Below are 115,343 nucleotides of genomic sequence, written 5' to 3'. Positions count from 1 at the left end.
TAATGAAAACTCCATAATTTGTTTGTCTGATTCGCCGGATTGACCAGAACGGATAACAAATCCGCCATGTGGCATACCTTGGTGATTTTCTTTAAATTCAGCTTCCGTAATAAAGTTCACAGTCGTATCATAATCCGCAAAATAATTTGGCATTTCTTTAATTTCTTTTTCGATCGTTGCTGCATCTGCACCTTCTGCCAATACAACAAAGCATTCACGGGCATGTTTTTCACGTGTTGTCAGCTCCGGATTTTCACCGTTGCGCACACGGTTAACCGCTTCTTTAATCGGCAATGTATATTGCACTGCATTTTTTACGCCTTCAATACGACGCACTGCATCTGAGTGACCTTGGCTTAAGCCGTCTCCCCAGAATGTATATGTATTTCCTTCAGGTAGTACTGTTTCACCCAATAGACGATTCAATGAAAACAGACCCGGGTCCCAGCCAACCGAAATGATTGAAACTGTGTCACTTTTTTGTGCCACTGCTTCGACTGCATCAAAAAACTCCGGAATTTTTGCATGCGTATCATAGCTGTCGATCGTGTTGAACCATTGTGCAAAATGAGGAACTTGCTCCGGTAAATCCTTTGCAGAACCACCACATAAAATCATAACATCAATTTGTTCTTTGTAATTCGGTGCGTCTTCCACTAAATAAACCGGTACGTTCGGTGATTGGATTGAAACTGTAGCAGGATCACGTCGCGTAAATACAGCTACCAATTCCATGTCAGCATTTTGTCCGATTGCTGCTTCTACACCTCGACCTAAGTTCCCGTAACCTACAATACCAATGCGAATTTTACTCATTATTCATTCCCCCAAGTTAATTATTCGACGATTGCTCATTTACATCATGATGTAAATTCAGAATTTTCGTCTAAATTATATTTCATCATACAGTTTCATTTTTATGAATACAATATTTTTCGTTGTTTTCACAAGAAATGTTATCTTTCGCGCGATGCTTGTATTATTTACATAAAAGTGTTTTCATTTTCTATTTAGGTGAATTTTTGATATACTGATAAAGTAAAAAATAGACTAATTGGGGGAAAAACATGAAAAAGTTATCAGCGATTTTATTAGCATTCACACTTGTATTTTCAAGTGTAGGGACTACGATTTTATTTGCTAATGATGCACAGTCAGTTGAAGCAAAAGGTTACAAATCTGGGAAAAAAGGCTTCAACAGCAACAATAACAATTCTAATATTCAGAAAAACAACAACGATGCAACAAACCCGACAACAACAAAACAAAATAACAATACAACGAAAAAGAATGATTCAAATACAGCTTCATCAAACAAAGGCGGTTTAATGAAAGGCTTAATGCTTGGTGGTTTAGCCGGTTTATTATTCGGTAGCATGTTTGCCGGCATGGGTATGTTAGGTAACATTTTAGGTCTGTTAATCAACGTAGCAGCAATTGCGGCAATTGTCTTCTTCCTAGTGAAGATTTACCAGTTGATCAAACGCAAAAAAGATAAAGAGGTTACTGATACGTGGAAAAACTAACATTACTTGAACAAGATTTAATTAATACCGTTTGTCTATTCCATGCAAAATTCAAAAACACAGCACCAGAAGATGTAGAAGTGGAGTTAATGTATGATGATGTTGCCGGATATTCAGCGGAAGCTTTCTACAATGGACAGCTAGACGTTTACAACTCTGTAAATTTCATTATGGCACTTCGTCTGTATATTGATGAGCAGCTTGGCCGAGATTCAATGTCAGCACGTATTTCACTTGCTATTGATGATGAAGAAGGCATGATTGCTCACGTAGAGTTTTAATAAAAAAGTAAGACCCGTCTCCTCTCTGATTTGAGAGAAGACGGGTCTTATTTTATGCAGTCGGCTGTACTTCCGGCGTATACTTCGTCGTAAGTGATTTGTAGCTTACGATAAACGCGATCAGTGCCAATACAGAAGCAGCGACTAAATAAATGACAAGAACTAAAGCATTCGATGATAACATTGATAGATCACCCAATGAAATAACCGATTTGAACCCTGAGATTGAATACGTAAACGGTAAATACGCACTTACAGCCTGCAAATTTTCAGGCAGCATTGGAATCGGCAAATTCGAACCTGTAATCGATAATTGTGCAACAGCAAGTACAAGTGCGATAAATCGTCCGATATTGTCTGCAACCGATACAAGGAAGAAAATAATTGACATGAACACAATGCTGACAAAAATCCCGAATAAAATAAACTGTACTACATGATCTACCGATAGCTGTAATACGACTAATGTAAATCCTGTAACCAATACCGCCTGAATTGTAGCAAACAGTGCTAATTGCAGCCATTTACTGACAAACCAGCTTACAGCAGACTTTGGCAATACAGCCGGCTTTTTAAAGTCCACAAACATGGACAACACAAGCATACCTACGAATAATGCCAACGATAAAATATACGGTGCTGTTGAATCGCGGTAATATTCATAAGCATTAACCTTCTCCCCTGCCAACGTGACTGGTGAAGAGAACATCGCAATATTTTCATCGGTAATTCGTAATGCCGCCACTTGCTCACGACCACCTTCCAAACCAGTCGCCAATTCCGATGAACCTGCCTGAAGACGATTGACACCATCATTTAATGAAGTAACACCTTCTGTCATTGTTTGCCAGCCGACTGCAACGGTTTCATTACCCGTGCTGATTTGTGTCAACCCGCTTTTCAGGCTGGAAACACCTGCGCCTAATTTGTTCCATGAACTTGTTAGCGATGCGTTACCATTTGCTACTTGGGAAGCACCACCCGCTAAAGTTGATGCACCTGAAACGACCGCTGTCTGTCCTGCAACGAGCGCATCGATTCCTTTTACTGCCTGCCCTTGTCCAGCTGTTAATGAACTAATACCGGATACAATCGTTTTCTGACCGGCAATTGCGTTTTCAATTCCGGCTGTCAATGCAGGCATTGATTGTGCCATCTGGTTGGCACCATTGCTTAATGCATTGGCACTTTGAACGGCAACCGGATAAACGGTACCAAGCTCTCCTAAGCCTGCACTTAAAGCAAGTAAATTTTCACGGTATGCTTCCATGCCAGGTGCTTGCGCCAATGTTTGCAGTAATGCAGCACCTTGAGCCATTTGTTCAATATCCGCCTGTTTTGACTGCAACACAGTCGCCAGCTGGTTTAAGCCTTTTGCCAACCCTGGATTCCCCTGCGTGCCGTCCCCTAAAGCGATGCCAGCATAAAGCCGATTTGCTCCTGCTGAAAGCTGCTGTAATCCAGTCAGAAGATTTTCTGAACCAGGCTGCAATTTCTGTAAGCCTGTATAAATTTCCGTTGAACCGCCTTTTAATGAATTAAGACCCGCTAACACTTGCTGTGAGCCGCCCTTTAACTGTGTCGCACCAGATGCCACTTGACGTGATCCGGACGCTAGCTTATTAATATCGCCTGTTCCACCATTGATCGCGGAAAGAAGCTGACCTGCCCCCGCATCAGCCGTTTTCGCACCGGCAGCAAGTTTGTTAATGTCTGCCGATTTTTCCGTCAACGATGTTAACAATGTGTTCGTCCCGTCCGCCAGCTGCTCTGTACCATCTGCAATTTGCTTCGAACCATCCGCTCCACTAGCAAATCCTGTTTCGATATCCGTAAATCTGGAGAATACCGTTCTGGCATAGGTCGCTGTAATTTTGTCCCCTAATTGTTCACGAAGTTTTTCTACAGCACTGTTCGTGACTTGCGCACCCATGAAGTTTAATCCTTCATTTTGAATGTAACGCAATTCCGGCACTTGCGGATTTGCATCAAGAACCGTTGTCACCTTTTGCGAAAAGTCTTCCGGCACTTCTACCACTAGGTAAAATTCCTGCTTATCCAGCCCTTCCATCGCTTCTTCTTCCGTCACAAAATGCCAGCCCAATGAGTTACTTTCTTTCAATGTTTCCATTAAATCATTGCCTACATTGATCGCTTGACCACCTGAAACCCCTCCGGCATCCTTATTGACGAATGCAACCGGTAAGTTATCCAGATTGTCGTACGGCCCCCATGTAGCAGACAGAAGAACTGCTACATAAACAATCGGAATGAGCATGACACCGATCAATGCAATGAGTAAACCTTTGCGATTTTTCAGTGACTGCAATTCCTTCCCAAACAACTGAAACGACCCCATAAAAACCCCCCTTTTTATGAAAATAATCCTATACGAATGAATAAAGACTCATTGCGTATATACAATAATATATTCTAAGTTTTTACATATTTCTACTAGAAAATGTAAATATTTTCTTGTTAGTACGTGAATTTTGTTCATATTAATATACAAAAAATAGGACAAAATAATCGCTAAATAATTTTCTATTTTAGGACTCTCTTTATTTATCCGAATATTCTAACTTAAATTATTATCGGTAATTAAGATAATAGTTCAGTTTCCATAATGTTTTTTGCAAAAAAAAATAAAAAAAATACCACTAATTGGTTGCCCAAATTAGTGGTTTAGTTATGGAATTATTTTTCTTGTGGTGCAGCTGTATCAACAATGCGGCCTTCAGTTGTGTATTTAATTTCTTTTAATGAAGTTAAATGCTCTTTTAAATTTTCCCAATCAGAAAGACCTAGATCTATTACACGGCCTTCATTATACGCTTTTTCAAATGTTGTATAGCCTTCTTGGCCTTTAGCTGTAAATGCATTTGTGGCAATTACATATGTTTCATCATCTTTTAAATCAACATATGTGGATGTCGCTTCATCAAAATACTGAACAGAAATAACTCTTGACCCTACTTCTTTAGATGAATCGTAAGTTAATTTCCCTCCAGAAATATGAAGGAAACGGCCATGTTCTTCCGGGGCATCCTTAACTGAATTTTCAAAAGCTGCTTTAATATCTGCACCCGTTAATTCAACAAGAGATAAAGTATTACCGAAAGTTAATACAGACATAACTTGCCCAATTGTTACATTACCTGCTGGAATTTCCGCACGAATGCCGCCACCATTTTGTAATGCCATTACTACTTTTTTATCAGTATACTGTTTCGCCTTTGCTAGCATACCATCCGTAATAATATTTCCTAATGCTGTTTCACTATTGCGCACACTGATAGGACTAGTTTCTGATTTACGAGGGTTCACTAGTTTTTCTGTCAATGTAACTCCAATCTCTACCGATCCCAATGCATCCACTTTTTCTTTATATGGTGCCAGCATTTTTAAGCCTTCCGCATCATCTGCTAATTTGCCAACCTCAATTAATTGCCCGTCATGCTTAACGATGACACCTTTATCATCAAACTCAACATTGAGAGTACCAAGAAAATCCGTATATTGATATGCCTGTACAATTAACGTTGCATCTTTTTTCTCACCAACTGTATTAGTATCAACAATAAACGGTTCTTCTAGCTTTGTATGTGAATGGGCGCCTACGATAATATCAATTCCTGGGACTGTTTTTGCTAGAGTTAAATCATTGTCTATTGCAGGATTATCATCATAACCGATATGTGTCAAAGCGATAATTTTATCGACACCTTTATCTTCAAACGCTTTTACCGCTTTTTTTGCTTCGTCGATGTAATTTTCAAATGCCACACTGCCTGGGGAAGCAATTTCTTTTGTTTCAGCTGTTGTTAAACCGAAGATTCCGACTTTTTCGCCGTCTACTTCTTTAATCATACCAGCGTAAATTTTGCCGTTTTCAGGCTCGCTCGATACTAAATCCGAGAACAAACCTGTGAACAGACTGTCTTTTGTGAAATCCACATTCGCAGTTAAAATTGGGAACTGCGCTGCTTTAATAAATTCCGCTAATGCTTTATGTCCTTCTGTTGAATCACCTAAATCAAATTCATGGTTCCCTAATGTCATCGCATCAAACTTCAATGCATTTAAAAAAGGAAGATCTGCTTGTCCTTCAAATTCGTTGAAGTATAAAGTTCCGCTGAAAACGTCACCCGCATGCAATAATAGCGCATCCGGTGTTTTCGCACGTTGTTCATTGACAGCCGTCATTAATTTTGGAAGCGCCTCTACACGAGAATGTGTATCGTTTACATGCATAATCGATAATTTATAATTATTTGTTTCCGGTTCCGGTTGTGGTGCTGGTGCAGCTGCAGCCATCATAGTCGCCAATACACTTGATAGTTCGCCACGTGTAAGTTGTTTAGTAGGATTAAATACTACTTTAGCCTCTGTTAATAAAGCCGTTGCATCAATCGGGTATACCGCTGATACATTCGTTAAAATTTTAGCCAATTGACCATGTGTAATTTTATCCGCTGTGCGGAATGTACCGTCTTCATAACCGTTTACAAATCCAGTCGCTACTAATGCTGCTATTTGACTATAATACTGGTTAGACGTTTTAATATCTTTAAGGTTAGGATTTTTTACATTTGTTGTATCTAGTTTAAGAGCGCCAGCAATCATTTTTGCTGCTTGTCCGCGTGTAACCGTTGTATCCGGTTTAAATGTACCGTCTCCAAATCCTTTTACGATACCTGCAGATGTTAAAGAATTGATCCCTTCTGCATATGGATGGCTAGCACTAACATCCGTAAAAATTGTCTCTTCTGCCATAACACCTGTTGCGCCTACAGCTACTGCCGTAAATGCTGCTAAAGCTGTTGCTGAATACATTCTCTTTTTCTTCATCAAAAGACCCCCTACAAAATTTTAACCTACCTTTTGATAGTAACGAAATATTATAAAAATTTCCACATATTCCGGAAAATTTTACTTCTAATTAACAAAAAATTTCATACTAAAGGCACAAAAAAAGACAAAGCCAATAAAAATTGACTTTGTCTTTAAAGTTATCGAATGGAATTATTGTTGTGCAGCTTTAGCACGTAATACCATTTGTAGGATACCGCCGTGACGGTAGTAATCTACTTCTACTTCAGAGTCGAAACGAGCTAACGCTTTGAACTCAGTTACTTTTCCTTCTGGAGAAGTTGCAGTAACAGTTAGGATATCACGTGGTTTAACATTGTCAGTTAAGTTAACGTCGATTGTTTCGTCACCTTTTAATCCTAAAGTTTCAGCTGATTCGCCAGCCATGAATTGTAATGGTAATACGCCCATCATTACTAAGTTAGAACGGTGAATACGCTCGTAAGATTGTGCGATTACAGTTTTAACGCCTAGTAAGAATGTACCTTTAGCAGCCCAGTCACGAGATGAACCCATACCGTAGTCGTTACCAGCTAATACTACTAAGCCAGTACCTGCTTCTTTGTACTTCATACAAGCATCATAAATGTACTCAACTTCGCCTGTTGGCCAGTAAGTAGTGAAACCACCTTCTGTACCTGGAGCGATTTGGTTACGGATACGAATGTTTGCGAATGTACCGCGCATCATTACTTCGTGGTTACCACGACGAGAACCGTAAGAGTTGAAGTCACGGATTGCAACACCGTTTTCGATTAAGTACTTACCAGCTGGTGTATCTTTACCGATTGCACCTGCAGGAGAGATGTGGTCAGTAGTGATAGAGTCACCGAACTTAGCCATTACACGCATTCCAGCTAATGTTTGGATAGCACCTGGCTCTTTAGAAAGACCAGTGAAGAATGGTGGGTTTTGGATGTAAGTTGATTTTTCATCGAAAGTATATAAGTTTTCAGTTGAAGTTTCGATTGCATTCCAAGCTTCGTTAGCAGTGAATACTGTTTCGTATTCTTTTTGGAATAATTCACGAGTTACAACTTTATTTAATACTTCGTTAACTTCTTCAGTTGATGGCCAGATATCAGCGAAGAATACTTCTTTGCCTTCTGGAGTTACAGCGATTGCGTCTTTTTGTAGATCGATATCTACAGTACCCGCTAAAGCGTAAGCAACAACTAATGGTGGTGAAGCTAAGAAGTTAGCTTTTACTAATGGGTGTACACGACCTTCGAAGTTACGGTTACCTGATAATACAGAAGTTACGAATAAATCGTTTGATTTGATTGCATCTTCGATTTCTGGTAATAACGGACCAGAGTTACCGATACATGTTGTACAACCGTAACCAACTGTGTTGAAACCGATTTGGTCGAAGTAGTCTTGTAAACCTGATTCTTCTAAGTAACCAGTTACTACTTTAGAACCTGGAGCTAATGAAGTTTTAACCCATTTAGCAGGTTTAATGCCTAACTCAACCGCCTTTTTAGCAACTAAACCAGCAGCTAATAATACGTATGGGTTAGATGTGTTTGTACAAGAAGTGATGGCAGCGATTGCTACAGCACCTGCAGGAATTTCTACGTCACCTTCTGCAAATTTAGCAGTTGATGTTTTAGAGAATTCTTCTTCTGTTAAACCGAAACCTTGAGTACCTTGTGGAGCTACTACTGATTCACGGTAAACACGTTTCATTTCAGTTAAAGGAATTAAATCTTGTGGACGCTTAGGACCAGAAAGGTTTGCTTCGATGTCCGCTAAGTTAATTTCTAAAACGTCAGTGTAAACAGGCTCTAAGTCCGGGTTGAAGAACATGTCGTTAGCTTTTAAGTAAGCTTCAACAACAGCAATGTGCTCTTCGTCACGGCCAGTTAAGCGCATGTAGTTTAATGATTCTTCGTCAACTGCGAAGAAACCACAAGTAGCACCGTATTCTGGAGCCATGTTTGAGATTGTAGCACGGTCAGCAAGTGGTAAACCAGGTACGCCAGGTCCGAAGAACTCAACGAATTTGTTTACTACACCACGAGCACGTAATACTTGAGTTACTTTTAATGCTAAGTCAGTAGCTGTTGTACCGTTTGGTAATTCGCCTACTAGTTTAACACCGATAACATCAGGAATTGGGAAGTAAGATGGTTGACCTAACATACCAGCTTCAGCTTCGATACCACCAACACCCCAACCTAGAACACCGATACCGTTGATCATAGTTGTGTGAGAGTCAGTACCTACTACTGAGTCAGGGAATGCTACTAAACCTTCTTCTGTTTCGTTCACGTGAACGATTGGAGCTAAATACTCTAAGTTAACTTGGTGTACGATACCAGTTGCTGGTGGTACAGCGCGGAAGTTATCATAAGCAGTTTGAGCCCATTTTAAGAAGTTATAACGTTCAGCGTTACGCTCGAACTCTAAATCCATGTTCGCTTGTAATGCTGCTGCGTTACCGTATTTGTCTACTTGTACTGAGTGGTCAATTACAAGGTCAACTGGAATTGCAGGGTTGATTTTAGCTGGGTCTCCACCCATTTCTTTCATTGCAGAACGTAATGAAGCTAAGTCAACTACTACTGGAACACCAGTGAAGTCTTGTAATACTACACGAGAAGGCTTGAATGGTACTTCAGCATCTGCATTGTGATTACCGAAGTTAGCTAATTCATTAACATGCTCGTCTTTAATTACGTAGTTATCATATTGACGTAATACTGATTCTAATAATACTTTAATTGAATAAGGTAGGCGTGATACTTTTGCGATACCAGCTTCTTCAATTGCAGCTAAACGGAAATAGTTATAAGTTTTACCGTTAACTTCAAAAGTCGAACGACTGTTGTGTAAGTTTGCCATGTTGTGTTCCCCCTAGTTTTTCTTAATTGAAAAGGTTGTAAAGCTCTTTTCTCCACAGTCAATAATAACGCACATTCATACATAAGTAAATTGCATTATTATTATCTTTTGCGATAAGTTAAAATTATGACCTATCGGAAATACCATTTTCTTCTGCAATACATTTAGAAATCCTACTTTGTCAGAAAGTTCTTCTCACACTGTATTCCTCAACAAATTTCTAATACATTGTAAATTGCATTTTTATTAGTACCTATTTGAAAAAAGTTTGAATAAAAATTATTTTATTATTGTACTAAAATAAAATAATTAGTTTAATTTGAGCCAGCGCTGAATGAATGTTGATACGATACTGCGCAGTTTTTCATTCCGATTGGCAAATTTCAGATAAAAATAAATCGTTTTTGCCAAGTTCAGCTGGTTTGTTCTTGCTTTAAACCACAATGCATCATAGCCCCGCTCATAGGCGACCATTTCCAGCTGGTCAAACAACTGTTCAAACCATTCAATGAAAAGTTCTTCGTCAATATTTTTGGCTAACAATGCCTGAATGATATTGCAGAAACGTTCTTCCTCATCATCGATAAAAACATAGCCCTTCCAAATATTCGCGCGTATTGCCTGCAATATTTGAGCCGTAAAGCGAATCGGATAAAGCGGATGTGCAATAATTGCGCTAATTAACTCCGTTGTATTCGTAATGCTATGTGCCCAGCCAGACTTTGTATCGACAAAGCTTCGCAAATCCTGCTCCTTCGCTAACAGTGCCACTGCATTTTGCGCAAGCAACTCCAACTGCTCACTCGTCAAAATGTTAAGCTGTCGATCGGCATTCACGATTGCGGCTAAATAAAGAGCCACATAGGAACGCTGAAAAACAGAACTTGTCCCATTCTCACCGATATTAAAAAGTAAACCGTCAGTTGAAGAAAGTTTGCTCACAAATTCGGTAATAACTGTTTCGCCGAGTGCATTCTCCGATAACAGCATGATGAACAGTCGATAGTTGAGCTGGTCACGGATTGCTGCTTCTTCATGACCGATTGTTCCCAGTAAATCATTCAATATCGACGGGTGCTCCTGAATCGATTGTTTTCGCTCTTCCGTCGTCATTTCAAAAAACTTTTCATAATCTTCCACTACCAAAAAGACGCCTCCTTACCAAATGCATAACATCATTGTAAGAGACGTGCCAACATTTGACTAGGTAAAAGCTCTTCTAATAGACGCACACCTTCTGAATATACCCGTTTTTTATAAAACAAATGCATCTTCTGCTTCAAATAATTCATTTACTTCAATAACACGATCTGAAAACCGATCCACAACATTCAGATCGACCGTATTAATTAAATTTGTTAATACAATCGAAGTACATTCAAACTGTTTCTGCTTTTTTGTTTGTGCAAATTCCTCAATAAAACGTGACGGTAAAAAGCTGGATCCATCCGTTACGAACAACAAATCCGCTTTTTTAAATTCACTTTTCTTTAAAAGTTTTAATGCTTCACGCAATGGCAGCTCATAATTCGTCCCGCCACCGATGAAACTGTCACTAAACTGAATGAGCTCCTGCGTCTTTGCCTGACCTTTTCTGAAAAATTTGATTTCCCCAACATTTGTTGCAAAAGGAATAATCGCAAAATCTCTTCTCTGCTTTTTGGCGATGTTCAGCAACGCAATACAAAACGCCTTACTTTGTGCTTTAATTGATGTCATAGAACTGCTTTCATCCATGCATACAATAATCGGTCCCTTTCCTTGACGCTCTTTTCCTTTCTTATTAAAAACGAGTGTTTGATGCTCGCTTAATCGCTTCAAAAAATCCAGTTTGCTGTGTCCAAGCATATAGTTCGCCAATTCTGCCGGAAGTAGTCGGGACAGTTCATGCCCAAAAGAAACCGAGTGATGCTGAATTGTCTGTGCTTGTTTTGCTTTTTGCTTTTTCATCGCAATTTTTTTAAAACGGCCGACTAATTCGGCAATTTTATGCAATTCTTTTCGCTCGCTAATCATTTTTGCCAGTTTAAACTGATCGCTTAAAGGAACTTGCTCCAATTTTTTCCCATCCATCGTTCCTACTTTCATGACCGCAGTTTTTGTTTGATGGATATTCTTTTTATTTTCCTGAAGCATCATGCCGATGGATGTTTTGGATAACTGTTTTAAATACTCTCTTTTTTGCGGTAAATCATTTGCCGCACTAGGCATTTGTTGCTGCTTTTGAAAGGCTTCCAGTTGCTCGATCTGAAATGGGTTTTTTTGCTCCTCATAATATTGGAAACTTTTAAGAAGCTGTTCGGCAATGCTGACGGAAGTAAGGACACTCAACAGCTCGTCGCCCTTTGTCAGCGCATGCCATTGGTTGTATTCTTCATTTTTCAGCAGCTCTTTCATAAAATCATATTGCACTTTGTCCAGTTGCTTTGCATTTTCATTTATTACAGGCGCTTTATAATAGAAAGCATGCCAGCAATCTCCGATGATATTCGTAAAGCCGGATACAATTTTTTCACCTTCGATGCAGCTGTCTTTCAATAAAGTGGCCATTTTCAACAATTCGTTAAAACGGGTCTTTTGCTCAGTGCTGCTCTCAAAAACTGTTCGGCTGTAGATTACATGTATGTTCTCACTCATGAAGCTTCCCACCTTCTGTATTCTTTAAAATCCGATGACATCTGAAGTAATTCGAAGCAATTGTTTATGCATTTCCGTTTTTAAACTGTGCAATTCCGGACGGCTCGGGATTTGACGGCTCATATTTTGTACTTCTACAAATAATGTTTTTCCCTGCAGGAGCAGTTGACTCAGCTCCGATTTAGCAAACGGGGATTTTTGAAGCATCGCATTTCTTGCTGTTAAAATAATCATTTCAAACTCGTTCGCTGTCCTGTGAATAAACGCTTCTACTGTATCAAAGGCAACTTCATTAATGATTTGTTCTGTTAACGGTTTTTGTTCGATTGTCTCCCACAAAATATTCGTCAAAATCGTCAAGTCTTCTCGAATCACCTCTGTACGCCCGTCTAAATAAGCCTTCGCTTTCAAAATTGACAATGACTGTTTAAAACGGCGATCGGACGGTCGAATCCCTTCATCATGAAGTGCCTGCCTAATTTTAGCGACCACTTTAAAAATCGTATCAGAAATGGCAACCTTATCTGTCCTTTGCTGATGTTCGGTCAGCTCGTCCAATGTTATTTTCGAAATTTCCTTTTTTCTTTCATCCTTTAACATCGCAATAAAGGCTTCTTCTTCACGAATATAATTCACTTCATAGCGCAGCAAAAATCGGTCGAATAATGCTTCTAGTCCCTCCCCTTCTTCGATGTATTCATTGGAGGAACCGACCATCGTCAAAAGCGGTGAAGCAATGGGAAACCCGTTGTTATAATAAATCCGCTCATTGATAAGTGTGAGCAGTGAATTCAGAATCGCAGAGTTTGCTTTAAAGATTTCATCAATAAACGCAAAATGGGCTTCCGGGAGCATATTTGTCACATTCCGTTTATAAATCCCCTGTTCCAAATCTTTCAAAGACAGCACACCAAACAATTCTTCCGGTGTACTGAATGGTGTCAATAAATGCTGAAAACAATGACTTCCCTCGACAATCGAACCAAGCATGGACGACAGCACGCTTTTTCCTGTCCCCGCCGGTCCGATAAATAAAAGATGCTGTCGTGATAATAAGGCAATTAATAATGCTTCAATCTCTTCTTCCCGATCATAAAAACGTTCATTCAGTTGCTGACGGATGGTTTGCAGCTGTTCACACATTGATTGACCACCTTTCCCTCTATCTTTTCGTAATTCCGTATACCCGCACGTTTATGTAATACTCTACTTATAACGTTACACTTCCTGTACGATTTTTAAACCTTTGCTTGTCTTAATTCTTCCTCTAAAGAACTAGGAATATTTCAGGCGACTTTGCACTATTTTAGTAAGAGCATAGGAAAAAATTTTTTTCATGTTTCCACACAATTTTAGTTACAAATGATTAATTTTGTTATTTTACGTGAACATATTAGATATAGCATGTTTTGTAGGAGGAATCGTATGGCGTTAGTAAGAGTGTCATCTTCAATTTTTTCACGAATTAAAACTATTCAAAAAGCGGTGCAGCGAACAATGAACCATGATGAAATTATCGTTGCATCCGGGACATATAAAGAAACTTTAACTTTTGAGGAAAACAGAACGATTACCGCACCAAATGATGCAACGGTCTGTATAAAAGGAACGATCGTGATTGCTGAATGTGCGACCGTCACATTTGAGAACATGACAATTCAACCTACAACGCAAATTTACGTCGAAGGTAAAATTATATTAAAAAACTGCGTTATTCAAGGTGGACGTACAAATGTGCTGTTGGCACTGAACGGCGGGACATTACAATGCGAAAATACAACATTCATCGGTGCATCTGATGCGGCAGTCACGTTGGTATACAATAGTGAAGCCCATTTGGAAAATTGTTATTTTGAAAATAATAAAAAAGTCCATATATTAGCGGAAAATTCAACAATTCATTTAACAGATTGTACACTTTCAAAAGCAAATCAGGCACTTTGGGTAAAATCTCATGCAAAGGCTTATTTGACTCATGTAAAAGTCCAGCATCATTCCGGCACCCAGCTCATTATTCAAGACCATGCCTTATTGGAAATGAACGACAGCGAAATCATGCACGGCGAAGGTAATGGTATATATGCATCAGACCATTCAAACATTCATTTAATAAAAACAGCTATACAGCACCATCGCCTTCCCCAAATCTGGATGCAAAAAAGTTCCCTAAACGTAACAGATTGCAAAATTCAATACGGCAATGAATCCGGTATTATTTTACGGGATGGTTCGGAAGCAATGATCGAAAATTCATTGATTGCTTTCCATAAAATCGCAAATGTACAGTTATTGCTTGAATCTTTACTCAATATGACGGACTGTGAGGTGTACAGTTGCCAAGGGGTCGGCATTCATATAAAGGAAAAATCGATTGCAAACTTCAACAGTACGGTGTTTGCATATAATGTGCTGCCACAGCTTTTCATTACCGAAAACTCTATTTGTACAATAAAAGATGCGACGATTCAGGAAGGCAAACAGATTGGGATCTATACGGAAAAAGGGGCTTCGTGTTCGATTGTTTCCAGTACGATTACAGGACATAAAAACGCAGCGCTAACGGTGATGGAGGCAGAACTATTCCTTTTAAACACAACAGTGCATCATAATAAAGGGAATGGCATTTTAGCGGTCAATCATTCAAAGGCTTCTGTGGACAATTGCCATTTCAATCACAATGAATTGGCTCATATTGCAGGGAAAAATAACAGTACTGTGACGATTTACCAAAGTGAATTAGTCGGTGGCAAAAGTATATTTGTCATGGATCAATGTGAACTGGAAGTAACCGAATCGGTTGTTAAAGATGGTACGGGAATTCAAATTGAAATGGTAGGCAATACAAATGCCACGATTCAACAAACCCAAATTAGCGGCGGTGAGTCAAATGGGATTGTGGCGATGAAAGATACATCGGTCCATATTATCGATAGCCAAATATCTTGTCATAAAATGCCGCAAATCATCGTCAATGACAGCTCTCTTGTATTAAAGAACAGCGAATTGGTGGAAGGTGAACGAAATGGTTTAATTATTGAAAACCATTCAGAAGCATTAATTCAAGATTCGTTCATTTCCAATCATATGTATTCTCAATTATGGATTGACTCCGAATCTTCTGCTGAGGTGAACACCACACAAATTATCGAAGGCCATGAATCTGATATTTTTGTACAAAATAAATCGGTTCTCCATGCTTCGAAATGCATTATCCAAAATGCGAAATTTGATTTCAATATCCAAGCGGTCAACTTCTCGAAAATTTATCTGTCTGAAACAATGGTCGACAATTCGTTCGGTTCAAAGTTTTACAGTGAAAATAACAGCGAAATTTCATCGAATTTGGATGAAATCAGTTAGGTCATTACTACCTGTAACTTTTTTCAGTTTCAGGTAGTTTTTTTGCGGACAATAAAAAACAGTTTACCCTCATTCCATGTAGGATTGAAGGGTAAACTGATTTATGAAGGTTTATTTAATACTCCCACTTACAAATTCTGTCTCAGGATAGTACATATTTTTAACAATAACATTCGCCCCAAGGCATTTCACCGCAGGACAATGGCAATTGATCGATTTAGAAATATTTGAATCTAGCCATCTCTTATAAATTTGAGTCAATGATTCATTTTTAATATTGCCGAACGCCTGACCGTCATCCGAGAAATCGGTAACCGAAATATTACCGGAGAAAATATTGAGATTCATTCTTGAACGACCATCCACATCGTTTCTCATTGTCGTATTTGATGCGTTATTGATTCTGTTGATTAATGCTAGATCACGCTCATCACGGCTGCACGGATAGAATGGCAATGTTCCGAATAATACCCAAATATCTTTATTTCGGTAATCGAGAATTTCGTTGATCACTTTTCTGTATTCATCCAAACCGATCGTTTCTAAACTTTCAGCAAAATCGCTGGCGTACATCGGATGAATCTCATGACGCTTACATAGCATTTCATTTGCCACTTCATGATGAATTTTCTCCATAAATGGCACTGTGTTACGGTTTAGCATTGTTTCGGCGGATACAAACATGCCGCCTTTTGACAGTTCTCGTGCGTTGTCAAAAATATTACGATATAAATTCCCTCTATATTCAACTGACGGCGTTTTTTCCATCATAGCAAATCCTGTTTCAACAAATTCTTTTTCATCACACCAGTTGTGCGATATGTGCATGACATCTAAATAAGGAGCAACCAGCTCATAATGTGACATCGGCAAAGTGAGGTTGGAGTTGATCTGTGTCTTGATCCCCCTGCTTTTCGCATATTTCAATAATGGTAACAGATTATCTTTAATTCCCTTTTTCGTTAATAAAGGTTCCCCGCCTGTAAAGCTCATCGTGCGTAATGTTTCAACTTCATCCAATTTACGGATGATTTCGTCTGCCGGAATGGCCGGTAACTCTTTCGTTAGTAATGTATAGCCTACTGCACAGTGCGAGCATCTCATATTACATAAGTTTGTTGTTGTAAACTCTATATTCGATAAAGTTAATTTACCATGTTGATCGATATCAATATATGGTTCCCACTCATCATGCGGTTTAAAAATTGTATTCATTTAAATACTTCCTTTCTGCGAGTTCAATTTTCTCATAAAACAGTTGTATTGCAAAGGCTATTGTTTGCAAGGAAATCGCAGAGGGGGCGTTACATGCAAATAGCTGCACGGGATGAATTTCCGCGCAGCAGTTTTTTAGATTTCGATTATTCCCGGTAATTCCGGAATGTCCGATACAATATCTTCTACGGATAACCGCAACTCAAACAGGGGGTATTTTTCTTTCAAATTCAGCAGTGCCAGCAGTTCACCCGAGTCTGCTACTGCTGGTGCTTCATATGAAAAATCTATCGTCATAATATGTTCAATCGTCTGTCGGATGTACGCTTCCTCCTGCTTTTTAATCGGCAGCACTCTTTCCAATAAAAGGGGCTCTATCGCAGCTTTAAGAAAGTTTTGTGCTTCGGCCATACAGCTGAATTCCGCCAGTTTATTCGTATATGATATCATTTTGGACCGTTCGCGAATTTGTTGGGCTTCCAGTTCTTTCACCTGATTACGTATTGTTGTCAGTTGCTTTTTTGTCAGATCGTTCAGACGGGCTTGGACTGAATCCAGTTTTTCCAGGATAAATTGTTCGTATTTTTTAATAGACATCAATTTCTGTTCACATTCTGTGCGGATTCTATTCAACGTTTGAATTTGCTCGGACATTATCGACGAAAGTTCACTCTCTTCCAATGGAAATGCTAGCGACATCCCGGTTTGCTTTTTGAATAGCTTCTCCAATTGGCCATATTCCATCATGTAATCTACATGCAATTTTCGGTAATCACGTACATTTTTTTGATAAAGCGCTGCCGTTTCCTCATACATGTCCACGACGGGGTCATGTAGATAGGAATAGCTCTCCAGTGTCTGCAACAGCTGAAAAAGCGTTTGTACTTCTTTGAACACTTTACTAACAGTTTCATATTGTTTTTCAAAGGAAGTAATGAGCGCTTTATCCTGTTGTAATTGAGCGGCATCAATATGAAGATTGCCTTGATGCTGTACGATATATTCAACCGCCGATACATACGGTTCTCTTGCCGGAATTGTATTCATTTCTACTCGCAATCGTTCCAGCCATTGTAAAAACCGCTCCGTCGTATGGCGTGTCTTCTTCTGCTTGTTATCAATTAACTGGAACATGAGTTGTGACAGCTGTGTTATTCGGGAATCAATGAGCAGCTGTGTACTGTTCGTCTTACGCGCTTCTTGTGCCTGTAAAGCAGAAACTGGTACATCCTCCCCAATATAGTAGCCGTAACGTTCTTTCTCCACTTCAAGAAAGGCTTCCACTTCCCCATCTACCCGATCAATCCCGTTTACGACTAAATGGGCCGTTATCCCCGTCTTGTTCAGTTGTTCGATAAAATTCACTTCTGCTTCTGTTGCAGGCGAACCCGCTTGTAACACCCAGAATACTTCATCACAACGCTGTAATAGCGCCGGTGAAAAGTAGGCCGTATTGTTTGCGCCTGTTTCCAGCGCTACCGAGTCGACAATGGTCACTTTCTTTAATAACTCACACGTTATATACACTTCCAAATAATCCAAATGCTTACGAATTATTTGCGCACTTTCTGAATTTGAAATAGTAAATAGCGAGAGGTTGGCAATATCAAATATTACTTCCATACCGTTCAGAAAAACAGCTTTTATATATTCCTCATCACCGTATTTCAAAAATGTATTTGTCCTCGTTGGTTCTGAAGGCCGGTCTTCCAGCAGGTTTCTGCCGATTAAACTATTGATTACTGTCGTTTTCCCAACCCGCTCTTTTCCGATAAAGAGGACGATTGGCTGACTGTCCGCATCATCAATAATCCTTTTTAAACGGATAGTCGTATCTTTTACATAACTATTTTGTGACAGAATACTATGCAAAGGTTTTAGCCGTTCTATTAATTGTTCCAACGGATTATGTTCATCAAAGTTGTTTAGCTGTTCGCTGAATCGCTCAGTCATACGGGTCACTCCTTTACAAACGATTATTATTCTATTATAAACGCAGTGATTTCAACACGGACAAGTAATTACGAAAAACGAAATAATTGGTTCCTCATACTTAATCGACAAAACGATGACTAGGTATTAACACATGGAAATTTTCTTGAGTAAATTAAATTTCATCATAATGTTGCTATTGCTCGACATTGTTTGCGTGCTATTATAGTAGAAGAATATTTAAAAGGAGCTACACAATATATGTACAATATCCGAGAGCAATGGTTTGGGAATGTACGCTCAGATGTGCTGGCAGGACTTGTTGTCGCACTGGCCCTCATCCCTGAAGCAATTGCTTTTTCTATTTTAGCCGGTGTAGATCCGATGGTCGGTCTCTATGCCTCATTTGTCATCGCTGTAACAATCAGCTTTGTCGGTGGTCGACCTGCGATGATTTCCGCTGCAACAGGAGCGATGGCACTTGTGATCGTTTCACTTGTAAAAGACCATGGATTGCAGTATTTACTAGCTGCAACAATTTTAACTGGTATCATTCAAATCATATTTGGGATGCTGAAAATTGCACGCCTGATGAAGTTTATTCCGAATGCGGTCATGATCGGCTTTGTAAACTCATTGGCGATTTTGGTATTCATCGCCCAAACACCTCACTTTATCGGTGGCGATATCGTCACATGGGCGTTTCTTTTAGCGACAATTGCTCTTATTTACGCAATTCCTTTTGTCATAAAAGGTATCCCTGCCCCTCTTATTGCCGTCGTAATTTTATCGGCGGTAGCCATATATTCAGGCTTCAATTTAAATACGGTTGGAGATATGGGCACGATTACACAATCGCTGCCATCATTTTTAATACCTGATATTCCGTTTAACTTAGAAACGTTGATGATTATTTTGCCGTATTCACTTGCTTTGGCTGTTGTCGGACTAGTCGAATCATTACTGACCGCTTCTATTTTGGATGATATGACGGCTTCTGAGAGCGATAAAAACAAAGAAGCACGCGGACAAGGAATCGCCAATGTGATTAACGGTTTCTTCGGTGGTATGGCCGGCTGTGCAATGATCGGCCAGTCTGTCATTAACGTAAAATCCGGTGCACGCGGCCGACTTTCCACTTTTGTAGCCGGTGTGTTTTTAATGTTTTTAATTCTCGTTTTAGGTGATTATGTTGTACAAATACCTATGCCGGTGCTGGCCGGTGTAATGGTTGTTGTATGTATTACTCAATTCGACTGGCAATCATTCAAATACGCTGTGACAGCACCGAAAAAAGATGTATTTGTTATGCTTCTGACAATCGCGGTTGTCCTGTATACACATAACTTAGCGTTAGGTGTTGTAGCCGGTATTATTGTCAGTGCGCTGTTTTTCGTCAACGAAATTTCACGGGTAAGTATTTCACAACAAGGGAAAACATACTTTGTCAAAGGGCAACTATTCTTCGCTTCTACGGAAGGCTTTATCGACCATTTCAAATCGGTTCAAAATGATCATTCTTCCATCGAAATCGACTTTTCACAATGTAAAGTGTGGGATGATTCGGCAATCGGTGCTTTAATGAAGGTAAAGGACCAGCTGAAAGCGAAAAATATAGAAGTAACCTACTTGAATATTGATGAATCAAGTAAACAGCTGTTGAAGAAGTTAACCGGTACGACATTAATCGATTAGGAGGTGGCGTATGTATCAACATATTTTACTTGCCGCTGATGGTTCGCAAAACTCGATACGTGCAGCAAAAGAAACTTTAAAAATAGCACTAATACATGCAGAAACATTGGTGACGATCATTTTTATTATTGATATGGAAAAAGCAAAGACGGACGTACTGCATTCAAGTTCCAATGAAAGTCTATACATGGAACGCCGTCGAAAGCTTGTGCCGATTGAGGAATTGTTCAACGATCATCAAGTTCGCTATAAAGTGGAAATCATTCATGGCTCACCAGGACCTGAAATCATCAAATATGCCAACACACAAAATGTGGATTTGGTCGTAATCGGCAGCCGTGGGTTAAACAGTCTGCAAGAAATGGTATTAGGCAGCGTGTCGCATAAAGTGATGAAGCGCGTTCAATGCCCTGCAATGCTTGTAAAGTAAGGGAAAACTAAACAGAGAAAAGACAAAACATTTTTAGAGCGACTAATATGTTTTGTCTTTTTTTTATGTATATCTGATATAATTGGGGTCAACATGTCAAATTCAGGATGAGGTGGGAACTGTGTTTTTCTTAAAGCCTAAACTAATTAAAAATGGTAAGAAATCTAATGCGGATTTGTTATTTAAAGATGTTTCACCAGATCAATGGGATCAGGAACATTTAACGAAAGCTAATTTGGATTTTTCAATAGATAGTGTTCGTCTCGTTAATGAGTATGCTGAACGGTTAATCCATACAGAATTTGGACAGCAGCTTTTAAAAGAGCATTCAGATAATTTCGTCACACGTATTGGTGCCTATTTAGGCGAAGTAATTAAAAATCACAAAGACGGGCAATATCGCTGGTTTGATTTTAATTCGATTCAAGAAAATACCATTCATTTAAATAATTATGTATTGAGTGTAGACGATGAATCTGTTCTTTATTCTAAAAAATTGGATCACGTATTGTGTCCCATTTTTGAAGTGAAGCAATATTTTGATGGTAAATCCAACTATAAAAATTTTTTAGCATATGTTGAACAGGCGATAAAAAACTAGAATTACTGGGGAGGAACTATTTATGTCCAATGATGCTCTAATAATACTAGCCATAGTTTCAACTATGATATGGATTACTGTATCTAAAGAAGCTACAAAGCCTACAAAAGAGGTGAACAAACGAAAGATGATCACTTTATTATCCGCAGGAACTTTATCGGCAATTCTATTAACTGTATCCCTTTTTCAACATTTATTGTTCTCATTTTATTTAACGTGAATGCGTAGATAAATTATTAAAATACTTACAGAGGAGATAATTTTGAAAAAACTACTTTTATTACTCATTGTTCCTGTTATTATTTGGTTTGGTTGCAGCAATACTGTAGTTGCAGAGTTTGCTACTGTGAAGGAAATTAAGGTGAATTCGATTATCATTCGAAATTGGGGTGGAGAAACAAAAGAAATCGTTATTCCCAAAACTAATGATTATTCTTTTGAAGTAGAGAAAGAATATTTTTTTAATTACGAAGTCAAGAAAAGTAAAAAGGCTGTTTTAATATCTGCAGAACCGAATGTACCTTAAACTTCTGCTACAGCCTATTTTAAAAGTTATCTGGTTAAATTATGCTTATCCAAAATATAATCCTCAGTTCCGGCAAAATAATCCTCACTTCGGGCTATATAATCCTCACTTGCTTTTGCATAATCCCCAATTCTTGTTTGTTAATCCTCACTTTCAAGTATATAATCCTCAAATCGATTATTTCTAAAAACTGGGGTTAGAAACTCCGCATTCGTTTCCTGTTAGAGCCCGCCCCCTCTTTTACCTTTTATAACAGTGGCAATTTGCTGTATGGTCGTTCACCATGCCGACTGCCTGCATATAGGAATAGCAGATCGTGCTGCCGACGAATTTAAAGCCGTCTTTTTTCAGTTGCTTGCTCATCCGGTCGCTTATTTCTGTTGTAACGGGTACTTGTCCGAATGATTCCCACGAATTAATCATTGGATTGCCGTCGACAAATGACCAAATATAGTTTGAAAAGGACCCGTATTGTTTTTGAATGGCCATGAAGCTTTCGGCATTCGTCACAACACTTTTAATTTTCAACCGATTGCGGATAATGCGTTCGTCATTTCTTAATGCTTCCAGTTTTTCTTCATCATATTGTACTATCTTTTCCGCATCGAACTGATCAAAAGCAGCCAAATAGCCTTCTCTTCTTTTTAAAATAGTCAGCCAGCTTAAGCCTGCCTGTGCCCCTTCCAAACAGAGCATTTCAAACAGCTTCCGGTCATCATAAACAGGTACGCCCCACTCTTCGTCATGGTATTTCACATAGATAGGTTCATCCAGCTTCACCCAACTGCAACGCTCCATGTCCTCACCTCTTTTAATCCACTGTAATCCAACTCGTTTGCAATCGCAAATAATTTTTGCTATCCTTACCTTACGAACGTCAGGAAGGTGATCATGTGACAAAAGAGAAAATTATACAGGCCGCCCTGCTCAATTTCAGTGAACATGGCTACAGTGGCGGATCGTTGGCTCAAATCGCAGAAGAAGTAGGAATACGGAAGCAATCAATTTATACGTATTTTAAAAGTAAAGATGCCCTTTACTTAACGATTTCGAAACAAGCAATGGAGGCTGAGCTGTTGTTTGCAAAAGAATTTATCGCTAAACACCAACAACTTCCTATCGAAAAAGTATTGTTGCCATTTCTGCAGTCTTTTCAGGAGCGCTTTGAGACTATAGCGGAAACTAAATTTTTCATGCGCTCGATTTTCTTAATGCCCCAGCATCTGGAGCAACAGTTAAGTGAGCAAACGTATATTTATTTGGACGAATTGGAAAGGCTTTTCACGGATTATTTAAAAACACAAACACTTTCCGTTTCGGCGAACGATGCAGCAATCGGTTTTTTGGCATTACTTGATAGTCTTTATGTCGAAATGCTTTATGGTGGCAGTGAACGTTGCGAAAAGCGGCTGCAGGCTGGATGGACAATATTTTACAGAGGAATCAAGAGCTGAGGTGTACACATCATGACAAAATACTGGATACTCGTCCTATTGGCAGGCATCATTGAGATTGTTTGGGCAATGGGACTGAAATATGCAAACACATTGTGGCTATGGGTCGGTGTTGTCGCATTGATCGTTTTATCGTTTTATATTTTAATCGTCGCAACGGAGAAATTGCCGGTTGCTACCGTTTATGCGGTCTTTACCGGGATCGGTACTGCCGGTACGGTCATTGCGGAAACAGTCATTTTCAACGAGCCGTTCAGCTTAACGAAAATCGGCTTTATTGGATTATTATTAATCGGTGTCATTGGACTAAAATTGATTTCAAATGAACCGGAAGAAACGAGGGATGCATAATGGCTTGGGTCTATTTAATTTTTGCCGGACTTTTTGAAGTCGGTGGCGTCATCGGAATGAACAAAGTTGCCCAGAAAAAGTCACTTGGCTCCTATGCGTTTCTAATCGGTTCCTTTATTATTAGTTTTTCGCTCCTTTCAATGGCGATGAAAGAATTGCCGATGGGGGTTGCCTATGCTGTATGGACAGGAATTGGTACGGTTGGCGGTACCCTTGTTGGAATGTTCCTCTATAATGAATCAAAAGACTGGAAACGAATTCTGTTTATTTCGTTTATTATTATTGCGGTTGTCGGATTAAAAATTACGCAGTAGAATAGAGGTACTAGAGGCAATGTGTACATTTTATGAATATTTTCATAGATTGTGCACATTGTTGTTATATTTTGGAGGCCATTATGCGAAATTTATTTCAAGTAGTCCCAATTCCGATCAGTGGGCTGATGCTCGGATTGGTTTCATTGGGAAATTTATTTTTAAGTATGGGCCATACCGTTTTCGGTCATGTCTGTTTTTTTATAGGAATCTTTTTATTTCTATTAATCATTGGAAAACTAATCTTTGCGTTTACCAGTATCCTTACAGAAATGCAAAACCCGATCATTGCGTCGGTATCCCCCACTTTTACGATGGGGACTTTATCAATAAGCAGCGGGTTGCACTATTACGGTGTACATGAATTCATTATACATATGATCTGGATTTTGGCTGCGACGACTCAAGTGTTTATTATTTTTTATTTTGTTCGAACATTTATTTGGAAAAAACGGATCACGATTTCCGATATTTATCCAAGCTGGCTAATCATGTTTGTCGGGACAGCTGTTATGCCATTAACGGCGAGTGATCTTTCAGGGATCTTCACAAAAGCCATCGTCATTTTTGCGGTATGTGCCTTAATTGTTTTAGTGCCGATTCTTATTTTGCGCGGTTTTGTAAGAAAGGATTTACCGGAGCCGACGATCCCGATGCTAACGATTTTAGCCGCGCCCGCTTCGATTAGTTTAGCCGCATACTTCCAGCAGTTTGAAAGTCGATTCGGTATTGTTTTGACATTATTCATCGTCGCGCAAATCTTGTATCTTTTAGTACTGTCGAAATTACCAGGCGCATTGCAGCTTCCCTTTTATCCGAGCTATGCGGCCTTTACATTCCCATTAGTCATTTCTGCTACAGCAACAAATGGTGTCATTCATTATTTTGAACAAAATGAGTTGCCGACAAGTTGGCTGGAAACGTATTTTTATTTTCAGTTAACATTCTCGGCAATTATTGTATTTTACGTTTTAATCCGCTATATCAATTACTTATCTATACAAGTGCGACAACAGCGCAGAGTCATTCGAAAAGAAAAAGAGGCAATTTCATAATTGTTCCGCAATAGCGAAACATTCCCCCTTTATGCACCGTATACTATATAAAGGGGGGATTTTTTTGAAAAGAATTATTTTTGCACTATTATTTATTCTAATTATACTCGTGTTAATTTTCTACTGGCTCGACCATGAAATGAATGCTGTGTTAAAAAATGAGGCAGATGGTTCAAATGAATATGTTGTCATTTTAGGAGCAAAAGTGAAACCAGGCGGCATCCCTTCCCTGTCATTAAAAAACCGTTTAGATGCGGCAGTGGATTATTTGAAAAAATATCCCACTGTAAAAGCGATTGTTACAGGTGGCCAGGGTGCTGATGAGGATCGAACGGAAGCGTCGGTCATGGCAGACTATCTAGTCAAACATGGGATTGCTGAAAATAGAATCTTACTGGAAGATCAGTCTACAACGACTTATGAAAATCTGTTATTCGCAAAAAAACTATTGCCCGATACTACCGCGAGCATCACGATTATTTCAAATGATTTTCACTTGAAACGTGCAACAATCCTCGCCCGAAAGCTCGGTTTAAAGGCGGATGTCGTAGCAGCCCCTACCCCGAAAGTCATCAATACAAAATCCCGTATTCGCGAACGTCTTGCGATCATTAAAGCCTATACGAGAGGCCAATAATTTTACATTTCGGGTCCAATTCGTTATCGTAACTGTAACGAACAGTTGAGGTGAATTTCAATGAAACTTAGTATATTAGATCAAGTACCCATTTCAAAAGGCATGACATCAACCGAAGCACTAGCTAATGCAGTGAAGCTTGCGCAACTTGGTGATGAGCAAGGTTATGAACGAATCTGGTTTGCAGAACACCATAACACGACTTCCCTTGCCAGCTCTGCGCCTGAAGTAACAGCTGCTTATATAGCTGCGAAAACAGAACGCATCCGTGTCGGAACGGGCGGCATTATGATGATGCATTATTCTCCATTTAAAGTGGCAGAAGTATTTAAAACATTGGCAGCACTGGCACCAGGACGTATTGATTTCGGTGCAGGCCGTGCTCCTGGCGGGGATATGCCGGCAATGACCGCACTTGCCAGTGGACGCAGACCGGATCTGACAGAACAATATGATAAACTTGAAGTCATTTTACGTTTAATGAATGAACAGCGTACTGGTGAAGCTGTTTATGATAATGTCGTAGCGGTTCCATTTAAAGTTCAGCTGCCGCAAAGCTGGCTGCTTGGATCAAGCGGACAAAGTGCGAAAAAAGCCGGTGAAGCCGGTGTTGGCTATTCCTTTGCCCAATTCTTCAATGGACAAATGTCAAAAGGAATTTTTGATGCCTACCGTAACAGTTTCCAGCCATCATACTTTATGGAACAACCGCAAATTATTACAACCTATGCTATCAGTGTAGCTGAGACGGCGGAAGAAGCGGAATACTTATCGATGCCGATGCAAATTACCCGTCTGAACTTAATGCGCGGTAAGCTCCTAAGCGTACTTTCTCCTGAAGAAGCAAATGACTATCCGCTAACTGAGATGGATAAAATGATTTTGGAGCAAAACCGTCCGCTTATGCTGATCGGTTCTGCTGAGGATGTTGCGAATCAGATTCGAGAAGAACAGGCATATTACGGCTTTGATGAAGCGATGATCAACTGTAACTTATATACAATCGATCAACGTCTGAACAGCTATCGTCTTTTAATGGAACAGTTTAATAAATAATATAGTCTTAATGAAGTAGTGCCAAATGATTCGTCAAGGGCACTACTTTTTTTGGTTTAGGTCCGGTTAATTTCATTGCGGGCGGAGAACAACAGTAACATTGCAACTAAAAAAGCAGTCCAAACTTTACTTGTCGTAAAATTTGAACTGCCGTAATTTATATGTTTTTCAATTCAAACTGTTTACACTGTAGCTGTCGTCGTAACGGGTTGCGGGGCGATTTTTGCTACGATGACGCTGTTTACCGCATTAATATAAGCCATTGCAGAAGCTTTTAAAATATCAGTATCTGCTGCTTTTGCGATATAGTTTTCCCCGCCGTATTCGATAATGATTTTAACTTTCCCTAATGCTTCTTGGCCGCGTGATACGGAGCTGATATTGTACTCAACAAGCTTTACCTTGATTCCAGTAACATCCGCAATAGCTGAGTAAAGGGCATCGATTGGGCCGGAGCCGACCGCACTTGATTTGAAAACATCTTCTCCGCGGCGGATTTTTACGCTGGCAGACGGGAAAGCAGCGTTTGAAATAATCTGTAAGTCTTCAATATCATAAAACTGATCAGAGTAGGATTCTTTATTCGGATTGTTCTTCTCTGTTTTTTCATAGTAGTTTTCAACGATGACATATAAATCATGATTGTAAACTTCTTTTTTCGAATCAGCCAGTTTTAGGAAGCTTTCGAAGATCCCTTCAAACTCTTCTTCCGCAAAATCTTCAAAGCCTAATTTGGACAGCGCATTTTTTACTGCATGACGTCCAGAACGTGCTGTTAATACAAGTTCCATATCATCAAGGCCTACATCTTCCGGATGAACGATTTCATAAGCATCACGTGATTTCAGTAAGCCGTCCTGGTGAATACCTGATGAATGGGCGAAAGCATTGTCACCTGTAATCGCTTTGTTTACTTGTACATCCAATCCCATAAAGCTCGACACTAAGCGAGATGTATTCATTATTTCCTTTGTATTAATATCTGTGAACACATCGTAAACGTCCCCACGTGTTTTAATCGCCATAACCACTTCTTCTAATGCCGCGTTTCCGGCACGTTCGCCAATACCGTTCATTGTCACTTCTACTTTATCTGCACCGTTTTTGATCGCTGCTAATGTATTGGCAGTAGCCATCCCTAAATCGTTGTGGCAGTGAACTGAAAGCAGCACAGAATCATCCAGGTTTTTCATTCGATCGTTCAGTTTGGCAATCATTTCACCCCATTGTTCCGGCTCTGCGTACCCGACTGTATCCGGTACGTTAATCATCGTAGCTCCGGCTTTCATAACTGCTTCAATCGTTTTCCAAAGGTATTCAAAATCAGAGCGGGATGCATCCTCTGTTGAATATTGTACTTGCGGCAGTAACGTTTTCGCATATTTCACTGCGTCTACACCGATTTGCAGAATCTGGTCCTTCGATTTACTGAACTTTTTCTCCACATGAATATCGGATGTCCCTAGAACCATATGAATCATCGGATTATTTGCATATTTGACTGCATTGTAAACAGAATCAATGTCATCTTTTACAGCACGAGCAAGTGCCGTAATCATCATATTCGAATTATGGCCGACCTTTTGCGCCACAGCTTTTACCGCATCAAAATCACCTTGTGAAGACGCTGGGAATCCGGCTTCAATAATATCAACACCGAGCTTTTTTAACTGCTGGGCAATTTCCACTTTTTCATATAAATTCAGTTTAGCCCCAGGCACTTGCTCACCATCACGTAATGTTGTATCAAAAACCCAAATTTTTCTGCTCATTTTCATTTCCCCTTTTCTTCTCAAATTGATTTTTAAACAGTAAATAAAAATAAAAAAACTCGTCTCTATGAAAAATTCCATAGAGACGAGGTTAAACTCGCGGTACCACTCTAAATTGAATGTCCATTGCTGAAACATTCCACTTAACGACAAATCATTTGCCAGTCTTTTAACGGAGACTTCCGACTTCCCTACTCTAATTTCAGGTCGTAGCTCATGGACGAGTTCAACAGTTGTATCTGCCAGTTTGCACCACCCACTGGCTCTCTAAAAGTATACAAGCTATTTACTACTTCCAATCATTGCCTAGATATTACCTTGAAATGAAGTTTACCGGCAATGAAATAAAATGTCAACCTTTATTATCAGAAAATTTAAAAATTACATACTCATGTATTGGCCTCTCGATTCGGCTTTGCGCTCACACAAAGTAACCGAATCATTGGCAACCATTAGGGCTAACTTCATTTAGCGCACTGAAGAAAATTAAATTTTATCACCATTGAAAATCGAATTTTTAACAATTGCATAATCTACATTACGAATCGCCGATAGCGTTTTGCCGCCAGCATATGAGATTGATGACTGTAGATCTTGTTCCATTTCAGTTAATGTATCGAAAATCGAACCTTTTGAGTCAACGTACATTTTTTTGCCTTCTACGTTTTTGCGCTCACCTTTTTGGAATTCTGATGCAGAACCGAAGTATTCCTTCACTTGTTTGCCATCGATTTCCACTGTTTGACCTGGTGATTCTTCATGACCTGCAAATAGTGAACCGATCATTACCATTGATGCACCGAAACGCACTGATTTTGCAATGTCGCCATGTGTACGAATACCGCCGTCCGCGATAATCGGTTTTGAAGCCGCTTTTGCACACCAGCGAAGTGCCGCTAACTGCCAGCCACCTGTACCAAAGCCAGTTTTAATTTTCGTAATACATACTTTACCTGGACCAATCCCAACTTTTGTCGCATCAGCTCCAGCATTTTCAAGGTCACGAACTGCTTCTGGTGTACCGACATTTCCTGCAATCACAAAGCTGTTTGGTAAATGTTTTTTAATATGGCCGATCATTTCGATGACTTGGTTTGAATGACCATGTGCGATATCGATCGTAATATAGTCCGGTACAAGCTGAGCATCTTTCAGTTCTTCGATAAATGTATATTCCTCATCTTTTACACCAACAGAAATTGAGGCAATATATCCTTTACTTTGCATATCGCGAATAAATTGCGCACGCTTTTCAGGCTGGAAACGGTGCATAATATAGAAATAGCCTTGTGCAGCTAATTTTTCTGCTAATTGCTCATCAATAATTGTTTGCATATTTGCCGGAACTACCGGAAGTTTAAATGTATGATTTCCCAAAGTAACGGTTGCATCGCATTCTGTACGACTTTTCACTATGCACTTTGCAGGAATTAATTGAATATCTTCATAATCAAAAACTGTATCTATCATTTCACTACACTCCTAAATACGAACATTTTTCGTGTTTTTTATAATAATCATTCGACATCTGTTACTTTACAAAACAATGAAAACGTTGTCAACCATAAAACGAATATTTTATTTTAATTTAATATAAACGTTCGGTTTTTAAGAGAATTTAATAAAATATTCCGTTGTAAACCACTTAAATATTAATTTTGCCCTTATTTTTAAATAACTATTGTCCACTGACTCATCATAATGTTTTAATAGAATTATTGAAAAGGAGTCGATGAATTGATGTTAGAGAAATGGTTGAACGTTCAGAAATAATATTGAGCCAAAAATTGTGCTCAATAATCAATCATTATTGGAGCTGAAAACATTGGAACATTTATTAAAGTGCATGAAAATCATCGGAGACGATACAATCCAACGTACACAATTAACACATCGTATTGAACTGGTAAAAACCTTTCAAGTAAAAAAAGGCATGAAGGTACTGGAAATCGGGTGCGGTCAGGGTGATACTACAGTCGTACTGGCGGATGCCGTCGGAGAAACAGGACAGATTGTTGCAATCGATATCGCATCTCCTGAATACGGTGCACCAATTACATTAGGCGAAGCAGCGGAAACTATTTCACAATCGCCTTTAGGACAGCGAATCGACTTCCACTTTGAAACGGACTTTTTGCAAATGGCGTTCGACGAAAAATTTGATGTTATCGTTCTATCCCATTGTTCATGGTATTTCGAAAGTATCGAACTGTTAAAAAATTATTTGCAAAAAATCAAGCAAGTCGCTGACCGGATCTGTTTTGCTGAGTGGGACATCGATTATACATTGGAGCCCCAGCGTGCCCATTTTTGCGCAGCCAATATTGCGTTGCTTTATACAGCTTTTACAGAAAATGATGGGAATATCCAGAATCTCTTTCATAAAACGCAAATAAAGGAACTTATGCATAGTGAAGGCTTTTCGATCAATGTTGAACAAATAGTCGATGCCAGCTATTTGCAGGACGGGCTTTGGGAAATCGACTACAGCAATTATTTGCTAAATGAATTCCCGGAGGTTCCGACCAAAATTCAGTCATTGATTCATAGTTATGCCTACTTAATGAATGAGCAAGCAAAGCCTCCTCTTTCGCTGAATAGTTTTGTACTGTGTGCTGATTTGTAAAATTAATGGTTATAAAAACAAAACAGTTTTCCTTTGATGATAGGAAAACTGTTTTTTTCATTGCTATAGATCTTAAGCAAAATGTACAAATAAATATTTTATAAAATCGTCATACCACCATCAAAAGGCTCATTTTCCCCGTTAACTAGCACATTAATTGTATCATGTTCTGAATTTCCACGATGTAATTGATAAACATACTGTTTCAATTCAGTATTACCACGATTGGTTGTATTAAATTTTATATTTAATATATTCTCTGTCACTTCAAGCTCAACTGAAACTTCTTCTGGTGAGTGGAAAACAATGTAGGTGTTCTTTTCTCCACTAGTAATCATTTGTAGGGTAGAATCAGAGTTGATGACATCTTGTACTTTGCTAGGAACACTCTCCAATTCACTAATGCTCAACTGTGAAGAATTACAAGCTGCTAAAATGATGATAGCTACTAACATTAAAGTAAATAACCTTTTCAAATACATTCCCTCGTTTCTTAGTAAACTCCCATTCATTTAACCACCTGGCTGTAAGATCGCGCTAAACCTCATAAAAGCAATATGCAACAATAAGTAATTTATTTCTTACGCTTTCGTTCTAAAAGGATAGGTGCAATATTGAGAAAGATTGAAACAATCGTCAAAAACCATAATGCCCTTTCCATAGTGGGTACTACATCTTCTAACGCTGCCCAATCTTTCACTTCCACCCAATCCGCTACAAGACTGTATTCTGCACAAAGTGTTAATGCTGTAAATGATAACCCTATTGCCATCGCAAGTTTGTAATCTTTACCTGTCATATACATATACAGATTTATAAAAGTTGCTACTATTGCAATAATACCTATTGCTAACCACATTATGATGCCTCCATAATTCATAATAGTAACTCTCTCTTCAATTAAAAGTTATTATGGTTCGCTAATTCCCATGGCTAATAATAAAAGAAATGCAACAGCTAAAACGGCCAGATTTGCGATGATTCCTATCAAACCGATTAATAATTTGCTCATGCGCCCCTTCGATATCCATGACGAGAATCCAGCAGTTATAAGACCAATAAATGATAAAACGGTTAACACCGTAATGATACGATAAATATCAGCTTCCGGTCCCCGTACAGAAAAGAAATAAATAATACTAACGATTACCGGTAATTGAGAAAAAACCCCTAGAGTTACCCCAACCTTTCCTTTATTCAAATAAATTCTCCTCCAATAGCTGGCTTTGTTTGTTAAACAATTTCACGAAGACTATTATTTTAAATTTTTAAATATATAATGCAGCGTTGTTGTACGTTTAACTGAAATGCATACTCATGGCACTACGTGGCAAACTAACATCATGGAGGTGTATATAGTGAGTAATAACAATAAAAGCACTCGCAGCACTAGTGATGAGCAAGCAGTACGAAAGAATTTATCAAAGGAGCTTGACCACGAACTTGCCAACGAACCTTTGACAGCTGCAGAGAGACTGAACAATAAGAAAACGAAAAAGCGGCAATAGCAGCATGCCCCCATTTAAAGTAAGTTTAAGTTGGGGGCAAATTGATGTTTACAATAAAAAAGTTTTACTAATAAAACACACACACGTCATTCGCCAAGGCTTTCATCTATACTATCCCTCTTCTGTTTATCACCAAAATATTTCCAAAGATGGTATGTAGACCAAAATAATGTCGGAAAAATAAGAATTGAAAGTGTTGAAACATTCGGTTTTTCAAGAACATTCTTAGGGGTAAAATAAACGTATAAGACCATAGTGATTAGGAATGGCATCAATAGGATCCAGTAACGTTTGTCTTTAAAAGTATTAAAACTCCCCATATTCCCCCTCCTCCCTCAACATGTGATGATTCAAATAAACTGCCCGTTAGGTTTAACATTAGGTATCTCTGTTACTTCTCATCTTGCGTTTACCAAAATAATACCATATTTTTCGTAGAATTCCTTTAGGCAACAGATGTTTCAAAGAAAAGGATGCTATTCTCCCAATTCTTTTCCTGTCCAGATTACGGTTCGTTTCGCAAACTTTAAATCTTAAATACAACTACCTTTCCACAGTTCCGGTACTATGGTTGTTCATTGAAGAACATGCACTTCTTTAATTTATCCATATAACAGAGCGTACATCTTTATAGATTAACGCTCTGTAAGTTTAAGTAATTTTTCAACAACCTTCATTTATCTCGCAAAATTATTTTACAGCTTTCCAAATTGTCCAACGATCTTTTTCCACTATATTTTCTTCATTTGTAATGGCTTTATCTATATAAGAAATCAATGCACTTAATTCGTCATCATCTAATTCGTGCAAAATACTTCTTCCTGTTCTTTCACCCAGGTCGTTTAATAATTCCTCTTTATTTTTATGAACTTTTCTTGTTTCCCAAAGCTTAACTTCTTGAATCTCTTTAAACCCAACATCCGAAAGTGTTTTTAATACAAATTCGCTATCGTATCTGCGCTTTGTCTCTTTCTCGATCAATTGTGGAAATCGTTCAAAGAAATATCCTCTAATATGATGTTCATTCCCTTTTAATAAGCAGTCTTCAGGTGTACGATCTTGAACAATAAAGATTCCTTTGTTTTCCAATAATCGATAGGCCTCTTCAAAACAGTTCTGCAAATCATTGATATGGTGTATTAACGCTCTTTCAAGAATTAGGTTATAATCATTACTTTCTAAGCCGGTATTCAGCGCATTACCTTGCTTAAATGATATATTCGGATATTCTTTGCAATTCTCCCTCGCACCTTTAAGTATTTCTTCGGAAAAATCAACCCCTGTGACAGAAGCTACTTCCATTTCAGCTAATGCCTTTGAATAAATACCCCCACCACATCCTATATCCAACGCCTTAGAGATATTATCCAACGGTATCAAATCCGTTATTGCATTAACCCATGAATCATCTGCTTTTCTAGTTGTATAAGTATTACGGCTTTTTTCATTATGAAAATCAATCCCCATAGTAGATCCTCCCCGTACTATCCTAAATTTACTTAATTTTATAATGTACGCTTTTCCAATAACCGAATTAATAGAAGATATTCTTATTTTTTTATCAATTTCTGATATTTACTATGTCCATCCGTAACACCAATAAATTCAAATCCATTGCCTACATAAAAATTATTTAATTTAACATTAGCTGCAACACAATCTAACTTAAGCAATTCCTTATCACTCACATATTCTTGTATCCACATTAAAATACTTTTACCAATACCTTTATTCATATAAGCAGGAACTATTGCAAGTCTATGCAAATAAAGCGAGGATAAAGTAGTGTCATTCCCCCATAATTGTTTATCCCATTCACTTTGTTTCGATGATAATGAAAAAGTTGCGATTATCTCCTTATCCTTCAATACGATGTACGTTTCTTGATTAACTATAGCTTGCTTGATCTCTTCATCATCACCACCATCCAATAAATACTGCCATTGATTTATATCATGCTCCTTCATCCATTGTGCTAACTGCTTTAACATTTTTATTATTACGCTACTATCTTCAATTGCTGCAATTTTGACTTCGAAACCTTCAACATTACCCATGCCTTTTTTAACTCCTCATAAATAATTTTTTTGACAGTATTAAATTCTACAAAACACTACTATAAACCTGCCTTACCGATCTTCTCAACGCAGTACTTCGCTAGGTTTGTTCCAAAACCCGTATACAGGATTAATTACTCTTATTTTATAATTTACTTGAAAATGTTAAAATTGAATTATAAGAAAGGAGAAGGGTTCCTTGAATAAAAATAAATTTAATATGGCTATTGCAATAGTTGGAAGCATTCTTATTCTAACTATTGGCGGTGTACTGTTTAACCAAATTTATAAGAATCATCAGGCAAATGAGCTTATTATTGAGAAGTGCTTTGAAAACTTCGATAAAGTAGATGAAGTGGTGATAAAGAAGGATGGATTTTGGTCTCCAGTTATTTGCGTAAAAAAATAGCATAAAAAGAAATTATTTAAAATCTTTTTATGCAATCCATTACATATTTTCTTATTGGTCTTTAAATAGTGGAAAACGCTGTTTGCTACTGCCTTTTTCGCTCTAAAAATATCGGTGCTATATTTAGTAATATAGAAACAGTTGTTAAAAACCATAGCACCTTCTCAAAATTGGGTACTTCCCATAAAGCTGGCCAATCTTCGTTTTTTATCCAATATGAAACTAGACTGTATTCTGTACAAAGGGTCAACGCTGTAAATGATAATCCCATGGCCATCGCAAGTTTGTAATCTTTACCTTTTATAAACATATACAGGTTTAAAAAAGTTGCTACGATTGCAATAAGACCTATTAATAACCACATCATGATGCCTCCAAACCATTATACTTTCATTTCCATTATATTCATAAATTGTAAGTTTGTGGTTCCTTTTATTCCTTAATTAATATCCTGTTAATTGAAAGAGTTAGAAAACTATAGATGTGGAAATAATTATAAATAAAGTTAAACAAGCACTCCAAACACAGCCTAAAATTTTTTGATTATGTATATTTTTCCCTTGATGTAATTTTTCTAAGAGCTGAACCAAATTAATAAACCATAAGATCGAGAATAATAAAGCCCCTATCAGATAGAAAATTTCCACATTAACACCATCCTTTACGATAAATTTAGCGCTTATCCTGATAGTAATCTTCAATTTTCAGAGCCTTTCGACTATTTTCCCATTATCATTCTGCTGCCCTGAGATGATTAACTATGCCAGTTTTTGATTAACAAAGACTCCATAATTAAAAGAACTCGTATAACCCTTTTACAAAATAATCGTACTCATTATCATTAATGATTTTGTCCCCATACCCTTCAAAGAATATTTGTTTATCTATTTCATCCTCAAAGGCATTGGGTTTAGGGCGAATAGCTAATGCTACGTCAAATCTTGGGTCTCCGTATGCACCACCACCCCAGTCTATTACGCCTGTAATTACTCCGTTGCTGACTAAAACATTATCAATCGTAAAATCTCCGTGTATGAGTGTTTGATTGTATTCTTTCGGTTTAAAAGATTTAATTTTTCCCAATAATTCTCCAGTACCGTCCACAGTATATTTTTTTAAATTAAGTCCTGCCTGGCACAGCTTCTCATCTAGCCAAGGGCGTTCACTTATTAGTTCAGAAGGACAAGGTGTTGAATGAATTTGCCGCAAAATATTACCAAAGTTATATATTATTTCGTGTCGTTTTCCTTTACTTTTTTCGTTATATAAAGCGGCTCTAACAGTTTCCCCTTCTAGAAACTCAATAAGAGCCCAAGATTCCTTTTCGGATACTTGTTCAACGAAACTCTTCACCTTTGGGATAGGTAATTTTGTTTTTTGAGTCAAACAGTTAAGTACTGTCACCTCTCGATTTAGTAAAGCACAATTTAACTCTCCCTTTGTCCTCTTGAGTGCATAGATCTCTTGATTATTTTCAATTAAACCAACATTGGAACTATGTCCTTGTCGCGGGAAACTAATGGAATTAATCTTGTTAAGGTATTCCTGTATTTCTCTTGGAATCTCTTCAATTCGAATTGGCAGCAATAGTACACCTCCTCTAGTAATCTCTTAAAAGCCGATTTCCACCCACTTGACCTTAAATGAAAAATACGCATTTCTTATTAAAAAATGCGCTCAATAATTGTAGATATACTTTAGTTTAAAGAAGATTTAACTTTCCTTTTATATGTTGAATAATTTCATCGATACTATTTTTTTCAGTATCTATATACTCTCCAAAATCGTATTGATTGTAGGCAGCTAAGCATTTATCGGTTTGTTGAAAACACCAGTTGCCTTCTTCCTCTCCACGTTCTATTAACCTTTCGTATATTGTCTCTTTACTTGCATTGAGACAAAAATGATAGGTTTGTTCATCAATCCTTTTAAACCCTTTGTAAATATAGTGAAAGTATTCTATTTCCCTGATCGTCATTGGCACGATTAAATTGATTTCATATTTAGTAATCAACTTCTTTCCCATATCAACCGTTAACTCTTTCCATAAATCTAAATCTTGAAAGTTTCCTGTAGCGGATTCTGTCCTTTTTATATCAATTGGAATAACATTTCTTAACATATAGCCTATTTCTTCAGGATCATATAACATACTATTTTCAATTTCGTTCAGGAGCCGATTTGCAATTGTAGTTTTGCCTACACCAAATGCTCCATTTATCATTATAATCAAAATACCATCTCTCCTGTTGACCAATTAACCTTCGACAAGACTATCCAATGCTTCTTGTATTTCTTTTTCGAAGAGTAGATTATCTGAATTTAAATTTCCTCCATGTACATAAAATATTAAGATGCTTTGTTTTTCAAATTGACTGGTTCAAACCACTCATTTACCTTGTTATTAATATATTTATTAAATCATCTATAGTTCCAATAACTATCTCCACTTCAGGTAAATGATAAAATGTACTTGTAGTTTCAAAATTATTTACTTCTTCATTCGGTGAGTAAAGATATATTTTTTTGCCATGTCCGAGAGCTATCCCAAGTTCTATGTGGCTTCCCTTTCCAGCAGGCAGTATGACTACTATAAAATCAGCATCAATTATAGCCGCCTTCTCTTGTTTACCTATTTCTCTTAAGTCAGTTAATGAGGCAGCTCTTTCATTTATTGTCCAATCATATGTATGTAGGTATCCATTACTCTTTAATTTTTCACTAACATATCTAACCTTATCCTTATTCGTAAAACTTGATGCAATATAAAATTCCATGTCTTTCCTCCGTTTAAAATCCAGAAAAATTCATTGTGAAAAAAGAATGTACTTTTGGTTTATAAAAAGGCTGTTTTCGTAAAGTCTGCAGTTTATGCGTAGTAGAATTACCTTGGTAAGTTCTGTAAAATAAGTATATAACAAATGTTTAAAGGAGTTGAATGAATAAATGAAAAAAATAATGGTTCCATTATTAGTTTATTTAATTGTTTGTATAATTGCTGCTATGCTACCTACTTCTGATGGATACAATACGATAGGTTGGAAATTGCTAATCGGCCAAATATACGCAATTCCCGTCTTAATCATTGCCTTTTTAATCTCATTTTTTCTGCATAGAAGACTTTCACATTAATATTTTAAAAAAATGAACAGTAATTGCTGTTCATTTTTTGATGCATCGCTACATTTTTATTTCAATATTAATGATATTATGTCAGTTTTATTGTCCCATTTAATAATCGCTACTACCTATGATCCTTTAATCTAATTAGAACATCCTTTTAATAATGAAAACATACCATTTTCATCCAATGAAATAGTACCCCCCTACATTATCAAGAGAAAGTTCTAATTCCTCAGGCATTGGCTCAGTGCCTAAATATCTTATATAACTATAGTTACTAAAAACTTTCCTGTTAAAACAATTCTGCTCGGAAATATTGCCAAAGCGTCGTTTGACAATAAAATAAAAATAAGACCCTTGAGTAATTGGTATTTTTAAAGTAAAAGTTGTTATTCTTCAGAGTCACTAAAAGGATATACATACATATCAATACCAATGGATGCATTGATGGCAGATGCAAACCTACTAAACTCAGGGGAGATTACTAATCCTGGTGTATAACCATTTATCATTGTTATCACTAATTGAATTTGTATATTCAAATTCAATTCTTCTTTTAATCGGTTAATTGTAACTGTTTTGTACTGGAAAACATTTAAAATGGGAAGTAAAACATCATCTGAATCAAATGTTTCTAATGTTTCCGTTTCGAATTGCCACGATGTAAATGAACGCGTACGTACATCATTTATTCTTTCACCCATCCGATATATTGTTGTTGGCTGTACACCTAACATATCTGTTATTACTTCAACAGGAAAATCGTCAACATCATCCTTACCAGTAAAACTAATGTATGCATATAAACTTGTTTTCTCCATACAGCCCTCCAAAGGTTGGTAAAAAACCAACAAAGCGGTGTTTATTTTAAAAAATTTACGTTGTGAATATACAGTTCTGATGCTATTCCAATTAGATTCAATCCCTTGAACTTCCTATTGGTTGAAAGATTTTACCATCTGTTGTTTGTACTTTCAAAGATTCGTTTATTTCATTAAGACCTATTTGTATAAAAGGAACTTTATCATCATCCCCTCCATCTACAAATTTCAAAACAATTTCCGTAGAGCCCCATTTGCTTACACTTTCTACTTCAATCTCCTTCCCAAGATATTTTTCCCCTAACAGTAAAGTAATTGCTTTACTTCCTTCAGAGATAGTGGAAATTCGATAACCTTCTGTTTCTACAGGAGCAGCACTTGCCTGTTCAATAATCCAATATCCATCTTGTGAAAATATAGATATCCCAATTGTTGCAAAAAATATAATAGGTAAAAGCAATAAACTGATTTTATCTTTTTTATTAATAGGTTGTGATTTAATCTTAGGGATTAATAAAGGTAAAAGCAATGTCCCTACAATACTAACAATAAGAAAGCCAACTGCTAGAAATAAATAACCCATCCCCTCGAATCCTCCAACCAGAAATAGGCTGTAAACAACAATCATTCCTGAAAACAGAAAAGTGATGACCGGTGCCAAATAATATTTGCCGCTCCATTTTGAAGCAATAAAAACAAACGCAAAAAATAGGATACCTAAAAACAATCCAACCAACATGATTAAATAGGCCATGCTAGCACCTCCATTTATAAAAATAACTTCAACACTTTTTCTAAAAATAAAATAATCACCAAATCAGTCACCAGGGATATCCAGATCCATTTTTTATTAAAGAAAGTAAATGTAAATACCAGTAAAAATATGGAAGCTGGTATGTAAAATAAAAAGATTCCTGATCTGAAATACTCTAGCAATGATGTTACAGACTCCGCATCATAATATTTAAAGCTGGAGTAAACAATATAAAACAAAATTAACGCTCTTACAGTAATCAGTAATAACTTTAATCCATTATTAAACTGCACTAATTTTTTTAAGGGCTTTAACTCCACATTCTCTGAGTAATCGTGCATTGGCATAGTTTTATTAAAGTTCTCTGTACTATCATATAATATTTTGCAATCTTCACAGTTTGTGATATGTTCTAAAATAACCTGTCTCGGTTCATCATCAAGGTCGTTAATTATGGGAATCAACTCCAGAGATAAAAGATGTATTTTTTTAAAAGAATCCATAGAATTACCTCACTTTAATTATTCTTTTCCTCATTCTGAACACTATCGATTTAATTGTAGATACTGGTATATTTAAAAGATTGCTAATTTCATTGTAGTCATAACCATAATATTCTTTTGCTATAATAATTGCTTTTTCAGAAGTGGATAGCTTTCCTAAAATTGTTTCCAATTCGTTGTTTATTGTTGCACTTACTTCTGGCGTATAATTATCAATCAATAACGTTTCTATAATATTCTCATCTTGAAGCAACTCAGGCTTCTTCTTTTTATAATAATCAAGTAGTGTGTTTTTAACCCCTGTTATTAACCAACTCCTCATATACTTAACTTCTGTAACTACTGAAGGTGAAACTAAAATTTTTGTAAAAAAATCTTGAATAATATCATCAGCAATTACGTCACTTTTGGTTAGACCTATTAAAAAGTTTCTTAAGTACGCATAGTGCTCATTGTATATTTCTTCAATCAGAACTAATGGATTCAATTTAGACATTTTTTTAATCTCCCTGAATCATTTTCCCTTCAAAAGTGAGACGACTAGGCAACTTCTAAAGTTGCTTTTATTTTCTTTATTTAACAAATTGTGTTATCTGAAACGCAAATCACCCATTATATCTTAATATAATTATTTGTTAAATTAGAATAATGCGTAAATACCAATGAACCTTTTGACTTACAGAGACTAAAAAGAAGTCGGTATATTAACACGTGAAAGGCTGAGATTGGTTGGGTAAAAACCGTTTTTTTGATTGTGCCAAATGTTGATTGCATTGAGGGATTCTCTATCATTTTATAAATAGCAAAAGGCGCAAGGATATTCGAATATCCTTGCACCCATCTCCTTAACCGCAAATAGTTCAGTTAATTTACAACAAAAACATAATGTATATGTATAAAATTTCATACGGCATTTATTGTATAGCACAGTCCATTATTTCCTGATAAAGCCCATTCCATTTTGGATAATAGTCGGAAATACCATTAGGGTTTATAAAAATACGTCGGGTAGATTCATATTTACCTTCAAATGGTAACAATTTTGTGATATTCATTTTGTAGAAAACCTGATAACCGATTTTAGGATATGGACTGCCTTCTGTCCACATTGGATTTTCGCAATGGTCTACAATTATATGTCCCAATAACTCACATTCCCCTTCAATATAGCCCTCTTCTAAAGCTTCCCGTTTAAAGCATTCCTCTGGAGTTTCCTCTGGTTCGATGTGTCCTCCCGGAAAATCCCACCCTCGATCCTTTAAGTCGACTAGTAACAGTTGATCTTCTTGAAAACAAAAACCGTGTACACTTGTAATCAAATTAGATTGAGGAAGTAAAGTATTTTCTTCCCAAGTTAATTTAACTCTTGATTTGCCCCAATTAACATAAGTTGTAGTCATTTTTCTCCTCCATTTAAAAGCTTCTAATTTTCCACTATGAACTTTATAAATCCTTCTACATGCATCCAAACCGTCATTTTGAAACATATCTTAAAAGATTGGTTTGGCAAAGACAAGCGCGATCCTATCCAAGAATTGCGCCCAATTGAGTAAATTATAAACTTTTCTTATTATCTCTACTAATACCGCCCCAAATAAGTTTACTTGCCCATTTCTATCTGAAGAAAAGGTTTTAACGGTGTCCATCTTTCCTAGCTTGTATATAGCCATAATATACACAAGTACCATGGGTTGATACATCTTTCACTTCCAATCCGCAGCCCTCGTAAAATTTAAAATTGTTTGCTGAAGTGTGCGCAAACCAATCCCCATGCGGAAGTTTTTGAATACATAACTCAACAAGTTTTTTCCCTAACCCTTTGCCTTTATATTCTGTTAAAACGACTAAATCCATTATATTTGCTGCCATGATTTGATCGGATATCACTCTCACCATTGCAATCATTCTCTCATTATCCCAAACAGTAAATGCCCAAGTGGAATTTTTAAAGATGAGTGAGTATTTTTCTTTTTGCCACGATGGAATATTTTTTGCCCATCCAGCGTCTTTAAACAAGGACTCAACAAAGTCGGCTGGAATCCCATCAGTACCTTCTCTAATTACGAAACCATTAAAATATTGATACATTTGCGCTACTCCTTCCAGTGATAGGTATTACATAATGATTAGATAAGAAGGCGGTATTTTCCTCTAATTTGTTTGTAATTATTTTCAGATAGCTTCACCATGCATTTTTACCTTCATTCTAAATAAAAAACAGACGTTTTAGATTGCAATGTAACCATTTCTAAACGTCTGCTCTTTCAAATTAAGGTGCTAATAATTCTTGAATTTCTTCAAGCATTTTTCGAGCTGCTAAAATACCACCTGCTGTATTCCAAACAGCATCATTCACGCTAATAGCTTTGCCATTTTTTACTGCATTAAGATTTTGCCATAATGGATCAGCTGTCCATTCAGCTTCTGTTGCAGATGCTGAATCGTCGCCTGTTGGTAGATAAGTAAAGTAGAATAGCAAATCCCCATCCATTTGTGGAATTAATTCTTTACCGACTTCTACTGCCATTTGATTATCTTTAGTAAATAAATCCGCTTGCTCTCCTACGCGGTTAAAGCCTAATTCTTTTAAAATAACACCTGAAAATGAGTCAGTGTAATAAATTCTAGAAGTGCCTGATAAGAAACGAACGACAGATACAGATTGATTAGTTACATCACCTAAAGATTCTTTTGTTTCTTGAATTTTAGCATCATAATCCGCCAATACTTCTTCGCCTTTATCTACAGCATTAACTGCTTCTGCATATAATGTGAAATTATCTTTCCATTGTCCTGTTAATGTTTCAGCAAAAACAGTTGGCGCAATTTTACTTAAGTTTTCATAATCAGCTTCTTGACGGATTTTATTACCGATAATTAAATCTGGCTTTAACTTAGCAATCGCTTCTAAATCGATAGCTGTTTCTTGCCCTACAACTTCTACTCCATCCATTTGTTCTGCAATATGTTCATACCAAGGTTCACCTGACCATGAAGATACCGCGCCAACCGGTTTAATTCCTAAAGCAAGTAATGCTTCTGTTCCTTCATTTGTTAGTACGACAATTTTTTCAGGTGTTGATGTAATATTTGTAGAACCCATCGCATGCTCTACTGTATATGATGTAGATTTTTCCTCTGTCGGCTCAGCACTACTTGCCTCTTGGGTTTTCCCTGAATCGCTACACGCAGCCAGAACACAAACCGTTAACAATAATAAAATTCCTAAAATCTTACTCAATGACATTTTCATACTTTTCTTCCTCCGATATGTGTGTTAGTATTATTGTGCTAATACATAATTGATAATGATTATCATTTTCTAACAGTTTAAATCATATTTGACTAGGAATCTTCTGTCAACATTATTTTTTAAATATTCATTCTAATCAAAGGAATTCATATGATGAAAAGTAACTTATCGAAAGTAATTCTATTATTATTTGGTTTTATTATGATGATAATAGGGATCGTTCTAAGTATTACATATGGCTATGCTAATACGAATCTCCATACAACTTGGGAAGCATTTTTCCATTTTAATAAAAGTAATGAACATATCATTATTCTTAAGCATCGTTTACCTAGGGCGCTTATTGCGACTTTTGTTGGAGCATCCCTTGCAATAGCAGGTGCTTTACTCCAAACAATGACAAGAAATCCTTTAGCTTCTCCAGGTATATTAGGAATAAATGCTGGTGCTGGCTTATTTGTAGTACTTGCTATAAGTATTTTCCAAATGACAAGTCTCTTTAGTTTTACATTAGTTGCATTTTTAGGTGCGGCTGTATCGGCCCTTAGTATTTTAGCAATTAGTTCTATTGGTCATGGAGAAATGATGCCTATGAACTTGACTTTAGCCGGGACTGCTCTAGGTGCGTTGTTTTATTCCATAACTCAAGGCTTGTTAGCGATCAATGAAGCACAGCTTGATCAGGTATTATTTTGGCTTGCAGGATCTGTACAAGGAAGGGATCTCCAAATGCTCTGGGTAGTACTGCCTTTTTTTGCTATAGGCTGGCTTATTACTGCGATTATGGCGAAACAATTGAATTTGTTGTCATTAGGTGAGGATGTTGCAAAAGGGCTAGGATTGAATGTTCTAAGAACCAAGTTATTAATTGTACTCATTGTTGTGCTACTAGCTGGAGGTTCAGTTGCAATCGCTGGACCAATAAGCTTTATCGGTTTGATCATTCCGCATATTGCACGCAAAATAATTGGTACGGAACATCAATGGTATATTCCGTTAGCTGCACTTCTTGGAGCGATATTATTACTATTTGCAGATTTAGGTGCACGCTATATCATCATGCCACAAGAAGTACCCGTGGGCGTCATGACTGCCATAATTGGTACGCCAATCTTTGTATATATAGCTAGAAAGGGATTTAATAAAGGATGAAAAAGTTAATGAACTTACAATCAAATTATTTTTCACAACTAGTAGATTTAAGCGCTGTAAAAAAGCTATTCATATTACTGCTTATAGCTGCTTTAACGTTTATTTTGAGCTTATCGATTGGTGATTCCTTTATTTCTCCGCTTAAAGTTATTTCGATACTCTTTGGTAATGGTTCCGCATTTGACACATTAATCGTTCAAGAATTTCGAATGCCACGAATTTTTATCTCATTATTTGCTGGTATGGGGTTAGCAATTTCGGGTGCAATTTTACAAGGAATTATTCGTAATCCTTTAGCTTCACCAGATGTGATCGGTATTTCAACTGGTGCAGGCACAGCAGTTGTTGCATTTTTGGCACTATTTAGCGATGCTAACAATTCACTAACTGTAAGTATTGAATGGATGCCGTTTGCATCGTTTATTGGTGCTTTAGCTACGGCATTACTCGTCTACAGTTTAGCTTGGAAAAATGGTGTTTCAGCTACACGGCTCGTCATGATCGGCGTTGGTATTGCTTCATTGTTGCAAGCAATCACAACCGTATTGATGATCATTGGCCCGATTTATCAGGCAAGTAAAGCAAATGTATGGATTACCGGAAGTGTGAATAGTGCAACATGGCAACAAGTGAAAATTATTATTCCTATAGTCACTTGCTTATTCATCATTACCCTGCTCGTTACTCGCCATTTAAATTTACAGCAATTTGGTGATGATGTGGCAACTAGCCTAGGACAACATGTGCAAAAAACGAGACTGGCATTGTTACTTTTATGTACCGCTCTTGTAGGGAGTGCCGTATCATTTGCAGGTACAATTGGGTTTGTAGGGTTAATCGCTCCCCATATTGCTCGAAAATTAGTCGGATCATCATTTGGTTCGCTAATTCCTGCTTCAGCTTGTATCGGTGGAATTTTAGTTGTACTTGCTGATACGATCGGACGGAGCTTATTCGGTTCTATTGTTGTTCCCGCAGGGGTATTTACTGCCGCAATAGGGGCACCTTACTTTATTTATTTGTTAATTAAAATGCAAAAAAGGTAGGCTGATAAGAATGATTGAAACAAAGCAGCTACAGTTAAATTACGGTGAAAAAATTATTATCGAGCCTTTAGATTTAGTTGTGCCTAAAGGAGAAATCACCGTATTAATAGGCGCAAATGGTTGCGGGAAATCTACACTTCTAAGATCCATTGCTCGATTATTGAAACCCCAAAGTGGATCCATCCTATTAAATAATGAGGATATTACGAAATTGTCCGCAAAAGATACTGCTAAGAGACTAGCCATTTTACCACAACAACCAATGGCACCAGAAGGTTTAACCGTCCTACAATTAGTGAAACAAGGACGATTTCCGTATCAAAATTGGCGCAAACAATGGTCTAATGAGGATCAACTCATTGTTGAACAAGCGATTGCTGCCACAGGTTTAATGGAGTTTAAAAATATGGAAGTTGAAAATCTTTCAGGTGGACAAAGACAACGGGCATGGATTGCGATGACTTTGGCGCAACAAACAGATATTATTTTACTTGATGAACCAACAACCTATTTAGATGTCACACATCAAATTGAAGTATTAGATTTATTGTACAAGTTGTACAAAGAAAAAAATTGTACAATCGTAATGGTACTGCATGACATCAATTTGGCTTGCCGCTATGCTACCAATATTATTGCCCTCGTTAATAAAGGAATATATGCGCAAGGAAAGCCAAAGGATATTTTGTCAATAAAGCTCGTTCAAGATGTTTTTCAACTGAATTGTGAAATTATAGAAGATCCAATATACGGAACACCTATGTGTATTCCGTATGGAAATAAAAGATAGCCAAGGCATTGTCTTGGTTTTTTTTGTTTACTCATATACTCATTTTCTTGAACGTTGTATTTAATAAATTTGGCCCTTAAAACGCAAAAAGAGCCTTTCCTTATTCAAAGAAAACGCCCGATTTATAAATATCATCTTTTGCTAAAGTGGAGAGGCTAGCACTAACTTGGATTATAAAATAAGGGTTTGTAAACATAGACTGTAAATCAAAGAGAGCGTGCTCAATTTTGGATGATACTGAGTTATTATCAAATTTTTCAGGTTCACTACATTGCCTCCCGATTGCTGAATAAGCCACAATCCATTAACATATCTCATTTGTAATCCTTAATCAATCCCCCTATTTCCTCCCCCATTTATGCATAATAAGATTGGAGAGTGTAATTTCTATAATAGGATCTTCTGAAATATTTATAGTTACCTCTCTATCATGCGGGATTAAATACAATCCAAAGGAATCCCCATCTTTATAATTTATTCCAGATGTACCAGACTCGTATATTTTAAAAGTGTTGCCACGATAAGTTGCCCTTGCTGTTGCTAAGAAATCGAAAGTAAACCCACCCTGTACCCGTTTATGTTCGATACCTGATACTAACGTTGCACCATGAAAATTATATTTGCCACTTGTTCTAAAAAACACTTCGTAATTTGCTTCATTTAGAGTAATTACATCAGATACGTAAATCTGATGTTCACCATCATCATAAAGAACTTTTCCTTCGTTACTTTCAGGGTCACTTAAATCGATCAAGACGGAATACTCACCATTTACGGGTTCTAACTCTTGGTAATAATCCTTTACGTTATTCGCAATACCACCCATTCCATAAAACCACAAGTTCATAGCTCCTGTAATCCAAAGAAGAAATACAACTATTGGAAGGCTTATTAACATCGCTTTTAATAGTAATCGTTTTCGGTTCATGGTATCACCCCTAATATTATTCAATGAATACATCACCGCTTAAATTATTATATTAATGTAGAATAGCGCATGATTCAGGAGTCGTGATATCCGTATGACATAATTACTATTTAGGTCTGATTAGCCTTACGAACTTCAAGAAACTTGAACACCAAGTAACAAATGATTAATATTACGCCAACCATGAATGCGATAAGGAAGCCAAATGTCCCTACAAAACCGACCCATCCAATTGTAAATGTAAAGAAAAATAGTTGATAGCATAAACCAGCTATTATGATTGCAATAGGTACATTAAATGGGAATAGTCGTTTCCAACCAAAACATAATAAGGAAGTTGACAGGAAAACTGTAATTAAAATGATTTTGTGTATTATGCCCCATCGGAATCCCTCACGAGACTGTGATTCTTCCCCAAACCTAATCTGAGTATTTAAATCATACAGCGTAAATGCTGCTGTAGAAATTCCTACCAATAAAATAATAGTGAATGTAGCCCAGTTTATCGTTATAAAAATTTTTTTATTTTTCATTTTCCCTCCCAATTTTTTATTTTTCATAAAAAGAAAAAATGCGGCTCACCTGGTCTTGTTTTTCTAAATAGCCTGATAGTAGAAGAATATTTTTCAAATAATAACTGCATTTAATTCAAGATTTGACATAGTAAAAAAGCTATTTAATCTTTTAACAATACTATCACGGACTTCGACTTCCTTTTCAGCATCAATCGCTTCAGGATATGCAAAAACAATTCCCATCGTACCCTCATCTGGTGGATTTAACATAACCCCTTTGCCTGTAACAATTGCATTTGTCATTGCTGAAAAATGTAATATTGAGTTTGTAAAATCAATTTTCCTCTTTCTGTTAAAACTTGATTAGAATTTCCATTAACTACTACTTTAAAATATGACATTTGAATCCCCCTTATATAACAAAACACCCCCATTATCTTACCATTTTTACAACTATTAACCAATAAGTACCTAATATAGGCTATTATATAGATTGATAATTTATAATTTTTCAAGACCTAAATTTAACAGGTAAAGAAAAGTTAAAGTATATATTGTATAATATTACCAAATACATTTTAGTAAGGAGTCAATGTATCGTGGAGGAAACCAAAAATTATCACCGAGCCTTTGGTGTTTATGGGATTTATACAGAAAATGAAAAGCTATTAGTAATAAATAAAAATGGTGGGCCTTATAAAAACCGTTATGACCTCCCTGGTGGTAGCCTAGAATCTGGGGAAAGTTTATCAATTGCAATGAAAAGAGAATTTCTAGAAGAAACCGGCGTTGAAATTGAAATTCTGAAAAATATTGGTGTTATTGATTTTCAACTTCCTAACAATTGGAATGGGTTCACAGACTTACATCATATAGCTGTTTATTATTTAGTTAATAAAATAGGTGGAGAATTGAGTGAACCCCTACAATTTGATGGACAAGATTCACTTGGAGCTGTTTGGGTTTCAGAGCAAGATGTATCAGTAAATAACGCTTCACCTTTAGTCCTTAAAGCATTTGAATGGCTAAAAACAAACACACTAGGTATTGATACAGAATGTTATAAAGAATGGGAAGTTTATTAATTAATTCGCGCCATTTTGTTGAACAACTTGAACAAAAACTCAGTCTGTTTTTCTTTATTTAAATAAGGGCCACCTATACAGGCTCCGGTTATTTAGGATGTTCAGAAATCGGAACTCGTATGGGAACTACTAAGTTTAACCGTACAAACGTATCTTTTTTACTGACATATGGTACCAGGAATAAAACGTATATTTCATGGTACGGATACTTATTCAACAATCTGGCCCTTTAAAGGAAAAAGAGCCTTTCCTTTATTCAAGGAAAGCGCCCTAATGCTGAAGATATCTGTTCAAAATTCTTATCCAAAAATCCAATCATACCGCAACAATGGTAAATCTACCTTGTGGTGCTTTGATTTCAATGTAATATTTTTCATTTCTTTTCAAACCCTCTAATTTCACACTTTTCCCTGCAGGTACTAGAATTTCATCAATGACTATATTGTCATTATCATCTTTTACTCTTAATAAAACGTTCTTCCCATTATTCGCATGATTAACGATTTCTTTCCTCCAAAAAATACTATCAAATATCATATAGTTTTGATCGCTAAACTTTATACTCTCCCATTCTTCCATATCATCTGTTACAGTTGCCAATCCCCACTTGTCTGGGAAGAAAATGTCATTGACTGCCCCAACATCTTGTACTACCCATGCTCCTATTATTGTCACCATAAAAGTAATTGCAATTGCTATTAGCACTTGAATGCGTCGCTTTTTATTAATCCGTTTAAAAGGCTCCTTTGCTGCACTTACTTCTTCTGTCATCATTTGAATGCTAGTGGTTGGTTTCTTCATCCTCTGTATATATCGCTGACACTCTTCACAGTGTTCAATATGTTCTTCAACAGCTTCAGCAGTCTCTTTACTACTAATTTCATCAATATAAGAAGGCAACAAATCTTTAATAATATTACAATTCATGCGGATCAATCCTTTCTGATAGTTTTAATTTCGCACGATAATAGGTGACTCTCGCCCAGTTTTCACTCTTGTCAAATATTTCACCAATTTCTTTAAAACTAAGTTGAAGAGATACTCTAAGTAAAAAAATTTCACGATAAGGTTCTTGTAAGCGATGAATTTCTTTATGTATCGAAATTAGCGTACTGCGTTTTATGACTGTAACATCTGGTAAGTCCTTGTTCGAAGCGATATCTAAACCCATTTGCATCATATTTTCTACACTGGCATTCTGATTGTTCTTCTCCTTTTTTAAGTAGTTATAATACGTGTGTTTTGCAATTTGGCATAACCAGACAGATATTTTGCATTCACCGTTATAGCGATGAATTGACTTAACAGCTTGATAAAAAGTTTCTTGTGTTAATTCTTCCGCTAAATCCACATTCGACGTTAAACAGATAAGAAATCGTTTTACCTCATCTGCAGAAGATTGATATATGCTACTTAAATCCTCCACCTGCCCCCCTCCTTCTATCAAATAATAACTGGGATACTTATATATAGATTTAAAATGATTTTCGTTACAATAATTCGCAAAAAATACTTTATCTTACTTTGCCATTTATTTTCTATCATAGCGAAATTTTCATTTACCAACCAAATAAAATAAAAAAGGTTTAGTTTTATCCTTCTTAAAACCAAACATTTTTCGATATTTAGAAATACTTTTCTTCCTACATATAATGGTACTTAACGGAAAAACGCGATCTTCTTATTGAAGAATCGCGCTCGATTGTTGAATAGTATTAAAATGAATGTCCTAATATGAACTTACTGGCCCTTTATTTAATTAAATTTGAATAAATTAATAATAGTGATAAACATTTTTTTGTTACTTTAATAATAATTAAACCTCAAATTAATTCATACTTCTTTAAAGCCCACTCAATACCATCCTCACTAGAATCTTTCGTAACAAAATTAGCAGTCGATTTTAATTTTTCGTTTGCGTTTCCCATAGCGATACCTAAGTCCACAAGTTCCAACATATCAATATCATTTTCTCCATCTCCAAAAGCAATAGCTTCTTCCTTTTTAAGTCCAAAATAATCTAGTAATTTCTTTATTGCCACGGATTTTGATACATCTTCTTCAAGTACGTTCACAATATATGGGTGCCAGCGTTTAAAGTGAATTGTAGGAAATTGATTTTTGTACTTTTCAATTTCTACATCATCAGCAAATAAACAAAGCAAATAGATTTCGTTCAAATGTGCTTCTACATTAATAGGTGGAAATTCCTGCAGTCTTAATGTTTCATAGAGAGCCTGCTGTATTTTTGGACTTTGTACCTCATTCATATGTAAAGTATCCGAATAATAAGTAAGGGCATTTTGTTGTTCAAATGCAAATTTGCTAAACAGGCGAGTTGTTTCGTTAGGGATTACAATTTTATGAATGCAAGATTCTTGGTGAGTAACATATGCGCCGTTAGCCGTTATAAAAGTGTCTATTCCTATTTCGACAAGTTCATTACACATTGATAATGGTCTACCAGTTGCTGCTACCACTTTAAATCCATGGTCCAACAGCTTTTTAATCGCTGTTATCGTACTTTGTGAAATTGTGCCGTCTTTATAACTTGTGATAGTACCATCTACATCAAAAAAAATTATTTTATGTTTCACATTAATCTCCCATATAATTTATATATTTTTGTATAATTCTAACAAAAATAGGCACAAGATGTTATCTTTATATTTAATTGGCAAGTACGTGTGTAATTATTGAAAGTGTTGTTCAATAATATGGCCCTATAACGGAAAAACGCGATTTTCTTATTAAAGAATCGCGCCAGATTGTTGCATAAGGGTGGCATCAGATTAACTATTTACAATGTTAAGCAAAATCTTTATTGTCAACTCACGTAATGGTATCGCAATGCGTAAATAAGACCGTCAAAAGTTGGTCATATTGTAACTCATTTAAATTATATAACCACTGCAAGAATAGTTATTCACCTCTTTAAAAACATTAAAACACACTTATAAATTGAACACTAAAATACCACTACTTTTCGGCCAAAAAACCATTAGCCCAAAGCTGCTGGTAATAAGGATACGTTTGTTGTAACGTTTCATGTGCACCTTGTCCAGACAGTCGTCCATCTTCGAACACAAGAATTTGATCGGCATTAGTAATCGTTGATAATCGGTGCGCAATAATAATTGTTATCCGTTTTTCTGTTAATGCTTGCAGTGCGAGCTGTAGTTCACGCTCAGATTCGTTATCTAAGTTTGATGTTGCCTCATCCAGTAATAGGATTCTCGGGTTTCGTAAAATCGCACGAGCAATCGCAATCCGTTGTTTTTGACCACCTGAAAGCTTAATTCCTCCTTCTCCAACCTCTGTATCCAGACGTTTTTCGAGCTGCATGACAAAGTCGTACGCATAGGCAGCCTTTAATGCCACCATCATTTCTTCCTCTGTCGCATTTGGCGTGCCGTACGTAACGTTGTCACGAATCGTCCCATTCAGTAACGGGGCATTTTGACTAACGTAACCAAATAAGGCACGCCACTCTTTTAAATCAAATGTTTCAATGTTATCGTCACCATACAAAATTTGCCCCGACGTCACGTCATAAAAACGTTCCATGAGCGAGAACATCGTCGTTTTCCCGCCGCCACTTCGACTAACAAAAGCTGTCGTTGTATTGGGTTCGATTGTAAATGTCATGTTGTTTAACACATATTTTTCGTTATATTTTAACGACACATTATCAAAATGAATCGGACGTGCACTAGTTGGTACAGGCAGACCGTTCTGCTCTTCACGTGTTTCATCTAGTGCCTCCACAATACGCTCTGTCGCCCCAAGTGTTTTTTGTAAATCCGTAAAGAATGTCGCCATTTGCGTAAATGGCATTATAATTTGCATTAAATAAATCATAATGGCGACAAGTTCACCTGACGTAATGGCTCCAGTTGCTACTTGCGAACCTCCGTAGCCAAAGATTGCAATTAATACCACCATCATCATCAGTGTCATAAGTGGCGTAAGAATCGCGACAATTTTCGCTTCTCGCATGCCGAACTGGTAAAGCTGCTGAATTTGAGATTTCCCACCGGCTAGCTCCTGTTGCTCTGTTTGAGACGCTTTCACAAGTCGAATATTCGATAAAATACGCCCTAGTCGTCCACCAAAGCTTGCGAGTTCATCTTGATTCGCTTTTGAAATGTCATACATTTTATCCCCTAGCGGATATGTCACGAAAATTGTGAGTGGAACGGCAATGAATAGTAACAAGGTCATTTTCCAGTCAATCCATAGTAAAACTACAACGGCACCAAGAATGGCGAACAAGCCTGACACAAACGACACCAGCTGCTCGGTCACAAATTCTTTCACGACATTTGTATCCTGTGTGATGCGGCTCATAGTTTCACCCGATTCATGCGCATCGTAGTACGACAAGCGTAAATGCAGCATATGCTCCCACACTTCTGTACGTAATTTGGCAACGACTCTTTCGCCTAAACGACGCATCATATAAAACGCAACTGCACTCAGCACGGCCTGTACAATTAATACGCCAATCACAGGTAAAAGCGATGTGAAGGCAAAACCACTCGCTGAAATTCGATTAATAAGCTTCATCGTAAGTATCGGCACAGCCAGCCCAGCTGCCACCTCTACAATACTAATGAAAAATAAAAGCACTAATTGACCTCTTGCCATTTGGCTGCGATTCATCAATGTCCAGAGCTGTAAAACTTTCCCCTGCATTATAAGTCACTACTCTCTTTCGTCATGACCTTTTCAAAGCGGAAAAACTCATATTCCTCATCTGATTCAGGTTCCTCGCCTTCCACATTCGGTTTTGGATTGCCTCTATGATAATACTCGACAATTTTAAATCCGCATTTATTGACATAAAAATGAATATTACGTTTTTCAAAATACGGCGTGTACAGTTCCCATACTTTTGTTTCTGGGAACGCGGCTTCAATCGCCAACCATGCTTTTGTGCCAATTCCTTTACCGTGTGCAGAAGAGAGTGTATAGAGGAAATCCACTTCATTTCGTCCAGTTTTTTCATTAACTTGTAATACAACCCCACCAATTCTTTTCCCGTCTTGCATGATTTGGCGTACGATCGAATCTTTCGCATTTAAGGAATGCTCGTAATCTTCATCTGATGGTAGTGGTCCCATTTCTTTCGGGTTCTCCGCATCCATAAAGCTATCCTGTAAGCCTTTTATAAATGCTTCTTGTAATTCTTTTTTTATTGTATTTAGCTCGTCCTGTCGTACAGGCGCTAATGTTATTTGTTTTGTCATTGTAACTACCCTTTCTTTCATTCAAAAATTCGTCCAATTGTTAAAAATAATAGGCTCCAGAGAAAAGCACTTGTCGCTACGTATAGTGCATAAGTTTTAAGTCGCATATGTGACATACCACAAAAATATCCTGCCACATGTCGCATTCCTGGGATAAAGTAGCTCACAATAATCCCAGGTGCACCGTATTTTACAATCCAATGCTCCGCCTTCTTGCTCCATTTATTGGATAGCTTAAACCATTTGGCAAACCAATCGAGGAACGGACGCCCTACTCTTTTACCCAGCCCATAGCTTACGAGCGTTCCAATAAGAGAGCCACTAAACACGGCTAAAAGCGAAAAGCTATAATGCAATAAACCAATTTTTGTGAAGTACCCAACAAGTAATACCATTACCTCATCCGGAATCGGCAAGCTAAATAAACCGAGGGCAAGCACTATAAAAATTGCTGCATAGCCATAGTTTCCAATTAGTTGATCAATGTATGCCATGTACCTCTTCCTCATCTACTTTGATTTTTTTTAAGTGAGGAAATTTCACCTGACTAATCATGAACCACGCAAGTAGACACGTGCTAAGCGCTACTAACCATGGTGACATTAAGGCTACACTAAGCAGTAACCCAATCGCCGCTCCAGGTACAGGTAGTCCGATAAATGTCGGTAAATCACTTTGCGTCGAATTAAATCGCGCTAAACGAAGTACGGCGCCGATACTATAAAGATAGGCAACCCCTAAACCGATTTGACCTAACTCGCATAATACAAGCTGATACGCGAACATGGCAGGTGCAAGTCCAAAAGTCACAATATCGGCGAGTGAATCCAGCTCTTTCCCAAACGTCGAAACTGCATTTAATTTACGGGCTGTCCACCCATCCAATAAATCAAATAATAAACCGAAACATATGCATAGTACTGCTATACTGAACCGTTGTGCGAAAATCGCATAAATCGCAAAAACGCCACTCGCAAAATTACAAAGTGTCAGCATTGTCGGAAATAGCTGCTGTGGCATAAAATCGTCTCCTATCTTCACTAAAAAACAAGTCGATTGTTAACATCACTTGTTTTTTTCCTGTATTCTTTTCTACAAACAGTGTAAAGTATGGATTAACTCTAGAGTAAAGGAAGAAGTGTAAATTTATGATGAAATCGAACGAAAAAACATTTTCAACGGGTGAATTCGCGAAATTACTTGAAGTGAATAAAGATACACTGCTTTATTACGATAAAATTGAATTATTTAAACCAGCAGGCACCTTTGACAACGGCTATCGGTACTATATGTTTGACCAGTTTGATCAGTTTGTAGCCATCCATTCACTTCGTGCGGTAGATCTGCCCATCAAAGAGCTCAAAAAATATTTTAGTTCCCCTAACATTGAAGACTTGCAGCAGTTAGCGATACAGCAGCACGAAAAAGTTGCAAAGGAAATTCAAAAGTTACAAGATATTCAGCAATTCCTTGAGCGTACGGTTGTCTTAACAAAGGAAATTGAGCAGGTAGTATTGGGTGAGGTTTTAATCAAGTCATTACCCGCTGAACCTGTTGTCTATAGTGAGGAGAAAATTGATTGGTCAAAATCCATGGAAGAAATGTACGCACAGTCTACGCCCTTTTCTAAAAAACTTGGCGTGAAAAGTACAGCTGCGTACGGCGTTGTGTACCCGAAAGAAGAATTTTTGACGTCCGTTTATTTCAAGGAGCTAGAGTCTGATGCTTTCAGCTATATGTTTTGTCATACAAAGGACACTTCAGCGGTTATGAAGCCCGCAGGTGAATATGCGATTATTTACCATAAGGGGAGCTATGAAGAGATTATCAAAACATATGAAGTCTTATTAAATTTTTTAAAACACACACAGTTTGAATTAGACGGAGATATTCATGAAGAATATTTACTACACTCAATTGCAACAAAAGAAGAAAAAAATTATATTACAAAAATTAGCGTGAAGGTGAAATCACAAGAAAATTTTGATGAACTCCCTTAAATATATATTGAAAAAAAGTCTATCTTTTATGATAGACTTTTTTTCTTTAAAATTAATTTTATTAAAATAACTCTTTACTATAGAGCGACTCCATACTTTATACTAACGCTTATTCATTTTAATACGATTGGTATTTTATTGGAGGCACAGAAAATGAACGAAAAATTTACACCCTTACTCGAAAAAGATCGAACAATGGCTATTGATGCACTTCGAGGATTTGCGCTATTAGGGATTTTACTTGTTAATATGCCCACATTCCATAGCCCTTTCCTTTATCTAGATTCCTTTACTTATTGGCCAAGTAGTATGGATCAGTTTTTTTCAGGATTAGTGGAGTTATTTGCACAGTCCAACTTTTATCCATTATTCGCATTTTTATTTGGCTACGGAGCGATGATTATTGTGGAACGCTCACAACTGAAAGGCATCTATTTCCCTAGCTTTTTTGCACGTCGTTTATCAATTCTACTCATCATCGGCTGTATACACGCATTTTTAATTTGGAACGGCGATATTTTAATTACATATGCGTTGACAGGCTTTGTCTTTATCTTGTTTTATCAGTTGAGTGGGAAGGCGCTGCTACGTGCAGGAATTGCGATTTACTGCATCCCGGTTTTACTAAATTTTTTACCGCTGCATTCACAAGAGCATTTTGGAGAAAACCCAAATGCCATCCAATCTTCTATTGAGAACTACAGTAACGGTACGCTGATAGACATTTTAAAACAGCGTGCAACCGATTGGACCTACATGAATTTTGAAATAAGTGCAGTAATCTTAGCAATTGGCGTATTAGGTCTTATGCTTTTAGGTGCTGCTTTTGCAAAGTTACGATGGCTTGTGGATGTCGACAAACATAAGCGTCTTTTAATCGGCTTACTGATTGTAGGACTACTCTTTGGTCTTGTAGCAAGAGCAGCCACTTCCTTTAGTGCAGAAAGCTTTTTCCTAATGGTTTTACAGGAGCAATTTAGTGGAGCGTTGATTGCCTTATTTTATATGACATCTATTGTCTTAATGGCTCAAACAAAAATTGGACACAAGCTTCTACAACCATTCACATATGTCGGACGCCTTTCGATGAGTAATTATTTACTTCAATCCATTGTCATGACGTTTATTTTTTATAGCTATGGTCTTGGACTTTACGGTAGCATTTCTTATGCAACTGGCTTTGTATTAGTCTTTGCATTCTTTATGTTACAAATTTTCATTAGTAAATGGTGGGTTGCACGCTTCCAATACGGTCCGATTGAATATATTTGGCGTTGGGCAACGTACGGGAAGAAGCCAACATTTAAAAAATGAAAAATGCAGCATTAATGATATCAATGTTGCCAATTATGAACTCAATAAAAAACGAGAAACATCAATAAATGTTTCTCGTTTTTTATATCAATGATAGGAATTTAATTGTTCATATCGATTATTAAATATATACAATAATTCATTAAAATACAGTTACCCTTACGAGACATACTCTGAGTAATGATATTTTGTTTTAATGCAAAGATAGGACTATTGGGAAAATAAATAAATAAATAAATAGAAATTCATTGGATAGCAAATAAAAACTAAGATAAACACAGTACGAAATGAGAATGTAAATTAGATTTGGAATTTAGCTTCATAATAGACGGCTCCTTCTATTTCCCTTTGTATAAAACATACTATTCCACAATCATATTCCATATCCTTTTATTTTCCTGAACCATCGTTTTTCAACTTCCCTTAACAGATTGTTATTCAACAATATGGCACTATAACAGAAAAAGACACGCACTTTTACATGGGTGTCTTGAATTACTAAGAGTTTAATTTTAAAAGTATTTACTGTAATAATCCTGTCTTAGTTTTCCACTTAACTGAGCATATATCTTTGTCGTCTCACTCTTTTCATGCCCCAGTAAACTTTGGATGACATCGATTGGCGCACCGTTATTAATCATATGTGTTGCATAGCTGTGTCGTAATTGATGCGGATGTATCCTCTTTTTTATTCCAGCCCGATTCGATACGCGCTTAATTATATATCTCAGATTATCAATGCTCATCCGCCTTTTAGGCTTCCTGTCAGTAATAAATAAACAAGGATCATCATCTTCCCGTTCATTTAAATATCTTTTTAACCAAATGGAGCAGCGAGTATTAAAGTATACTTCTCTTTCTTTATCACCTTTCCCTTGTACAATGACTGAATTTGTTCGAAAATCAATATCATTCCGATTTAATTTTACTACCTCCCCAATACGACAGCCGGTTGAATACATGAACTCAAATAGCGCATTTTCCATCGTTGTTTGGCATGCTTCTCGTTAGTTTTATTAGTTAGTATCAAGTAATAGTATAGATTCTTATTAAAAGAAGAATCAAAGAAGTATTTCATACATATAAAAGCGAGGTATTTGGCGATTGAAATGACAAATACCTCGCTTTTTGGAACTATACTTTTAGCATAATGATTAATGAATATACTTAGAACTTACAAGATCTTTTTTTAGGGCATCGGTTGGGATTTCAAATTCTACTACACCCATATAGCCTGGTGCTACTTCGTATTTATCGAAAGAAATAACAAGTTTACCTTTATCAGAAATATAGAATTGTTGTTCGGCTTTAATAGTTGTAAATCCATCTATAACTTCTTCATCAGAACGATTTCCATCTTTTACCCAGTACACTTTATTTGAGTCAGATTCAGCTTGTTTATGCATTTGTTCAATAATGTTTTCGCTGATAGTTTTAATATAATTATCGTCTTTAAATAACATAGGCAGTGTAATTAAAATTTCATTTTGTTTATCAATTGTATCGTAGAGCATTGTTGTAGAAGACGATCCGACGGTATTGACAGTATAACGACCAATGGATAGGATTTGGTCATTGTCTGTTTTAATTTCATAACCACTATCTATCCCTGTGTGCCCACCTCCTAGTCCCTTTAAATAATCAACCTCAGAAATAAAGGCGTCATAAAGCTCCTTTCCTTCTGAACGGTATTTTTCATTTAAAGTATTGGCAAAATCTTTATTTTCTAGGTTTTCGATAGAAGGTACTTTAATATTAGCATCATATGTCTCTTCTTTTACTTCATATTCAGTCCATGTTAAAACTTTTACGATGCTCCCAACAACAGGAATTTCTGAAAGTGTTTGTGCCATAGCAGAACTGACATTTAAACTAGCTGTAAAAAGCATTGCCGCTGCAGCAGATCCAAGGAGCCATTGTGGTAAACGTCTATTCTTTTTCTTTCCTTTCTTTAACGCATTTTCAACGATTAAGTCTAATTCCTTTGGTATTGGCGTATTTTCATATTGTTTTTGTAAGTACTTTAATTTTTTATCATTCATGTGTCATTTCTCCTTCTGTATCTTGCAGTTGAATTTTAAGTATTTTTAACGCTTTATAAAGATGAGATTTTGTCGTGCTAAGTTTAATGCCGAGAATATCTGCCACATCAGCAATTTTTAAATCCTCGAAATAATGCAAAATAATGATTTCACTGTACATTTGTGGCAATTCAGCTAAAGCATGCTTTAAGTCGACGTTTTCGTATTTGTCCTCTTGTGCGGGTGTTAAGTAATGAAGTGTTTCATCATCCGTGACTTGTAAACGTTTATGCTTGCGCAAAAAATCGATGGCAGTACGCACGACGATTTTGTAAAACCAGCTTTTCATGTAATCGACTTTTTCGATGTTGTTGAGCGCAATCATGGCTTTTTGAATGCTGTCCTGTACGACATCGAGTGCATCTTGCTCGTTTTTCGTGTAGCTATAAGCTAGCAAATAAAAACGTTCCTTATTTTCACGTATGAATTGGACAAACACCTCTTCATGTTGAATTGTATTTCTAGTTTTCATGTCCTAAGAAGCTCCTTTTTTCCTGTTCAAATTGTATACTACTAACAGACGTGTGAAAGGGGAAAAAAGTTAATAGAAATTAAAAACTTATCCCTATATGAGATAAGTTTTATCATTCCAAAGTAGTGACATACCAATACAAAGTAAGTCCGTATTCAAACAACGGGGGCTTTAGTATAACAAGGATTTATAACGTATACATAATAGAATTAATAACGTTCCCAAATGAAAGTTTGGAGTCAATAAGAAAAATCGGTAAACGTTGTTGTATGAACTGCTCCCTGTCAAGTAGACAGTGGAAATAATAAAAATGCTTTAAGCGGCTTGAGACCTGAACTCTTTAGGACTCAAGCCGTTTAATGTTTCTTGATATCGTTCGTTGTTATAGAATTTTATATATGTATCAATCGCATGTTTTAACTCTTCGTACGTCTCAAACTTATGTAAATAATACTTCTCTACTTTTAGAGTCCCCCAAAACGCTTCTATCGGTCCATTATCAATACAGCGGCCGACTCTCGACATACTGTGTGTCAGATTTGCTTTCTCTATGATTCGCTTGAATTCTTTTGATGTATATTGATATCCTCGATCACTATGTAGGATAGGAAACTCCTTTTGATTTAACTGGCGTATAGCTGGTTTAACGGTCTTGAAAACTAAATCATTATTATTTAAATGTCCTAATTTGTAACTGACAATAGACTTGTCATATAGATCAATAATCGCACTTAAATAAGCCTTTTTACCATTTCCATACTGGAATTCAGTTACGTCTGTACACCATTTTTGATTTGGCTTTTTGGCCGTAAATTCGCGTGCTAATACGTTCTCAGCTGTGTAATCTGGTGTTACCTTACGGTACTTTTTTGGACGACATCGAATAACTGCCTGTAAATCGGAAATCTGCATCAGTCGATAAATACGTTTTTTATTTACTTTATTTAAGCCTTCTTTTTCGCGCTGACGATTGATTGTCATAGTGATTCTACGATAGCCGTAAATACCATTTACTTGTTTATATAAATGATTAATGGATGCTACTAACTGTCTGTTTTCCAATTCTTGCGATGTTGGCTGGCGGTTTAACCATTTATAATAAGCTGCTCGTGATACGTTAGCTAATTTACAAAGTAATAGAATCGGAAATTTTTCTTTTTCTGCTAATTCTTGAATAGCTAAATAATGACTCTGCGTACGAATTTTACTTAACGAAGCCTCCTTTCGATTTCCTCTAACTTTTTTAAAAGTAAATTTTCAGCACGTAATCTTTCATTTTCACGTTCTATTTGTTGGATTTTTAACCGTAATTTATCTTCTGGTGTACGTTCATCCGCTGATTTCATTCGCCCACGGCGATCTTCAAGAGATTCTTCGCCACCAACTTCAAACTTCCGTACCCACTGGTAAACTTGTTGGTAAGTCACATTATGTTGAGTTGCCGTTGTTTTATAATCCTTTTGATTCTTTATACAAGTTTTCGCAATTTCAATTCGTTCTTCTAGAGTAGTGTTTCTTCCCTTAGTCATAGTTTGGCTCACCCTTTTATTCGAGTCTTTTAAATCACTATGACTATTATATTTTTTTAACCACCTGTTGAATACATTTTGACCACTGATTCCATATTTGGCCATAATCTCGTGCTTTGAATACTTACCTGTTAAGTAATCTTCAATGGCATTTCTTTTCAACTCTTGAGGGTAAATTTTATTTTTCGCAGGACGAAGTAATGCGCTTGTGCCCCCAAATTGATATTTAGCTCGCCATTCGTATAATCTAGCTACATTCACATTAAACATGCGACAAATTTCTCTTACCGAGTAACGACCTTCCTCTAAATATTTAAGAGCCAAAATCTTAGTATCTATTGAAAATGTTTTATTAGACAAAAAAATGCCCCCATTCGACAAACAGATTTTATTTTTTATCTGTCTACCTAATGGGGAGCATATCATGTAGTAACGTTTACCGATTTTTTCTTGTAATATTGTTTATACAGGGTTTTATGCAAGTCACTGTAACGTTATTAAGGCATCTTTTAACAACTACCTAGGAAAATAAGTTATTCAACAATCTGGCCCTATAACGGAAAAACGCGATCTTCTTATTGAAGAAACGCGCCCGATCGTAATATGAGGTTAGCCAGATTTTTCTGGTTGACCTTGTTCTTTTAGGTCTTATTATAACGGTAGTCGGGGTAGAACGTAGCGACCGTGGGACTTAATCCCGTCAACAAAACTGTTCCCCCCTACTTGTATAAACATGTTTCGAGCTGGTTGGGACACGGATCCCGTTTAACAAGCGAACCTATGACATTACAAGCAGCTTTAGGGGTTACCGACTAATTTAACATTTTTTAGAGGAGGAGATTTCATTATGAATCCAGTCGTTGGTCTGGATGTTTCAAAAAGAGAAAGTCAGGTTCAAGCCTTTTTAGATAAAGGCAAACCGTATCGTAAGAGCTTTAGTATTAAACATACTCTTGATGGTTTAGATAGTTTATTAGAATTTCTAAGGGATATTGAGAATTTGGCTGATGGTAAGCAACCTTCGGTTATTTTAGAATCTACAGGTCAATATCATATGCCTGTCATTCAATTTTTGGAGGAGCAACAATATGTCTATATTATTGTAAACCCACTTATCTCTCATCGAGCGAGAAGTACAAATTTACGCAAAGTAAAGACCGATGCTATAGATGCCTATCACTTATGTGAATTGTATTATAAGGAAGAGTTAGAACCATATAAAAAAAGAGACATACAACTCTTAAATCTTCGTAATCTCACTAGACAACAAGAAACGGTATCAAGCACGGCTGCACAAACAAAATTACAGCTACAATCGATTTTAGATCAAGTATTTCCTGAATATAGAGGTGTCTTCGGGAATCTTTATTCAAAGATTTCGTTACAGATTCTATCAATCTATCCTACTTCAGAAGAAGTTCTAAGCGTAAGCGAATCTGATCTTACTGGTAAAATTGCAGAATTATGTACAACTCGTTCAGAAAAATGGGCAAAAGAAAAGTCAATTAAATTGAGAGAAGCTGCATTACGTAATCCATTTCAAAACAACTTGTATCAAAGCCATATCTTTAACCTAAGGATGTTTATTAACATTGTACTTCAATATCAAGAGCATCTATCAAAGTTAGCAGCAGAAATAGATGCCCTCGCTAAAGAGATTGAAGAATATGAGTTAATCCAGTCTATCCCTGGTGTTGGAGAAAAGATTGCGGCAACAATCATCTCTGAAATTGGAGAGATAGAGCGGTTTAATCATCCTAAAAAGCTAGTAGCATTCGCTGGAATAGATCCTAGCGTTTACTCTTCTGGTAGGTTTACTGCTTCAATAAACCGCATAACCAAAAGAAGTTCTAGCAGGTTAAGGCAAGCATTGTTTATGGCTGTACAATGCGGTATAAGAGATGCACGTAAGCAAAAAACAAGTGATGAAATACTCCCTAGAGATAAAAAAAAGAGAGTTTTACGATAAAAAACGCGAAGAAGGAAAACCCTTTAGAGTAGCCGTAATTGCTTGCGCTAATAAGCTTTTACATAAAAAGCTCTATAAACTATATTAAAAGGGAAAGCCAAGAAACGTTAGTTTCACAGCATTTCTTGTCTTTTTGTTTATTTCTAAACTTTCATTTGGGGATGTTATTTGTATGAGCTTGTATAAGAGAATAGATTCTACTTTTTATTAATGAGTTTTTCGTAGATTAGTTAAATTATTACAATATTTTGTTTTTGTGTTATATTTGAGTAATCAAATTTAAAGGAGAGAGGAATATGACAGTCATTACTTTTACGATCATAAATGAATCGGAGGGTATGTTGGTTTAATTTAATCTTGTCACTTATTCTCCGATTCGAGGGATAATATTTACTCGATAACATCGGAGGTCATCAATTTGAACATTAAAACCGTTTATTATTTATTGACGAGTTCTCGCTCGTTTTGTATTCAAATCGTTTTTACACTAAATGCTATTTACTATGTGTCTCAAGCAGGTCTAAATCCACTCCAGTTAGTATTGCTTGGAACAGTTATGGAATTGGCCATTCTATTTTTTGAAATACCTACTGGATTAGTTGCTGATATTTTCGGACGTAAAAAATCAATTATTATTGGGACTTTCATTATCGGTTCGGCTCATCTTTTAGAAGGTAGCATTCCTTCATTTTGGGCAATTGCTATTGGTGCTGCTTTGTGGGGCATTGGATGGACGTTTATTAGTGGCGCAGAAACAGCTTGGATTGCAGATGAATTAGAAAATAAAGAACTTGATACTACTTTATTAAACGGGGCTAAGTTTAGCTCGCTAGGTAGTTTCTTGGGCATTATTGTGAGTGTACTTATCGGAATTATTTTCACAGTGCAAATTGCCATATTACTTGCGGGAGGATTCCTTATTTTAATTGCGATTATTTCGTCTAAAGTTATTCCTGAAACGAAATTTATAAGTATTGCACGTGATGACACTTCTAGTATCAAACAAATGAAAGGCGCACTAAAAGAAAGTCTTTCTCTTATAAAAGGTAATACTATTTTACTTGGTCTTGCCGCAATTACATTGTTCACTGGTTTAGCTAGTGAAGGTTTTGATCGGCTTTGGGGTGCTCATTTTATTGAAGGCTTCCAAATGAATGAAGAAGATGCAGTTAATTGGTTCGGTGCATTTTATGCAATTGCCTTTTTATTGAACATCTGCTTACTAAAAATTGTTGAAACATATGTAAAAGAACGTTTTGCCATTGTTTTAGTATTACTTAACAGTTTACTTGTTGTCGCGATGATATACTTCGCGATTGCTGAACAATTTGTAATAGCTGCTATTTTATACTGGGGAATTGCATCACTTCGAGCCGTGAACTATCCATTAGTAAATGTTATGACAAATAAACAACTACATTCACAAGGGCGAGCAACTGCGCTTTCGATGTATGGGCAGCTTGATGCGTTTGGACAAGTAGCTGGTGGACCGTTAGTTGGAGTTATTGCACTTTATACATCGGTGCAAGGTGGAATTTTTACCTCTGCTCTTTTAATTATTCCTACATTGTATTTTTTATGGAAATTAAGAAAAATCGCTTAAAAAAAGTTTGCTTGTAGAAATAAGTCTTCTTCATCTATGAATGTTTAATAATACAAAAAGGAAACGTTGATTTTGTAACGTTTCCTTTTTTTAAATACTAAAAATGCACCTAAAGCGTCGTTTAGTAATCTTTTATAAAAGAATGTTATTCAATAAAATGGCCCTTTAACGGAAAAACGCGATCTTCTTATTGAAGAATCGCGCCCGATCGTATTATTAGGTCAGCCAGAAAATATTTCTGGTTGACCATTTTTTATATCGATATATGATAACGGTAGCCGAGGTAGAACGTTCGCGCCCGTGGGGCTAAGACCTCGTCCGCAAAACAGTTCACCCCCTACTTGTAGAAACATGTTTGAGGCTGGTTGGGACAGTGATCTCGTATAACAAGCGAAGCTATGACACTACAAAGAGGATTTAGGGGTTACCGGCAATTATCATTTTGAAGGAGGAATTATAATGAATCCAGTCATTGGCCTGGATGTAGCTAAAGGTGAAAGTCAGGTTCAAGCTTATTTGGAAAGAAAGAAGCCCTACAAGAAAAGCTTTAAAGTAAAACATGATCTTGATGGGTTAGCTAGTTTATTAGATTTTATTAAAGAAGTAGAAGATATTTCAGGAGAGCGCCCTCCCCTAGTTATGGAGTCTACAGGCCATTATCACACACCAGTTGTTCGGCACTTACAACCGAATAACCAAAAGAGGCTCTAGCAGACTACGGCAAGCTTTGTATATGGCTGTTAAATGTGCAATTCGTGATTGTCGAAAACAGAAAACTACAGATGAAATCCTTCCTCGTAATAAGAAATTACGGGCGTTTTATAATAAAAAACGTGAAGAAGGAAAACCATTTAGAGTAGCTGTAATAGCTTGTGCAAACAAACTCTTACATTGGATTTATGCACTATTAAAAAACAAAACTTCTTTCCAAGACATAGCATGATTTAACAATTTAACCAAGCAAACCTAAAATTTCCAAATTAAGAATTTGGACGGTTATTTGGCATGCACAAATTTAGTATAACATGATATTTTTATTATTTTTAATGAAAATTATTGACAACTATTAGCTGGTTTTGCGGAAGATTAAGATTAAATTATCAACAAACCGTCTGTGTCAAGGAAAGAATGATTCTTTTCAATTCTCATTCTAAAATGGTTCATTATTCTTATCTGTTCTACGGTTAACCTTTCTTTATTCCAGTACATATGCATTAAGCTATACTCAAAGACTTCTTTTAGTTTTATAAATAAAGGGAGTTTATCTAACATGTCCTTTGGGAGATCGTTTTCCTCTTGGTACCCCTCGATGATTGCTTTCGCAATACCTCTTCCATATTCAATAATGTTCCCACCACCGACAAATGAATACTCTATGGCACTATATATGGGAACAGCTAAATCAAAGATATAAAAATTCTTCTCACAATCTTGAAAATCAACCATTGACAGTTTTAAATTACGATCTACCAATATATTTTCTAACCATAAGTCACCGTGTAACAATCCATAATTGGAATTGTCTTTTGGAATGTTTTTAATCTTTGTTAAAATTTCTTGTGCAACATCTCTAATCGTAGACTCTTCCTCAGGAATATATTTTAGAAAAGCATATTCTTCATTTTGATACCAATCATTGATATATCTAGTCGGATTTATCTCTTCAAATGTTCTAGAGATACGATGTAATTTACCTATTTGCCTACCTAATTCTTTTAAAACCTTTGCATTCCATTGATTTTTTGATAAGTGTTTACCTAAAGCAGATTTATAAAGAACAGTTAATACTTCATTGTTATTAAATGTTATCTTTTCTACCACTTTACCATTTATTGAAACTATTGTAGGTGATACACCTAGTCCTTCTTTATAGAGGTAGTTTGTATATGTCACCTCTTCTAATTGTTCATCATAACCTTTATAGTTTGTAATTCTTGCAAAGTATTCACCTTGATTTGCGGTACACCGAAACATTTCATTTGTTACTGCTTCAACTTTTATAAAATCTAGTGGATATATTCCGTTGAGCAATTCTAGTATTTTTTGTTCCATAATAGCTATCTCCCATCTAAATTACAGATAATATATGGACTAACAGGTAAATAATAACACAAATTACCCAATTTATGTTTATGGACAATATTCAATTAAATGGCCCGATTGTTGAGGTTTGGACTAATTAATTTTTTTAAATGAAAATTGAATATTCAACAGGTTCAACAAACCCTAGCTTCCCTGCTAAGTTTATAGAAGACTCATTTGTCACATCACAATCCCATTTAGGCACGATACTATTTTTCAAACAATACTCTATAAATGAAGTTGCGATTATATTTGCTAATCCTTTTCCTCTATAATCTTTGTGAGTAAAAATATCAATCTCTGCAAATTCTTGTGAAGAAAAAATTGAAGAACATTCACTAATTATTCTTTCATTATGTAGTATGCTGAATCCAAAACCATTTTTAAGAAAGTTTGATGTGGAACCCCAATATTCTTTATAGTAAGCCTCATTAAATTCCAAGCTATTCTTTATTATTTCTGCGTTTATTTTTTTTATAGAATATTCACTAGATTGTAATATTGTTTTGTCTATTTCCTTATCAAAATTATAATTAAAAGAAAATCTGCTCCTTTGTTTAATTTCCTCTTTTAACTGACTCATTATTGCACAATTCCATTTACTCGATGAAGAGAATAAAGTGAATCTTGACTTATTATTTTTCTTATACCTATATAGCTCAAAGAGGAAATTATTGAAATCTAAGTTATCTACCTCTCCCCCCACAAAATAAATACCTGATTTAGTCCCAATCAGAACAGACTTATGAGAACTAGAGTCAACATAAACTGTTCCTTGTATATAGCCATCTAAAATTGAATATACGAAAGTTGGACAAGTTATATTATTTTTGTTCAATGTTCTTTTTAAATTTTTAAATTCCCTTTGATTAAGTGATATCATAAGAACACACCTTTCTATTTTATACCAACTAATGTAAATAACATACTAACCACAATTCAAAGCATGTCATCTATTTACTTATTCAAAGCCCATAAATTGAGGAATGCGTATTCCTTATTAAAGAATCACGCCTGATTGAATATCGAGATAGGATTACTCTTTCTCGCCATGAATTAAATTTAATTGTACGATTCAGTTAGAGGATGATTTCATATATTTTTTGATAACCAAAAGGTAAAATTGAAACAGTTAAAATTCCTGCTACAATAAAAGAAGTTGTTAAAACTCTATATTTTAAAATCGAAATATCTTTTCTTTTACAGGCTATACTTAATACTTTAATCATTGAAAAAACTGTCATAAAAATTATGAAAGCCGAAAAAACACTTGTTAGAATTACCGGCATTTTTTTAACCTCCTTTAACTATTTAACTCACCTTTTGGCGTACTATGTAATTTATATAGTAATACTGCAACTGTTATAAAGAAAAATCCGCTAATTGAAGAAAACGAGAAAAAAATACTTCTTCCTAAAGTCGAGGAATTAAAAATCGAGCTACTAAATATTAACAGTATTACACCTACTATTCCCCAGTAACCAATTCCCCATTTAGATTTTCTTTTGATTAGAAAAAAGCCAGTTACACTTAGAATATAGAGGACACTTACGATCATAATTGTGGGGAAAAAGGGTTGAAATTTAGCTGCATAAACGAAATAATCGAGTGGGCTAATATCATGCCCATTTGTAATCTCTGTATTAAACAAATTGGTAAATGGCGTTGTGTGCTTCCATTCGAATGGTTTTTCTATAATTGCGCTTCCTTCATACCATGCAATAAAAGTTGATATTATGAAAGTTAATATCCCAACAATAAATTGCATTACATACTTAAACATCTCCACTCTCCTCTTACTATTTTTTTTTGCGTCCATTAGGGGATCTGCTAGTATTTCTCGATTTTAATAGTTATTTTTAATTCTTCACTTGTTGTTTCGGTTTCTGATTCAGAAATATTCTTAATCGAATCTTCAACTATTTGTTGAATCAACGTAGCTTCAATATTTGATTTCTTTGGAAAACCTACTGCAACGGTTGATTCGCCAGCTCCACCATCTAACATTATTGCGATTGCATCACTTTCAAGTTCTGTTAATTTTGTAATCGATCCTATTATTTCTGTTTGTAATTCAGCAAATAAGGCTTTATGAGAAACTGCTACTTCATGCTCGCTTTCTAATACCTCTACTTTATTACAACCACCTAACAAGATTGAACAAAATATAATCCCTGAAATTATAGCTTTTTTCAATTTTCTACACCCTTTCATACTATTTCACGAATATATAGTTACTTAACGAACGAACTTGAAATAAGTTCCTTTTAAGGTTAAATATGTAGATAATAGTATGAATAATTAATGTTAATATTTACATAAAAATTAAAGGAAACCTATTATATAAGGTTTCCTTTATGTACTAAGTCCAATTAGTAGATTAAACAATTTATTATTTTATTGTTACCACGCCTTGTGGTAGAGAAAAGTCCTGTATCCAATTTTCAATCATTTGGTTAAAGAAATTAGGATTCTTCAATGATATTCCGTGACCAACATTAGGTATAATTATCCCAGTACTGGCTTGAAGTTTTGAAAAAGTTTTATTTTTAACTAATGGAAAAAATAGCTTTATAGATGGTTTTATCATTTTTCTAATAAATGAATTAGGCCTTGCTAATGCGCTGTTTACGATTGCAAAATTAATTAAATTTGAATTATTACTTAACATTTGAATAGTTACCTGTGCCCCTAATGAGAAGCCAATAACAATAATTTTTTTACCATCAGCTATCTTTTCTATTAACCTATTTACTTTTTCTGCACTTAATTGAATTGAAAAATTTTCGGTATTTCTACTTGCCCCTTGTTCTGGCAAATCTATTGTAATGCAATGATAATTACTGAAGTATTGAATTTGTTTATCCCACATCCAACTACTTACTCCACCACCGTGTAAAAACACCATTAATGGAGCGTTCTTATCCCCATACTCTCGATAACTTAAATCCAAACAATTCACCTCTTTCATATTAATTAATTCTGTTCCATAAATCTTTCAGAAATTCTTTAAAATGGTGTTTCGTGCTTGCAACTAAACTATTTAATGAAAATATGATTGTTACGGATGCTTAAAGGGCCTATAAAACCTATGCAAACCCTTCCTTGAAACGAGGTTCTCTCATTTTATTTATTAAAGAGGAAGAAGGGTCGACATAGTATATAAACCATAAATAGAGTTGTTTCTTTTGGGTATGTGGTAATTTGTCGATATACTTTAACAAGTTGCAAACGCTTTACTACTCTTTACAAATACCCTTTAACACAGCCAATATTTTATAATCGCGGATCGATTGTATCGCTTTCTAATGCAAGCGTTGCAAGTGCACATTCATGTACACGATTGCTGCTTTCCAAACTTACAAAGCGTGAAATCCCCTCTAAGCCTAACTTAAATTCCAATAAAGCGTTCTTCATTTTTCGGGAAGGATTCCGCTGTTTTAACTTTTTCATAATTGCTTCATCTGTATAGTCCATGCCATATATAATGCGTAAATATTCCCGGCCGCGTACTTTAATTGCCGGCTGCAGTAATTTCCCTTTATGGTATGCCATGAAATCCAATGGTTTAATGACAATTCCTTCATGACCATTTTCAGTCATGTCCTGCCACCAATCTATTACTTCCTGTTCATCCTGTTCGCTTTCGATTACACGATATTCTGTCGCTATAAATAACGAACTATTTTCAGCCAAATACGCATTCATTTGCATATGCCAGCTATGAGGCTGTTGGAAATTAGTTGATGAACTATGGGCAAGAATATGGAATGGTGCGATTTGTATACCGGATAGTTCATTTGTTGGCCAGCAATAGTTTTTGAATACCGCATCAAAGCGTGCTGCATTTTTATATTTATCTGTGTATTCCTCCAGCCAGCTTGTAACATCCACATGTTCTGTAGCCTTCAACTTTTCGATGAGTTTATAGCGATCCATTAATGCATTTTCAGCGACCGTTTCATATTGCTGATCGATTAAGCGGTGTGCTTTTAAATTCCATGGTAAAATTTCGGCATCCATTAAGACGAAGCTTGTATCAAACTGCTCGAAGTAATTTTTAGCCATTAGCTCAGCATGGATTTTTTCCACCATCTGTTGCTGCTGTAATTTTTCAAAGAAGGCACGACCTGTACGTGTTGTAATGTAGCCTAAGCTGTCACTGTTAACGAGCTTCTTTGCAACTTCTCTATTTTTTGCAATAAAGATGACCGCACGACTGCCCATATGCTTTTTCTCGGCAATCATTTTTTGAATACCGTTTTTCTTATAGTAATTAAACGCTTCTGCAGGGTGTTCCAAATAGTCCGGTAATGCAGCTGTTTGTGGTGTTGGACTCATTGTTGGCGGAATGTAGATCACCTGCTCCAAAGGCAATGTGTAATGAGAGAATGTATCCATTGCTGCCATAGCATTTTCTTTAGGAATTGCTATTTGATCCCCACTAGTTGTATGAACCTCAAATCCATTTATAAATTGTGCAACATTTGGCGGGCTGAACCTCTTGTTTTCCGCCTCTAAAATAGGGTTGTCCTCTTTGCCGGCATAGTTTGCGAATGCTTTCACACTTCTTAATGTTTGCTCAGGATATTGAAATGCCGTAAGCTCCCCGCCAAATACAACTCCTTGGTCAATATTTATTGTTCGATTTGCTTTAAATGGCTGTACTTTCACATCATGTCCCCAAATAATCAGCTCGCTCGTTTTATGCTGCGAGAACCAATCACCGCGTACAGGCTTACTGGAGCTGTCCGTTTGCTGAATATCACCGTATCGACAAAAATCAGATATGCGTTTAGATTCCTTGCCGATGTAATGGTCCTTTATCCCGGCATGTGTAACAACAGCTTTTGTGATCTTATTTTTCGTTAAAATATAATGTGAGGGTGCCTTTAGAAGCATGCTTGCAAAACGTTCTTTTAGTGCCTTAGCAGCCTCTTCGCCATGCTCCTTTTCATACTCGGTAAATTCTTGCTGGACAAGCTCATCCCCATGGTTGAGCGAAACGTTTTTTCCGTCTAACCAACGCGCTATCTTCCAACCATGATTGCTGTCTGTCATAAAGCTTAATCCCGCTTCAATCTGATTCAACCAAAATTGCATCGTTTCAATTGATTTCGGACCTCGGCTCATAATATCGCCTACAGAAATTAACCGTCGCCCAGCTGGGTGAATATATACATCGCCGCGCTGCTCATAGCCAAGATCCTTCAAGAGCACAAGCATCTCATCATAGCAGCCATGAATATCCCCGATAATATCAAAACCACTTTCGATTTCTAAATAAAGTTTATTCGGTTCACGGACAATCTCGACGCTTTCATCATTTACTTTATAAATTTTGGCAAATGGCTCTTTCTTAATTGCTTTTAACTCATATTTCAGCGTATTGAATTGCTGCAGCACGCGTTTACGACCTCGAGGATTATCGCGCAATACATCACGGGCCAACAGCTGCTCTTTTGGTGTGTTTAAAATAAGCGCCAGAACGGGTACGTGATTGCGCTTAGCTATTTCAAAATATTTGGCGCGTTCAAAGCCGCGTAAGTTTGTTGCATCAATAATCGATACTCTATTTAACTTCGCACGGGCTTCCACAATCGTATGAAGCGCTTGGAATGCCTGCTCTGAAATGCGCTGATACTCTTCGTAAATAATATCCTCGTTATCTTTTGATACAGACGAAAGTTCGATAAAATCGATATCCGCCACAAGCCGACGATAGTAGTCAGAGCTAATTATTTCGCTTTCGAGGAGCTGATCCGAATCAACTAATGATTGCAGTAATGTGGTTTTCCCACTATTCGATGGCCCGATTAAAAGTACAATGGCCCCGTTTGGAAGTTTAAATTGCATGTGAATCTCTCCTTGTCATGATACACATTTGAGTAGGTGCACCGTATTGCTCATGTATAGTACCAATTCCTTCAAAATGTAGGTCATAGTTTGGCGCTACAGCTTTACACCAAGCCTCGAACTGCTTGCGGTCCCATTCAAAGCGATGATCATCATGGCGCATTAGCTTAAGTTCGTAAACTGTATTATACTCCGCGTTTGGAGTGGTAATAATTAAGTGCTGAGGCATATAATTTTGCGTAATGAGCTGCATAATCTGAGGCAGTCTTTCCTCATCAATATGCTCAATCACCTCGCATAAAACAAATACATCCGCTCCTGCAAACTCTTGATCCTCATAATAAAGTGAGCCCCATTTAATAATAGGTGTCGTGGCAAACTGCTGATCAGCGAACCGCTTTTCCATTTTAGCAAGTGCATGATTACTAGGATCTACACTATACAGTTTTGTAATCGTATCGATTTGCGCAAGAAGCATCGATAACTTCCCTTCTCCTGCCCCCATATCGATAACTGTTTTAGGCTTTAAAGCGGTAACTGTCCGGGCAATGGTCTCATAGCGACGCGTATTTAAAGATGGCTTGTCAACTTTTTGCTCATTCTCTTCATTTAATAAGAGTTGCTTAAAGCGCAATGCTTTTTTGTAAATAAACTCACGCATTGGATGAGTTTCAAGCCAGCCCACACCGTAGTTTTCCAATCGTTCACGCTCTGCTTCATCAATATAATAATGTTTATAGTCATCCATGACTGGGATTATAATAAAAATTTGTTGTAAGGCTTTCTTTAAACTGATGGTGTTGAAAAGCGTTAAGAAGCGTGCACGTCTAGTGTCCACCATTGTATCAATTGTCACGTCATAGCCTAGCGGTTCCCATAAACCACGAATTTCCTCATCTGAAAGGCTCGATGAAATTGGGCCAAACTCAAATGTAAACGGAAAGTCCATCGCTGCATATTGTATATATTCTTCCTTAGGTTTTCCGTTCAGCGCAGTACCTAAAGCCGAACGTATAAGAGATAAGAAAATGGTACTTACAGCAAATTCCCGGTCATTAATATAATGGGTAATATCATACGCTTCATTATCTTTTACAAGTGCCAATGAATCAGGTGTAACAAAAATGGAAGCGTATAATTCGTCATCTGTCATTTTATGATAAGCAAATCGAACCGAATGCCCTTTTACTTTGCGCTCATATACGGTTGACGGGTTTTTCGCCAGTAAATGCGATATTGCTCTTGCATGCGGATTTTTTGTGTAAATAGATAGTTGCATAAAGTTAATTTTCTCCTTTAAGGGATTATTACTAGTGTCTATTATAAATGAGTGGCAGCCGAAATGTTTGTAAATTTGTAGTTGGTGTTTCAGGCCTCCAAAATCTTTGTGCCTTTTCATCATATACATGAAAAGCGCCCAATTGTTGAATGTTGAACCCAAAAAGCATTGCCCACGGCAGGAGTCGGTATGAGCAAATGGGAGGATATGACACTATTTGACATACAGTTGAAAGGAACGGAAGAATACGTCAATCAAGAAGAGGACAAGGTTTTAGCTATTTTGTCGGGAGTTTTGGAAAAAAGAGGTTATGATAACTACGAATTAATGATTTCTGACACAAATGAAATATCACCCGAGCTAGCTAAGATATTTAATCAAAGGGGAGAAATAGGCGAAAAGTTGAAGTCGGACTTGCAGGCAGCAGGCTATACGATTTTGGATATTAACGCATACTCGCCTATCATCAAAGTATATATACCGGTTACTGATGAAGCTAAGAAAGCAGAAATTAAAACAGTAGCGAGTGAATTCTTGAATTCAAACGGCTCATTGAAAAGTGTACAGATTATAACAAAAGATGTTTCGGTTGAAGAATTTGAGACAAAGTGGATGCCCGTCATTACAAGTATTGAAGAAGAGTTATACCTAAAAAAAGAGTACCGGGTAGATGACATTAGTTATACCTTCAACCCTAAAAAAGTGTCTATTACCATCAAGCTGAACATGAACTCATCACATACTGAATCTAAAGAGGCAGTGAACAAAATCCATGAAAGAATTACTGAATTCCTAAATAGTGAAGAAGTAAAAATAAAGACAGACAATCAGGTATATGAGTTAATTATCCAAGACAAGAACAGCAAGGATTTTCAATTTTAAAAACAAAAATACTTACCAACATAGTAGAGCAACCTCATTTATGACGTTGCTTCTTTTCTATTTAAAGTTACATTTGAATCGCGCCTAATTGCTGATCTCACTAATCCTCTTAGAATAACAAACTCATTACAATTAATTCACCCTTAGTCCCTTGACGGCGCACACCGTAATCCTTAAAACCACACTTCTTATAAAGATTTTGGGCAGCAGTGTTTGCAACATTAACAGCAAGTACGATTTCATTAATATGAGGGAAATTCTCTTGTACATATGCGGGTAGTAACTGCAATGCCTGCTTTGCATAGCCTTTCCCTTGTTCATTAACCTCTGTTGAAAAAGCACGTACTAAAATCGCATTACAATTATCCGAATATGGTGCTACTCCTTCCTGCTGATGTAAATCAAAATATGTTACAAGCTTTCCTTCAACGATCGCTAATATAGGCGTTCTACTATTATTTGCTAGTTTTACACATTCACGTGGGTGTCCTGTAAATTTTAGCTGGCTTTCAACTAATTGATATTCGTTAATTAAATTTTGGTATGATTGATTGAATGATTGAAATTCCATAATTAGCGCCTCCAAATAAGAACCTACGTTCCTATTTTAACTTTTTGTTTTGAATATTGCAATATTTTTAGGAATTATGTGCCAATTAACGCTTTGGTAGCGTTTCATATTTTTGATTCTACATACAAGTTAAGTTAGGATTACTCCAGAAAAAATGTGATTCAACAATATGGCCCTATAACGGAATAACGCGATTTTCTTATTGAAGAATCACGCCCTTTAATGGAATAACATAAATATTTAAAAGAGCTAAAGCTTTAGAAAATAAAATTGACCTAAATCTTACTATTTTATTTCCCTATCATTTTTATCCCTAATAATAATTTCGTATGGAATTTCTTCAATCGATAACTCTTCTCTTTTCAACTCTATGATTTTATCTACATACTCTGTAATTTGATTTATCTTTTTATCTGAATTCCCGAACCATTTAGATGAATGGATGTTAGTTTTAATTATAATTTGTAATGGTTCAGGGTGGAATGAGTAGGCAAACCCCCGATATTCCTTAAACCTCTTATTCGTTTCTTCACTTATCGCACTAAAGATTGGTTGCCATTGTTGATCACGTATCGCACTTTCGCTTTTCTTTTGTATCTTAACCGTATATTCTAAATCCGTTTTTGAGAGAATCGTTTGATCGATGATTTTTTTGAGATCTTCAATTTCTTTACTTTTCCCGAAATCTTCCTTCATTCCTTGCATTTCAATAAGGATTTCATTATTCGAATTAGTTGAGATTGAATTAGACGGATACCCCCTTTCCTTTAATAAAGCCGAAATTTTTTCAATTACTTCCATCATAGTTTCCCTTTGCTTTTCATCTTCTTCACTTAATGCAGGATAGTTATCGAGAGCAAGAAAATCTACTGTATAATTTTGAAACCCAATCATATTTGCCGTGTTATGGATGATCTTTTCAATGTTTGTTTTATTGGCTTCTAAAAATGCCTTATTCTGAACCTGCACAGTTACGTTTCGTTCTTCATGTGAAAAACCTAAACCAACTTTAAACCCATTATCGTTTAGTTCCTTAGCACTTTTTGTTAAAAACTGCTCTAATTTCTTTTTTTCCGCTTTCGTTTCTTCCATACTTTTAACTAATGTACTTTCTATTGCTTCGGTATTTATAGATGCTGTTTTATTTGACCCTTTTTTAAGTATCATATTAGATGCCGTTATTATGAGTAATAACACAACAAAGCCTGTTAGGACTTTTTTCAAAATACCGCCTCCCATTAAGAAGGTATGTCGGTATTTTTACATTATTCTCATTATCATTCCACATAATTGTATATTTAATTTAATTGAACTTCTTTACTTTATCCCACTCGCGTTATTCAACAATATAGCCGATTCTGGCATAACAATTGCTCCCAAATGCTAATAACTATAATAGTTGCACTTCTGTTTTTAAGTACTGAAACGTCTCATTTACTGAGCGATAACCATCACACATCGGATTTCAATTCATACATATACAGCTCATTCCCGTCCAAAAACAGCAACTTATTCTCCCGGTTATTCACTAATTGCGGTTCGAGAGGCTTACCATTTGGTTTCATTAGTTCGAGTTTACGGACCGTCTTATATTCATTGCCTTCACGTTGTAACTCAAAAAATGCATGTTCCCCTCTCCCTTGGTACGCAATGATTGTCTCCCCTTTTACCGCAAATGCATGAAAATGCATATCTTCAGTTGGATAATACTTTGTGAGACCTTCTTTCCGTACACCAATCATCGATTCCAGGCTAAAGAAAAACCAAATTCCTTCATTAGGTACATCATTCAACGCTAAACACTCAAAAATATAATATTCCGTATCCTCTTCAAGCGAATCCATCTTACCACCCGACGCGTCCCAGCCAACTAGCCCGCTACTGCCAACCGGATCCTTCCAGCCGTAATTGCCGAAAACGCCTTCATCAAAGTATCCTGTCCAAATCTCTTGATTCTTTGTTACGAATACATGCTCAATACCATCCCCTAAACAAAAGGATCGGATGAAACAACCATTTTCATCATAGACTCGTGCGTTTTCTTCAATATTTTGAGCATCATGGTAATACGACCGCGCGCACACAAGTAGAATGTGTCCGTCATCTATCGGCTGTATGTAATGATAATTCCATGTCTCTTCCGGCAAATCCAGCACTTTCTTTTGTCCATCTTTTAGATGAACGACTTGATATCTATAGCTTTTTTCCGTAACAGTTGCAGGGAAGGAACCACCAATTAGTGGAATTTGCTCCTCCCTCAGTAGAACAAATACATCGTTGTCATGTCCAAGTGCAATTGAAAGAGGTGTCATTTTTTTCAGCTCTTCTTTCAGATTAGCAATTGGATTCATCGGTATTTTGAGTATTGATATCATAATCTTTCACCAACCCTTTCTTTATAAAGATTGCTGTATCTTAACGGCCATTAATTATTGCTTTTTACTTTTAAACTCTTAATATTCTCCCCAGGCTATGTACGCTATACCTATGATAATTCCCCCTTGTCTCACAATCCATCATTTTATTTTACCACAAATTTTCCATATCCCTGCGTTTGATAGTATGCGAATAGCAAGTTTCAAACAAATCTAAATTACTTTTCATGAACTTTCACATATACACTTCCAAATAGGCTTTCCCCTATATAAGCATCTAACTTCCATATACCACTTTTAGGTAATGCCATGTTAGATGGGGCGTGTTTGTCTGCGCCATTATTAGCACCACCTAGTCCGCCACTGGTTACGAAGATTTCTTCATCTTCATTTTCATGTGTGGCTACAACTTTTAGTTCTCCTTCTAACTCTTGTTCTTCCCCCCAAAAATGCCACATGTACTTTTGCTCTTTATCAGGATAGAACCTAACTACTTCGCTATCATCGTAAATAAAACCTAATCGCCCTTCTTCTCCAATCATTGTGTAACCGCCTGATTCAAAAAGTGAACTTTCATTCCAATTGTTTTTAATTACTTTTTCATTTTTTCCAATGGACTCCTCTTCCTTACAGCCTGCAATTGCAAACGATAAAATTACTGCGAAGATTAAAAGGATTCTTTTTTTCAACATAAATACCTCCCACTGACTTTTAATGCTTATTCTCTATCTTACTTTGATAACCCTTCAAAAAACGCCAAAAAGGGGCAATCCTTTTATCCCAGAAAAGCACCTGAAATCAAAAGGAAAACCTGAAACCCTAAAGCGGAATTTCTTCCTCTATTTCCGCCCCTCCCTTCATTACGCTTTCTCGACTTTTATAATAGGTCGATATGTTTTAATATTTCAATACAGTAATTTTTTTACAACCAAATCAGATTTGCTGCGTCTAATAATTGAAAGGGTGAGGAGGATGCTTGAACGAGTGCTAGAACAAGTAGAAGTAAGTGATTTAAATAAAGAGGAGAGAATTGAATGGTTGATGAATGAATACGGCCAAAATATAGCTCGTTTAGCATTTACTTATACTAAGCAGAAGCAACTATCAGAAGATATTGCGCAAGAAGTATTTATTAAGTGCTACGAGAACTTAGACAACTTTAGGAATGAATCTACTTATAAAACATGGTTATACCGTATTACGGTGAACCTATGTAAAGATAAGTTAAGGAGCTGGTCTTTTAAAAATATCGTACTTACTGAATTTTTCACAAAAATAAAGAGTACAAATAAATCACCTGAAATGGAATTAGTCGGTCTAGAGGAAAGGCGATTAGTTGCAGAAAAAATACTTTCCTTACCCGTGAAGTATCGAGAAGTAATTATTTTATATTACTATGAAGAAATGTCATATAACCAAATATCAGATTTATTAAATTTGAGTATACAAACGATAAAGTCTCGATTACATAGGGCGCGCCTCTTGTTAAAAAAGTTACTAGAAGGGAGCATCAAACATGGATGACATGTTTAAACAAATCGTAGAGACTATGAACAAAACTGTGTTAAAGGACATTCACTTCGATGCGAAACAGAAAGAAAACGTAAGGCAGGTTATATACAAAAGAAAAAAGAAGCGCCATATCAAGCCAACGTTGAATTATCTATTACCAATAGCTGTAGCGTGTCTGTTTTTTATAGGCACAAGCTATTATGTTACTACGGAAATGGAAATTTTCTCACGTGAGGAGCAGACGGCAGGTTTAAATACCAACAAGGGAGATGTTCCACCTGGCCCCAAAGTTGAAACCAACATCTATACACCTCCTGCCCAAGAGGAATCATACGAAGAGATGACAAAAGAAGATGTGGTTAGCAAGCTCTTAAATACGGTGGATTATTTTTACACAGCAACCGGAAAATTCGAAGATTATTCAATATATTATGACGACTCAGATAGTAAGTCAGTGACTGAGTATAAACTAAGTATAAAAAATGTAATTGGTGGCTATCAGAAAAGTACCTCTCAATTTGACGAAAAGTTAATGGGGTATGGGGAAATGATAAACGAAATTATTTATAATGAAGAAAAGGTCTGGCTTAAAGAAAGTGTAAATAAAACATATCTAGTTCATGACTATCAATCAACACCCACACGAGACCCGATAACGCCTGAGGAAGCGTTTAATTTAGAATTGAAAGACATTTATTCAGATAAGGCCCCATTTAGAGAAAGACCGGAAATTTCCGCTGGCGGCATGTCTTTGTTTCCCTATGAAATCACAGCTAGTTACTTAAGAAATACAGAGCTTTGGGAGATAGAAAAACAAAATGAAGAATTGTTAGGTCATAATACCATTGTTTTATATGGAAAAATGGATGAACAAGTAATAAATAGATTCAAAATGAAAGAAACTACCGATACGTTTCGCTTTTGGGTAGATAAAGATACTGGAATCTTAGTTAAATATGAAACGTATGATACGGACGGTCAACTTACTAGTTATCTCCATCCAGAAAGTTTGGAAGTGAATATACCCATTGAACCACAAGATTTTGTACCAAACTTGGATGGATATAAACCTTTTGTTCCACACGGAAAAAAGCCCGAGCTTGATTCAAGAGAAGAAGAAATAGAAACTGTAGATTCTGCAGACACCAATAAAGAAGATACGGAGGCTATAGTAGATTTAATGCGAAAGGACTTGCCTTTCCTGTATGAATTCACGCATCCCGATCTTGAAATATCTTCAGCTTACTATATGGAATTTGAAGAAAAATTCAGCCACGCTTACCTTACGTATATTCCCAAAAATGAAGCGGGAATAGTATACGTAACCGCTTATCACCAGGATTCCTTTATGCGTCCTTCGAATAATTTCGATGTGATTACAGGAAAACAACTTGAACTGTTCACGTTAAACGGCATTGAATGGAAAAGCTATGAATTAAAAGATGTTTTAGGCGCCAAGTTTATAGGCATGAAAGATGATTATATATATGAGGTCGTGAGTCAAAAAATATCCCTCGAAGAAATGAAGGCTTTATTAGAATCTTTTCATCCAGTAAATTAGGGATGAGTAATAGCCATATAAAAAGAAGTAAAAGCGCTCAGAAAAAATTTGAGCGCTTTTATGCGTATTTCATCATCGCTACATTTTTTTATCTTGTGTCGTTCCATCTGGATTTACTTGATACTGCCAAAGTTCCCCATCTTCCCCTCTGTAAATGTACAGATACATAAATACTTCATCCTCAACAAAATTTATATATAACTGATAATCCACATTTCCTTCTCTAATTGCATCAAAGGGGACTCTTTGTATACTTTTTTCATACTCGAAATCGTCGTTCACTTTATCGTAAACCCATACTTCATTGGTCTCGAATTCGCCTTCTCCAGCGAAATATTCTGTTCCGAATATTTCTTCTACTTCATCTTTAGTTTGACCTATTTTTGCATTTGCTTCTATAAACTCTTTATCTAATATGGGACTCGAATCTGATTCACTATATACATCTGAACAACCAACTAATAAAAAACTTAATAATACAGTAAGTAGTATCCTTTTCATGCTATTCCCCCATTGTTTGATTGCTACGTGTAAATTTTATTTCAGAACACTTTCAAACTCTGCAATCATTTTGCTAAATTTCGATTCATATAGCTTCTACTGCCAACCGCCATAAAATTAAAAGACCTAAGCCTGGTGTAATACCAAACCTAAGTCTTTTAATTTCGCCAATTACATCTATCTAAATTTAACTTTAGATTAAATCAAAGTCATTCATCCAGGTTTTCTTTTTAATCATTAATATGGGTCTGCCTCATGGCTTTTCTTCACTGCATCTTTTGTTGCCTCATTCGCAGCGATCGTACCCTGACCATACTTAGAAATCCCTGACTCTCGACCCGGTAATTTACCTTCCTGAGCCAACTTTTCGATTTCTTTCATTTTCATTTCAATTCCTTCCTTCACACGGCGACCATAATCTTCATCAGCCTGTGTAAAGTGATGAATCATCGCTTCCTGAATGCGCTCGTCACAGATTGCCAGAGCATCCGATAAGTTATTTATGAGCTCATCACGTTCCCAGTCTTCAAAACTGCGGTATGTTTCACCTGCTTGACCATAGTTATTCGGGCGATCAATCGGCTCACTCATTAATGCCGCATTATAAGATGGCTGATGTGGTGGATATGCTTTATCCCCTGCATCACGGTAGCCACCAATCATTGACGGCTCATAATTAATATGTGGGTTTTCACCGGATTCTTTAGGATCACGAGTATCCATCTGACCACGCTGCTGATTTGTACGAACCGGTACCTTTGGTGCGTTGACTGGCAATTTTAAATAATTCGAGCCTACACGGTAACGCTGTGTATCTGAGTATGAGAATGTACGCCCCTGCAACATTTTATCGTCTGAAAAATCCATACCGTCTACTAGAACACCAGTGCCGAACGCAGCCTGCTCGATTTCTGCATGAAAATCTTCAGGGTTGCGGTTAAGCACCATACGACCTACAGGCAACCAAGGGAACTTATCTTCCGGCCATAGTTTTGTGTCATCAAGTGGATCAAAATCAAGTTCCGGATGATAGTCGTCCTCCATAATTTGGACGAACAGCTCCCACTCTGGATACTCTCCACGTTCAATTGATTCATATAAGTCCTGTGTAGCATGTCCTACGTTTGTAGCCTGAATGGAGTTTGCTTCTTCCTGAGTCAAATTACGGATTCCTTGTTTTGGTTCCCAGTGATACTTTACAAGTACAGCTTCACCTTTTTCATTAACCCATTTATATGTGTTAACTCCTGAACCCTGCATATGGCGGTATGTCGCTGGGATACCCCAAGGTGAAAATAGGAACGTAATCATATGCGTCGCTTCCGGTGAACGTGAAACAAAGTCAAACATACGCTGTGGATTCGGTACGTTGGAAGCTGGATCTGCTTTAAAAGCATGAATCATATCAGGGAACTTCATCGCATCACGAATAAAGAAAATCTTTAAATTGTTCCCTACAAGATCCCAGTTACCATCTTCTGTATACATTTTCACCGCAAAGCCGCGTGGATCGCGTGCAGTCTCAGGTGAATCCTTTGCACCTGCTACTGTAGAAAAACGCACCATAAGTGGCGTTTGTTTACCGGCACCAGAAAAGACTTTTGCGCGGGTATATTTTTCTACAGGCTCATCTCCAACCTTACCGTAAGTTTCAAAATAACCGAAAGCACCTGAACCACGTGCATGTACTACACGTTCAGGAACCTCTTCACGATCGAAGTGTGAAATTTTTTCAATGAAATGGTAATTTTCTAAAGTCGCTGGTCCACGGTTACCTACTGTACGGATATTTTGGTTGTCCCTTACAGGATGTCCTTGACGAGTAGTTAGAATTTCACGTTCCCCATCCTCTTTTTTTGCAACATGTTTGTCTTTGTTCTCTGCCAAAATAAAACCTCCCCTTTAATCAATTACTAAAATACATTGCTAATAAGCATGATAATAAAATACATTTTGCTACTATATCTTTATACCCTAATTTATCTGTTTATAATCAAAGAAAAATTAACTTTGTCCTGTCCCACACTATATGAATACAGGTCTCTGTCGAATGAAGTAGTTTTATTGAGATGATTTTCTCTTTTATTCATCATTACAATATCAATTTTTTTCTATCAGGATGCAATAATAGGCTATCTGTAAGGTCCAATCGTGATAAAATTAAATAAACAATTAGAGCTATGAAATCTCATATATGAAATATGATATTGGTTAATAACACGAATTGTGAAAAGTCATTAAATTACAGGGGAAAGATATAAATGGCAAAATTAATGGATTGGAAAAATAGTGCTCACGGGCAAAAATTTATAGCTTCTTTTAGCGGAGGAAAGGATAGTGCCTTAGCTCTATATAAAGCAATGATGGTTGGAGAAGCGGTTGGACTGATCGTCATGCTGGAGGAAGAAGGAAAACGTTCTAGATCTCATGGAATGCCTCCGGAACTCATACATGCCCAAGCTAGATCTATAGGTTTGCCCGTATATACTGCAGCTGCAAGTTGGAGAGATTATGAAAAAGTATTTATACGTCTTTTAGAAAAGGCTAAAAATCAAGGATCAGAAGTGTTAGTAACTGGAGACTTAGATATGCCTGCACATGGCTGTTGGCATGAAAAGGTTACGAAGTATGCTGGATTAAAGCTTGGAATGCCCTTATGGGAAATGAACCATCATGAAGCTGTCGAAGAGTTCATAAATTTAGGATTTGTAACGATTATTGTAACAGTAAATTTATCACTTGGAATGCGAGAGGACGATTTAGGGCGAACGTTAACTCATGAATACGTGAAGGAGCTTGAAGCTCGTGGTATTGACCCCTGCGGAGAAGGTGGAGAGTTCCATACCACAGTACTAGATGGGCCCATTTTTAAACAACCTATTCCAGTTCGTAAATGTGAGATTTTTAAGGACGGAGAATATGCTTTTTTACCTTTAGAGCTAGACCAGTAACTTATTAAACCTTGATAAAAGTGCAAAACGAAAAAGCATGTTTTGAAAAAATGATCAAAACACGCTTTTTTTATATTCAATTTATTTTCCTTTTCGAGACAATAAAATTGAAGAAATTGAGAACGGGATAGTTGAAAGTGTTTGGGTTTAAAATCAATTAGGTAGACCTATCATTAAAGTTATTTAATGTAAAAAGCCAAACAAGCAATAACCCCTTCTAAATTTAGGACGGGGTTAAATTATAGTTGTTTAATTTTCTAAATACGATACTTCAATGTACTTAAAAATATAACTATAAAGTTATTTAAAAATCTAAGGTTTATTCAACAATAGCGCCGATTGTGTAATAAGGATTGCACCATGCAGATTTACAACGTTAGGGACTAAATAACTTTAGAAAAAATGAAATTTGTTTTCGTATGTGCAAATGGGATTAAACCGTCGATAAATAATTCTGCCTCCTCAAACGTAGCAAAGTTCGCTTTCAACATAAAACATGCAGCTCCAGCAATTCGGTAGCAAAAATCGATATTATGTTGCTTTTCAATATGATTTTTAAAATCTTCATACAATGTATTTTTAATTGTAGCCTCGATAATTGAACTAATTGGATAACCACAATTCTTTTTATTCAATTCAATTGTATATTTCGTGATAATTTTTTGCTCCTCTAGCTGTAGTACACGTTCTTTTACTGCTGGTGAACTTAAATGTACACGTCGACCTAATTCACTCATTGATAATCGACTATTCATTGAAAGTTCTTTTATAATTTGCTCATCAATTAAATCCATTCTTAAAAATACCCCCAATTTTTAAAGTTCTTTTATATTAATACTTTAAATTTCAAATGTAAAATTTAATTTTGAGTTGGTAAAATAAATTATCATTCTTTTGGAGGTAATAAAATGACACCATTTCAAAAACTATTAAATTTCAATCCTACCGTAAAACTGTTATGGAGAAATATTAGCGAAGAACTTGAAAAAGATAACTATCTATCTGCTCAATTGAAAGAAGAAGTACGGAAAACATTAGCACAAGTTAATGGCTGCCTGTATTGTAAAGCGAAAGGGACACCTAATCCACAATTATATGATGAAAAAACTGCAGTATGTACTGGATATGCGGAAGCTTTTCTTCAATCAAAGGGACAAACTTCTCCTTCTGTTACAAATGTTTTAGATAAATATTTAACTAAAGAAGAGAAGGATGAATTATTAACGTTTATATGTTTTATCACAGCTTCGCAATATCTTGGTGCTTTACATCAGCTTCAACCAACGATCATTAAATAACCATATTAGGGACCAGTCAGTAAAAATGAGCATTTACAGTGTTAATGTTCCCAAACGACGGTTTGGGTATGTTTTTACTCAACTAACAGTGTAGGATAGTTATAATGTATTCAACTTATGAAATTGGAGGTTTTAAATGCGACATGATATAAGAGGAGTATGTAAGATTTTCGATGACGTAGAGGGTTGGGGGTGGATTTCAATTGAAGGAGAGGCTGACGTATGGGTACACTTCAGTAGTATTCAAATGGACGGGTTTAAATCACTTACCATAGGTGAGGCAGTATCTTTTGACCTTGAAGAAAATCCAAATTTAAAAGAACAATCACGTCGAGCTGTAAATGTTAAGAAACTCGCAAAGTTAACCTAACAGGTGTATTAGTGTAGCAAGCATTTCAATATGTGCCCAAACACCGCTTTGGGTGCTTTTTTTATTCAATGGGATGTTATTGGTTGGGTGGAACGATTTCAAGGTGTTGGAACTCGTTATTTAGACAACTACCTTTATTGGTTCCGTTGGCTTGAATTAGGAAAAAATTTTCGATAAACGTGTAGAACAAATGCTTATTTCAGCGTGTCAAAAATCCAACAATATTACTGTTGAAACGCTAAGAAATGCAAAAAAATGACCTCATTATAAGTCTTTAGGAGTTTAAAAGTTCTTTATTCTTTTACAATTTCCAACTGTTTGTAATATTTATCTACAATGGTATTAATATCTGGATTTGTATCGTAATAAGTAATATCAATTTCATTTAGATAAAACTTAAATTCTTTGTCAAAAAGCGTAATACCATATCTCCAACCCTCACGGTTTCCTTGATTTTCTTGTGGAGTAAATTCAATTTCATTAATCAGAGATAAAAATTCACCGATTTGTTCTTGATTAGTTATGGTTTTAGAATAACCAGTTGTACCATCTTGAATGATAACTTTATCTACATTTTCAATTTTTGCATCATTATAAAACCATTCTAATGATTGCGTTTTTCCATTAGAACATGCAGAAAGTAATAATAGGCATATTAACAACATTAAGTACAAGTATTTTTTCATATAACCACCTCCATATTTATTCTACTACAATTAGACGTATTAAATTACAAAAAAATACATTTAATAACGTTCCCAAATCAAAGCTTGGTAACATTTCAAACAGCTACAAACTCCAATTTAACAGTGTTTGTAGCTGTTTTTATAGGAAATAACACAGACGCTGCGGAAAATTTTAAAGAAGACTGTTCGATTCGCTGAACTTGAATGGAGGTAACATATAAATAGAATCTCAATGATATGTCCAAATGAGCTTCGGACACTTTTTTTATTCAATGGCAACAAGATAATTAGTTATGTTAGGAAGGCTGTATTTTATTTAAAGGAATTGAATGAAATAAAAGATGATGTAGTAGATAATATGTACATACAGGCGATGATAGAATATTTTAAAACTATATTAGATTTGATAAATGGCAATGGAAAGAGGATACTGTTCTAAAGATTATTGAAATATATGACTTCTTAGAATTGGATTCGAAAAAAGAACAGTGTCAAACTTTTTATAACAAAGTGAAATCACTTTACAGTATTATCTAATGGCTCTATCTAACCGAGTGATCTCACGGACGGAAAGTAGCTACTGTGCTCTTTACCAATTGACCGCTCTCTATTCCAGAAATCACTTTAAAGATTTAGAAGTGTTAAGATGGAAATCTTTCAACAAAGCAAATATGGTATAAAAAAACCAACTATCTGATGGAAATCAGATAGTTGGCTTTTTGCCATGCGCACACTATTACCATTAACGTAGCAGACGGATTGTATCAATTCTCCAATAATTATGTGCTATGACCATATTTCTTAATTGTGGCGTAGAAATAGCGTGAACCATTTACTATTATTAATCCTCTGTTTCATCCGGTATTAATACTTGATGCCCATCTGTTGTCATACCATTGTCTATAAAAGGTTTTACGTTATAATATTCGTCTAACTCATGTAAAATCATGTGAAGTTCATCTAAAATTGGGTCCCTCTTACTTATCTCCTCGTCAAGAACGCGTTGTGTAATTTGCTTGGCTTGCGTTAATTCCTCTATATTTTCTTCACTTGGCTCAATGCTGTCTAATAAAAGCAATATTTCGTTCAAATAATTAATATAAATCGTATGAGTGGGAATCTCATTACCTCTAACTGCTCCCATAAAAATAGCATTTTCTGTAATGGCAGCAGCTTTGAGGTGAGCAGCAAATAAATTATAATTGGGATCTGAAAAATCGTACTCCACACGTATATTTGTCTCTGGATCTACTCGAGCAAAGGTAATTGCGTTCCAAGAATCATATTCACCGCCGACTTTTAATTGTTTGCTTTCTTTATCTCCTTCACTTGTTATAACAGCATGTGAATCTCCACTATTAGGAGGGGTTTGATTATTCAACTGAGTGAAATCTTCGGCACTCTCTTGAACATCGTTATTAGCGAACATAGTGTAACCGAAGAAAATTAATCCAATTGTGAAAGTGAATGTAAGTGCATTTTGGAAATAATGAGGTTTGGACATTTTCTTTTTTTCAACTTTTTGAATTTTGTTTAATACATTCTTTTTGTTCTCTTCTGTAAATGTAACGTTGATTTTCTTTTCGAAATCCAATTCCTTTAATTGTTTATCCATGAATGATGCCTCCTACTTCATTAAGTATTGAAACTTTTAACTTTTTCCGGGATCTTAATAGGCGAGATTGTAAGGTGCTTTCCTTTTCATTTAAGATGGCGCAAATTTCTTTAATGGATAATTCTTTGTAATAATAAAGGATTACGACTTCTCGATATTTGATAGGTAAATCCATTACTTTTTCAAATAGACCCTTATTTAAGGAGTTTTGTAAATATAGCTCCGATAGGTCCTCTTGCTTCGAGGAAACGCTTGATTGCTGTCGAGTTAATCGCTCAATTAAATTGAAATGACGTAATCGATCACGTTTTAAATGATTTTTGCATTTATTTGCAGCAATTGAATAAATCCAGCTTTTTAGTGATGAATTCCCTTTAAAAGTATGTATATTTTGATAGACGGCCACAAACACTTCTTGGGTTACATCCTCCGTATCCGCTTCATTTTTTAAATACATATAAACAAACCTTTTTATTTCAGTTCCATATGTATCCATAATATCCACTATTGCTTCAAGCGGATTTGATGTAATGGCATCTAATTCACTTTGCTTCAATTCCATTCAAAAACCCTCCTTACTTTCCGTTTAAATAATAAGACACTACAAATAGAAAAAATATTGCACTTTTTTGGAAATTTTTTATTTTTTATTAACATACTATAAATTCTACTTAGACAATCTATGCAATTAATACTCAAGCGTTTTATCGATTAGATGTTACAAAATGCCACCCATTTTTAAGGGAACACGAATCACAGACAAGAATTTGGTTAGAACCTTCTGAAATTAGATATATTATGAATAACCATGAATTAATTAATGATATTATCGAAGATGCTCTAACTATTAATGCTTAAACATCACAATACGAATTTACAATACATCCATACATGTAACGCTCCCAAATCAAAGTTTCGGATTGCAAAAAAAGAGACAAACGTTGATGTAACAGCGTTTGTCTCTTTTTTAGAGTAATTTTGTTTATACAGATAGCATAAACAGTTGAAGTAGCTGCACTTATCCTTACAAAGCTTGTTCATAAATTGCATAAAACTTGTTATTTCTTTTCATTGAAGTGTTATTCAACAATATGGCCCTTGAATGAAAAAAGCGCTGATCCTAATTACAGAATCGCATCCCAATAATTGTAGTTCCTTGTTCAATTAATTTTTATCAAAAATCTTTCAAGTGGATTAAATCCCCAAAATAGTTTTAACACGATCGTTTTCTTCTTTCTTATCCAAATATTCAAAGAAACCCAGTTGATTCCCCCAGGGATCAGCAAAAGATCCCCATTTTGCAGTTACTTCTTCACGAGAAAATATTTCAAAGTTCTCAATTCCTAACTCTTTTACAAGTCTATCTCTTTCAGCAATTATATTAGTAACCCCTAAACGTAAAGGTCCACTGCCTTCAGAAGGCATTCCTTCAGCAACTTGCAACCAATAACCAGGTATGATCTCCCATTCGGCGAATCCTTCATGTGGGATAAAATCAGGTTTTTATTTAGTAAAATTTCATACCACCTTTGCCCTTGTTGGATATCAGTAACACGGACTTGATTAGTAATTTCAAAAATCATTTATTCCCCTCCTAGAGTTGTATATCTATAAATTCTAGAAGACAAGAAATATTCCTTTTTCTAAATTAAACTGCTGCGTTAGTTAAAGGGCATTACATAAAATTTTTTATTTACTTTACTCAACAATTTGGCCCTATAATTTAATAAAGCACTTTTCTAATCAGAAAAGCGCCCGATTGTTGAAGATCTTTTTCTGTGTCCTCAAACTCTTGTTTGGTAACATTAAGTGCTTACCGTTGTAAAACTGCATTTTTCTGAAGCTACTATTCACTAGTGTGTAAATTCGTTGTTTTTGAAATCCTTGTTGTGCTACCTAAAAAGCACTACATTTAAACTACACTTTCCTCCTTAATTTACAGTTGAATTCATCACAGATTACATATTCCTAAAATTCTTTTTAGATTTTGAAACTTTATAATAGAATTATTTGCTCTAATAAGTGAAAGGAGGTTAGCTCATGAACAATAAAAAGGAACATCTAGCTTTTAAAGCTATTCATGGGGACAAGCTAGCTTTTGAGGAATTATTAAAAGGTGAAGGTGAGAAATTATATAAAATTGCCTTTCTCCATATGCAAAATAAAGAAGATACATTAGATGTACTTCAAGAAGCTACTTGCAAAGCTTATTTAGCAATCGGACAACTCAAGGAGCCAGCCTACTTTAGCACATGGCTTATCAAAATTTTAATCCGTTCCACTTACAAGGAATTAGAACGAAAGAAAATATTAATTACTTTACCCGAAGAAACAATTACATACATTTTGGAATCGAACCAAGTAGAAGAGCCTACGTTTGATGTAACAGAATCACTAGCTACATTAAAACCTGCTAGCCCTTTAAAGGAAAAGGCGAAAAAGGACCCTCTCCTTATTCAAGAAAGCGCCCTTTATTTGTATAACTAAGTCTAATATTAATGGTTAATTCTGAGATAAGAGTGGAGCATTATCTAATTCTTATTGAATATCTAATGCAGTTACATAAGTAGCGGTACTACCTTCCCATGTTCCTACTATTTCAACTATATATTTCCCTTTTTCTTTTATTTCTTCAAATGTATTATACGTTGCAATCACGTTACTATTGCCCCAGACTCTTATTTCATATTGAGTTGGTCTTTTTTTAAAATCTAATTTTACAGTTTCGGCTAGATTAACTCTAACAGCTTGTTCGATATTTACTATCTCGGTTGGAGGAGCATGATCCGCCTCTACAGTTACTCCTTGCCCTGTACTTTTATCAAAATAACTCCAACTATAAGTTTCTCGGTAAGTTTTATTTTCGTCTTTGCCAATTTTTAATTTTATAGCGGGTGGTTTTTCCCGATTATTTGACTTTGTGATTATATTATTACTTGTACTTTTAGATGTATCTTCTTCGACAGTACTACACCCTAATAATGTGAATAACATCATTAATGAAAACCCCATTCGAATTAATGTATTCATAATATGCCTCCCTTTTAAATTAGTCGACATTTTCAAAATAAAGTTACAAAATATTTTATCCTAGTAGTCTGTTAATTTAAGTTTATTTTTTTATCTGTACTTTAACATTAATATCAATTTTTTAGTGGATTGTTATTAAATTAAATGGCCCTAAAACGCAAAGGGCCAATCCTTTTATTCTTAGAAGCGCCCGATTGTGGAATAACGAATGCTATTATAGGGGTATGTTCAGTAATACTACCAAACGTCGCTTTTGTATAAGAAACAAATATCCCGCCTTATAAGCATTTGAGGATTATTATTCCATAATCAAACAGAGAACTACCAATGAATGAAAGGTGGAATTATTTTGGATGAAAAACGGAAGGAAGAACTGAGGATTAAAGAAAACAAATTAATGATGAGACAAGCGGGCTTTATAGTATTAATGATAATAATTTTTATACCATACTTTAAATTCTGTGCATATTTGTCAAAGAAGTATTAGGCGTACCTGCTTGTGTGCGATTTAGATTATCATTGAAATTTCCAGCTGGATTCCTCGTTTGTTCTTCTCGATATAAACGCTCTCTTTCCTGTTCTGGTGTTTCTTTTCTAGACATCTGAACACCTCCTAAGTTGTTATATTAGTATTTCTAGCAGAGTTCAATTAATTCCTTTAACCTTCCCAAAACATCGTTTAGTAGTACTGCCTAAAAGAATTTTATTCCACAATCTGGCCCTTATCTGAAAAGGGTAGCATCAAATCTATAAGCACAAAGATTTCCCAAATACAATTTTAAAAACGTAGTTGATAATACGAACCAATTAAAAAAGGGCTGTTTTATCACCGTTGTCAAATCAATATTTCCCCATATTTCATAAAGTATATAAGGACAGGAACAGAGTCGTAGATTGGAAAAGAAGCTATTTCGTTCACCGAAAACAGCAAGCCCTTACCCAGTAACGAGTAGAATAATCAAAATTCTGAAAATGATACATAAATTTAATATAAAAGTTGCTTTCAATCATTTATACTAAAAATATAGTCATTCTGAGAGGTGAATTTAGTGATTATTAAAGATAATAAATCATCCCATTTAGATGAACACCTAAAGAATAATTCTGAAATTAGTAGTAATGAAGATAAAGAAATGCTTGAAAACATCAAGGTTACAATAGAGAAAAATAAAGAAATAATAGAGCAAAACCGTAAAATTCTTGAATCAAAGAAACAAGAAGAAGCCACTGAAGAATGATCTCAGTGGTTTTTTGTTTTATCTTATTGCTCTTGGAATTCCTTATAAAATAACTTTAGGGTCTTCCTTTTTTCCAGGAAAGCGCCCGATTGTTGAAGAACTTAATTTATACTGATAAAAATATCTTACGAGTCAAGCTTATAAATTCAAGCAACAAAAATGAGATATCAAGCATCCCATTGTATTTCTATTGTTTCTTATTTTTCTGGGGTTACATCCTTATAAGAAACTTCAAAATTACCCTCTGATCCTGTAACAGTAATCTCTAGAACCTTTTCCTTACCAGTTCCACCACCGTTTTCAAATCTTGCAAAAGTCTTACCGACTTTTTTAGGCTCAAGAATAGCGTATACATTGTCTAATCTTTGTTCTGTTGCCACTCCATCAAGGAGTACATTTGTTTCATAGTTAGAGATTTCCTTAATAAAGATAATTGAAGGGTCGTCAGTAACTACTTTGTCGTGTACCCATCCTCCAGTTTCAATCTTAGAAACACTTCTATTAGTTATATCAAAGTCTTTGAAGTATAAGTATTCATATTGAGTTCCTTTTTGCATACTATTAATCATCAATGCTAACTGAGAGCGCTTAAGGGCTTCTCCTTGTCTAAACTCTAATAGTTCACCTCTGTTTGCGCTAGTTTTACCTGTTTTATAACCAGAAACATATTTATAATAATGCATAGTTTCAATTGCATGGCTGAATTGACTCTCTAATGTAAGCATTATATCGCCATTCTCAATGGCACTATTTTCTCCGCCACCTACATACCATGTAGTGTCATCAAAACCATTAAATCCTATATCATGAGCGCCAATTAATGGAATTTCAAATCCTTTTACTAGAATTGAAGACATTTGCCCACGAGTTAAAGGATCGTTGATTCCGAATACACCGTTACCTTTCCCTTTAACAAGCCCTGCATTCTCTAATGCGGCAATATATTTATAGAATTGGTGGTCTTTTGGAACGTCCTTAAATTTAGGGTCTTTGACATTTTCTATATCAAGTTCTAAAACTTTTGCGATTATACTAGAAGCTTGACCTCGTGTTACATTCTCGTATGGTCTAAAACTATCATTAGTTCTACTAATAGCTTTTTGATTTATTAAGCTTTCTACTGCTGAATAGAAGTTATCTGATGTCTTTACATCTTTGTAATGCACTGTACTGGCACTTGCGTTTGCAACTGTACCAACCATACTTGTAAAAAATAAACCTGTTGCTAACCCTGCTGTAATTAATGTCTTCTTCATTTTCCTTCATCTCCTATAACAACTTATTCGATTTTAAGTTTGTTTATATTTCTGTACATCTTCTTATGATGACATACCCATCCTGCTGAACAACGCTGTACTGACGGAAAAAATGAAAATTAGTTTCACATTTATTCAAATTTTTTTAGCAAGTCTTTTAAGAACATGGAGGCGAAGAAGATTAATCACTAATATGCTCCAAATTAACAACGACCTTAACCCAAGTATCATAACAATGAGGGTCACTATGAATTGTACAAAACGTTTGCTCAGGGGGACTCCATTAAATCTTATATAAAAAATGTTTCTAAAGTTCAACAATCTGGCCCGATTGTTGAATAACGTGTTTATCAATTAAGGAAAAAACGCAATAAAAAAGAAGACCGTTGCCTCGACAATGGTCTTGTATGGGTGGCGGTATACTCCCGCCGCTGTGACAGTTTATACCTTATGAAATGCACAATATTATATCTTAAGAATGTTGTTCAACAATCTAGCCTTAAAGAGAATTAAGTCTAGTCTTACGGGGTCATTTCTCACTATTTACAATGAATTGATGGACTTTGTCTAGGTCCACATTTCCGCCAGAGATAACAGTTGCGATGTTTTTACCATGAATGTTTAGTTTATTGAACATAGCTGCTGCGATCGTTACGGCTGCCGATGTTTCTATTAGTTGTTTCGTACGTTCCATGACGAAACTAAAGGACTGGCGAATTTCATCTTCACTCACAAGGACAATATCGTCTAGATATTTCATAAGTACAGGGAAGGTCAAATCACCCGGCTGGTTAGTTCTTAATCCGTCCGCAATGGTCTGACTAACAGGAATTGTGGTGATTTTTTCATTTTGTAATGATAGGTATGTATCATTAGCAAGTTCAGGTTCTACCCCAATTACTTTTATTTTCGGGTTAGTTTCTTTAATGGCTGTTAGAATTCCAGATATAAGTCCACCACCACCAATCGGGACTATGATTACATCAACATTCTCCACCTGTTCCAAAATTTCTAATCCAATAGTTCCTTGCCCTGCCATAATCAATGGGTCGTCATAAGGTGGAATATATACGCCTTTTTCTTGATTTGCAATCGCCTGTGCTCTTGGTATACGTTCTCCAGAAGTAGTCCCACACATTTCCACCTTACCACCATAAGTTTGGATTGCGTTAACCTTACACTTACTAACGTTTTCAGGCACAACAATGGTTGCCGGAACTCCGTATTTTTTTGCAACATAAGCAACGGCTTGACCGTGATTACCTGATGATGCTGCTGTTACAAACTTCGCACCATTTTCAATCGCATGAATAATTTTATTAATTGCTCCTCGTATTTTAAATGACCCTGTTTTTTGTAAATGCTCTGATTTTAAAAACATCTGATTCCCGCATATTTCAGAAAGTTGCCTTGATTGTAAAATTGGTGTTACATACGCTATATCGCTAATTCGTTCTCTGCCATCTTTCACATCTTTTAAAGAAATCATGTTGTTAATCCCTCCTATTTAACTGCAATAACAAAATCAATCTCAATCGGCCTTTAATTTGGGAACGATTATTTATATTTTATTGTATGTATAAACATTTTAAGCTTTTGATATTTTAATTAATTTTATTAAGCCTACACTAAATATCAAAGTCCCTATTAGCATAAACGAATGGATGAAACCATTTAAAATTGGTACATACTCTCCTGTTAAGTTTCTCTCTGCATAAATAATTCCAACAGCACTATATGCTAACGGCGTGCTTACCAAAACTAAAATTAAACCAAAAATAAAATACCATATGGATTTTTGCATCGCTCGTACCTCCCTTCTCCATTCATAAAATAATATTTCAACAGTTTATAATGTAAACCCTTCAAAATGCCCCAAAGCTTCGTTTGATAATCTCTCATATTAGAGTACAACAGCCCACCGTTAGTTCAATAACTTCTTTAAATCAATTCTCTGGTAAGTTTTATCATAAGAAGATCCATCACTATCATAAAAAATTGCTTTCTTTATATATGGTTCTGATATAGTTTCATAACTGTGCTTTTTAATTAACTTAACCATCTTAGGATTCTCTATTGGATCAACACTCACATATATCTCCGTATAACCTAAATTCCTTGCGATATTTTCCCTGTATCTTATTAAATCTGAACCGATACCATTTCCCCTATATTCCTCTTTTACATAAAGGTCGCTTAATTTGGGGTGTAATGTACCTTTAATCTTAAGTAATCCAAAACCTAATATAATTGAATTTTGTTCAGCAATTAGCAAATAAATTTCTTTATTCATAAATTTCTTTAGATAATGAATAAATAAAGCTCGATTATTTCTAATACTACATAAACCAGACAAGTCGTTTTCATTTGCAAACCTTATAATGTATCGCATTATAACTCTCCTAATTTACTGACTTCTTACACAATCCTGCGTGGTAGTTTAAGTACATTCAAACCTAATCAAATTTTAACATAAATATCCAATTCATTCTTACTAAAAGTTAATCTAGAAAATGGCCCTATAACGGAAAAACGCGATCTTCTTATTGAAGAAACGCACCCGATTGCGTAATAATGACTAGCTTATAATAACTGGTTAGTTAAAAAATATTAGATTAAAAATTGAATCCACTTATGTTCCGGTTCGTGAAGTTCAAGTGCAGATTTGAGCCATTGTCTCTTCTTATTATCAAGATGGTCCTTTACTGTAATAAAATCTTGATGGTCTTTTACTCTTGTATTCTTTGCCTTATATAAAAGTACTATTTCTGGATTTAGATAGGGGATACCCGTTCCAGAATAACTCCACACTGAATTTAGTGGTGAGCAAATCCTCAAATCTCTTCTGAATTCCCAATCATTATCTTTTGATTCATTTAGAAGAACCTCAATTTTATCTCCATTTGATTTATTGGTAGCATGTATTTCGTGAATAGGTAGCTCTAAAAATTCATTTTCCCAATTATGGAATTCACTTTTAATTACTTTACTAAAATCCCATTCTCTTAGATACGTTTTTAAATTTAGTTGGTCTTTTCGATATATAGCAATCTCTATATCTTTGTGTTCTCGTGTTTCTTTCTCCATAAAAAGATCAATCGCCCAACCACCTGCAATGAACCAAGTTTTATTAAATTTTGCCATTAAAGAAGTAACATATTGGCATTGTTCAAATGACATATAAATCCCCCAAATCTAAAATTACTCACTTTTAAAAAGATCCCTATATACAAATTAATAATATTTAAGCAGTTGAGCTTATTCAAGGAAAGCATCCGACTGTTGCATAAGCGTGGCTAAGCACCACAGATGTTCCCCAATACGATTTAGGGTGCATTTTATATAACTAACACTATATTTTTTGGTATAATTATCCATTATAGATGAGGTGAGAACAATTTGAGAAATATCTTGAAATTTATTGTACCCTTTATTGTACTTTTACTTACTCTATCAGCTTGCACGCAAACGGATAGAAGTGAGAAGGAAGAAAGTTTTGATGATAAAGAATTATTATATTTATTTGAGAACTCTGATACCAATCAAAAGTTTAAAATTGTCCATGTTAATACTATATTTGATAGCTACCTTGAAAAAGTAAAAGATCCTACAAGCCAATCAAACTTGGAATTATACAAGGAGGAGGTTATACAACCTGTTTACAGCGACTGTTTTGAAAATGGAGAGTTCATACATATAGTAGATTCCTTTCTTAATAAGGCTCCAACTAGTTTAACCGAATTAAAAATTGTAAGTGAATTAATTGAAACTAAAAAAGATGACATAAATGCACTTATTCAAGATGCACTGCTTCAATCCGCTAAGCTACTACCATCTGAAAGTGACGTAGCAGTATGTGTCTTTCCATCTAGTAATTCAAATGTTGTTATGTATACGGTAGGTGCTGGTAAAATTCTTATTCCTTATAATGAATACTTTGAAGATAATTTTATAAAAGCTGCTTTAGCACATGAATATCATCATAGTACTTGGGCAGAAAGTTATTTAAGTACTCATTCAGGTTCAGTCTTAGATAATCTTATATTTGAAGGAAAAGCTGTTATGTTTGAAAAAACTGTATATCCTGATATTGAAATTACACAAATGGATTTCACTTATAATAATGAATTTTGGTCTAAAATTGAACCTGATTTAAATAGTAAAGATATAAATCGTTCTTTAGAAATCTTATATGGTGGTAATGGGCTGCCTTTATTTTATGGGTATAGTGAAGGCTATAAAATGATTAAATCCTACCTTGACTTATATCCAAACCTAACTCCAGAAGAATGGACAGCATTAAGTACAGAAGAGATTATTGAAAAGGGGAAATTCTTCGATAACTACAATTAAATCAATGTATTAACAATCTGTTCTAATTAAGCTCATTGCAAAACATAAAATTTAACTTAGACAAAATTATACAATTCTATACAAAATAACGTTCCCAAATGAAAGTTCGGGAACCACTACCCCCTATTCAATTGAATGGAGGTTATTTTGGCTGCTTATTCACTAAATGTATCAAAAAAACACTTCGAAATTTTCATTTAATGTTAAAAATAACTAAATGTGTTATTTTTATTTATGGAGGGAGAGATATTATTGGGTTTACTTTTTTATTTCAGCGTAATTAGGGATACCATTTTAAACTTTTTTCAAAATGGTATCTGGGTACTTGGCTTTTTTTATCTTTTAATTAAGATATTCGAAAATGCTAAACTTAAGCATTTTTCTAAGTATGTTATAGCCATTGTTTTAGGAATATTGTTTATCAACGCTATATGGGTAAATATAGATAGATTTAAATATATCAACTAATAGGTACTTCATTATAAAATGGATTTATAACGTATACAAAACAAACCTAAATAGCGTTACCAAAACAAAGTTTGGGAATACACCAAAATGCGGGAAACGTTGATTTAATAAAGTTTCTCGCTTTTCTTATGGAACATTGTTTGTACGTGATTTTATGCAAGTCAATGAAACGTTACTAAAGCAGCTTTTATACTTGCTGGGATTGATCTTTAATTTGCATAAAAACTTGTATAGCCATTCTTTTATCAATATATATCTGCATCTTCTCTAGGACTCCCCCAAAGAAAAACGTTGCTCCACAATATGTCCCGATTGTGGAATAAGAAAAATGCATTCCATACAGGTTTTTTATCAATTTTCATTAAAATACCACAATAAAAAAAATACATCCATTATCTCTTTAATAGATGTATTTTTATATACAAATAAAAGTTTGTTTATATATAATCAAACTCAAATCCTCTAAATATAAGATCTGGTTTTATTTTATTATACTATTTAGCCTATAGTAGTATCATTACAGGCTTTGTTTTTACTTTTCGAAATCCCCCAACTCTTGGGAAACATCCGCTAAAATTTTCCCTGCTGATCCTTCCAAGATTAAATTAAACGAATAGTGTAGACTGGTGGACGTTTGCTCCCGGTTGATGTAGACGAGCTTTCCTTTCGACATGCTCGGCAACTGGTTGACAGGGTAGACTTCCAAACTTGTGCCGATCACAATGACAAGGTCTGCCTGGTGTATTTCATGTAACGTGCGGTCCCATGCCTCGGACGGCAATGTTTCTCCAAAAAGCACAACATTCGGGCGTAATTTTCCCGAACAATACGTACAAATACTATTATTCAAAAATTGCTCTTTTGCATGTGGCTTGCCGCATTTTTGGCAGCGGATTGTTACAATATTTCCATGCAGTTCCGCTACATTTTTACTTCCGGCCTGCTGATGAAGCTGGTCGACATTTTGGGTCGCAATAAGCGTAACAAGTCCGCGCTTTTCAAAGTCTGCTAAAATAAGATGTCCTTCATGGGGTTTGCAGTTGTCCAATGCATTCATTCTTGTCTGGTAAAACTCGCGGAATTGTTCATAGTTCTTTTGCAGGCTTTCTGTCGAAGCAACAATACGCGGATTGATATTTCGCCATAAGCCTGTTGACGAGCGAAAATCCGGTATGCCCGATTCGGTGGACATTCCGGCACCTGTCAGCACTACTATACGGTTCGATTGTTTCATCAAGTGAGCCAGTGTTTCAGCCGTCATCCTGATTTCCCTCCATCTCAATCTCATTTACAACTTCCAGCAATGTATTCGTCAAAAGCGCGAAACGTTCAATGATATGATCTTTTACAATATGCTCATGTTCTGCATGAATGCCGTCCCCTACTAGTCCAAGGCCATCCAATGTCGGCGTGTATAACGATGTGAAATTGCCGTCACTTGCACCGCCGACTGATGCTTCTTCCACATCAAAACCAAGCTCCTCCGCTTCTTCCTGCGCAATTTCGAACAGTTCTTCACTGTCTTCATCACGTTCCATCGGCGGCCGGTTAATCCCGCCATCAATTTCAATTTTCGTACGTTGATCATATGGCTTTAGCTCTTCGAAATAATCGTCGATACGTTCCTGCTCTGTGCGAGTAACCGATCGGACATCGACTCCTACGTGCGCTTCATCAGGTACGACATTCAGTTTACCGCCGCCCTGGATCATACCGACATTTAGCGTTGTCCCTTTTTCGTAATCGTTCAGTGCATCAATATTCAGGATTTGCCTTGCTGCTTCCGTAATTGCACTGACACCATCCCGCGGATTATTGCCAGCATGCGATGCTAGTCCTCGAATATTCAGCAAATACCTGGATGTCCCTTTCCGCGCAATTTTCAGTTCACCCGAAACAGTAACAGCAGGCTCCAATATAAAAGCCGCCACAGACTTTTTTGCTTCTTCTTCGATTAGCGCTCTGGATGTAGGGCTTCCAATTTCTTCATCGCTGTTCAGGAAAAAAACAACCCGCCGCTTCAAAGGCAGATTCATTTTTTGAACATATTTAAAAAACCAAATAGCACTGACGAGACCTGATTTCATATCCAGAATACCAGGACCAAAAATTTTATCTTCTTCTTCCCGATATGGTAAAGCTCCCTGATCCCAAACGGTATCATAATGACCAATCATTAATATCTGTTCGGTCCCTTCGCCCATTTCAAAACGGAGATGATTGCCGTTATGCTCCATCGCATATTCCGTAGCTTTCACATGAAAATAGTCATAAAACATCGATTGGATCACATCTTTGCACAGATCAAGCAACTCTTTATTCTGTGATGGGGAATCAGCTAATACTAAGCGTTTAATATCGTCTTTAATATCCTTTTCATGCAATGTAAAAAAATCGAATGCTTCCATAACAACGCCTCCTTCGTTTTCTATACCCAAAAATGCCTAAGTGACATTCACTTAGACATTCGAAGTGTTGCTTTTTTGCTCCCGGCAATTGATAAATAGACAACAAAAACAAGCATTAATAAAATACCGACATATTGCCAGCTATACAAAGTTGCACCGAGCCAGACAACGGAAATCACCATTGCCGTCAACGGTTCGAAACTAGATAAAATACTCGTTTCAACTGGAGATATGTATTTCAGGCTTGTTAAAAATAAAATATAGGCGAAGGATCCAAAAATACCCGTAGCAATAATAAGAAATACATTTACCGGATCCAGCAACAACAGCCATTGTTCTGTTTTCCAAAGCTGACCCGCTACCGAGAACATAAGCCCTCCTATGATCATACCCCAGCCAATAATGATGATGACCCCTACTTCAGCCATTAGCCGAGCAGGATACAATGTATAAAATGCATACGTAAATCCTAACAGCAGTCCCCAAACAAGCGCTTCATTGCTCACAAGCAACCCTGAAACAGAGCCATTTGTCAGCAATAGAAACAGCCCGACGAGCGTACCGAAAATACCGATCAGTTGACTGCGTGGAGGAAGAACCTTCCCAACGACCGATGTATAGATAACGATGAAGATTGGCGCCAAAAACTGCAACAGTGTTGCAATAATCGCATTGCTCACTTCAATCGATTTTACAAACGTAAATTGTAAACCTACCATTCCAATCACACTGAAAATAAGTAATTGTACCGAATTGTTCCGGTTTTTCCAAATCGAGAATATCGATTTTTTCTGCATAGCTGCAATGCCAAGTATTAAGATGCCTGCAATCATTAACCTTACAGCAAGCATAAATTCGGCGGTCATGGTTGTTTGTTGCAGGAGCCATTCCATCATCGGACCGGTAGCCCCCCAAAATATCGAGCCTACTATAATCATCGCTATGCCTTTCAGACGTTCCACAAATACTACCTTCTTCCAACGTTCTATTCATAATAAAATTTTATCATGATTCCATTGTTGGGAAAATAGTACTTATTATTTGATTAGCTCAATCCAGCCACTTTCTTTAATCGTTACACGGGGTGATGCATACTTTGGAGGTTCGTAGGAAAATACGGTTTTATCAAAATCATCCTTTACAACAAACACATTTAAAAATTGGATTTCATTAATTAATTTTCGAATATGCGCTTTATCATACAAATCGCTTTTTTCATTCATTAAAATAAGCAATTCATTCTTTATACTCAATACGTCCCGTTCATTTGCTCTGCGTATAACACTTTTCGGCATTTTAAGAAATTCGTCGATTTTCATTAAGTTCTTTTCCATCGTTGTCTTCCTTTCCCTCTTGGCAATACTTGTGTAAATCTTCTTTTATTGTTATTTACCCAATTTCACCAAATTCACCCCTAATTAATCACCAGAAAGAAATTTTAGACGGCTTATATGCTTAATATAACAAGCTTTTAAATTGTATGTTAATCCGTATTTTTGAATATATATTTATCGGATAATAGGTGTATACCACATTAGATGGCTGCCCCCAGCCCTCCTATTATTGAGTATAATAAAAGATTCACATCTTCAAAAAACAAGTCAGTGTTCCAAAAAATGATAAAAGGCATCGAGCAAAAGATACTCGATGCCTGCATTACTTTTATTACATACTTTTTAATTTCTCATACTCAAGCTGCAATTGTTCAATACGCTTACGTCCTTCTTCACGATTGCGCACTGTTTCTGCCTGAATTTGTTTTGTTTCTTCAATGCCGGAAATTATCGTTTTCCACGTTGTTTCGATCGTTTCGACTTTGATGCTCGGACTGCCTGCCTGACGCGCAATGTTCACCGAATTTTGTCGCACATTTTCCGCGTTTCGTACAAGCATTTCATTTGTTCGACGGTCCAGTTCAGCCATCGAATCGGAAACAAGCTTTTGTCGCTGCATTGTTACGGCATGAATCAGACCTTGTTTGAAAATTGGAATTGTCGTCACGAATGCGGAGTTGATTTTCCCGATTAAATGGTTGTTGCCTTGCTGCATTAAACGAATTTGCGGTGCCGACTGGAATGATACTTGCTGAGCCATTTCAAGATCGTAGCCTCGTTGCTCCAGTAACTCGATTCCGCGTGTAACCGTTTCAAGCTCCATGATCGCTTCATGGTCACCGGAATCCGCTTTTGCCGATAATGCTGGCAATTGCTGACGCAAATCGTTTACTTTAATATCGATTGCCGCAATGTGCTCGCTTAAAGTATGGAAGTAGTTGAGGTTCTCATCATACATTTGTTCAAGCTGCACGGTATTTCGTTTCATTTCCACTTCGTACTTCTGAATTTCGTTATAAACGACATCGACTTCTTTATTCATCGTATCGTATTTGGATAAAATGCGCTCCAACTGCTCTTTGCTTTTTGAAAACAGTTTTTTCAGGAAGCCTTTTTTCTGCTCTTCCTGGAAATCCTGAGGATCAAAACGGTCCATAATTTTATTTAGATTGTTGAGTAAGGTTGTCGACTTTTCCAGGTTGCTCTGTTTAATCGTTGCGAGCATACGGTCTGAAAATGTTGAAATACCCTGAGCCGTTTCTTTACCGAATTCGAGAACGGCAATTTGATTTTTCACGTCAATTTTTTCTGCAAGCTGTTGAACTTGCGGCTGTTGTTTTAACTGTTCCTGACGCTGGCGGATTTGAGAAAGCTCCTGTTGCGAAACGAGTTTTTTTTGTGGTTGTTCGATCATATCAGTTGTTGGCGCCGGCTCTTGCTCAGCACGTTTATTTAAATCTTCAAATAATGGATTTTCAGCCATGTACGATTCCCCCATTCTATGTATTACTAGTATTTACGTAAATTTTCATGAAAAGTTTCATGCTGTTGCTGCTAATTATAACGCAAAACATTGTGATTATTCTAATTTGAGCCTACCGGAAAATAAACGCACAGCTTTTAGACAACAAAAAATGCCCTTTTATGCGCAAAAGGACACTTTTTGTAAGTCTACTATTGGGGGAGAGACTTCACACCCACACAAGCTTTGCATGAGTCTAAAGATAAATTACCCCAAATCGTTCAACCTAAAACACTTTTTTATATTTCCAATGATTTTTTTCGAATCGGTTTTAAAATCAGTCCTAATGCAAAAATACAAATGGCAATTATGACTGCCGAGTAAAATAGTCCGCCATAGCCGTTTTGCGCTGCCATGACCGTTACTTCATTAACAGAATTCAAAATGACTTCTTTTAACGTCGGATCCTGGATATTTTGAACGACCGTCATCATTTGTTCCTCGGAAAACTGATCGCCCGCAGCAAACTGACTGCCCACTTGAGCAAGTTCTGCAGTTGCCTGTTCCGATAAATTTGCCTGTTGTACATTTTGCTGTAAAATTCCTTGGAAATCGTTTTTAAACAGTGATGGGATTTCGCTGAATCCGCGCGCGATAAATCCTGCATAAATTGTCGGCGCAATCGTCATCCCGATTGTTCGAATTAATGAGAGTGACGCTAATGCCGTCCCTTTATTTGCTTCGAGTTTTTCGGTTGCCAAAATGTTCAGTGGTGCTCCTAGAAGAACGCCCATGCCGACACCGCCAATTACGGAAGCAATTACAAACTGCCATTTTGCATCAATCCATGTCGGGAACAGGAAAAAGCCAATTGCAGCAACGAGACCGGAAAACAGAACAGCTAATACCGGGCCACGTTTATCGACTAGAATACCGCCAACCGCTGCCCCAATACCTGCAGCTAGTGCAAGTGGTGTCATCCAGTAACCCGCATGTTCGGATTTAATACCCAATACTTGTTCTGAAAAGGCCGGAATGAAAATCATCGCAGCAAGCATTGCACCAGATAGAAGACCTAGCAGCAATGTCAGTAAATAAGTAGGCTGACGCATTAACGCTACCGGTAAAATCGGGTCTCCTCCACGACGCTCAAGACGAGTTTCATAGAAATAAAGGATAACAAGAACAATAATTCCAGCTAGTAAATAAGGATATACGGTTGGTTCGATTAACGAGCTGAAAAAGTTGATGCCCTCAATATTAGTCAGTCCGTACATAATTCCTAAAATTGCAATGGAAAGCAGTACTGTACCGGTCATATCGAGCTTGCCAGGTGCTGCGTCTTTCGTTTCTTCCAGTTTGAGAAAACCCATAATCACAAGAAAAATTGCGATCGGCACATTGATTAAAAACAGCCAATGCCAGCTGCCTGTGAGATCCAAAATGACACTTCCGATATTCGGACCTAACACTGCGGCAACCCCGTTCATCCCGCCAAGCAATCCTAGTGCTTTCCCTTGCTTTTCTGCTGGCAGTGTACTCACGACATATGAAGTACCTATAATAAAAATACCGCCGCCGCCCAGTGCCTGGATAAAGCGGGAAATTAAATAAAACGTAAAGTTCGGGCTAAGTGCAACGAGCAGAGATCCAAGACCAAACAACGCAATTTCAACAATAAACAGTTTTTTGCGTCCATAACGGTCCGAGAGTTTCCCGACAATCGGGACACTGATTGCCAAGCCAAGAGTATACAACGTGACACCCCAAGCTCCCCAGTTTGCTTCAACATTGAATGAGCTGTTGATCGTAGTGAGAGCTGCACTGATGATCCCATTGTCAAGTGCCGCCATAAATACGCCCAGTGCAAATAAAGTAAGCACCCATGTTTGTGAAGTCTTCGCATTCGTCATAAAAAGACACCTTTCTTTTTAAGTTACCTATTATTATACTGCTAATTTTGAAATTGACTAAGAAAAAGTACCAAAAAAAGGAACAAAAATGTCCTGTAAAAATTTTTACAGGACATCCATTGTTAAACTAATAGCTGTTTCGCATTTTGAATTTGAAGTGCTACTTGCTCAAAACCTGTACCGCCCAATGAATTACGTCGGCTGACAGCAGCTTCCGGTGCAAGTACTGCATAAATATCTTCTTCAATTAACGTAGATTCTTTCTGCATTTCTTCCAATGGCAGATCCAGTAGGTAAATTCCTTGCTGGATGCATGTAAATACAAGCTTCCCTGTTACTTCATGTGCTTCACGGAACGGCATTCCTTTTGTCGCCAAATAATCCGCAAGCTCTGTCGCATTTGAAAAGTCTGAATGTACAGCACTGTGTAGACGCGCTTTGTTGACCGTCATCGTACGAACCATACCTTCGAAGATTTTCAGTGAGCCTAATACGGTTTCCATCGTATCGAACATGCCCTCTTTGTCTTCCTGCATATCTTTGTTATATGTTAATGGCGTACCTTTTAAAACTGTTAACAGCCCCATTAAGTTCCCGTATGCACGGCCTGTTTTCCCGCGGATCAGCTCTGCCATATCCGGGTTTTTCTTTTGTGGCATAATGGATGAACCCGTTGAGAACGCATCATCCAGCTCGATAAATTTAAATTCATCTGTCGACCAAATAATGATTTCTTCCGCAAAACGTGATAAGTGTGTCATTAATAGTGCTGAATTCGATAAAAATTCGACGATAAAGTCACGATCACTTACCGCATCCATTGAATTGGCATATACTTCAGCAAATCCAAGCAGTTCAGCCGATTTTAGACGGTCGATCGGGAATGTTGTACCTGCCATCGCTCCGGCACCTAAAGGTAAAATATCAATACGTTTCATTGATTCTGTAAAACGCTCTTTATCACGTTGCAGCTGCCAGAAGTACACCATTAAATGGTGGGCAAAACTAATCGGCTGCGCACGCTGTAAATGCGTGTAGCCAGGAGCAATCGTGTCCACATTCTGCTCCGCCTGCTCGATAATCGTTTTTTGGAAATGCTCGATTAATCCGATCACTTCAGGTACACGTTTCTTTAAAAATAAGTGCATATCTGTTGCTACTTGGTCATTACGTGAGCGTCCAGTATGCAGCTTCCCGCCAACAGGACCGATCAAATCAATCAGCATCTTCTCAAGATTTAAATGGATGTCTTCATTTGAAACTGAAAACTCCAGTTCACCTGCTTCGGCTTTTACTTTTAATTGTGCCAGACCATCCAGAATTTTCTCGACATCTTCTTTTGGTAAAATATTTTGTGCTCCAAGCATTGTGACATGCGCTACAGATCCTTCAATATCTTCCAATACTAACTGCTGATCAAAGCCAATCGATGCCCCGAACTCGTCAACCCAGCTTTCTGCAGACTTTTGGAAACGACCGCCCCATAATTTTGCCATAGTAGTTTCACTCCTCAACTTATGTTCCTCATAATAGAAGAAGCGACTCGGGTTCCGAATCGCTCACTTCATTAACCGTATATCTAATTATTTATTTACTGTTTGTTTTGTGCTTTTTGCTACTTCTGATGCTACAACTGTTGGCATACCCCATAATTCGATAAAGCCTACAGCAGAAGCGTGGTTGAATTGGTCATGTTTTGAATATGTCGCCAATTCTTCAGAGTATAGAGAATTTGGAGATTTACGTCCTTCAACAATCGCATGACCTTTGTAAAGTTTTACACGAACTGTTCCGTTTACATACTTTTGCGTTTCTTTTAAGAATGCTTCAAGAGCTGTACGAATTGGGTTGAACCAAAGACCGTTATAGATGATTTCAGATAGTTTTTGTTCAATGATTGGTTTGAAATGCGCCAATTCTTTTACTAATGTAATATCTTCTAATTCTTTATGCGCTGTTAATAACACTTTCGCACCTGGAATTTCGTATACTTCACGAGATTTAATACCAACTAGACGGTTTTCAACGTGGTCGATACGGCCAATACCGTGTTCGCCCGCAATTTTATTCAATTCTTGAATTAAGTCTGCTAGTTTCATTTGAATTCCGTTAATTGAAACAGGCTTTCCTTCAACGAATTCGATTTCCACATATTCCGGTGTATCCGGTGCTTGTTCCAATGAAACTGTTAAACCGTAAGCTTCTTCTGGTGGTGCAACCCAAGGATCTTCCATGACACCCGCTTCGTTTGCACGGCCCCATAGGTTTTGGTCAATCGAGAATGGTGAATCGAGTGTTGCCGGAATTGGAACACCATGTTTTGCTGCGTATTCGATTTCTTCGTCACGGCTCCAGCCCCACTCACGTACAGGTGCTAATACTTCAAGATCCGGATTTAATGCTTTAATTGATACTTCAAAACGTACTTGGTCATTCCCTTTACCAGTACAACCGTGTGCTACTGCATCGGCATTTGTTTCATTTGCGATTTCTACTAATTTTTTAGAAATTAATGGACGAGATAATGCAGAAACTAATGGATATTTTTGCTCATACCAAGTGTGACCTTGTAGTGAAATTAATGCAAAGTCTTCTGCAAACTCATCTTTTGCATCGATCATATATGATTCAACAGCACCTACTTGAAGTGCTTTATTACGGATAAATTCCAAGTCTTTACCTTCACCAACATCAAGACATACTGCGATTACGTCCCAACCTTGTTCTTTTAACCACGGAATTGCTACTGATGTATCAAGACCACCTGAATATGCTAATACGACTTTCTTGTTCGCCATGTTAATTGCCCCCAAATGATGTATGTTTATACATTGAATTAATAGTTTATACACGAATAGTAACACGTTATAAAAATAAACGCAACTGCATTTATATAAATTTTTTCACTTTTTGATACAATCTAAAAACTTTCATTCGTGAAGTTTTCACAAGCTCTCGTTCATGCATAAATATGCTATTAATTGCAGCAGATTACAAAAGAGAGCAATTCAATTTTTATGACTGAAAAATCGAATACTCTCACACTTACTTCTTATTAAAGAAACCTTTGCCAACAAATTCTACAAGTGCTGGCGCTACCGCGTATAATTTACTCGTTACACTCATAATACGAGGTAGATTCACTTCTCGAGGACGCTTCTCGATTGAATCGACAACTTCTTTCGCTACTTTTTCAGGCGGTAGCAGAAATTTTCCGATTGCTTCCTTATAAGCGTTCGTTGCATCGGCTTTCTGAATAAATGGTGTATCGATCGGTCCCGGATAAATCCCCGTAACATGTATATTGTATTCTGCCAACTCCAGACGCAGGCCATTCACAAAGCCGGTAATTGCATGTTTACTCGCTGCATATACACTTGCTTTTTTCGTTGCGACCTTGCCCGCCTGTGAACCAACGAAGATAAAGTGGCCGTTCTTCTTTGCAATCATTGAAGGTGCGAGACGTTTTGCCAAGTAAATCGGCGCACGTACATTCACATCTAACATTTGATCGATTTCCCGGTCCGCTAAATCAACCGCACTTTCAAAGTAGCCTAATCCGGCATTTAAAATCGCGATATCGATTGGTGGTAATTGCGATACGACTTCATCTATCTGAGATGGAATTGTTAAATCCGCTTTGTAGGCAACCGCTCCGATCCCATTTAAATAGTTGATGGCACTGTCATTTCTTCCAGTTGCATAAACGGTGTGTCCTTTTTTTACTAACATTTCTGTTATGATGCGTCCAATACCGCTTGTCGCACCTGTAATAAAAACTGTCTTTTTCATAGCTTCCCTCTTTATTTTCTTATTTTTATGTATATAAAAACTAGTAAATATTTATTTACTAGTTTGGGTAATGCCGAATAATTCACTTAAAATGTCTTTCGATACGAGCACATCCGCCAATGTATAGGTATCAAGCACAGCCAAATATGCTTTTAATGCTTCCTGTAAAGCAAATTTCAGCCTGCACTCGGGTGATATTTTGCAAAGGTTCCCTTCCGGATTAAAACATTCAACTAGGTGGAAGTCATCTTCCGTTTTGCGCACGACTTCACCGATATTAATTTGTTCAGGTTCCACTGCCAAACGAATACCGCCACCACGTCCGCGAATCGTTTCAATATAGCCAAGTTTTCCTAAATCATGCGTAACTTTCATTAAATGGTTTTTGGAAATCTGATACGCATCTGCAATTTCCTGAATCGTAACTAAATTTTCTCTGCCCCGTACACCTAAATACATGAGCGTACGTAAAGAATAATCTGTATATACTGTTAACCGCACGCTGTTCACCATCTTTCTTCAACTTAAGTATAACATTTTAAATAAAATGTTCGAATAGAACGGCTTATGTTTGTCGATGAATTCATTATAATATTTTGTGTCCAATTTGTTAAAGATGTATTTTCTATATATGTTTGTGACAGATCTGTTAAAGATGTATTTTTGATATTGCTTTAAATTTTTTTTAGCAGTATATTGATGGTGCAAGAAATAAACTAACCAATTTTGAGGGGACGTGCAATGTATGTTAGCACAACAAACAATTGATACAATCAAATCAACAGTACCTGTATTGGAGGTACACGGATTAGCGATTACTAAAACTTTCTATTCAAACCTATTCAGAGAAAACCCGGAATTACTGAACATTTTCAATCATACAAACCAAAAGAAAGATCGTCAGCAAACAGCTTTAGCAAACACGGTTTATGCAGCAGCAGTTCACATCGATCACTTGGAGGCAATCGTACCGGCTGTTGTTCAAATTGCCCATAAACACGTAAGTTTAGGTATTTTACCGGAGCATTATCCGATTGTCGGCAAATATTTATTAGAAGCGATTAAAGAAGTTCTTGGAGATGCGGCAACAGATGAAATTATCGACGCTTGGGGTAAAGCATACGGCGTCATTGCAGATGTATTCATTTCAGTTGAAGAAGATTTATACAAAGCAGCAGAAAATGCTGGAGGATGGCGCGCATTCAAAGAATTTAAAATTGCAGAAGTTGTGGAAGAAAGCGAAGCAGTCAAATCTTTCTACTTAAAACCAGTTAACGGTGAAAAACTGCCTGCCTTTAAAGCTGGTCAATTCATTACATTACGTACACAAGTACCTGGTGAACAATACTTAATGAACCGCCAATATACATTAACAGACGGTTCGGAAGATTATTTCCGCATATCTGTAAAACGTGAAGATGATGTAACACCGAACGGAATTGTTTCCAACTTCCTTCATAACGCAGAAATCGGCACTAAAGTGGATGTAAGTGCTCCTGCAGGTGTGTTCACATTAGTGGAAAATGAAAGCCCTGTTCTATTTATCAGCGGTGGTGTTGGTGTAACGCCATTACAAGGAATGCTGAAAACAATGGAAGGTCGCCAAGCATCATTTATTCAATGTGCTCGCAACGAAAATGTAGCGGCATTTAAAGAAACAATCGAAGAAAACGTTGCAGCGACAGACGGTAAATATAAAGCGGTTTATTCAGATATAGACGGCTATATTACAAAAGCGCAAATCGAGGAATTTTTAGTTCCTGGTACGGAAGTGTATGTATGCGGTCCAACAGTATTCATGGAAACGGTGATCCAATACTTAGTTGAGCTCGGTGTACCAGCTGAGAAGATTCATTATGAATTTTTCGGTGCAGCGATGGCGTTGCAGATTAAGAAGACAGCTTAATTTATAGTAAAGCTTTTATATAGTATGAAGAAGAAACAGCCAGTTTCCGGTAGCCACACCGGGGACTGGTTTTTTGTTTTCCTCCCCTTTCACTACTATTTACTTACTATGTTTCTGTGTTACTAATAAATTGGTGCGATGTTCTAATAAACCCGAAAAAGTTCTAATAAAACACCGATCTTTTAATATAAGTCGTCAATATTCAAATAAGTGGTCGAAGTCTTCTAATAAGCTACCGAGAACTTCTAATATGTGAGTCGGATGTTCTAATATATCGGGGAAAGTTCTAATATAAGCTGCAGACCACAATTTCTAATATGCAATTACAAAGTTTTAATGATCTTGTGCCCCGGTTTTCTAATAAGTTAGTTGAAGCTCCAAATCATTGCTTCCCACAATACTCCTGACTCGCAGCTACAACAGCAATTAATCCACCTTTTGCATAGGCCTTCGTTAAATCACTGCCAATGCCTACAGCAACAGCACCTGCCTCGAGCCACTCCTGCATATTGTTGGCGTTTATCCCGCCTGTCGGCATTATTTCCACATGAGGCAACGGTCCATTCACCGTTCGAATAAAGTCGGGTGAGAAATGGTTCGCCGGGAACAGTTTTACGATATCACAGCCTGCTTCCAATGCCGTTATTATTTCATTTAAAGTCATACACCCCGGTAAATAGGGCACGCCGTAGCGGTTGCATAATTTTGCGATGTCCGCATTAAAGCTTGGGCTGACAATAAATTTCGCTCCGCATAAAATTGCATGTCGTGCCGTTTCCGAATCCAGAACAGTTCCAGCGCCTATGACCGCATCTAAAGAGCGGATCTCCTGAAATACGTCCTGAACAAACGGTGTTGTATATGTAAGTTCTATAAGGCGAATTCCTCCCTGTACAGCGCCTTGAATTATCTCTGTCGCTTCGTTCACCGAGTTTCCGCGAATGACCGCTACAATTTTATGCTCTTTCAGTTGGTGTATCACTTCATATTTTTTCATCGGACCCCTTACCTTTCGACTAACGTTTTCTGTCCTAAAAATACTTCCACATCCGTATATTCCGGCAAGCCTTCATTGTCTCCCTTTACCGTTGTTACCATCGCACCAACAGCATTCGCAAAGCGCAGACGCTCGGCCACGTCATAACCGTTCATTAGACCGAAAATATAGGCCGCATCATACCCGTCTCCGGCACCAACCGTATCGACAGGTTTGACGTGAAATGGTTCGGCATTATGCCATTGTCCATCTACATAAGCTTTCGAACCATTCGCGCCGTCCTTAATGACCAGTTCGGTAATGTTATACTGTGCGGCAAACTGTTCAAATGGCGTAGGACCGATAATCATTTCAATTTCGTCCAGCCCGGTCAATAAAATATCGACATACGGGAAAATCTCAAAATATGCAGCCCTTGCTTGCTCCAATGTCCAAAGCTTCAAACGGATATTCGGGTCAAAAGAAACCGGAATGCCTTTTGCTTTTGCGATGCGTAAAATAGCCAGTGCAATTTGCAGATTTTGCGGCGCAATGGCCAAAAACACGCCCGTCAGATGAACATACGCAATGTCATCGAACATTGATTCATCAATATCCTCTTCGGTCATCGTCAAAATCGGCGACTGATAGCGGTAGTAAAATGTCTTACCCGAGCCGTTTTCCAATATTTCTTTAAAATTCAGTGATGTCGGATAGCCGGACACATGCTCCACATAATCCATATTGATGCCTTCACCGCGCACTGTATTATAAATATATTTCGAAAATTCATCCCCTCCTAATCGGCTCATCCATTTGACGGGAAGCCCTAATCTGGCACAGCCAATGGCAAAATTCAGTTCTGCCCCGCCTAACTTGCGTTCAAATGAATCAACATAACGTAACGGACCTGTAGCCACCGGATTAAATGTGATCAGTGCATCCCCTAAAGTGAAAATATAGTTTCGTTCCACGCGCTTTCCCCCTGCTTTCATACAAGTAATTGTTGAAAGAAAGGCCGTCCTAAAAGTAAATGACTTTTGGACAGCCTCATTTCTTCTATTAAATTAGAAGCTTCTCTATTGCTTCCGTTATTAACGAATACGTATTTCTGTTTCTTTATCAAAGAAGTGCATTTTATTCGTATTAACTGCAAAATTAACTTTTTGTCCTGCTTCAATTGTTTGTTGGGCATCTGTCAATGCGACAACTTCCTGGTCTCCGATTTTGAAATACAGCATAATTTCAGAGCCGGTTAACTCCGCAACTTCTATTTCGTTTTGAGACACAACAGAAGGATCAAGCTCCGCCGTCTCTTCCCCTACGAAAAAGCTTTCAGGCCGGATCCCTAAAATAACTTCCTTCCCGACATATCCTTGCTGACGAAGCATCGTCATTTTATCTTCCGGAATGATTATTTTTCTGTCACCCAGCTGGTAATAGCCATCTTCTACCCGACCATCTAAAAAGTTCATGGAAGGTGAACCGATAAAGCCGCCAACAAATACATTTTCCGGATTATCATAAATATATTTCGGTGCCCCTACCTGATGAATAATCCCGTCCTTCATTACGACAATACGGCTCGCCATCGTCATCGCTTCTGTCTGGTCATGTGTTACGTAAATAGTTGTTGTACCGATACGACGGTGCAGCTTAATAATTTCTGCACGCATTTGTACACGCAGCTTTGCATCGAGATTTGACAGCGGTTCGTCCATCAAGAACAGCTTCGCATCCCGCACAATGGCACGGCCCAATGCAACACGCTGTCTTTGCCCACCCGATAAAGCTTTCGGTTTACGATTCAAATAATTTTCAATACCTAAAATTTTCGCAGCATTGCGCACTCGCTCATCGATTTCCGACTTCGGCAGCTTCCGTAATTTTAAACCAAACGCAATGTTATCATAAACCGTCATATGCGGGTAAAGCGCATAGTTTTGGAATACCATGGCGATATCACGGTCTTTTGGTGCGATATCATTGACACGCTTATCATCAATATAGAAATCCCCTTTTGAAATCTCCTCCAAGCCTGCCATCATCCGTAAAGTTGTCGATTTACCGCAACCAGAAGGACCTACAAAAACGATGAATTCCTTATCCTCGATATGCAAGTTAAAATTATCAACAGCGGTTACTTTATTATCATAAATTTTATAAATATTATTTAATTTTAATTCTGCCATTTCCTTACCCCCTCAATCGATTCCACGTGAACATTGCTAATGTGCTTCTTAATTTAATAGTAATAGAAAACGCTTTCAGAAATAATTTAAAATTTTTAGATAATTGTATAAAATCTTATAAT

The 115,343-nt window shown here is 36.6% G+C and carries 114 protein-coding genes, 8 pseudogenes and 1 other annotated feature (1 of these 123 cut by a window edge); of the genes and pseudogenes, 39 read left to right on the top strand and 83 right to left on the bottom strand.

Annotated elements, in window-relative coordinates:
* Positions 1–816, bottom strand: partial view of a diaminopimelate dehydrogenase gene (locus MHH44_RS09570; RefSeq protein ID WP_340798436.1) — the 5' portion only. The gene continues 168 nt to the left of window position 1, outside the view; 816 of the gene's 984 nt are visible here — the first part of the coding sequence; the start codon lies at positions 814–816; its stop codon lies off the left edge, out of view.
* A gap of 251 nt (positions 817–1,067) precedes the next feature.
* Between MHH44_RS09570 and MHH44_RS09565 the strand changes: the two genes are divergently transcribed.
* The gene (locus MHH44_RS09565) at positions 1,068–1,526 is read left to right on the top strand and encodes a hypothetical protein (RefSeq protein ID WP_014823916.1); all 459 of its coding nucleotides are present in this window, start codon (positions 1,068–1,070) and stop codon (positions 1,524–1,526) included.
* Positions 1,514–1,807, top strand: a complete 294-nt coding sequence (locus tag MHH44_RS09560) for a YxcD family protein (RefSeq protein ID WP_340798435.1) — start codon at positions 1,514–1,516, stop codon at positions 1,805–1,807. The genes MHH44_RS09565 and MHH44_RS09560 overlap by 13 nt, the downstream gene beginning before the upstream one ends.
* Positions 1,808–1,859: 52 nt before the next feature.
* Here the strand turns inward: MHH44_RS09560 and MHH44_RS09555 are convergent, their stop codons facing one another.
* The 6 genes from MHH44_RS09555 to MHH44_RS09530 all read right to left on the bottom strand — a co-directional run bounded on the left by MHH44_RS09555 (position 1,860) and on the right by MHH44_RS09530 (position 13,309).
* Complete coding sequence (locus tag MHH44_RS09555; RefSeq protein WP_340798434.1) at positions 1,860–4,166, bottom strand: YhgE/Pip domain-containing protein; 2,307 nt, start codon at positions 4,164–4,166, stop codon at positions 1,860–1,862.
* A 338-nt stretch (positions 4,167–4,504) separates the two neighbouring features.
* A complete protein-coding gene (locus MHH44_RS09550; protein WP_340798433.1) occupies positions 4,505–6,658 on the bottom strand; it encodes a 5'-nucleotidase C-terminal domain-containing protein in 2,154 nt (717 codons plus the stop codon).
* 174 nt (positions 6,659–6,832) lie between these two features.
* A complete protein-coding gene (gene acnA, locus MHH44_RS09545) occupies positions 6,833–9,529 on the bottom strand; it encodes an aconitate hydratase AcnA (protein WP_008407118.1) in 2,697 nt (898 codons plus the stop codon).
* Positions 9,530–9,838: 309 nt separating this feature from the next.
* Positions 9,839–10,669 carry a DUF2785 domain-containing protein gene (locus tag MHH44_RS09540; protein ID WP_340799504.1) on the bottom strand — a complete coding sequence of 277 codons (831 nt, stop codon included), beginning with the start codon at positions 10,667–10,669 and terminating at the stop codon, positions 9,839–9,841.
* A gap of 114 nt (positions 10,670–10,783) precedes the next feature.
* Positions 10,784–12,166, bottom strand: coding sequence for a VWA domain-containing protein (locus tag MHH44_RS09535; protein WP_008407120.1), 1,383 nt, complete (start codon positions 12,164–12,166; stop codon positions 10,784–10,786).
* 24 nt (positions 12,167–12,190) lie between these two features.
* On the bottom strand, positions 12,191–13,309 hold the full coding sequence (locus MHH44_RS09530) for an AAA family ATPase (protein ID WP_340798432.1): 1,119 nt from the start codon (positions 13,307–13,309) through the stop codon (positions 12,191–12,193).
* A gap of 282 nt (positions 13,310–13,591) precedes the next feature.
* On the opposite strand from MHH44_RS09530, the gene MHH44_RS09525 reads away from it, so the two are divergent.
* On the top strand, positions 13,592–15,526 hold the full coding sequence (locus MHH44_RS09525) for a right-handed parallel beta-helix repeat-containing protein (RefSeq protein WP_340798431.1): 1,935 nt from the start codon (positions 13,592–13,594) through the stop codon (positions 15,524–15,526).
* A 111-nt stretch (positions 15,527–15,637) separates the two neighbouring features.
* On the opposite strand, the gene yfkAB is transcribed toward MHH44_RS09525, so the two are convergent.
* Together yfkAB and MHH44_RS09515 are read right to left on the bottom strand one after the other, a co-directional pair.
* The gene (gene yfkAB / locus MHH44_RS09520; RefSeq protein ID WP_340798430.1) at positions 15,638–16,741 is read right to left on the bottom strand and encodes a radical SAM/CxCxxxxC motif protein YfkAB; all 1,104 of its coding nucleotides are present in this window, start codon (positions 16,739–16,741) and stop codon (positions 15,638–15,640) included.
* Positions 16,742–16,876: 135 nt separating this feature from the next.
* Complete coding sequence (locus tag MHH44_RS09515) at positions 16,877–18,694, bottom strand: dynamin family protein (RefSeq protein ID WP_340798429.1); 1,818 nt, start codon at positions 18,692–18,694, stop codon at positions 16,877–16,879.
* 240 nt (positions 18,695–18,934) lie between these two features.
* Here MHH44_RS09515 and MHH44_RS09510 point away from each other — a divergent pair, with 240 nt between their 5' ends.
* The 4 genes from MHH44_RS09510 to MHH44_RS09495 all read left to right on the top strand — a co-directional run bounded on the left by MHH44_RS09510 (position 18,935) and on the right by MHH44_RS09495 (position 21,925).
* A complete protein-coding gene (locus MHH44_RS09510) occupies positions 18,935–20,368 on the top strand; it encodes a SulP family inorganic anion transporter (RefSeq protein WP_340798428.1) in 1,434 nt (477 codons plus the stop codon).
* A gap of 10 nt (positions 20,369–20,378) precedes the next feature.
* A complete protein-coding gene (locus tag MHH44_RS09505; RefSeq protein WP_340798427.1) occupies positions 20,379–20,798 on the top strand; it encodes a universal stress protein in 420 nt (139 codons plus the stop codon).
* A 121-nt stretch (positions 20,799–20,919) separates the two neighbouring features.
* Positions 20,920–21,399 (top strand): hypothetical protein, encoded by a 480-nt coding sequence (locus tag MHH44_RS09500; protein WP_008407127.1) that lies wholly within the window; start codon positions 20,920–20,922, stop codon positions 21,397–21,399.
* Between the two features lie 262 nt (positions 21,400–21,661).
* The gene (locus MHH44_RS09495) at positions 21,662–21,925 is read left to right on the top strand and encodes a hypothetical protein (RefSeq protein ID WP_008407129.1); all 264 of its coding nucleotides are present in this window, start codon (positions 21,662–21,664) and stop codon (positions 21,923–21,925) included.
* A 240-nt stretch (positions 21,926–22,165) separates the two neighbouring features.
* Here MHH44_RS09495 and MHH44_RS09490 read toward each other — a convergent pair whose 3' ends face one another.
* A complete protein-coding gene (locus tag MHH44_RS09490; RefSeq protein WP_008407130.1) occupies positions 22,166–22,723 on the bottom strand; it encodes a DNA-3-methyladenine glycosylase I in 558 nt (185 codons plus the stop codon).
* 95 nt (positions 22,724–22,818) lie between these two features.
* Between MHH44_RS09490 and MHH44_RS09485 the strand changes: the two genes are divergently transcribed.
* The 6 genes from MHH44_RS09485 to MHH44_RS09460 all read left to right on the top strand — a co-directional run bounded on the left by MHH44_RS09485 (position 22,819) and on the right by MHH44_RS09460 (position 26,792).
* Positions 22,819–23,379, top strand: coding sequence for a TetR/AcrR family transcriptional regulator (locus tag MHH44_RS09485; RefSeq protein ID WP_008407131.1), 561 nt, complete (start codon positions 22,819–22,821; stop codon positions 23,377–23,379).
* A 12-nt stretch (positions 23,380–23,391) separates the two neighbouring features.
* Positions 23,392–23,730 (top strand): DMT family transporter, encoded by a 339-nt coding sequence (locus MHH44_RS09480; protein ID WP_008407132.1) that lies wholly within the window; start codon positions 23,392–23,394, stop codon positions 23,728–23,730.
* A complete protein-coding gene (locus MHH44_RS09475; RefSeq protein ID WP_008407133.1) occupies positions 23,730–24,044 on the top strand; it encodes a DMT family transporter in 315 nt (104 codons plus the stop codon). Before MHH44_RS09480 ends, MHH44_RS09475 begins: the two co-directional genes overlap by 1 nt.
* Positions 24,045–24,127: 83 nt before the next feature.
* The gene (locus tag MHH44_RS09470) at positions 24,128–25,099 is read left to right on the top strand and encodes a TDT family transporter (RefSeq protein WP_340798426.1); all 972 of its coding nucleotides are present in this window, start codon (positions 24,128–24,130) and stop codon (positions 25,097–25,099) included.
* 64 nt (positions 25,100–25,163) lie between these two features.
* Entirely contained in the window at positions 25,164–25,736 is a 573-nt protein-coding gene (locus MHH44_RS09465) for a YdcF family protein (protein WP_087617305.1), read from the top strand.
* A gap of 60 nt (positions 25,737–25,796) precedes the next feature.
* The gene (locus MHH44_RS09460; protein ID WP_008407136.1) at positions 25,797–26,792 is read left to right on the top strand and encodes an LLM class flavin-dependent oxidoreductase; all 996 of its coding nucleotides are present in this window, start codon (positions 25,797–25,799) and stop codon (positions 26,790–26,792) included.
* A gap of 182 nt (positions 26,793–26,974) precedes the next feature.
* Here MHH44_RS09460 and MHH44_RS09455 read toward each other — a convergent pair whose 3' ends face one another.
* Entirely contained in the window at positions 26,975–28,564 is a 1,590-nt protein-coding gene (locus tag MHH44_RS09455; protein ID WP_340798425.1) for a 2-isopropylmalate synthase, read from the bottom strand.
* A gap of 78 nt (positions 28,565–28,642) precedes the next feature.
* Positions 28,643–28,876, bottom strand: a binding site (T-box leader).
* Positions 28,877–29,050: 174 nt separating this feature from the next.
* Positions 29,051–30,031 carry a GMP reductase gene (gene guaC, locus MHH44_RS09450; RefSeq protein ID WP_039967217.1) on the bottom strand — a complete coding sequence of 327 codons (981 nt, stop codon included), beginning with the start codon at positions 30,029–30,031 and terminating at the stop codon, positions 29,051–29,053.
* A gap of 358 nt (positions 30,032–30,389) precedes the next feature.
* Here guaC and MHH44_RS09445 point away from each other — a divergent pair, with 358 nt between their 5' ends.
* Positions 30,390–31,190 (top strand): SAM-dependent methyltransferase, encoded by an 801-nt coding sequence (locus tag MHH44_RS09445; RefSeq protein ID WP_340798424.1) that lies wholly within the window; start codon positions 30,390–30,392, stop codon positions 31,188–31,190.
* A 98-nt stretch (positions 31,191–31,288) separates the two neighbouring features.
* On the opposite strand, the gene MHH44_RS09440 is transcribed toward MHH44_RS09445, so the two are convergent.
* The 3 genes from MHH44_RS09440 to MHH44_RS09430 form a co-directional block, all read right to left on the bottom strand.
* Positions 31,289–31,672, bottom strand: coding sequence for a peptidylprolyl isomerase (locus MHH44_RS09440; RefSeq protein ID WP_340799503.1), 384 nt, complete (start codon positions 31,670–31,672; stop codon positions 31,289–31,291).
* 92 nt (positions 31,673–31,764) lie between these two features.
* Positions 31,765–32,049 (bottom strand): hypothetical protein, encoded by a 285-nt coding sequence (locus MHH44_RS09435; protein ID WP_339264469.1) that lies wholly within the window; start codon positions 32,047–32,049, stop codon positions 31,765–31,767.
* 51 nt (positions 32,050–32,100) lie between these two features.
* Positions 32,101–32,391 carry a hypothetical protein gene (locus tag MHH44_RS09430; RefSeq protein WP_340798423.1) on the bottom strand — a complete coding sequence of 97 codons (291 nt, stop codon included), beginning with the start codon at positions 32,389–32,391 and terminating at the stop codon, positions 32,101–32,103.
* Positions 32,392–32,548: 157 nt separating this feature from the next.
* On the opposite strand from MHH44_RS09430, the gene sspO reads away from it, so the two are divergent.
* Positions 32,549–32,698, top strand: coding sequence for a small acid-soluble spore protein O (gene sspO / locus MHH44_RS09425; protein WP_014823938.1), 150 nt, complete (start codon positions 32,549–32,551; stop codon positions 32,696–32,698).
* 86 nt (positions 32,699–32,784) lie between these two features.
* Here sspO and MHH44_RS09420 read toward each other — a convergent pair whose 3' ends face one another.
* The 3 genes from MHH44_RS09420 to MHH44_RS09410 all read right to left on the bottom strand — a co-directional run bounded on the left by MHH44_RS09420 (position 32,785) and on the right by MHH44_RS09410 (position 34,755).
* On the bottom strand, positions 32,785–33,018 hold the full coding sequence (locus MHH44_RS09420; protein WP_340798422.1) for a permease: 234 nt from the start codon (positions 33,016–33,018) through the stop codon (positions 32,785–32,787).
* Between the two features lie 370 nt (positions 33,019–33,388).
* Entirely contained in the window at positions 33,389–34,165 is a 777-nt protein-coding gene (locus tag MHH44_RS09415) for a class I SAM-dependent methyltransferase (protein WP_340798421.1), read from the bottom strand.
* An 83-nt stretch (positions 34,166–34,248) separates the two neighbouring features.
* Complete coding sequence (locus MHH44_RS09410; RefSeq protein ID WP_340798420.1) at positions 34,249–34,755, bottom strand: GNAT family N-acetyltransferase; 507 nt, start codon at positions 34,753–34,755, stop codon at positions 34,249–34,251.
* A gap of 199 nt (positions 34,756–34,954) precedes the next feature.
* On the opposite strand from MHH44_RS09410, the gene MHH44_RS09405 reads away from it, so the two are divergent.
* Positions 34,955–35,164 carry a hypothetical protein gene (locus MHH44_RS09405; protein ID WP_008407147.1) on the top strand — a complete coding sequence of 70 codons (210 nt, stop codon included), beginning with the start codon at positions 34,955–34,957 and terminating at the stop codon, positions 35,162–35,164.
* Between the two features lie 85 nt (positions 35,165–35,249).
* Here MHH44_RS09405 and MHH44_RS09400 read toward each other — a convergent pair whose 3' ends face one another.
* The 4 genes from MHH44_RS09400 to MHH44_RS09385 all read right to left on the bottom strand — a co-directional run bounded on the left by MHH44_RS09400 (position 35,250) and on the right by MHH44_RS09385 (position 37,941).
* A complete protein-coding gene (locus tag MHH44_RS09400) occupies positions 35,250–35,528 on the bottom strand; it encodes a hypothetical protein (RefSeq protein WP_340798419.1) in 279 nt (92 codons plus the stop codon).
* Positions 35,529–35,956: 428 nt separating this feature from the next.
* The gene (locus MHH44_RS09395) at positions 35,957–36,751 is read right to left on the bottom strand and encodes an aminoglycoside phosphotransferase APH(3') (protein WP_008407149.1); all 795 of its coding nucleotides are present in this window, start codon (positions 36,749–36,751) and stop codon (positions 35,957–35,959) included.
* Between the two features lie 115 nt (positions 36,752–36,866).
* Positions 36,867–37,388, bottom strand: a complete 522-nt coding sequence (locus MHH44_RS09390; RefSeq protein ID WP_340799502.1) for an AAA family ATPase — start codon at positions 37,386–37,388, stop codon at positions 36,867–36,869.
* A gap of 169 nt (positions 37,389–37,557) precedes the next feature.
* Positions 37,558–37,941 carry a nucleoside 2-deoxyribosyltransferase gene (locus MHH44_RS09385; RefSeq protein ID WP_340798418.1) on the bottom strand — a complete coding sequence of 128 codons (384 nt, stop codon included), beginning with the start codon at positions 37,939–37,941 and terminating at the stop codon, positions 37,558–37,560.
* 169 nt (positions 37,942–38,110) lie between these two features.
* On the opposite strand from MHH44_RS09385, the gene MHH44_RS09380 reads away from it, so the two are divergent.
* On the top strand, positions 38,111–38,296 hold the full coding sequence (locus MHH44_RS09380; RefSeq protein WP_340798417.1) for a DUF4017 family protein: 186 nt from the start codon (positions 38,111–38,113) through the stop codon (positions 38,294–38,296).
* 380 nt (positions 38,297–38,676) lie between these two features.
* On the opposite strand, the gene MHH44_RS09375 is transcribed toward MHH44_RS09380, so the two are convergent.
* The 7 genes from MHH44_RS09375 to MHH44_RS09345 form a co-directional block, all read right to left on the bottom strand.
* A complete protein-coding gene (locus MHH44_RS09375) occupies positions 38,677–39,108 on the bottom strand; it encodes a DUF4279 domain-containing protein (protein WP_340798416.1) in 432 nt (143 codons plus the stop codon).
* A gap of 97 nt (positions 39,109–39,205) precedes the next feature.
* The gene (locus MHH44_RS09370; RefSeq protein ID WP_340798415.1) at positions 39,206–39,862 is read right to left on the bottom strand and encodes a hypothetical protein; all 657 of its coding nucleotides are present in this window, start codon (positions 39,860–39,862) and stop codon (positions 39,206–39,208) included.
* Between the two features lie 14 nt (positions 39,863–39,876).
* Positions 39,877–40,365, bottom strand: coding sequence for a hypothetical protein (locus MHH44_RS09365; protein WP_340798414.1), 489 nt, complete (start codon positions 40,363–40,365; stop codon positions 39,877–39,879).
* A gap of 4 nt (positions 40,366–40,369) precedes the next feature.
* Positions 40,370–40,861, bottom strand: a complete 492-nt coding sequence (locus MHH44_RS09360) for an RNA polymerase sigma factor (RefSeq protein ID WP_340798413.1) — start codon at positions 40,859–40,861, stop codon at positions 40,370–40,372.
* A gap of 418 nt (positions 40,862–41,279) precedes the next feature.
* Complete coding sequence (locus MHH44_RS09355) at positions 41,280–41,765, bottom strand: NUDIX hydrolase (protein WP_340798412.1); 486 nt, start codon at positions 41,763–41,765, stop codon at positions 41,280–41,282.
* A gap of 232 nt (positions 41,766–41,997) precedes the next feature.
* Positions 41,998–42,453 carry a GNAT family N-acetyltransferase gene (locus MHH44_RS09350; RefSeq protein ID WP_340798411.1) on the bottom strand — a complete coding sequence of 152 codons (456 nt, stop codon included), beginning with the start codon at positions 42,451–42,453 and terminating at the stop codon, positions 41,998–42,000.
* A 181-nt stretch (positions 42,454–42,634) separates the two neighbouring features.
* Positions 42,635–43,618 (bottom strand): ABC transporter substrate-binding protein, encoded by a 984-nt coding sequence (locus tag MHH44_RS09345; protein WP_008407177.1) that lies wholly within the window; start codon positions 43,616–43,618, stop codon positions 42,635–42,637.
* A 150-nt stretch (positions 43,619–43,768) separates the two neighbouring features.
* Here MHH44_RS09345 and MHH44_RS09340 point away from each other — a divergent pair, with 150 nt between their 5' ends.
* Genes MHH44_RS09340 through MHH44_RS09330 form a run of 3 tightly spaced genes read left to right on the top strand, consistent with a single transcriptional unit; the run spans position 43,769 to position 46,606 of the window.
* Complete coding sequence (locus MHH44_RS09340; RefSeq protein WP_340798410.1) at positions 43,769–44,770, top strand: FecCD family ABC transporter permease; 1,002 nt, start codon at positions 43,769–43,771, stop codon at positions 44,768–44,770.
* A gap of 8 nt (positions 44,771–44,778) precedes the next feature.
* Complete coding sequence (locus MHH44_RS09335) at positions 44,779–45,816, top strand: FecCD family ABC transporter permease (RefSeq protein WP_340798409.1); 1,038 nt, start codon at positions 44,779–44,781, stop codon at positions 45,814–45,816.
* A gap of 1 nt (position 45,817) precedes the next feature.
* Positions 45,818–46,606, top strand: a complete 789-nt coding sequence (locus MHH44_RS09330) for an ABC transporter ATP-binding protein (RefSeq protein WP_340799501.1) — start codon at positions 45,818–45,820, stop codon at positions 46,604–46,606.
* Positions 46,607–46,946: 340 nt separating this feature from the next.
* Here the strand turns inward: MHH44_RS09330 and MHH44_RS09325 are convergent, their stop codons facing one another.
* The 3 genes from MHH44_RS09325 to MHH44_RS09315 all read right to left on the bottom strand — a co-directional run bounded on the left by MHH44_RS09325 (position 46,947) and on the right by MHH44_RS09315 (position 48,319).
* Positions 46,947–47,534 (bottom strand): hypothetical protein, encoded by a 588-nt coding sequence (locus MHH44_RS09325; protein WP_340798408.1) that lies wholly within the window; start codon positions 47,532–47,534, stop codon positions 46,947–46,949.
* A gap of 110 nt (positions 47,535–47,644) precedes the next feature.
* Positions 47,645–48,067, bottom strand: coding sequence for an RND transporter (locus MHH44_RS09320; protein WP_340798407.1), 423 nt, complete (start codon positions 48,065–48,067; stop codon positions 47,645–47,647).
* Positions 48,068–48,160: 93 nt separating this feature from the next.
* Positions 48,161–48,319 (bottom strand): hypothetical protein, encoded by a 159-nt coding sequence (locus MHH44_RS09315; RefSeq protein WP_340798406.1) that lies wholly within the window; start codon positions 48,317–48,319, stop codon positions 48,161–48,163.
* Between the two features lie 329 nt (positions 48,320–48,648).
* Between MHH44_RS09315 and MHH44_RS09310 the strand changes: the two genes are divergently transcribed.
* Positions 48,649–49,134, top strand: coding sequence for an NUDIX hydrolase (locus MHH44_RS09310; RefSeq protein WP_340798405.1), 486 nt, complete (start codon positions 48,649–48,651; stop codon positions 49,132–49,134).
* A 315-nt stretch (positions 49,135–49,449) separates the two neighbouring features.
* Here MHH44_RS09310 and MHH44_RS09305 read toward each other — a convergent pair whose 3' ends face one another.
* From MHH44_RS09305 to pssA, 7 genes are all read right to left on the bottom strand, one after another.
* Positions 49,450–50,061, bottom strand: a complete 612-nt coding sequence (locus MHH44_RS09305) for a zf-HC2 domain-containing protein (protein WP_082990831.1) — start codon at positions 50,059–50,061, stop codon at positions 49,450–49,452.
* Entirely contained in the window at positions 50,051–50,560 is a 510-nt protein-coding gene (locus MHH44_RS09300; RefSeq protein WP_340798404.1) for an RNA polymerase sigma factor, read from the bottom strand. Before MHH44_RS09300 ends, MHH44_RS09305 begins: the two co-directional genes overlap by 11 nt.
* Before the next feature lie 397 nt (positions 50,561–50,957).
* Positions 50,958–51,731, bottom strand: a complete 774-nt coding sequence (locus tag MHH44_RS09295; protein ID WP_340798403.1) for a Cof-type HAD-IIB family hydrolase — start codon at positions 51,729–51,731, stop codon at positions 50,958–50,960.
* A gap of 382 nt (positions 51,732–52,113) precedes the next feature.
* The gene (locus tag MHH44_RS09290; protein ID WP_340798402.1) at positions 52,114–53,832 is read right to left on the bottom strand and encodes an ABC transporter ATP-binding protein; all 1,719 of its coding nucleotides are present in this window, start codon (positions 53,830–53,832) and stop codon (positions 52,114–52,116) included.
* On the bottom strand, positions 53,832–54,386 hold the full coding sequence (locus MHH44_RS09285; protein WP_340798401.1) for a GNAT family N-acetyltransferase: 555 nt from the start codon (positions 54,384–54,386) through the stop codon (positions 53,832–53,834). The genes MHH44_RS09290 and MHH44_RS09285 overlap by 1 nt, the downstream gene beginning before the upstream one ends.
* 17 nt (positions 54,387–54,403) lie before the next feature.
* Positions 54,404–54,880, bottom strand: a complete 477-nt coding sequence (locus tag MHH44_RS09280) for a DedA family protein (protein ID WP_008407193.1) — start codon at positions 54,878–54,880, stop codon at positions 54,404–54,406.
* Positions 54,867–55,406, bottom strand: coding sequence for a CDP-diacylglycerol--serine O-phosphatidyltransferase (gene pssA / locus MHH44_RS09275; protein WP_340798400.1), 540 nt, complete (start codon positions 55,404–55,406; stop codon positions 54,867–54,869). The genes MHH44_RS09280 and pssA overlap by 14 nt, the downstream gene beginning before the upstream one ends.
* A 128-nt stretch (positions 55,407–55,534) precedes the next feature.
* Here pssA and MHH44_RS09270 point away from each other — a divergent pair, with 128 nt between their 5' ends.
* Both MHH44_RS09270 and MHH44_RS09265 read left to right on the top strand, forming a co-directional pair.
* Positions 55,535–56,386, top strand: coding sequence for a MerR family transcriptional regulator (locus MHH44_RS09270; RefSeq protein WP_340798399.1), 852 nt, complete (start codon positions 55,535–55,537; stop codon positions 56,384–56,386).
* A 153-nt stretch (positions 56,387–56,539) separates the two neighbouring features.
* On the top strand, positions 56,540–57,700 hold the full coding sequence (locus tag MHH44_RS09265) for a DUF418 domain-containing protein (protein ID WP_340798398.1): 1,161 nt from the start codon (positions 56,540–56,542) through the stop codon (positions 57,698–57,700).
* Positions 57,701–58,212: 512 nt separating this feature from the next.
* Here the strand turns inward: MHH44_RS09265 and MHH44_RS09260 are convergent.
* From MHH44_RS09260 to MHH44_RS09245, 4 genes and pseudogenes are all read right to left on the bottom strand, one after another.
* Positions 58,213–58,707 (bottom strand): annotated as a pseudogene (locus tag MHH44_RS09260) (tyrosine-type recombinase/integrase); the annotation flags it as partial.
* 147 nt (positions 58,708–58,854) lie between these two features.
* Positions 58,855–59,742: a DUF3298 and DUF4163 domain-containing protein gene (locus MHH44_RS09255; protein ID WP_340798396.1), complete on the bottom strand. Its 888-nt coding sequence runs from the start codon at positions 59,740–59,742 to the stop codon at positions 58,855–58,857.
* On the bottom strand, positions 59,735–60,253 hold the full coding sequence (locus MHH44_RS09250) for an RNA polymerase sigma factor (RefSeq protein WP_340798395.1): 519 nt from the start codon (positions 60,251–60,253) through the stop codon (positions 59,735–59,737). Before MHH44_RS09250 ends, MHH44_RS09255 begins: the two co-directional genes overlap by 8 nt.
* 315 nt (positions 60,254–60,568) lie before the next feature.
* A protein-coding gene (locus MHH44_RS09245; protein WP_340797534.1) for an IS3 family transposase occupies positions 60,569–62,142 on the bottom strand; the annotation gives its coding sequence in 2 pieces (ribosomal slippage) (positions 60,569–61,503 and positions 61,503–62,142; 1,575 coding nt in all).
* Between the two features lie 487 nt (positions 62,143–62,629).
* Between MHH44_RS09245 and MHH44_RS09240 the strand changes: the two are divergent.
* From MHH44_RS09240 to MHH44_RS21190, 4 genes and pseudogenes are all read left to right on the top strand, one after another.
* Positions 62,630–63,839: pseudogene (locus tag MHH44_RS09240) on the top strand (IS110 family transposase).
* Positions 63,840–64,169: 330 nt separating this feature from the next.
* Positions 64,170–65,354 carry an MFS transporter gene (locus tag MHH44_RS09235; protein ID WP_340798394.1) on the top strand — a complete coding sequence of 395 codons (1,185 nt, stop codon included), beginning with the start codon at positions 64,170–64,172 and terminating at the stop codon, positions 65,352–65,354.
* A 459-nt stretch (positions 65,355–65,813) separates the two neighbouring features.
* Positions 65,814–66,041 (top strand): annotated as a pseudogene (locus MHH44_RS21195) (IS110 family transposase); the annotation flags it as partial.
* Positions 66,034–66,297, top strand: a pseudogene (locus MHH44_RS21190) (IS110 family transposase); the annotation flags it as partial. The pseudogenes MHH44_RS21195 and MHH44_RS21190, both read left to right, overlap by 8 nt.
* Positions 66,298–66,446: 149 nt before the next feature.
* Here the strand turns inward: MHH44_RS21190 and MHH44_RS09225 are convergent.
* From MHH44_RS09225 to MHH44_RS09185, 9 genes and pseudogenes are all read right to left on the bottom strand, one after another.
* The gene (locus tag MHH44_RS09225; RefSeq protein WP_340798393.1) at positions 66,447–67,406 is read right to left on the bottom strand and encodes a phosphotransferase enzyme family protein; all 960 of its coding nucleotides are present in this window, start codon (positions 67,404–67,406) and stop codon (positions 66,447–66,449) included.
* A gap of 136 nt (positions 67,407–67,542) precedes the next feature.
* The gene (locus MHH44_RS09220) at positions 67,543–68,319 is read right to left on the bottom strand and encodes a GNAT family N-acetyltransferase (protein WP_340798392.1); all 777 of its coding nucleotides are present in this window, start codon (positions 68,317–68,319) and stop codon (positions 67,543–67,545) included.
* 196 nt (positions 68,320–68,515) lie between these two features.
* Positions 68,516–68,725, bottom strand: a complete 210-nt coding sequence (locus MHH44_RS09215) for a hypothetical protein (RefSeq protein ID WP_340798391.1) — start codon at positions 68,723–68,725, stop codon at positions 68,516–68,518.
* 14 nt (positions 68,726–68,739) lie between these two features.
* Complete coding sequence (locus tag MHH44_RS09210) at positions 68,740–69,219, bottom strand: YjdJ family protein (RefSeq protein ID WP_340798390.1); 480 nt, start codon at positions 69,217–69,219, stop codon at positions 68,740–68,742.
* A gap of 47 nt (positions 69,220–69,266) precedes the next feature.
* Positions 69,267–69,632 (bottom strand): topoisomerase, encoded by a 366-nt coding sequence (locus tag MHH44_RS09205; protein WP_340798389.1) that lies wholly within the window; start codon positions 69,630–69,632, stop codon positions 69,267–69,269.
* Positions 69,633–69,828: 196 nt separating this feature from the next.
* A complete protein-coding gene (locus MHH44_RS09200) occupies positions 69,829–70,389 on the bottom strand; it encodes an alpha/beta fold hydrolase (protein WP_340798388.1) in 561 nt (186 codons plus the stop codon).
* A gap of 142 nt (positions 70,390–70,531) precedes the next feature.
* Positions 70,532–70,660: pseudogene (locus tag MHH44_RS09195) on the bottom strand (IS1595 family transposase); the annotation flags it as partial.
* 52 nt (positions 70,661–70,712) lie between these two features.
* Positions 70,713–73,292, bottom strand: a complete 2,580-nt coding sequence (locus tag MHH44_RS09190; protein WP_340798387.1) for an AAA family ATPase — start codon at positions 73,290–73,292, stop codon at positions 70,713–70,715.
* Positions 73,282–74,571, bottom strand: coding sequence for a methyltransferase domain-containing protein (locus MHH44_RS09185; protein ID WP_008408881.1), 1,290 nt, complete (start codon positions 74,569–74,571; stop codon positions 73,282–73,284). The genes MHH44_RS09190 and MHH44_RS09185 overlap by 11 nt, the downstream gene beginning before the upstream one ends.
* Positions 74,572–74,760: 189 nt before the next feature.
* Between MHH44_RS09185 and MHH44_RS09180 the strand changes: the two genes are divergently transcribed.
* Positions 74,761–75,453 carry a DUF4030 domain-containing protein gene (locus tag MHH44_RS09180; protein ID WP_340798386.1) on the top strand — a complete coding sequence of 231 codons (693 nt, stop codon included), beginning with the start codon at positions 74,761–74,763 and terminating at the stop codon, positions 75,451–75,453.
* 109 nt (positions 75,454–75,562) lie between these two features.
* Here MHH44_RS09180 and MHH44_RS09175 read toward each other — a convergent pair whose 3' ends face one another.
* The 4 genes from MHH44_RS09175 to MHH44_RS09160 form a co-directional block, all read right to left on the bottom strand.
* A complete protein-coding gene (locus MHH44_RS09175; RefSeq protein WP_340798385.1) occupies positions 75,563–76,024 on the bottom strand; it encodes a GNAT family N-acetyltransferase in 462 nt (153 codons plus the stop codon).
* A 285-nt stretch (positions 76,025–76,309) separates the two neighbouring features.
* On the bottom strand, positions 76,310–77,248 hold the full coding sequence (locus MHH44_RS09170; RefSeq protein WP_340798384.1) for a hypothetical protein: 939 nt from the start codon (positions 77,246–77,248) through the stop codon (positions 76,310–76,312).
* A 227-nt stretch (positions 77,249–77,475) separates the two neighbouring features.
* Complete coding sequence (locus MHH44_RS09165; protein WP_339264442.1) at positions 77,476–78,399, bottom strand: hypothetical protein; 924 nt, start codon at positions 78,397–78,399, stop codon at positions 77,476–77,478.
* Positions 78,400–78,617: 218 nt separating this feature from the next.
* On the bottom strand, positions 78,618–79,091 hold the full coding sequence (locus MHH44_RS09160) for a hypothetical protein (protein WP_339264441.1): 474 nt from the start codon (positions 79,089–79,091) through the stop codon (positions 78,618–78,620).
* A 292-nt stretch (positions 79,092–79,383) separates the two neighbouring features.
* On the opposite strand from MHH44_RS09160, the gene MHH44_RS09155 reads away from it, so the two are divergent.
* Both MHH44_RS09155 and MHH44_RS09150 read left to right on the top strand, forming a co-directional pair.
* A complete protein-coding gene (locus MHH44_RS09155) occupies positions 79,384–79,923 on the top strand; it encodes a sigma-70 family RNA polymerase sigma factor (protein ID WP_340798383.1) in 540 nt (179 codons plus the stop codon).
* Positions 79,916–81,472, top strand: coding sequence for a hypothetical protein (locus MHH44_RS09150; protein ID WP_340798382.1), 1,557 nt, complete (start codon positions 79,916–79,918; stop codon positions 81,470–81,472). The genes MHH44_RS09155 and MHH44_RS09150 overlap by 8 nt, the downstream gene beginning before the upstream one ends.
* 78 nt (positions 81,473–81,550) lie before the next feature.
* Here the strand turns inward: MHH44_RS09150 and MHH44_RS09145 are convergent, their stop codons facing one another.
* The gene (locus MHH44_RS09145) at positions 81,551–81,973 is read right to left on the bottom strand and encodes a PhoU family transcriptional regulator (protein ID WP_340798381.1); all 423 of its coding nucleotides are present in this window, start codon (positions 81,971–81,973) and stop codon (positions 81,551–81,553) included.
* A gap of 237 nt (positions 81,974–82,210) precedes the next feature.
* Positions 82,211–83,860 carry a catalase gene (locus tag MHH44_RS09140; protein WP_087617357.1) on the bottom strand — a complete coding sequence of 550 codons (1,650 nt, stop codon included), beginning with the start codon at positions 83,858–83,860 and terminating at the stop codon, positions 82,211–82,213.
* A gap of 374 nt (positions 83,861–84,234) precedes the next feature.
* Between MHH44_RS09140 and MHH44_RS09135 the strand changes: the two genes are divergently transcribed.
* A complete protein-coding gene (locus MHH44_RS09135) occupies positions 84,235–84,924 on the top strand; it encodes a Dph6-related ATP pyrophosphatase (RefSeq protein ID WP_340798380.1) in 690 nt (229 codons plus the stop codon).
* Positions 84,925–85,000: 76 nt separating this feature from the next.
* Positions 85,001–85,072: pseudogene (locus MHH44_RS21185) on the top strand (3-hydroxyisobutyrate dehydrogenase); the annotation flags it as partial.
* Between the two features lie 235 nt (positions 85,073–85,307).
* Here the strand turns inward: MHH44_RS21185 and MHH44_RS09130 are convergent.
* Positions 85,308–85,718, bottom strand: coding sequence for an Lrp/AsnC family transcriptional regulator (locus MHH44_RS09130; protein WP_014824001.1), 411 nt, complete (start codon positions 85,716–85,718; stop codon positions 85,308–85,310).
* Between the two features lie 114 nt (positions 85,719–85,832).
* Between MHH44_RS09130 and MHH44_RS09125 the strand changes: the two genes are divergently transcribed.
* The 3 genes and pseudogenes from MHH44_RS09125 to MHH44_RS09115 form a co-directional block, all read left to right on the top strand.
* Positions 85,833–86,222, top strand: coding sequence for an alkylhydroperoxidase (locus MHH44_RS09125; RefSeq protein ID WP_008408898.1), 390 nt, complete (start codon positions 85,833–85,835; stop codon positions 86,220–86,222).
* A 136-nt stretch (positions 86,223–86,358) separates the two neighbouring features.
* Positions 86,359–86,592: a cold shock domain-containing protein gene (locus tag MHH44_RS09120; RefSeq protein ID WP_340798379.1), complete on the top strand. Its 234-nt coding sequence runs from the start codon at positions 86,359–86,361 to the stop codon at positions 86,590–86,592.
* Between the two features lie 81 nt (positions 86,593–86,673).
* Positions 86,674–86,851 (top strand): annotated as a pseudogene (locus MHH44_RS09115) (IS1595 family transposase); the annotation flags it as partial.
* 34 nt (positions 86,852–86,885) lie between these two features.
* Here the strand turns inward: MHH44_RS09115 and MHH44_RS09110 are convergent.
* From MHH44_RS09110 to MHH44_RS09095, 4 genes and pseudogenes are all read right to left on the bottom strand, one after another.
* Positions 86,886–87,278, bottom strand: coding sequence for a hypothetical protein (locus MHH44_RS09110; protein ID WP_340798378.1), 393 nt, complete (start codon positions 87,276–87,278; stop codon positions 86,886–86,888).
* 841 nt (positions 87,279–88,119) lie between these two features.
* Positions 88,120–88,893 carry a polyphosphate kinase gene (locus MHH44_RS09105; RefSeq protein ID WP_340798377.1) on the bottom strand — a complete coding sequence of 258 codons (774 nt, stop codon included), beginning with the start codon at positions 88,891–88,893 and terminating at the stop codon, positions 88,120–88,122.
* Complete coding sequence (locus tag MHH44_RS09100) at positions 88,886–89,455, bottom strand: sigma-70 family RNA polymerase sigma factor (RefSeq protein WP_340798376.1); 570 nt, start codon at positions 89,453–89,455, stop codon at positions 88,886–88,888. Before MHH44_RS09100 ends, MHH44_RS09105 begins: the two co-directional genes overlap by 8 nt.
* Positions 89,456–90,087: 632 nt before the next feature.
* Positions 90,088–90,476, bottom strand: a pseudogene (locus MHH44_RS09095) (VOC family protein).
* 457 nt (positions 90,477–90,933) lie between these two features.
* Between MHH44_RS09095 and MHH44_RS09090 the strand changes: the two are divergent.
* Positions 90,934–91,380, top strand: coding sequence for a sigma factor (locus tag MHH44_RS09090; protein ID WP_340798375.1), 447 nt, complete (start codon positions 90,934–90,936; stop codon positions 91,378–91,380).
* Between the two features lie 51 nt (positions 91,381–91,431).
* Here the strand turns inward: MHH44_RS09090 and MHH44_RS09085 are convergent, their stop codons facing one another.
* Both MHH44_RS09085 and MHH44_RS09080 read right to left on the bottom strand, forming a co-directional pair.
* Positions 91,432–91,923, bottom strand: a complete 492-nt coding sequence (locus MHH44_RS09085) for a hypothetical protein (protein WP_340798374.1) — start codon at positions 91,921–91,923, stop codon at positions 91,432–91,434.
* 452 nt (positions 91,924–92,375) lie between these two features.
* Positions 92,376–92,525, bottom strand: coding sequence for a DUF6366 family protein (locus MHH44_RS09080; protein WP_340798373.1), 150 nt, complete (start codon positions 92,523–92,525; stop codon positions 92,376–92,378).
* 447 nt (positions 92,526–92,972) lie between these two features.
* On the opposite strand from MHH44_RS09080, the gene MHH44_RS09075 reads away from it, so the two are divergent.
* Positions 92,973–93,161 (top strand): hypothetical protein, encoded by a 189-nt coding sequence (locus MHH44_RS09075; RefSeq protein ID WP_340798372.1) that lies wholly within the window; start codon positions 92,973–92,975, stop codon positions 93,159–93,161.
* Positions 93,162–93,358: 197 nt separating this feature from the next.
* Here MHH44_RS09075 and MHH44_RS09070 read toward each other — a convergent pair whose 3' ends face one another.
* The 5 genes from MHH44_RS09070 to MHH44_RS09050 form a co-directional block, all read right to left on the bottom strand.
* A complete protein-coding gene (locus MHH44_RS09070; protein ID WP_340798371.1) occupies positions 93,359–94,417 on the bottom strand; it encodes an S-layer homology domain-containing protein in 1,059 nt (352 codons plus the stop codon).
* Positions 94,418–94,946: 529 nt separating this feature from the next.
* Positions 94,947–95,906, bottom strand: coding sequence for a threonine ammonia-lyase (locus tag MHH44_RS09065; protein WP_340798370.1), 960 nt, complete (start codon positions 95,904–95,906; stop codon positions 94,947–94,949).
* Positions 95,907–96,005: 99 nt separating this feature from the next.
* Positions 96,006–96,221 (bottom strand): hypothetical protein, encoded by a 216-nt coding sequence (locus MHH44_RS09060; protein ID WP_008408990.1) that lies wholly within the window; start codon positions 96,219–96,221, stop codon positions 96,006–96,008.
* 120 nt (positions 96,222–96,341) lie between these two features.
* Positions 96,342–96,809: a GNAT family N-acetyltransferase gene (locus tag MHH44_RS09055; RefSeq protein WP_340798369.1), complete on the bottom strand. Its 468-nt coding sequence runs from the start codon at positions 96,807–96,809 to the stop codon at positions 96,342–96,344.
* Between the two features lie 218 nt (positions 96,810–97,027).
* Positions 97,028–97,597: a nucleotidyltransferase domain-containing protein gene (locus MHH44_RS09050; protein WP_340798368.1), complete on the bottom strand. Its 570-nt coding sequence runs from the start codon at positions 97,595–97,597 to the stop codon at positions 97,028–97,030.
* A gap of 219 nt (positions 97,598–97,816) precedes the next feature.
* Here MHH44_RS09050 and MHH44_RS09045 point away from each other — a divergent pair, with 219 nt between their 5' ends.
* Positions 97,817–98,770 carry a DUF2268 domain-containing putative Zn-dependent protease gene (locus tag MHH44_RS09045; RefSeq protein WP_340798367.1) on the top strand — a complete coding sequence of 318 codons (954 nt, stop codon included), beginning with the start codon at positions 97,817–97,819 and terminating at the stop codon, positions 98,768–98,770.
* 1,000 nt (positions 98,771–99,770) lie between these two features.
* Here MHH44_RS09045 and MHH44_RS09040 read toward each other — a convergent pair.
* The 10 genes from MHH44_RS09040 to MHH44_RS08995 all read right to left on the bottom strand — a co-directional run bounded on the left by MHH44_RS09040 (position 99,771) and on the right by MHH44_RS08995 (position 110,648).
* The gene (locus MHH44_RS09040) at positions 99,771–100,499 is read right to left on the bottom strand and encodes an NAD-dependent protein deacylase (RefSeq protein ID WP_340798366.1); all 729 of its coding nucleotides are present in this window, start codon (positions 100,497–100,499) and stop codon (positions 99,771–99,773) included.
* Positions 100,489–101,646, bottom strand: a complete 1,158-nt coding sequence (locus MHH44_RS09035; protein ID WP_340798365.1) for a M20 family metallopeptidase — start codon at positions 101,644–101,646, stop codon at positions 100,489–100,491. Before MHH44_RS09035 ends, MHH44_RS09040 begins: the two co-directional genes overlap by 11 nt.
* 47 nt (positions 101,647–101,693) lie before the next feature.
* Complete coding sequence (locus tag MHH44_RS09030; protein ID WP_340798364.1) at positions 101,694–102,608, bottom strand: DMT family transporter; 915 nt, start codon at positions 102,606–102,608, stop codon at positions 101,694–101,696.
* A gap of 75 nt (positions 102,609–102,683) precedes the next feature.
* Positions 102,684–102,980 (bottom strand): hypothetical protein, encoded by a 297-nt coding sequence (locus MHH44_RS09025; RefSeq protein WP_008407820.1) that lies wholly within the window; start codon positions 102,978–102,980, stop codon positions 102,684–102,686.
* 331 nt (positions 102,981–103,311) lie between these two features.
* Positions 103,312–104,463, bottom strand: coding sequence for a toxic anion resistance protein (locus tag MHH44_RS09020; protein WP_340798363.1), 1,152 nt, complete (start codon positions 104,461–104,463; stop codon positions 103,312–103,314).
* A gap of 278 nt (positions 104,464–104,741) precedes the next feature.
* On the bottom strand, positions 104,742–106,355 hold the full coding sequence (locus MHH44_RS09015) for an MFS transporter (RefSeq protein ID WP_340798362.1): 1,614 nt from the start codon (positions 106,353–106,355) through the stop codon (positions 104,742–104,744).
* A gap of 122 nt (positions 106,356–106,477) precedes the next feature.
* Positions 106,478–107,851 (bottom strand): argininosuccinate lyase, encoded by a 1,374-nt coding sequence (gene argH, locus MHH44_RS09010; RefSeq protein WP_340798361.1) that lies wholly within the window; start codon positions 107,849–107,851, stop codon positions 106,478–106,480.
* 87 nt (positions 107,852–107,938) lie between these two features.
* Entirely contained in the window at positions 107,939–109,153 is a 1,215-nt protein-coding gene (locus tag MHH44_RS09005; protein ID WP_340735035.1) for an argininosuccinate synthase, read from the bottom strand.
* Between the two features lie 247 nt (positions 109,154–109,400).
* Positions 109,401–110,147: an SDR family NAD(P)-dependent oxidoreductase gene (locus tag MHH44_RS09000; RefSeq protein WP_340798360.1), complete on the bottom strand. Its 747-nt coding sequence runs from the start codon at positions 110,145–110,147 to the stop codon at positions 109,401–109,403.
* A 51-nt stretch (positions 110,148–110,198) separates the two neighbouring features.
* Entirely contained in the window at positions 110,199–110,648 is a 450-nt protein-coding gene (locus MHH44_RS08995; RefSeq protein WP_179946239.1) for an RrF2 family transcriptional regulator, read from the bottom strand.
* Between the two features lie 244 nt (positions 110,649–110,892).
* Here MHH44_RS08995 and hmpA point away from each other — a divergent pair, with 244 nt between their 5' ends.
* A complete protein-coding gene (gene hmpA / locus MHH44_RS08990; protein WP_340798359.1) occupies positions 110,893–112,053 on the top strand; it encodes an NO-inducible flavohemoprotein in 1,161 nt (386 codons plus the stop codon).
* 382 nt (positions 112,054–112,435) lie between these two features.
* Here the strand turns inward: hmpA and MHH44_RS08985 are convergent, their stop codons facing one another.
* The 3 genes from MHH44_RS08985 to MHH44_RS08975 form a co-directional block, all read right to left on the bottom strand.
* Positions 112,436–113,050 carry a bifunctional 2-keto-4-hydroxyglutarate aldolase/2-keto-3-deoxy-6-phosphogluconate aldolase gene (locus tag MHH44_RS08985; protein ID WP_340798358.1) on the bottom strand — a complete coding sequence of 205 codons (615 nt, stop codon included), beginning with the start codon at positions 113,048–113,050 and terminating at the stop codon, positions 112,436–112,438.
* Between the two features lie 8 nt (positions 113,051–113,058).
* Positions 113,059–114,024 carry a sugar kinase gene (locus tag MHH44_RS08980; protein ID WP_445683037.1) on the bottom strand — a complete coding sequence of 322 codons (966 nt, stop codon included), beginning with the start codon at positions 114,022–114,024 and terminating at the stop codon, positions 113,059–113,061.
* A 99-nt stretch (positions 114,025–114,123) separates the two neighbouring features.
* Positions 114,124–115,221, bottom strand: coding sequence for an ABC transporter ATP-binding protein (locus MHH44_RS08975; protein WP_340798355.1), 1,098 nt, complete (start codon positions 115,219–115,221; stop codon positions 114,124–114,126).
* Positions 115,222–115,343: the final 122 nt, after the last annotated feature.

It is taken from the genome of Solibacillus sp. FSL K6-1126 (assembly GCF_038003445.1).
Lineage (GTDB): Bacteria > Bacillota > Bacilli > Bacillales_A > Planococcaceae > Solibacillus > Solibacillus silvestris.
This window is presented reverse-complemented; position numbering and strand designations above follow the sequence as displayed.

Excerpts from the sequence above, each read along its gene's own strand:
- MHH44_RS09025 (WP_008407820.1), bottom strand. The coding sequence starts at position 102,980 with ATGGAAAAGAACTTAATGAAAATCGACGAATTTCTTAAAATGCCGAAA.
- MHH44_RS09535 (WP_008407120.1), bottom strand. The coding sequence starts at position 12,166 with ATGAGTGAGAACATACATGTAATCTACAGCCGAACAGTTTTTGAGAGC.
- MHH44_RS08985 (WP_340798358.1), bottom strand. The coding sequence starts at position 113,050 with ATGAAAAAATATGAAGTGATACACCAACTGAAAGAGCATAAAATTGTA.
- hmpA (WP_340798359.1), top strand. The coding sequence starts at position 110,893 with ATGTTAGCACAACAAACAATTGATACAATCAAATCAACAGTACCTGTA.
- MHH44_RS09285 (WP_340798401.1), bottom strand. The coding sequence starts at position 54,386 with ATGACAAAACAAATAACATTAGCGCCTGTACGACAGGACGAGCTAAAT.
- MHH44_RS09380 (WP_340798417.1), top strand. The coding sequence starts at position 38,111 with ATGAAAAAAATAATGGTTCCATTATTAGTTTATTTAATTGTTTGTATA.
- MHH44_RS09175 (WP_340798385.1), bottom strand. The coding sequence starts at position 76,024 with ATGGAATTTCAATCATTCAATCAATCATACCAAAATTTAATTAACGAA.
- MHH44_RS09265 (WP_340798398.1), top strand. The coding sequence starts at position 56,540 with ATGAACGAAAAATTTACACCCTTACTCGAAAAAGATCGAACAATGGCT.
- MHH44_RS09555 (WP_340798434.1), bottom strand. The coding sequence starts at position 4,166 with ATGGGGTCGTTTCAGTTGTTTGGGAAGGAATTGCAGTCACTGAAAAAT.
- MHH44_RS09505 (WP_340798427.1), top strand. The coding sequence starts at position 20,379 with ATGTATCAACATATTTTACTTGCCGCTGATGGTTCGCAAAACTCGATA.
- MHH44_RS09340 (WP_340798410.1), top strand. The coding sequence starts at position 43,769 with ATGATGAAAAGTAACTTATCGAAAGTAATTCTATTATTATTTGGTTTT.
- MHH44_RS09320 (WP_340798407.1), bottom strand. The coding sequence starts at position 48,067 with ATGAAAAATAAAAAAATTTTTATAACGATAAACTGGGCTACATTCACT.
- MHH44_RS09035 (WP_340798365.1), bottom strand. The coding sequence starts at position 101,646 with ATGGAAGCATTCGATTTTTTTACATTGCATGAAAAGGATATTAAAGAC.
- acnA (WP_008407118.1), bottom strand. The coding sequence starts at position 9,529 with ATGGCAAACTTACACAACAGTCGTTCGACTTTTGAAGTTAACGGTAAA.
- MHH44_RS09345 (WP_008407177.1), bottom strand. The coding sequence starts at position 43,618 with ATGAAAATGTCATTGAGTAAGATTTTAGGAATTTTATTATTGTTAACG.
- MHH44_RS09530 (WP_340798432.1), bottom strand. The coding sequence starts at position 13,309 with ATGTGTGAACAGCTGCAAACCATCCGTCAGCAACTGAATGAACGTTTT.
- MHH44_RS09470 (WP_340798426.1), top strand. The coding sequence starts at position 24,128 with ATGCGAAATTTATTTCAAGTAGTCCCAATTCCGATCAGTGGGCTGATG.
- MHH44_RS09150 (WP_340798382.1), top strand. The coding sequence starts at position 79,916 with ATGGATGACATGTTTAAACAAATCGTAGAGACTATGAACAAAACTGTG.
- MHH44_RS09135 (WP_340798380.1), top strand. The coding sequence starts at position 84,235 with ATGGCAAAATTAATGGATTGGAAAAATAGTGCTCACGGGCAAAAATTT.
- MHH44_RS09410 (WP_340798420.1), bottom strand. The coding sequence starts at position 34,755 with ATGGGTAATGTTGAAGGTTTCGAAGTCAAAATTGCAGCAATTGAAGAT.
- MHH44_RS09510 (WP_340798428.1), top strand. The coding sequence starts at position 18,935 with ATGTACAATATCCGAGAGCAATGGTTTGGGAATGTACGCTCAGATGTG.
- MHH44_RS09220 (WP_340798392.1), bottom strand. The coding sequence starts at position 68,319 with ATGATATCACTTAATCAAAGGGAATTTAAAAATTTAAAAAGAACATTG.
- MHH44_RS09185 (WP_008408881.1), bottom strand. The coding sequence starts at position 74,571 with ATGCAACTATCTATTTACACAAAAAATCCGCATGCAAGAGCAATATCG.
- MHH44_RS09190 (WP_340798387.1), bottom strand. The coding sequence starts at position 73,292 with ATGCAATTTAAACTTCCAAACGGGGCCATTGTACTTTTAATCGGGCCA.
- MHH44_RS09305 (WP_082990831.1), bottom strand. The coding sequence starts at position 50,061 with ATGAATTGTAATATTATTAAAGATTTGTTGCCTTCTTATATTGATGAA.
- MHH44_RS09160 (WP_339264441.1), bottom strand. The coding sequence starts at position 79,091 with ATGTTGAAAAAAAGAATCCTTTTAATCTTCGCAGTAATTTTATCGTTT.
- MHH44_RS08975 (WP_340798355.1), bottom strand. The coding sequence starts at position 115,221 with ATGGCAGAATTAAAATTAAATAATATTTATAAAATTTATGATAATAAA.
- MHH44_RS09525 (WP_340798431.1), top strand. The coding sequence starts at position 13,592 with ATGGCGTTAGTAAGAGTGTCATCTTCAATTTTTTCACGAATTAAAACT.
- MHH44_RS09085 (WP_340798374.1), bottom strand. The coding sequence starts at position 91,923 with ATGAATACATTAATTCGAATGGGGTTTTCATTAATGATGTTATTCACA.
- MHH44_RS09130 (WP_014824001.1), bottom strand. The coding sequence starts at position 85,718 with ATGGATTTAATTGATGAGCAAATTATAAAAGAACTTTCAATGAATAGT.
- argH (WP_340798361.1), bottom strand. The coding sequence starts at position 107,851 with ATGGCAAAATTATGGGGCGGTCGTTTCCAAAAGTCTGCAGAAAGCTGG.
- MHH44_RS09215 (WP_340798391.1), bottom strand. The coding sequence starts at position 68,725 with ATGCCGGTAATTCTAACAAGTGTTTTTTCGGCTTTCATAATTTTTATG.
- MHH44_RS09355 (WP_340798412.1), bottom strand. The coding sequence starts at position 41,765 with ATGACTACAACTTATGTTAATTGGGGCAAATCAAGAGTTAAATTAACT.
- MHH44_RS09100 (WP_340798376.1), bottom strand. The coding sequence starts at position 89,455 with ATGGAATTGAAGCAAAGTGAATTAGATGCCATTACATCAAATCCGCTT.
- yfkAB (WP_340798430.1), bottom strand. The coding sequence starts at position 16,741 with ATGAATACAATTTTTAAACCGCATGATGAGTGGGAACCATATATTGAT.
- MHH44_RS09090 (WP_340798375.1), top strand. The coding sequence starts at position 90,934 with ATGAACAATAAAAAGGAACATCTAGCTTTTAAAGCTATTCATGGGGAC.
- MHH44_RS09055 (WP_340798369.1), bottom strand. The coding sequence starts at position 96,809 with ATGCGATACATTATAAGGTTTGCAAATGAAAACGACTTGTCTGGTTTA.
- MHH44_RS09565 (WP_014823916.1), top strand. The coding sequence starts at position 1,068 with ATGAAAAAGTTATCAGCGATTTTATTAGCATTCACACTTGTATTTTCA.
- MHH44_RS09460 (WP_008407136.1), top strand. The coding sequence starts at position 25,797 with ATGAAACTTAGTATATTAGATCAAGTACCCATTTCAAAAGGCATGACA.
- MHH44_RS09145 (WP_340798381.1), bottom strand. The coding sequence starts at position 81,973 with ATGAAAAGGATACTACTTACTGTATTATTAAGTTTTTTATTAGTTGGT.
- MHH44_RS09180 (WP_340798386.1), top strand. The coding sequence starts at position 74,761 with ATGAGCAAATGGGAGGATATGACACTATTTGACATACAGTTGAAAGGA.
- MHH44_RS09390 (WP_340799502.1), bottom strand. The coding sequence starts at position 37,388 with ATGATAAATGGAGCATTTGGTGTAGGCAAAACTACAATTGCAAATCGG.
- MHH44_RS09280 (WP_008407193.1), bottom strand. The coding sequence starts at position 54,880 with ATGGCATACATTGATCAACTAATTGGAAACTATGGCTATGCAGCAATT.
- MHH44_RS09110 (WP_340798378.1), bottom strand. The coding sequence starts at position 87,278 with ATGAAAAAATACTTGTACTTAATGTTGTTAATATGCCTATTATTACTT.
- pssA (WP_340798400.1), bottom strand. The coding sequence starts at position 55,406 with ATGCCACAGCAGCTATTTCCGACAATGCTGACACTTTGTAATTTTGCG.
- MHH44_RS09475 (WP_008407133.1), top strand. The coding sequence starts at position 23,730 with ATGGCTTGGGTCTATTTAATTTTTGCCGGACTTTTTGAAGTCGGTGGC.
- MHH44_RS09550 (WP_340798433.1), bottom strand. The coding sequence starts at position 6,658 with ATGAAGAAAAAGAGAATGTATTCAGCAACAGCTTTAGCAGCATTTACG.
- MHH44_RS09105 (WP_340798377.1), bottom strand. The coding sequence starts at position 88,893 with ATGGATAAACAATTAAAGGAATTGGATTTCGAAAAGAAAATCAACGTT.
- MHH44_RS09250 (WP_340798395.1), bottom strand. The coding sequence starts at position 60,253 with ATGAAAACTAGAAATACAATTCAACATGAAGAGGTGTTTGTCCAATTC.
- MHH44_RS09315 (WP_340798406.1), bottom strand. The coding sequence starts at position 48,319 with ATGTTAAATCCACCAGATGAGGGTACGATGGGAATTGTTTTTGCATAT.
- MHH44_RS09370 (WP_340798415.1), bottom strand. The coding sequence starts at position 39,862 with ATGGCCTATTTAATCATGTTGGTTGGATTGTTTTTAGGTATCCTATTT.
- MHH44_RS09060 (WP_008408990.1), bottom strand. The coding sequence starts at position 96,221 with ATGCAAAAATCCATATGGTATTTTATTTTTGGTTTAATTTTAGTTTTG.
- MHH44_RS09070 (WP_340798371.1), bottom strand. The coding sequence starts at position 94,417 with ATGAAGAAGACATTAATTACAGCAGGGTTAGCAACAGGTTTATTTTTT.
- MHH44_RS09335 (WP_340798409.1), top strand. The coding sequence starts at position 44,779 with ATGAACTTACAATCAAATTATTTTTCACAACTAGTAGATTTAAGCGCT.
- MHH44_RS09015 (WP_340798362.1), bottom strand. The coding sequence starts at position 106,355 with ATGACGAATGCGAAGACTTCACAAACATGGGTGCTTACTTTATTTGCA.
- MHH44_RS09420 (WP_340798422.1), bottom strand. The coding sequence starts at position 33,018 with ATGGGGAGTTTTAATACTTTTAAAGACAAACGTTACTGGATCCTATTG.
- MHH44_RS09415 (WP_340798421.1), bottom strand. The coding sequence starts at position 34,165 with ATGGGGATTGATTTTCATAATGAAAAAAGCCGTAATACTTATACAACT.
- MHH44_RS09255 (WP_340798396.1), bottom strand. The coding sequence starts at position 59,742 with ATGAATGATAAAAAATTAAAGTACTTACAAAAACAATATGAAAATACG.
- MHH44_RS09000 (WP_340798360.1), bottom strand. The coding sequence starts at position 110,147 with ATGAAAAAGACAGTTTTTATTACAGGTGCGACAAGCGGTATTGGACGC.
- MHH44_RS09365 (WP_340798414.1), bottom strand. The coding sequence starts at position 40,365 with ATGGATTCTTTTAAAAAAATACATCTTTTATCTCTGGAGTTGATTCCC.
- MHH44_RS09350 (WP_340798411.1), bottom strand. The coding sequence starts at position 42,453 with ATGTATCAATATTTTAATGGTTTCGTAATTAGAGAAGGTACTGATGGG.
- MHH44_RS09515 (WP_340798429.1), bottom strand. The coding sequence starts at position 18,694 with ATGACTGAGCGATTCAGCGAACAGCTAAACAACTTTGATGAACATAAT.
- MHH44_RS09325 (WP_340798408.1), bottom strand. The coding sequence starts at position 47,534 with ATGAACCGAAAACGATTACTATTAAAAGCGATGTTAATAAGCCTTCCA.
- MHH44_RS09490 (WP_008407130.1), bottom strand. The coding sequence starts at position 22,723 with ATGGAGCGTTGCAGTTGGGTGAAGCTGGATGAACCTATCTATGTGAAA.
- MHH44_RS09455 (WP_340798425.1), bottom strand. The coding sequence starts at position 28,564 with ATGAGCAGAAAAATTTGGGTTTTTGATACAACATTACGTGATGGTGAG.
- MHH44_RS09005 (WP_340735035.1), bottom strand. The coding sequence starts at position 109,153 with ATGGCGAACAAGAAAGTCGTATTAGCATATTCAGGTGGTCTTGATACA.
- MHH44_RS09440 (WP_340799503.1), bottom strand. The coding sequence starts at position 31,672 with ATGTATTTGAAAAGGTTATTTACTTTAATGTTAGTAGCTATCATCATT.
- MHH44_RS09400 (WP_340798419.1), bottom strand. The coding sequence starts at position 35,528 with ATGTGGTTATTAATAGGTCTTATTGCAATCGTAGCAACTTTTTTAAAC.
- MHH44_RS09385 (WP_340798418.1), bottom strand. The coding sequence starts at position 37,941 with ATGGAATTTTATATTGCATCAAGTTTTACGAATAAGGATAAGGTTAGA.
- MHH44_RS09360 (WP_340798413.1), bottom strand. The coding sequence starts at position 40,861 with ATGTCTAAATTGAATCCATTAGTTCTGATTGAAGAAATATACAATGAG.
- MHH44_RS09065 (WP_340798370.1), bottom strand. The coding sequence starts at position 95,906 with ATGATTTCTTTAAAAGATGTGAAAGATGGCAGAGAACGAATTAGCGAT.
- MHH44_RS09480 (WP_008407132.1), top strand. The coding sequence starts at position 23,392 with ATGACAAAATACTGGATACTCGTCCTATTGGCAGGCATCATTGAGATT.
- MHH44_RS09435 (WP_339264469.1), bottom strand. The coding sequence starts at position 32,049 with ATGTGGTTAGCAATAGGTATTATTGCAATAGTAGCAACTTTTATAAAT.
- MHH44_RS09290 (WP_340798402.1), bottom strand. The coding sequence starts at position 53,832 with ATGCAGGGGAAAGTTTTACAGCTCTGGACATTGATGAATCGCAGCCAA.
- MHH44_RS09210 (WP_340798390.1), bottom strand. The coding sequence starts at position 69,219 with ATGTTTAAGTATGTAATGCAATTTATTGTTGGGATATTAACTTTCATA.
- MHH44_RS09270 (WP_340798399.1), top strand. The coding sequence starts at position 55,535 with ATGATGAAATCGAACGAAAAAACATTTTCAACGGGTGAATTCGCGAAA.
- MHH44_RS09225 (WP_340798393.1), bottom strand. The coding sequence starts at position 67,406 with ATGGAACAAAAAATACTAGAATTGCTCAACGGAATATATCCACTAGAT.
- MHH44_RS09050 (WP_340798368.1), bottom strand. The coding sequence starts at position 97,597 with ATGTCATTTGAACAATGCCAATATGTTACTTCTTTAATGGCAAAATTT.
- MHH44_RS08980 (WP_445683037.1), bottom strand. The coding sequence starts at position 114,024 with ATGAAAGCAGGGGGAAAGCGCGTGGAACGAAACTATATTTTCACTTTA.
- MHH44_RS09120 (WP_340798379.1), top strand. The coding sequence starts at position 86,359 with ATGCGACATGATATAAGAGGAGTATGTAAGATTTTCGATGACGTAGAG.
- MHH44_RS09040 (WP_340798366.1), bottom strand. The coding sequence starts at position 100,499 with ATGACGGCTGAAACACTGGCTCACTTGATGAAACAATCGAACCGTATA.
- MHH44_RS09375 (WP_340798416.1), bottom strand. The coding sequence starts at position 39,108 with ATGGAGAAAACAAGTTTATATGCATACATTAGTTTTACTGGTAAGGAT.
- MHH44_RS09020 (WP_340798363.1), bottom strand. The coding sequence starts at position 104,463 with ATGGCTGAAAATCCATTATTTGAAGATTTAAATAAACGTGCTGAGCAA.
- MHH44_RS09165 (WP_339264442.1), bottom strand. The coding sequence starts at position 78,399 with ATGATATCAATACTCAAAATACCGATGAATCCAATTGCTAATCTGAAA.
- MHH44_RS09125 (WP_008408898.1), top strand. The coding sequence starts at position 85,833 with ATGACACCATTTCAAAAACTATTAAATTTCAATCCTACCGTAAAACTG.
- MHH44_RS09080 (WP_340798373.1), bottom strand. The coding sequence starts at position 92,525 with ATGTCTAGAAAAGAAACACCAGAACAGGAAAGAGAGCGTTTATATCGA.